The organism is Streptomyces sp. NPDC001750 (genome assembly GCF_042892615.1).
GTDB lineage: Bacteria > Actinomycetota > Actinomycetes > Streptomycetales > Streptomycetaceae > Streptomyces.
In genome coordinates, this window is record NZ_JBIAUE010000005.1 from 173015 (window position 1) to 288357 (window position 115343).

Consider the following 115343-nt stretch of genomic DNA (forward strand, 5'->3'; position numbering starts at 1 on the left):
GTTCTGTGACGATTCCGTGTCCCGTGACGATGACATGTCTCGCGATGCCGCGGATGACCTGTTCCGTGACGACGACGTGTCGTGTGACGCTGCGGATGACATGAGGCGACTCCCTGCTGGCGGACAGGAGAAGTGACCCGCATGTGTGTACCACGCGCATCGGCGCGCGGGAACCACGCGGGTCACCGTGCCTCATGCGTGTCACGCGCCCCGGGGCTGCCGATCACCCGGGCCCCGGCGGCCCGTGCGCGGGATCAGGCCAGGGATGCGGTGAGGGTGATCGTCGTGCCCGTGAGCGCCTGGCTCACCGGGCAGTTCGCCTTGGCGTCCTCGGCGGCCTCGGCGAAGCCCGCCTCGTCGAGGCCCGGCACCTCGCCCTGGACGGTGAGGTGGATGCCGGTGATGCCGGTGCCGGGCTGGAAGGTGACCTCGGCACGGGTGTTCAGCCGGGTCGGCGGGGTGCCGGCCTTCGCCAGCCCGTTGGACAGTGCCATCGAGAAGCAGCTGGAGTGCGCCGCCGCGATGAGTTCCTCCGGGCTGGTCTTCCCGTTCGCCTGCTCCGCGCGGGACGGCCACGAGACGTCGTAGTCGCCGATGCCGGAGGAGTCGAACGTGACGACGCCCTTGCCCTGGAGCAGATCGCCTTCCCAGACCGTGTGCGCCTGGCGCGTGGTAGCCATGGTGGATCCCTTCGAACGGTGTGCGCGGTGGATACGGGATGCCTCCGGTGCGCCCGTGCGGTACGCCCCGGAACCCGTGCGGTACCCCTCGGGAAACGGGGCAGCACGCACCCGAACCTACTGCGCCACGAGACCCTTCGCGTCGCGCGCCAGCGCCGTGAGCCGGGAGATCGCCCGGAAGTACTTCTTCCGGTACCCGCCGTTCAGCATCTCGTCGCTGAACAGCTTGTCGAAGGGCACACCGGAGGCGAGCACCGGCACCTCGCGGTCGTACAGCCGGTCGGCCAGGACGACCAGCCGCAGCGCGGTCGCCTGGTCGGGCACCGCCTGCACCTCGGTGAGACAGACCGCCCGCAGGTCGTCCGTCAGCGCGCCGTAGCGGCTCGGGTGGACCCGGGCGAGATGTGCGAGCAGTGAGGGGAAGTCGTCGAGGCTGGCACCCTCGGTGGCGTACGCGGCCCGGGTGACCTGTTCGTCGGTGAACGGCGCCGGTGCCTCGGGCAGTCCGCGGTGCCGGTAGTCCTCGCCGTCGATCCGCAGCGGGCGGAAGTGCGCGGACAGGCCCTGGATCTCCCGGAGGAAGTCGGCGGCGGCGAACCGGCCCTCACCGAGCTTGCCGGGCAGCGTGTTGGAGGTCGCCGCAAGCGCGACCCCCTCCTCGACCAGCCTGCTGAGCAGCGACGACACCAGCACCGTGTCACCCGGGTCGTCCAGTTCGAACTCGTCGATGCACAGCAGCCGGTGCCCGCTCAGCGTCTTCACGGTCTGCTGGAAGCCCAGCGCGCCGACCAGGTTCGTCAGCTCGACGAAGGTGCCGAACGCCTTCAGCGCGGGCGCGGCGGGCGTGGCGTGCCAGAGGGAGGCCAGCAGATGGGTCTTGCCGACGCCGTAACCGCCGTCGAGATAGACGCCGAGCGGCGCGGCCGGCGCCACCGCCTTTCGCGCGAACCACCTGCGCTTCGCGGAACCGCTGGCGTGCGCCCCGCCGAGCCCGGCCGCGAAGCCGCTCAGCACGTCGACCGCCTGGCGCTGGCTCGGCTGCTTCGGGTCCGGTACGTACGTATCGAAACGTACGGCGTCGAAGCGCGGCGGCGGCACCATCTCGGCGACCAGGCGGTCGGCGGGCACGTGCGGCTCGCGGGCACACAGGGACAGCGGGGCCGTTTCGGCTATGGGGCTCTGCCCCGGCACGGCGGTGGAGGACGACACAACCCCCCACTCTACGGGCCGTGGAAGACTGCCGGACATGCGACGCCTGTTCCCTGTGACCGACCTGACAGCGACCGACGACGAGGGGGAGTGGAGCCTGGACGACCTGGCCGACGCCTACGCCTACCCCGACACGGACGGCCCCTGGCTGCGCGCCAACATGGTCTCGACGCTCGACGGCGCCGCCCAGCACGACGGGCGTTCGCAGCCGATCTCCTGCGAGAGCGACATGCGGATCTTCGGCACCCTGCGCGCCCTGGCCGACGTGGTGGTGGCGGGCGCGGAGACGGTGCGGCAGGAGGGGTACCGGCCCGCCAGGGCCCGGGAGGCGTTCGCCGCCCGCCGGGCCGCGGCGGGTCAGGGGCCCGCACCGGCGATCGCGGTGGTGAGCGGCGGTCTGGACCTGGACTTCTCGTTGCCGCTCTTCGTCTCGCCGCTCGTTCCGACCCTGGTGCTCACCGGCGCCGGGGCCCCTCCCGGCCGGATGGCCGCGGCGCGCGACGCGGGCGCCGAGGTGGTGGTCGCGGGGGAGGGCTCCCGGGTGGACCCCGCGAGGGCCGTGCGGGAGCTGGCGGACCGCGGTCTGCGGCGGCTGCTGACCGAGGGCGGTCCCAGACTGCTGGGCCAGTTCGTGGCGGCGGGGGTGCTGGACGAGCTCTGTCTGACCGTCTCCCCGATGCTGACCGCCGGGGACGCGCAGCGGATCGCGGGCGGTCCTTCGATGGCCGTGCCGGAACGATTCGCCTTGGCATCGGTCCTGGAGGAGGACGGGTTCCTGTTCACCCGGTACCGTCGGGGCCGACATGAGGACCGTCGGGGCTGACACACGGCGGAACTCATCGTTCCGTTTATCTTCCGGTGGGCACAATTACTCTCGCAGTCCCCGTGTGAGCACGGGGAAGGATGGTTTCAGCAGAGACCGGCGACGGTTACTGAAGCAGAAGGGCACCCGTGGTGTTCACCAGCGTTTTGATGATCGAGAAGGCCCTCACTTCCGAGGACGTCGATTTCGTCACCACCTTGCACGGTGACGAGTCGACCTCCTTCGTCGTGCTCATACAGCCGCGCGGTGACCAGGCCGATGTCCTGTTGCGGGCCATCGACGACCTGGCGATGGGCGAGCTGAAGGAAGCCGCCCGGGAGATCGAGGAGCCGGAGGGCAAGGACGCCCGGCAGTCCGCCGAACTGGCACTCGAAGTGTCGCTGGAAGCCCTGCGGCAGGCGGGATCCGAGGCGGTCGGGCAGGTGGTCGAGGACCACCCGCTGGACAAGCTGAAGTCCGTGGTGGAGGAAGCGGAGGCGGACGAGGTCATCGTGCTGACCGCGCCGCACTACGTGGAGGAGTTCTTCCACCGGGACTGGGCCTCGCGCGCCCGTCACAAGGTCGGCGTACCGGTGCTCAAGCTCTTCGCGCACAGCGAATAGGCTTGGCCCGCGGTCCGGAGTGGAGTGGCACCGGTCCGCGACCGAGAACGCACCCAGTACCCGGAGGACTCGCACATGACACCCGGTATCCCCGCCGCCATGGAACGACCGCACTTCATCGGCATCGGCGGCGCCGGGATGTCGGGCATCGCGAAGATCCTCACCCAGCGTGGCGCGAAGGTCGCGGGCAGTGACGCCAAGGAGTCCGGCACGGCCGAGGCGCTCCGGGCGCTGGGGGCGACCGTCCACATCGGGCACGCCGCCGGGAACCTGGCGGACGACGCCTCGTGCGTGGTCGTCTCCAGCGCCATCCGCCCCGACAACCCGGAGCTGGTGCGCGCCGCCGAACTGTCGGTCCCGGTCGTGCACCGCTCCGACGCGCTGGCCTCCCTCATGGGCGGCCTGCGCGCCATCGCGGTGGCCGGCACGCACGGCAAGACGACCACCACGTCCATGCTGGCCGTCGCCCTGTCCGAGCTGAACCTCGCCCCCTCGTACGCCATCGGCGGCGACCTCGCCGGCCCCGGCACCAATGCCGCGCACGGCGAGGGCGAGATCTTCGTCGCCGAGGCGGACGAGAGCGACCGCAGCTTCCAGAAGTACGACCCCGAGGTCGCGATCGTCCTCAACGTCGAACTGGACCACCACGCGAACTACGCCTCGATGGACGAGATCTACGAGTCCTTCGAGGCGTTCACCGGCAAGATCGTCCCCGGCGGCACGCTGGTGATCTCCGCCGACCAGCCCGGCGCCGTCGAGCTGACCGGACGCGTACGCGACCGCTCCGGACCGAACGTCGTCACCTACGGCGAGGCCGAGTCCGCCGACGTACGCGTCCACAGGATCACCCCGCGCGGGCTGACCAGCGAGGTCACGGTCCTCCTGAACGGGAAGTACCTCACCTTCACCGTCTCCGTGCCCGGCCGCCACTACGCGCTCAACGCGGTCGCGGCCCTCGCCGCCGGTGTCGCCCTCGGCATCCCGGCCCACAACCTCGCCTCCGCGCTCGGCAAGTACACCGGGGTCAAGCGTCGCCTCCAGCTCAAGGGCGAGGCCGCGGGCGTGCAGGTGATCGACTCGTACGCACACCACCCCACCGAGATGGCCGCGGACCTCGAAGCGATGCGCGGCGCCGCGTCCGACGCCCGCCTGCTGGTCGTCTTCCAGCCCCACCTGTTCTCCCGCACCCAGGAGCTGGGCACCGAGATGGGCCGGGCCCTCGCCCTGGCCGACGCCTCCGTGGTCCTGGACATCTACCCGGCCCGCGAGGACCCGATCCCCGGCATCACCAGCGACCTGATCATCGACGCGGCCCGGGAGGCGGGCGCCGACGTCACCGCCGTCCACGACAAGGCCGCGGTCCCGGGCGCCGTCGCGGGAATGGCGAAGCCCGGCGACCTCGTTCTCACCATGGGCGCGGGCGACGTCACGGACCTCGGCCCGCGGATCCTGGACCACCTGTCGAGCTGAGGGAGCGACGTGTCGTACGAGATCGAGAAGCCGGACGAGCAGTGGCGGGCGGAACTGACCCCCGCCGAGTACGCGGTCCTGCGCCAGGCCGGCACCGAACCCGCCTTCGTCGGTGAATACACCGACACCAAGACCACGGGCGTCTACTCCTGCCGCGCCTGCGGCGCGGAGCTGTTCCGTTCCGACACCAAGTTCGAGTCGCACTGCGGCTGGCCCTCGTTCTACGACCCCAAGGACACGGAAGCGGTCGAACTGGTCGAGGACCGCAGCCACGGCATGGTCCGCACCGAGGTCCGCTGCGCCCGCTGCGGATCGCACCTCGGCCACGTCTTCGAGGGCGAGGGCTACCCGACCCCGACGGACCAGCGCTACTGCATCAACTCGATCTCGTTGCGTCTGACGCCTGAGGCGTGACGCGCGAAGCCTGACGCGTGACGCCTGACGCGCCGTGTCGGAGGCGTGGCGTGCGGTGCGTGGTGCGTGGCATGTGTGGACGCGCGAAGCCAGGGACATGACGTCCGGAGCCCGGTGCGGGCCCCGGACAGCGGCCTGTACGCCCGGCGCGGGCGTGCGGGCCGGTGTCGTAATGGCGGCCCGTCAGGAAGCGGCGCTCCCCGGCCCGCGAAGTCCCCGCCGTTCCCGAAAGTCGCGTCCAGAATGCCGGACGTTCCGGCCAAGTGCAGGGTTTGCGCCCATGGCAGGACGTCAATGGTGCATGGCTCGTTCGTTCGATAGCGTGGCGTGAAGCAGTCTTTTGATCATGTACCACGGGGGTTTCACACCATGTCGTTCGAGGACGAGTGGCGGGCGGAGAGGCCGCTGTCGCCATGCGGCTGAACCAGGCGGGCAGTAGCGGCGGCGGTGGCGGCGGTGGGTCGACGTCGGGGAAGGGGGGCCCGGTCGCCCCCGGTTCCGTGCCCGCGTCCCAGATTGACAAGTACTTCCGGTAAGGAGCCGCCACCATGCCCACCTTCGAGCAGCTCCTCAACGCCAAGCTCGGCCCGCTCGACACCGCGGTCACCCAGTGGACCGAGATGATCACGAAGCTGACGGAGCTTCAGACCGACGCGAAAGCCATGAAGTCCAAGGCCGACAAGGCCACTTGGAGAGGCGAGAACGCCACCGTCACCAAGCAGTTCGTCACCAAGTCGGCCAAGGAGTTCAGCGACGCCGTCATCGAGGCCACGTCCGTGCGTGACCTCATCAAGGACGCCCACGCCCTCCTCAAGACCGCCCAGAGGGACCTCAAGGACGCCTACGAGAACCCGCCGCCGGGTATCACCATCTACCCCGACGGCGTACTGAGTCACCGCGTCCACCCCGACCGCCGGTCCGCCGACAACACCGATCCCATCGCCACCGAGGCGCAGTTCGACGCGCTGCGCGGCAAGCTCGAAGGCATCCTGAAGCGCGCCAACGAGGCCGACGAGCTCTGCGCCTGGGGCCTGCGGGCGCTGATCAAGTACCACCCCAACGACTTCGGCAGCGCCAGCCTCAGCGGTGTCGCGGACGCGAAGAAGATGCGCGCCGAGGAGAAGCAGCAGACGGAGAACGGCCGCGAGGCCGCCAAGCTCTACGCCCGCTGGGAACATCTCGACGACAAGGAGCGCGAGCGGCTCCTCACACTTGCCGAGGGTGGCAAGGACTCACCGGCGTTCTCCGCCGCTCTCATGCAGAACCTCAGCTACAACGGCCGGGACCAGCAGGAGGCGGTGCTGCTGCTGGCCGGCAGCCTGGAGGGCGGTGGCCGCGACGGCCACGTCTCCGCGACCGACGCCCGCCTCTACAAGGCCCTCTCCGGCAGCCTCGCCACCGTCACCGGCCCGGACTCCCCGATCGGCTCGCCCGGCGGGGTCACCTCCGCCTGGACCGACCGGCTCATCGCCACGGCCCGCGACGGCAACGGCCTGCCCGCCCGGCACCCCGGGGCGCTCAAGGGTGGCTCCGACGGTTGGAACGCCCTCACTCATCTGATGGCCGCCGACGCCGGGGACGACGTGAAGTACGACCCGGAGACCAAGGGGTCCTCGCCCTGGAACAAGGACAAGGGCGACCCGGTCTACAGCGAGGCCTTCCTGACCGAGGTCGGGGACTCCATCCGTGAGTGGGAGACCAACGACAAGGGCGCCTACCGCGAGGACTACATGAAGGCATGGCAGGGCACCCAGGCCGACCCGATGAAGGGTCTGCTGAACGCGATGAGCCGCAACCCGTCCGCCGCCACCCACTACTTCGACCCGAACACCACGGACAACCTGCAGTACTTCATGGAGGACCGGGACTGGCCCGGTGCCGACGTCCAGGACAAGATGCCGGATGAGACCCAGTACACTTCGGCCCGCGCCGAGCTGGGCGGGGCCCTGGAGGCGGCGGCGACCGGCCGGGCACCGGGCACTCCCCTGAACCCTGTCGGCACCCACCACGACGGCGCACAGGCCGCGATCTTCGAGCGGGTGATGGACGAATACGCCGAGGCGACGAAGAAGGACCAGAGCGCCGTCCCCGTCTCCCTGCGCGTGCCGATGGCCGACATGATCGGCGACTACGCCTCCGACGTGCATCAGGTCCTCGGCAAGAGTATGGACGGAAGCACCGACTTCAACAACCTCACCATCGACCGGGGAGACCTGACCCGGATCATCCGGTCCACCGCCGAGGACCCCAACGCCTTCGGCGTCATCCACGCCTCGCAGACGGCGGTCGTCGCGGAGGGGCTGCAGCGCTTCCCGGAGGAATCGTTCCGCAAGGAGGACCCCGAGCTGCGCGCCTGGGTCAAGCAGTCCTCGACGGTGCTCGGCCATCTCGACGGCGTGCGCGGCGACATCATCTACGACCTCGGCCAGGAGAAGAAGGACGCGGCCGCCTGGAACAAGATGATGAACTACCACGTCTACGGAGCGCCGCTGACCCCCATCCCGGTCATCGGTGACGTGGCCCAGCGTGCGGTCGACGTCGGCACGGCCGCGTACATGAACGATCTGAACGCCAAGATCGATGCCGATACCCGCAACAACATGATCAACCACTATGACAACGGCGAGCGGCAAATGTACGCCATGCTGCGGAAGACGGCGATGAAGAGGGGGCTCACGGAGGGCGAACTGGACGCAAGCCCCGGCGAGTATGAGGACGGCATCCAGCCGACGGCCCAGCAGTGGTACCAGAACGGCATCAAGGACGCCGACATGAAGATGGGCGAGCGGTAGTGAACAGAAAGTACCTGGTGCTTCCGGCCGTGCTCCTGGTCGCAGCGGCCGTCGTCGCCGCGATCCAGCTCTGGCCCAGTCCGCTGAAGGACCTCCGCGCGAAGAACCTGTGCCTGGGGATGCTCACGGAGGAGACGGCGGGCCTGCTCTACGACCGCAAGGGCGGCAAGCTGGTCGTGGACGAGTTCCAGCCCGGCAAGGACGACAAGGACGCCAAGGACAAACGGACGGACCCGGTGTTCTCGACCACCTGCTTCGTCGGACGCGAGACGGACAAGGGCAACAACTTTCGCGGCCAGTACTCCCTCGATGTCCAGTCCACCAACACCCTGAACGAGCCCTTGAAGGGCGCCGGCCCGTTCACCGACGGCGGGTCCGGGTGGGTGAGCCCCCGGCAGAGCGAGGTCCGGCTTCCCGCCTCCTGCCCGAAGAAGATGAGGACGACCGACGAGTACGTCACCATCGTCCTCAAGGTCGCGCCCGGCGTCGTCGTGGCGGAGGACTGGGACGACGCCGCCCTGATCGAAGCCTCCCGCCCGATCGTCCAGGAGGCCGTCGCCAACCTCACCAAGCAGTACGAGTGCGGCTGACCGGACCGCAGCCGTGAACGATCGGTCACGGCTGCGGTCCGGTCGCGGCCGGGGCGCCGCCGCGATCGCTGTTACGAGCGGCGCACCCGCGCAGCCAGTCTGCTGCCGAGGCGTCGCCCGAAGCCGCTCGGGCGGTTCCATGCGCGGAACGCCTCGGCGGTGCGGCTGATGCCGAGACGTTCCGCGGCCTGCTCCACCGCCGCCAGGTCACCGGCCGATAGGGCACGGACCACCGGCCTCAGCACCTCCTCCAGCAGCGCCGTCCGGGTCTCGGTCCAGGCGGTGCCCGCGTGCGGGTGGGAGTTCCATACGGTGAAGCAGTCCGCCACATACGCCGGGTCGGCGCGGAGGCGGGCGAGGATCGGCGCCCCACGCGCGGCTCGGCCGTAGGAGGTGATGAGGTCGGCGTCGCCGCTGTGGACGAACGCGTAGAGCTCGGTCTCGGGCCGGTCCGGGGCGAGCAGCCGTTCGGCCAGGGCGTTCAACGCCTGGTCGAGGACGCCGGGTGCGACCGGTTCGGCCCCTGCGCGCAGCTCGCGGGCCCGTTCCGCCCAGCCGGGCTCCGCCGCACCCGACCGCAGGTCCCGTGCGAACTCCAGGAGCAGCAGGGATCCGCGTGCCCGCGCGTCGATGTCCTGCGGGAAGCCGCGCAGCAGGTCATGGGCGAGTTCGGGGGCCTCCTCGTCGTCGGCACAGGCGCTGAGCGCGGCGGCGACGAGGACAGGCCAGGTGCCGGCCGTGCGGTGTGCGTCGGAGGTGGTCGCGGCCAGCAACTGCCGTGCCTCGGACACGGTGGGCATGTTGGCGCCCCACACCAGCCCCACCCCGGTCCGCAGCACCAGCGGTTCGGTGAACGGCGAGAGGCCCCCGGCGCGGAGCACCGCGTGCAGCGCTCGCATCCGGTCGTCACCGGCGCCCGCCCTGGCATCCGGCGCGGCGGCGCACATCCGCAGATGCGGCAGCGCCTGTGCCCCGGTGAACGGCAGGGCGACATCGGCCAGCAGCCGTTCCGCCGCCGCAGGGGCGTGCGGGGCGAGCCCGTCCAACGCGCCCAGCAGCGCGGTGCGGACGTCGAACTGCTCGTCCAGGAGGCCCAGCAGCGCCCGTGCGCAGTCGCCCGCCCCCTCGTCCAGCAGCGAGCGTGCCATGCGGTGCACGACATCGGGGAGCAGATCCGCGCAGTCCACCTCCAGCAGCCGTACGAGCCGCAGCAACTGCACCGTGCGGCCGACACCTCGGTCGGGTGTGCCGTCCATGCAGGGCGTGCCGTCAGCCAGTTCCGCACGCAGATCGCCACCCAGGGCCGTGACGAGCGCGGCGACGACGCGTTCACCGTCCGGTCCGGCGAAGACGGTTCGCGCGGGTGGTTCCGAGGTGACGTCGCCGCCATGTACCGCCTCGGTCACCAGCAGGGCGCCGAGGGACGCCGTGACGGCCGACGGGGAGCGGCCGTCCAGTGCAGTCAACAGCCGTGAGATGCACGAGAGTTCGTGAGTCGTATGGTCGATGCCGGGAGCGGTCAGCGCCTCGGTCAGCAGACGGGTGCGGTTCTCGTCGAGCGCGTACGGCCGGTCGGCGGCCCAGTCGGCCGCCGCCGCACGCCCATCGGCCCCGAGGGGGACGCCCGCGCAGAGCGCCGTCACGGCGAGCGGTCCGGCGGAGAACGATGCGCCCGGCAACTCGGCCGCATCCTGGAACAGTTCGGGGGAGCGGTTCCGCCAGATCCGTGCACAGGTCTCGGCCCAGACGTCGTCCACGGCCTCCTCCGGGCGCGCCCCGGCGCAGATGTGCACCCTTAGCGCGGGGTCGACGGCCGCATCCTGGCCCAATGTGTCCGAAGGCGCGTCCGGGCTCGGTGCGCCCTGACCCGGTGCGTCCTCTGGCAGCACGCCGACGACCTGGTGCGGGGAGTGGGCGGGGCGGCGCGTATAGGTCGTGAACGTGAGACGGTGCGCGTGTTCCGAGGGGAGTACGGCCCCGGCGAGGGCGAGCCACCGTGCGACGTCGGCGCTCTGCCGTTCCACCAGAACCACCCGTGCCGACGACGGCTCCTCGCACACCCGGCGCAGATCGGCGAAGACCGCCGCCAGCCAGGGGCTTCGGGAGACCGCGAAGTCGTTCAGCGCCTCCGCTCCGAAGACCGAGGAGGCCGGAAGGGCGGATATCCGGCCCAGCGCTTTGCCGTCCGGCGGGGTGGCGGCCCAGTTCGGCGACCGCCATGCGGTGATCGGCAAGGCGTCGCCCGGCAGCCGCGTACCGGGCGGGAGATGCACCGCGTGCGCGTGGAAGCCGACGGTCCCCTGCCCGGCGACGGCGACCGTGCGGCTCAGCAGATGACCACCGTCGGACAGCGCGCTGAAGCCGAACGCCTCTGGAAACGAGCGGATTTCCTCGGTCGTCGGGTGGTGCGATGCCCCTGCTGGCGGTTCGTAGCCGAGGAGCTGCTCGGCGTCGGCCAGCACCTGCGTGGGCAGTCCGGCGCTGACCGCCGTGAACCGTGCGCCGCCCCCGGCGCCACCCGCGCAGGCAGCAGAGGCAGAGGTGTAGTGCAACTGCGCGAGGCTCATGCGTCGGCCCTCTTCGTCCATGCCGCGACCTCCCCGTGCCGGACAGCACTCCCGCTGCGTCGGCGCTGCCGAGGGCGAGCCGTACGGGGCGCGGGGGCGACCCCGGCGGGGAGCGGGTCCGCGATCGCGGGAGCGACGCTATCAAGGACGCAACTCCCTTACGTACCCCGCTGAATGGACGCGCTCGCGACCGGAGGCGGCCGCCGTCACGAGTCCTGGCGTTCATGCCCGGGGCATCCGGAGCCGGGTGCGAGGCAAAGGCGCGTTCAGCGCTCCTTCATCACCCGAACGGCCTACGTACCCGGGGCGTCTCCGGTCGTTGAGCGTCATCGGATTGAACCGATCCCCCTGGGGCACCGCGATCCGGCCCGAGGGACGCCCTCCCTATAGGAGTTACTCGAATGAACCTCAAGTCTCTCTCCGTGGTGGCCGCCGTTCTCGCCCTGTCCGGTCCGGCCGGTGCCGCGACGGCGAACGTGGTGCCCGGCACGGTCTCCGGCGACGGCGGCAACCGCATCGGCACCCTGCGGGCCAATGGTGACGCCTACGTGAAGGAGGGCGGCCTCAGCGCGTCATGGGTCCTGGAGCGCGACGACGTCAAGCAGATCACGCTGTCCGGAAACCGCATCGGTGTGCTGACGGGCGCCGGTACCGCCTGGGTGAAGGAGGGCGGTCTGAGCGCCAACTGGGTGCGAGAGGCCGACGACGTCAAGCAGATCGCCCTGTCGGGCAACCGCATCGGCGTCCTGAAGGACAACGGCGAGGCATACGTGAAGGAGGGGGGCCTCAGTGCGAGTTGGGTCAAGGAGGCCGACAAGGTCAAGGAGCTGGAGCTGTCCGGCAACCGCATCGGCATCGTCAAGGGCAACGGCCAGGCGCATGTGAAGGAGGGTGGCCTCAGCGCGAGTTGGGTCAAGGAGGCCGACAACGTCATCGGCATCGACCTGGCGGGCAACCGCATCGGTGTCCTCACCGCCAACGGAGCCGCCTGGGTGAAGGAGGGCGGCCTCAGCGCCAACTGGGTGCGGGAGGCCGACGACGTCATCCAGCTCGAACTGTCCGGCAACCGCGTCGGCGTCCTGAAGGACACCGGCGACGCGTACGTGAAGGAGGGCGGACTGAGCGCCAACTGGGTTCACGAGTACACCCACGCCATCCAGATCGCCCTGTCCGGCAAGCGCATCGGCGTCCTCAAGGGTGACGGCGCGGCCCGGGTCAAGGAAGGCGGCCTCGGTGCGTCGTGGGTCCTGGAGGCGGACAACGTCACCGAACTCGCCCTGTCGTAACGTGCTGGTCCGAGGATTGACCTCGGGACCTCCGACCTCGTGACTCCGGACCTCTGAGTCCTGATTGCTGTCCCGACAACCGCCGTGTCGCATACCGGAGCCGATCCGGTGCGTGGCGCGTGCCGTTCGGGCCCGGCGCTGCCGGTTCAGACGCTTACGAGGCCGTTACGGCGTACGCGATGAAATCGGTCCATGTGGTGGGGGCCCAGGGCGAGCTTGGGCCCGAGTCCCGGCGCGTCCCGGCGCCGCGCCACCCCGGAGCACGGGCGGCACCGGGATGTGTCGGTGGCGCGCCGGGATGCGCCGCTGGTGGCCTCAGGGAAGTTGAGCAGTGATCACGGTCACCGTGCAGAGCAGCGCACCGGAGACGAGCGTGGGAACGGCGAAGGTGAGCACGCGCAACCAGGTGTGCGAGCCACGGGCCACGGGGAGCCGATGCCAGACGCGGACGGAGGCTGCTGCCGCGAGCGCCAGCAGTCCGACGCCGATCGGCCAGACGACGGTGGGGACATGACCCCATTCGCCGATGCGCAGGGAGAGCAGGGACAGGGCGGCTCCGGTGACCAGCAGCGAGATCACCTTGAGCCGGTCCAGAGGCCGGGAGAGGCGGCTGCGGCGTGGCCGGACGACACCCGCGAGGACCAGTGCGGGGGCGCCCGCAGCGAGCAGGAGCGTCAGCGCGATGAACGCCGGATGCGGCGACTGCGGTTCGTCGAACTCTGGTGCGGCTATGCCCAGCAGCGAGAATCCGATCTTCTCGACCGGTGTGCGGGTGGAGTTCGCGAGAACGACGACGGCGCGCCCGTCGTCGGTCTTGGCGACAAAGGTGCGGGAGCCGTTGGTCAGGCCGTTGTGCCAGCTGACGGAGGTGCCCGCAGCTTTCCAGATCTGCCAGCCCAGACCTATCCGGCCGTCGTGCTTCGCGTAGTCGGGGACGTCCGCCAGGGGCGTGTGGGTACGGGTGGGAGGCGTGAGTGCGGACGGGCTCCGGCCAGTGGAGAGGAACTTGACGAGGTCGGCGCTGGTGGTCCAGGTGCCCGTACCGACCGCTGCCCAGGGGAGGTTGGTGAAGGGGACTGTCGGAACGCCCGCGGTGCTGTGCGGCAGCGCCGCGCCGCGCGGGGTGCCGGCGGTGTCGCGGATGGTGGTGTCGCGCATGCCGAGCGGGTCCAGGACGCGAGCGCGCAACGCCGTGCCGTAGTCGCGCCCGTCGACTTCGGCCAGGGTTTCGGCGAGGACGGCGTACCCGAGGTTGGAATACGCGAACGAGGGACGCTCACGGGGACCGACGCCTGTCAGCGTGGCGAGGGTGCGCATGGGGTCGCTGAGCGCCGCGTAGCCGTTGCCCCCGAGGAGATGAATGGCCATGGCGCGGACGAAGGCCGGGTCCTGAGCAGGTATGGACGGCAGTCCGGCCGTGTGCGTAGCCAGCTGCCGGATGGTGATCGCACCGACGGCGGGGTCCGCGAAACGGACATCGGGCCACAGCTCGGCGAGCGTGTCCGTGAGTGTGATCTTCTTCGCCTCCAGCAGTTCGGCGAGCAGCGTGGCGGTCAGCACCTTCTGCACCGATCCCGTCTCGAAGGCGGTGTCGGGCGTGACCGGTGTGGAGCCGTCGGTGGTGCCCAGGGCCGCCCGGGTCGTCCTTCCTCTTTCGACGAGGGCAACGGACAGGCCCACCGAACCGCCCGCGCTCCGACCGTCCGGGAGCAGCTCGGCGACACGGCCGGCGAGAGCGGCGTCACCGGTGGTGCGGGATGTGACCCCGGCGCTTCCGGGCGAGGCCAGGAACGCGACGACAAGGGCGAGCGACGCGGCGGTGAACGCCCACCACATACTCCTTGGGTGTCCTGGGCGTCCTGGGCGTCCTGGGCTCCTCGTGCTTCTCCTGCTTCTCGTGATTCGCGTGCTTCTCGGATTTCGCGTGCTTGTCGGACGGCCGTCGTGGCCGTTGCGGAGCGCTGACATGGGACTTCCTCTCGGGCCGCATCGGACGGCCCCGGCCGGGGAATTCCACGTTCGCCCAGGTCACAGCGGCGCCGCGTCGGCCGTCCGGCCCGTAATCGGCACCCCGGAAATAGCCATTCGGCCACCGTGCCGGGCCCACTTCCCGACGTACAGTGCGGAACATGCACAACCAGTCAGCTGCCCGGTTCCGGCCGGGCGGCACGATCAAACTGCCCACCCCTCGGGTCCTGCTGTTCGGCTCGGCGGCGGTCCTGCTCCTGTTCGCCCTCCTCGTCGATGTCGACAGGCTGCGCGGCCTGGGCCCCGGGGGCGCCGGCCTGGGCCCCGGGGGCATCGACGGCGCGCTGTTCCTGGGGGCGGGCGCGATCGCCGCCGCGCTGGTGGTGTGGGCGCTGCGCCCGGGGACCTCACCCGGGGCGACCGCCGCCGCCGCGACCGGGGCGCTTGTCGCCTCCCTCGCCGCCTCGGCCGGTTGTCGGCTGCTGTCGACGGGGCACCAGCCGATCGGTGTCACGGAGGCGGCGGCCACCGCCCTGATCGTCCCGGTTGTCGCGTACCGCTGCCGTTCATGGCTCGTCGCGGGCGTCTCGGTCCTCACATTCGTCGCGATGCTCGCCTCTTCGCAACGAGCGGGACACCCACTGGACCCGGACAACGCGCTCCTCGTCCTCGCCCTCCTCAGCCCCGGTTTCGCCCTGCGCTGGCGCGACGAGCGGCGTGCCTGGCACATCGAGCGCGCGCTGCGGCAGGAACGCAACGCCCTCGCCCGTGATCTGCACGACGTCGTCGCCCACCAGGTCACCGGCATCGTGGTCCAGGCACAGGCCCTCCAGCACCTCGCCGCCCGCGACCCCGACACCCTCTCCACCGCTCTCGCCGACATCGAGGACGCCGGAGTGAACGCGCTCACCGCCATGCGCCGCCTGGTCTCCGCCCTGCGCGACGGAGAGCACCCGAGCGCCGAGACGGACCCGCCGACCGGGGCCCTGCGCGCCCTGCAGCGCCCTGCCGTCGGGGACCGGCCCGCCGTCTCCGTGGTCCTCGACGCCGGGGTGGACCTCGACCGGGCGCCCGGCGAGATCGCCGCTGCCGTGGTGCGCATGGCCCAGGAATCGGTCACCAACGCGGAGCGCCACGCCTGCGGAGTCGGCCGCATCACGGTACGAGTGAGCGCCGACGAGGGAAGCATCCGACTCGACGTCCGCGACGACGGACATGTGGCCCACCGGGCCCACGCCGGTGAGGGCTACGGCCTGATCGGTAGCACCGGCACCAGAATCGGCACCGGCCCTGGCATCGGCACCGGAACGACCAGAACCAGTACCGGCACCGGCCCCGGCAGTGGGCACGGTCCGGCCGGCACCAGGACCGGCACCGGCGGCGGGTACGGATCGATCGGCACCCGCGGCGGTGGGTATGGGCTGATGGGCAGCGGCGGAGGCGGGTACGGTCTGATCGGTATGGCCGAGCGGGCCAAGCTCCTCGCCGGGACCTTCCACGCGGGACCCGCACCGGACGGTTCCGGCTGGCAGGTCAGCGCAGCCCTTCCGACCGGCGCCGACGCGCGGAGGAAGAGGTGACCATTCGTGTACTCGTCGCCGACGACCAGCGCATGGTCCGTTCGGGCTTCCGCTACATCCTGGACGCCGAGTCCGACATCGAGGTCGTGGCCGAGGCGGGGGACGGTCACGAACCACTCCGCCTCGCCGAGCGGCACCGGCCGGACGTGTGCCTGCTGGACATCCAGATGCCCGGCATCACCGGTCTGGAGGTCACTCGCCGCCTGGCCGCACCGGACGTGGCCGATCCGCTTCGGGTCGTCGTGGTGACCACCTTCGACCTCGACGAGTACGTCTACGAGGCGCTGTACGGAGGTGCCGTCGGCTTCCTCCTGAAGGACGCCGGTCCGACGACGCTCATCGAAGCCGTACGCGCCGCCGCGCGCGGCGACGCGTTGATCTCCCCGCAGATCACGGTCCGCCTCCTGAAGCACTTCACCGCGGCCGGTCGTCCGGCCCGGCAGTCGGGCGAGCCGGACCATCCCCTCACCAGCCGTGAGCTGGAGACCGTACGGGCCGCCGCGCGCGGCCTCACCAACGCCGAAATCGCCCAGACCCTGTACGTGTCGCTCGGCACGGTGAAGAAACACCTGGCCGCCGCCCAGCTCAAGCTCGACGTCCGCAATCGCGTCGAACTCGCCGCCTGGGCCCACCGCCATGGACTCGTCCGTGACACGGACGACCCCTCACCCTTCGCCCGGTGATGGTTCTCCCGGGTGGTCGTGGGGGCGGGACGGGCCGGGGCGGGTAGGCAGGAGAGCGGTGGACCGTCCGTCGCTTCCCGCGCCCGTCCGTACCCGATCCCTTCGAGGAGCCGCCGTGAAATTCGGGGTATCGACCTTCATCACCGACCAGGGCATCAGTCCCACCTCGCTCGGGACCGCCCTTGAGGAGCGCTCGTTCGATTCGTTGTTCATCGCCGAACACAGCCACATCCCGGTGAAACGCGAGACGCCCTATCCCGGCGGGGGAGAGCTGCCGGAGATGTACTACCGGACCCTCGACCCCTTCGTCGCCCTCACCGCCGCCGGGGTGGTGACCGAACGCCTGCTGCTGGGTACCGGCATCGCACTGATCCCGCAGCGCGATCCGATCACCACGGCCAAGGAAGTGGCCTCGCTCGACCTGGTCTCCGGCGGCCGGGTGATTCTCGGCGTCGGCATCGGCTGGAACCGCGAGGAGATGAGGAACCACGGCACCGATCCCACCACCCGCGGTCGGCTCACCGACGAGCGGCTGCATGCCATGCGGGACCTGTGGACCGAGGAACAGGCGGAATTCCACGGTGAGTTCGTGAACTTCGACCCGGTCTTCTGCTGGCCCAAGCCCGTGCAGCGCCCTCATCCGCCGATCTACGTCGGTGGCGGCGAGGGTGCGTTCCGTCGGGTGGCGCGGTTCGGAGACGCCTGGCTGGCCCTCGGTGAGTCGCCCGAGAAGCTCGGTCCGCAGATCGAGCGGCTGCGGGACCTCGCCGACCGGGAGGTGCCGGTGGCGGTCTACGGCGTGCCCGACGACCCCGAGCAGGTCGAGGGATACGGCCGTCTGGGGGTCGAGCGGCTGTTGTTCTATGTGCCGACGATGCCCGAACGGGAGACTCTGGTGCACCTGGACCGGCTGGCCGGGCTCGTCGCGCGGTACAGCTGAGGCACAGGGGCTGCGCCCGCGCGGCCTGTGCGCTGTCCCGCGTTGCGCGCGCCGTCCGCACGTGTCGGGCTGGCTGTCCGCACATGCAGTGCGACCTGTCCGCACATGTCCGGCGCGCTGTCCGCACATGCAGTGCGACCTGTCCGCACATGTAGTGCGTGCTGTGCTCGGGTGCCGTGTGGGCAGGGCCCGCGTGTCGTCCGTGCTGTGCCCAGGCGCCGCGTTTGCCCTGATGACCCGACTGCTGTGCGTGCGTGCTGTGAGCGCCGGAAGGGGTGCGATGCCCGCTCTGACGAGCGTCGAAGCGCGGGAGCTGTTCGCCGCGGCGCGCGTCGCCCGCCTGGCGACGGCCGACGCGTCGGCCCGCCCGCATCTGGTGCCGGTGGTGTTCGCCCTGGACGGCGATGTGCTGGTGCTGGCCGTGGACCACAAGCCGAAGCGGACAACGCGGTTGAAACGCCTGGCGAACATCACGGCCAATCCGCCGGTCTGTCTCCTCGCCGACCACTACGAGGACGACTGGGAACGCCTGTGGTGGGTCCGGGCCGACGGGGAAGCCCGTGTGCTCCCGCCGCCGGACCGGTCCGGCGAGGCGGCCCGGCGCGTCGGAGCGCTCGTGGCGAAGTACTCCCAATACGCCGGTCGGCCACCGGAGGGGCCCGTCATCGAGGTCGCGGTCATGCGCTGGAGCGGTTGGCGCGCGGCGTGACAGGACAGCACCCGACAGTCGCCCCCTCACCGCACCCGCTTATCGCCCCCTGCGCGTCGAGGGCGCGCGCCCTCGCCCGCACACCCCCGACCGAGGGCATGCGGGCGAGGCCGTCAGGACCGGGTCGCGCCATCCCGTATCGACACCGCCACGTGCTGGACGCGCATCGGGTGGCCCGGTTCGGTGCGCGGGCCCACCGTGGCGCCGTCGGCGGACGGGAGCATCCCCGCGCGTTGGATCCAGCCCATCGACTCGTCGGTGTCGAAGCACTGCGGACTCTGCACGATGCCCACACCGGGGTCGGCGAGGTACGGCACCAGATGGCGCAGGATAGTCGGGGCGCGGCGCGAAGTCGGCGTCCAGGATGGCGATGTACTCGGCGTTGCTCAGGGTGAGCGCGTGGTTGAGGTTGCCGGCCTTCTTGAGGTGCCCCCGGTCGGGGCGCACGACGTAGCGGTAGCCGTACGCGGCGGCCAGTTCGCCGACCTCGGCGCGGTCGGCGTCGTCCAGCACCCAGACGGTCAGCGCCCCGGGCCAGTCGACCGAGGCGACGGCCCGGTAGGCGTTCTCCAGCACGGCGAGCGGTTCCCCGCAGGTGGGCAGATAGAGGTCCACCGTGGGGAGTTCGTGGGGGTTCCAGGCGTGGACGAGCACCTCGTGCGAACGCCTGCTCAGTCTGCGCCGGCGCAGACTGTTGACCGAGGAGAGCACGAGCGCGACGACGTTGAGGGCGAGCACCGCGAGGAACGCCCACAGGGCCGGGGCGCGCAGGGAGAAGGTGAGCATGGTCGCCGCGGTGAGCACGAAGGCGAGCGAGGTGGCGATGAGCACCCAGCGGCGTTGTGGCCCGAAGTACCAGTAGAGCTCGTGGTCGGACGGAGGCTGAGGTAAGTGATGGGTCGTCATAAGTCCCCCATGGCTGCGCATGTGGCGGCATCAGGTGACCGTCGAGAGCGCTCACCCTACCGTCAAAGGTGTAGACCATTCATCAAGGGTGTGTTAATTGAGTCGCCTGGTCGGGGCGCCCCCCGATTGGTCCAGACCTATTCGATCGCCCGTGCTCACGTCGTGGGGAATCAGCAGGTCGCGGCGTGGTGAACAGTCGTCCAACTCCTGCTGCGCGAGGGCCGGTGCGCGGTGCCTTCCGCAGGGGTGTCGCCTGCCTCCATTCGGGCAGGTCCTCGCAACTCGCTTGTGAATCAAGTGTCTTGATGTGGAAACAATCCCGGCCTGAGTCCTTCGGGCCGGGCGCGGGGCCGTAGCATCGACGCGGCGCCGGGGAGACGGTGCCGGGCACGATTCCGGGGGACGGAGGTGTCCTCTCGTGTCATGGTCCGGGTCCGGGGCGAAGCCCGGGTACGGAGTCCTGGTGGCGGCCCCGCTGCTGATGCTGCTGGTGGCGTGCTCCGGTGGCGGGGAGGGCGTCGACGGAGCAGTGACGAGCGCCCGTCCGGCCGATGGCGCCGCAACGTCCCCGGCCGGCGATGCGGGAACGGCCGGTGGCGCCGCAACGTCCCCGGCCATCGACGCGGACCCGGCCCGGCTGCCGGCCACGCGTGGGGCGGCGCTCGACCTCGTCCGGCGCGTCATCGCGGGCCCCGAGAGCTTCGGGCCCGGAGTCGTGCCGCGCAGCCCGCACGAGAGCGGGCCCGACACCTGGCCCGTGCTCGGGGCCGACTGCGTCTGGCGCCAGGAGAAGCCGGCGCCCAGCGTCCTCGCCACCCTCACCCGCTCCTTCGAGGTGCCCGCGGCCCGGGGGCGGGGGCCGCTGCGGCTGGCGGCGGTCGTGACCGTGCACCGGACACGGGAGGACGCGCGGTGGGAGATGGCCGAGTCGGTCGAGGAGACGATGCGTTGCCCCACGCAGCAGCTGCGGCAGGGCGAACAGATCGGCTCCATGGTCGCGGGCCCGTTGGCGCGAGGGGAGGGCACTCAGACCACCTCCGAGGACGCGCTGATGGAGATCGGCGAGTACCGGAGCGCCGCGCTCGGCGGCCCCTATTCGTATCTGTGGGCCCAGGCGCAGATTCTGCAGTTCACCGTGGCCGTGACGGGCAAGGGGGCCAAGGGGTGGTCCGCGAACGACATCGAGGACTTCATGTCCCCGGCCCTGGTCGCCATGGAGGTGCGGCTCGAATCCGCCGTGAAGAAGCAGAGTTGAGGAAGGCGGACGGCTGATGGACGCGTTGAGGGCCTCGGATCCGTCACGGATCGGCGGGCACCGGCTGCTGGGGCGACTGGGCGCGGGCGGGATGGGGGTGGTCTACCTCGGCCGCGCGGACTCCGGGGCGCTCGCCGCGATCAAGGTGATCCTGCCCGAGTACGCCGAGGACGGCGACTTCCGGGCCCGCTTCCGCCGCGAGGTGGAGGCCGCCCGCCGGGTGGACAGCCCCTGGGCGGTGGCGGTCACCGATGCCGACACCGGGGGCGAACGCCCCTGGCTGGCCACGGAGTTCGTGGCGGGCCCCGCACTGTCGGAGGCGGTGGCCCGGGGCGGACCGCTGCCCGCGCGGAGCGTCCGGGTGCTCGGACGGCTGCTCTCCCGCGCGCTGGCCTCCGTGCACGCGGCCGGACTCGTCCACCGCGACGTCAAACCGGGCAACGTCCTGCTGACGACCGACGGACCGCGCCTGATCGACTTCGGCATCGCGCGTGCCGTCGACGCCACGGCGCTGACCGCGACGGACCTCGTGGTGGGCACCCCAGGCTTCCTCTCGCCGGAGCAGGCCACCGGGGGCGGCACGGCCGCCGGACCCGCGAGCGACGTGTTCTCGCTGGGGTGCCTCCTGGCGTACGCGGCGACCGGGCGGCCCCCGTTCGGCAGCGGCGCCGCCGAGGCCCTGCTCTACCGCACCGTCCACGACGAACCCGACCTCGACGGGATCGACGACCCGGAACTGCGTTCCCTGCTGGGCGAGTTGCTGGCCAAGGAGCCCGCGGCCCGGCCCGATGCCGCCCGGCTCGACGAACCGATCGTCGAGGACGCGCCCGACGGCTCCATCGACTGGCTGCCCGAGGACGTCGTACGGCTGATCGCCGTCCGGTCCACCGCGATGCTCGCCCTGCCCGACATCGACGCCACGGTGGCCGACGAACCCACGACGGCCGCCGCCGCGCCCGCGCCGGGGCGACGGGGCCTCCTCCTGCTGGCGGGCGCCGGGGTCGTGGTCGCGGCGGGCGGCGGTGCGTTCGCCGTCCGGGGGCGGCTGGGCGGCTCGCACGATCCCGGCGCGGCCGGCGCGGACGGACCGGCCTGGACCATCGGCGTACAGGCGGATCTGTCCGGCCCCAGGAGCGCCGACGGACGGGCGCAGGAGCGAGGCGTGCGCCTTGCCGTGGAACGGTTCAACTCCCGTGGGAACAAACCGTTCACGCTTCGGGTGAAGGCGCTCGACGACCAGGGGGAGGCGAGCCGGGCCGTGCGGGTCGCCGAGCGGTTCGCCCGCGACCGCGACGTGCTCGCCGTCATCGGCCCGACCGGCGACCCCGCCACCGACGCCGTCCTCGGCGCGTACGACGAGGCGATGCTGCCCGTCATCACCGTTTCGTCGCTGCTGCTCGCCTATACCGCCAGGTCCCAGAAGTCCTTCTTCCAGGCCGCCCCGTTCGACGCCGCGCTGTCCGTGCCGATCATCAGGCGGCTGCTGCTCAGGCCCGATGTCGAACGGCTCGGGGTGCTGCTCGACCGGACCGGTGGCCAGGCCGCCTACCAGGTGGGCTACGCCACCCAGATGAACGCCGGTGTGCTCACCACCGGGACGGCGTACCCGAGAGTGGTGCCGGCCGGAACACGGGACTTCGCGCCGGTCGTCGCGGACATGCTCGCGCACGCCAGTGACGCCTTCTTCTACGCGGGTGACGCGGCCGGAGCCGCCCGCATGGCGCGCGCCCTCGCCGCCACGTCCTTCAAGGGCCCGCGGATGGCCATGCACACGGCCATGAACGCCGCGTTCCTGGAGGACGGCGGGGACGCCGCCGAATCCTGGGAGTTCACCGCCCCCTGCATCGCCGCGACGGCACCCGAGGCCAAGAAGTTCGCCGCCATGCACCGGAGACGGTTCGGGTCCGCCCCGGCCCGCTGGGCCGCCGAGGCGTACGACGCGGCCGGGCTCGTCATCGCCGCCCTCACCGCTCTCGTCGCCCCCACCGCCACGGCCACCACTGCCACCGCCGGTCCCACTCCCCGCGCCGGGGAGGCCCGGCGCCCCACGCGGGCCGCGCTCGTGGCGAGGATCGCCGCGTCCACGTACGAAGGGGTGTCGCGGACCTACGCCTTCGACGAGGACCACCGCCTCAAGGGCTCGGACGCCTACCTCTACACGGTGCGGAACGGCGGCTACCACTATCTCGGCCGGGCGCCGAGGACCGAGGCCTGATCCGATATGCGGCCCCTCACCCCGGACGACCCCCGCACCATCGGCGAGCACCGCACCCTGGCACGGCTCGGCGCGGGTGGCATGGGGGTGGTCTATCTGGCCCGTTCGTCCGGCGGGGCACTCGCCGCCGTGAAGGTGATCCGCGCCGAATACGCCGCCGACCCCGGCTTCCGCGCCAGGTTCCGGCGCGAGACCGAGGCCGCCCGGAGGGTCACCGGACCGTGGGTGGTGCCGGTGACCGGAGCGGATCCCGAGGCCCGTGAGCCCTGGCTGGCCACCGTGTTCGTACCGGGCCCCTCACTGGCCGAGGCCGTCGCCGCCGAGGGTCCGCTGCCGGACACGACCGTCCGCCTGCTCGGCGCCAGGCTCGCCGGCACACTCGCGGCGGTGCACGACGCCGGGCTCATCCATCGCGACGTCAAGCCCGGCAATGTGCTCCTCGCGCTCGACGGACCCCGGCTCATCGACTTCGGCATCGCACGCCATGAGGGTGCCACCGCCCTCACCGCGACCGATGCCGTCATCGGCACGCCCGGCTACCTCGCCCCCGAACAGGCCTCGGCGGGTCCGCTCGGCCCGGCCTGCGACATCTTCTCGCTGGGCTGCGTCCTCGTGTACGCGGCGACCGGGCGCCGGCCGTTCGGGCAGGGCAACGCCGCGGCGATACTGTTCCGCACGGTGCACGAGGAACCGGACCTGAACGGTCTGCCGCCCGGACTGCTGCCCCTCGTCGCGAGCTGTCTGGCCAAGAACCCGGCGGACCGGCCGACGGCACGCCAGGTGGAGCAGCAGCTCACCGCCGCCACGGACAACACCGTCCCCACCGGTGCCGCCGCTCCCACCCGGGCCGCCGATGCCGCGCACACGGCCGAGTGGTCCTGGGCGCCGTCCGGGCTGTCCGCCCTGATCGCCGAACGCGCGAGCGCCGCCCTCGCCCTTCCCGCCCCCGAACCGCCCACGGCCGTGGCAGATCCCGGCCCGGACCGCGATCCAGGTGCGCGGGGCCCCGCGCGGCGACGCGTGCTCACCGCCGCAGCCGCCGCTGCCGTCCTCCTGGCGGGCGGCGGAACCGCGGTCCGGGTGATGGGCCGACAACGGGACGAGGGAACCACCACCCGCACACTCCCCACGTACACGGTCGGTCTGCACGCGGACCTGACCGGCCCGGGCAGAGCGGTCGGCCTGGCGCACGAGCGCGGCGTCCGGATCGCCGTCGCCGACCACAACTCCCGCGCCGCCGGTTTCCGGCTTTCCCTGCGCACCGAGGACGACGGCGGGGACGCGACCCGCGCCCTTCGCGTGGCCGACCGGCTGGCAGCCGATCCGAAGGTGCTCGCGGTCATCGGCCCCACCGGGAACATCGCCGAGAACGCCGTCGTCAGCCGCTACGAGAAGGCACGCCTCGCCCAGGTCGTCGTCGCGGCAGGATCCACCACAGCGCAATGGACGGGCACCAAGTCTCTTTGTGTGACACGGCACTTCGACGCCGTACTGCCGAACGCCCTGACCCGCTACGTGGCCGTCCGCCGGGTGGAACGGCTGGTCGTCGTCGAGGACCGCGCCGACCTCCGGACCGCCTGGTCGCTCGCGAACTCCTTCCGGGACACCCGGTTCCGGGAGACCGAGGTGACCGTGCGCCCGGTCGCGGCGGGCTCCGCCTCCTTCGCCCCGGCCGCCCGCGCGGCGGTCGCGGCGGGAGCGGACGCCGTCGTCTACGCCGGGTCGTCACCCGCCCGGGGCGCCCGCTGCGCCACCGCCCTGGCCGACGCCGGATTCACCGGGACCGGCATGTCCGTCGGACCGGTCCTGGCGCCCGCCTTTCTCCGGGACGCGGGGAAGGCGGCCGAGGGGTGGGTGTTCGCGGAGGCGTACACGAACCCGTCCCGGCTCCCCGCCGCGAAGGCGTTCACCGCCGCGTACCGGAGACGGTTCGGGACCGCCCCGGCCCGCTGGGCCGCCGAGGCGTACGACGCGGTGGGGCTGATCGCCCGGGCGGCCCGGTCCACGAGCGCCGTCGACGCCGTGCGCGACGGCCTCGCGCAGCGGCTGTTCCTCACCCGTCACCCGGGCATCACCCGGACACTGTCCTTCCAGCGCACCCGTCAGGTGACGTACGAGACGGGGATGTTCCTCTACCGGATCGACGGCGGGCAGGCGCGCTTTCTGGGGCCGTACGAAGACGTGTGAAGCGCATGAGACGTGTGAATCGCATGAAACATGCGCGGCGGGGGCGGTGGGACCGGCGGGACCGGTGTGGTGCGGGCCCCGGGCGCGGCGGGCTCGTCCCCGGGCCGTACGGCGGGGCATGAAGCGGAGCTGCGGGCGCGCTTAAGAAATCCTCGATGGACCCCGGGCGCGGGGTGCGGCAGATTTTGCCCGGGACGGCGCAGGATGGTGCGCGGCAGCCGGTCGACGCGCTGCCATGCCGTCCCTCATCTTCGTCCCCGGACCCGCGGATTCCCCCACGAATGCGCCGGTCCGGGGCACTCGACGTCGTACAGCGCAGGGAGCCACCGCCGTGAAGGCACTCGTGAAGCAGAAGGCCGAGCCCGGACTCTGGCTGATGGACGTGCCGGAGCCGGAGATCGGTCCCTCGGAGGTACTGATCAAGGTGCTCCGCACCGGCATCTGCGGCACCGACCTGCACATCCGGAACTACGACGGCTGGGCCCAGCAGGCCGTCAGCACGCCGCTCGTCCTCGGGCACGAGTTCGTCGGCGAGGTCGCGGAGACCGGCGCCGACGTCGTCGACATCAAGGTCGGTGACCTGGTCAGCGGCGAGGGCCACCTGGTGTGCGGGAAGTGCCGCAACTGTCTGGCCGGACGGCGTCACCTGTGCCGTTCCACCGTCGGGCTCGGCGTGGGACGGGACGGGGCGTTCGCGGAGTACGTCGCCCTTCCCGCGTCCAACGTCTGGGTGCACCGGGTCCCCGTGGACCTGGACGTGGCTGCGATCTTCGACCCCTTCGGCAACGCCGTGCACACCGCGCTGTCGTTCCCGCTGGTCGGTGAGGACGTGCTGATCACCGGCGCCGGGCCGATCGGCATCATGGCCGCCGCCGTCGCCAGGCACGCGGGCGCCCGCAACGTCGTCATCACCGACGTCAGCGAGGCCCGTCTGGAGCTGGCGCGGAAGGTCGGCGTCAGCCTCGCCCTGAACGTCGCCGAGGAGACCATCGCCGACGGGCAGCGACGGCTCGGGCTGCGCGAGGGCTTCGACATCGGACTGGAGATGTCCGGGCGGCCCGAGGCGATGCGCGACATGATCGCGAACATGACGCACGGCGGCCGGATCGCCGTGCTCGGACTGCCGTCCGAGGAGTTCCCCGTCGACTGGGCCCACGTCGTCACCTCCATGATCACCATCAAGGGGATCTACGGCCGTGAGATGTACGAGACCTGGTACGCCATGTCCGTGCTGCTGGAGGGCGGCCTCGACCTCGCCCCCGTGATCACCGGCCGGTACGGGTACCGGGACTTCGAGGCGGCCTTCGACGACGCGGCGAGCGGCCGTGGCGGCAAGGTCATCCTCGACTGGACCTCCTGACCCGCCACCGCCGTCCTCGAAGCCGGCGACCGCCCGTCGAAGCTCGGGCCCGCCCGTCGAATCCCGGGGACCGACAGCCGAAACCCGGGGGCCGGCCGCTGAGATTCAGGGCCCGCCCGCCCGAAGCCGTGCCCGACCGTCCGACACCCGACGCCCAACACCCCACGCCCGTACACGGCGAACCCTCGCGACCAGCTGGGAGACACCCCTCATGTTCGACTCCGTACGCGACGACCTGCGCACCACCCTCGACGAGATCCAGGCCGCCGGACTGCACAAGCCCGAGCGCGTGATCGGCACCCCGCAGTCCGCGAGCGTCGCCGTCACTTCGGGCGGCCGCCCCGGCGAAGTGCTCAACTTCTGCGCCAACAACTACCTCGGCCTCGCCGACCACCCCGACGTCGTCGCCGCCGCCCACGAGGCCCTGGACCGCTGGGGCTACGGCATGGCCTCGGTCCGCTTCATCTGCGGCACCCAGGAGGTCCACAAGGAGCTGGAGCGACGGCTCTCCGCGTTCCTCGGCCAGGAGGACACGATCCTCTACTCCTCCTGCTTCGACGCCAACGGCGGCGTCTTCGAGACCCTCCTCGGCCCGGAGGACGCGGTCATCTCCGACGCCCTCAACCACGCCTCCATCATCGACGGCATCCGGCTGTCCAAGGCCCGGCGCTTCCGCTACGCCAACCGCGACATGGCCGACCTGGAGACCCAGCTCAAGGAGGCGTCCGGGGCCCGCCGTCGCCTCGTCGTCACCGACGGCGTCTTCTCCATGGACGGGTACGTCGCCCCGCTGCGCGAGATCTGCGACCTGGCCGAGCGCCACGACGCCATGGTCATGGTCGACGACTCGCACGCCGTCGGCTTCGTCGGCCCCGGCGGCCGGGGCACCCCCGAGCTGCACGACGTGATGGACCGCATCGACATCATCACCGGCACCCTCGGCAAGGCCCTCGGCGGCGCGTCCGGCGGCTACGTCGCGGCCCGCACCGAGATCGTCGCCCTGCTGCGCCAGCGCTCGCGCCCGTACCTCTTCTCCAACTCCCTCGCCCCGGTCATCGCGGCGGCCTCGCTCAAGGTCCTCGACCTGCTGGAGGGCGCCGACGACCTGCGTGAACGGCTCACCGCCAACACCAAGCTCTTCCGTACCCGGATGACCGAGGAGGGCTTCGACGTCCTGCCCGGCGACCACGCCATCGCTCCCGTCATGATCGGGGACGCGGCGAAGGCGGGCCGGATGGCGGAACTGCTCCTGGAGCGCGGGGTGTACGTGATCGGGTTCTCGTACCCGGTCGTCCCGCAGGGCGCCGCCCGCATCCGGGTCCAGCTCTCCGCCGCGCACTCCACCGAGGACGTGAACCGGGCCGTGGACGCGTTCGTCGACGCGCGGGCCGCGCTGGGGGAGTAGCCCCCGTTCTCCCGGTGTGTCGGGGGTACCTTCGTGACCTGGGACAATGGGTCACATGATCGATGCACGGCGGCTGCGTATCCTCCGTGCGGTGGCGGATCACCGCACGGTGACCGCAGCCGCCGCCGCGCTGTACCTCACCCCCTCCGCGGTCTCCCAGCAACTCGCCGCACTGGAACAGGAGACCGGGCACCGCCTCGTCGAACGCGGCGCGCGCGGTGCCCGGCTCACGGCCGCCGGGGAGATCCTGCTGACCCACACCAACGCGGTGCTGGCCCAGCTGGAGCGGGCCGAGGCGGAGCTGGCCGCCTACGGCGCCGGGGACGCCGGAACGGTCACGGTCGCCGCGTTCGCCACCGGCATCGGCCTGGTCCTCGCCCCCGCGATCGCCGAACTGGCCCGCACCGCGCCCGGCATCCGGGTCCGCGTCCAGGACGCCGAGGGCGACGCGAGCGTGCCGATGGTGCTGGACCGTCAGGTGGACGTGGCGGTCGCCGTCGAGTACCGGGGCGCGCCGGGCGAGGACGACCGGCGGCTGACCCGGGTCCCGCTCTATTCGGAACCCTTCGACGCGGTGCTTCCGGTGGACCATCGGCTGGCCGGACAGGACGCGGTGGCGATCGCCGACCTGGAGAAGGACCCGTGGATCGGCCCCTACCCCGGCAACCCGTGCCACGATGTGGTGGTCCTTTCCTGCGAGTTCGCCGGGTTCCAGCCGAGGATGGAGCACTCCTCGGACGACTTCCGGGCGGTCGTCTCGCTGGCCGGGGCGGGGGCCGGGGTGGCACTGGTGCCGCGGTCGGCGCTGCGCGGGATGGAGCTGGCCGGGGTGGTCGTGCGCCCTGTGCGGGGCAGCGCGCCGACCCGCCGGGTCTTCGCCGCGGTGCGGCACGGGGCGGAAGGCCACCCGCTGATCGCGCCGGTGCTCGCCGCGCTGGCCGCGGCGGCGCGGCGCGAGGCCGCCCTTTCGCTGTCCGCGTCGCCGTGACGTGAGCGGCCGGCCGGGGCGCGTCACGGAATCCGTCCTGTCCCGCCGGGCCGGGCGGCGCCCCGGGAGGATCAACGGGTCACGTAGAAGAGGGAGAGCCCGAAGAACACCGCCAGCGCGACGGACGCCTGCGCTGCGCGAGAAGGACGGCGGTGTCGAACTCGTCGCCGTGCACAGTGCGTCGTGGCAGGCAGGCTGCCTGGGTTCCGACGCGACCTGCGGCGGCGCCGTGGAGACGCGCCTTGACGACATCGGCGACTGGGTTCAGCAGGTGCGTGGCACTGGACCGGCAGCGTCGTCCGACCGGTTCGGGGCAACGAGTGACCGGCTGCCCGGTCCCGAACGGCGCACGTTCGGGACCGGGCAGCCGTCCGTCGTCCCGGCGGACCGCCGCACGGAGTCAGCCGGACCGGCCCCCGAGGACGCCGCGTCCCCCCGACGTGCCCGGGCGGATCGTGCCGAGTCCGGCCGCCACCAAGACGGCCAGCGCCAGCACCCCGTACCGGGCCGGGGACAGATACGGCAACGAGCCGGTCGTCGACAGCGCGAACGCCGCCAGCGGCACCGCCGCGACCAGGGTGCCGATCAGCAGACCGGCCACCGCCACCAGCGCCGTCTCCAGGACCAGCATCCGCCGCACCTGACGGCGGCCCGCGCCGACCAGGCGCAGCAGGCGGAATTCCGGGGTGCGGCCTACCGAGATCAGGGACAGTGTGCCGACCACCGCCAGCAGGGCGAAGCCACCGATCACCCCGACCCCGATGATCACCAGGGCGTCGTCCTGCTCCGATGCCGACGGGTCGATCCGTGCGTCATCCGGCGTCGCGGCACGGACCTGGGCACCCGGGTACGGGGCGAGCGCACGCCGCACCGCGTCGGCCGAGGCGGGCGAGCCGTCCGTGCGCACCAGGACGCTCCGGTCGAGCGGCGCCGTGGTGTGCGCGGCCAGCGCCTCGCGCGGCAGCATGAACTCGCCGAGTCCCAGGGACCGTTCGTAGACCGCGACCACGCGGGGCGCGACCCGCGTGCCGTCGCCGAGGCGGAGCTCCACCGTGTCGCCGATGCCCGCGTCCAGGTCGGCCGCCCGGTCCTCGCCGACCGCGACGGTGCCCCGGCCGACCAGGTCCGCGAGATCACCGGCCGTGACGCGCGGATCGAGCGCACCGGTCAGCCGATCCGCCGTCACGCCCAGCACGGGCAGCCGCTCCAGGCGCGGTTCGCCCAGCTCGCGGTGGGCCAGTACGACGGCGGAGGGCAGCACTCCCGTCGCCGCCACCACCCCGGGAGCTTCCCGCACCGCACGGGCGGCGTCGGCCGGAAGACCCGCCGGGCCCGTCACCACGAGGTCGGCCCGCAGCGCGGCGGCGGCCTGCCGGCCGGCGGCCCGCTCCAGCGTCGAGGCCGCCGACAACTGCACGCAGACGAACGCGACGAGCAGCACGATCGGGGTGATCGCCGCACCCAGCCGCCGGTGGTGCGCGGCGGCGGACCGGGCGGCAAGGAAGCCGGAGACCCCGCCCACCACCCGCACCGGCGCCCCCAGCACCCGCAGCACCACCCGGGCGATCCACGGCCCGAGCAGCGCCACCGCGATGATCAGCGAGGTCGCCGCGCCCGACGCGGCCACCGCGGCGGCCTGCCCGCCCTGCGCGGTCGCCGCACCGGCCGATCCGATCCCCGCGACGGCCAGCACCACCCCGGCGACCGTGCGCACCCGGCCCGGTTCGCTCGACTCGGGCGCACCCGCGGCGCCCAGGGCCGCCGCGGGCCGCAGTCCGGTGACGGACCGGGCCGCGAGCAGCGACACCGGACGGGCCGGGAGGACGACGAGCACCGCGGCCACGGCGCCCGCCACCGGCGGCAGCCACAGCGGCACGGGCAGCGGCAACGGCTCCGTGGCCAGCAACGACCGCAGGTACAGCCCCAGCGGCACGGTCCCGATCGCGCCGAGCACCGCCGCCGCACCGGCCACCCGGCCCACCTCGCGCCCGACGGCCGACCTGAGCTGGCGCGGTGTCGCCCCGACCGCCCGCAGCAGAGCCAGTTCACCGGACCGCTGGTGGACCGCCTGGGAGATCGTGGTGGCGATCACCAGTAGCGCCACCATCAGGACCGTTCCGGCGACGGAGGCGAGCAGCTCAAGCAGCTCGCCCCGGGTGCCGAGCGCGTCGACGTGTTCGGCCCGCCCGCGCTCCGCACCGGTGAGGACCACGACCGCGCGGTCGCCGTGGGCCCGGTCGGGCAACACGGCCTCCAGCGAGGCCCGCAGCTCGCCGGCCGTCACCCCCCGTTCGGCGACGACGCCGATGGCGTCGACGGTGCCGGGGTGTCCGGCCAGATCCGTCAGCCGGCGTTCGGTGAAGAACACCGCGGGGCCGTCACCCCGGTGCGCGGACGCGGCGACACCGCTGACGGTGTAGGGCCGGGGCGCCCCGTCGGTCCGCACGGTGATCCGGCTGCCGGGGCGGAGGGCGGCCGCGGCGGCGAGGGCATCGTCGACGACCACCTCGTCCGGGGCGCCCGGCGCGTGACCGCCGGTCAGCCGGTACGGGGTGAGGACCGCGGCCTGCCAGGACCGGCCGACGGCCCCGGCCGCGCCCCGCCCGGTACCGTCGCCGGGGGCGCCGCCCACGGCCACCGGGACCGAGTCGTCCGCGACGGCCTTCGCGACCCCCTCGGCACCGGCCGCCCGTGCCACCGCCGAGCGGTCGAGCCTGACGCGTTCCGGCAGATGGGCCTCGGCGGTCTTCGGCTCGCTGCCCCACGGTTTCGCCGTGTAGGTGACCCGTTGGTCCCCGACCACCACCGCGTCCGCCCCGGCGTACCGTGCCACCGGGGGCGCGGCCAGCAGCAGCGAACCGAGGACGAGGGCGAACGAACCGATCAGCGCGACCGCGGCCGCCGTCGCGGCGAACACCGCGGCCCAGGCCCGCCGATGGGCCCTCAGCGAGCGCCGGGCGAGAAAGGCCGAAGCCCGCCGCACCCCAAAACGCACGTCCGGGCCGGGCCCGCGGGGCGTGACGCCCGTACCCGTGTCCGCCTCCGTGCGGGTGTACGTGTTCATCGCAGCCGTCCGCCGTCCATCGTCAGTACGGTGTCCGCCCAGCTCGCCGCCGCCGGATCATGGGTGACCATGACGACCGTGCGGCCGTCGGCCCGGACCGCGTCCCGCAACAGCCCGAGCACCAGGCCCGCCGACTCCGGGTCCAGGGAGGCCGTCGGCTCGTCCGCGAAGATCACCTCGGGTGCGGTCACCAACGCCCGTGCCACCGCGACCCGCTGCTGCTGACCGCCCGAGAGCGTCGCGGGGGCCTGCCCGCCCCGACCCGCCAGGCCGACCCGGGCCAGCAGATCACGGCCGCGGGCCAGCACCAGCTGGTCCGTCGGACCGGCGCCCGCCAGCACCAGCGGCAGCACCACGTTCTCCTCGATGGTCAGCGAGGGCACCAGGTTCAGGGCGTGCGACTGGAACACGAACCCGATCCGGTCCCGGCGCAGCCGGGTCAGCGCGGCCTCGGACAACGAGCCGAGATCGGTCCCCCCGACCCGTACCGTCCCCGAGGTCGGGCGGTCCAGGCCCGCCGCGCACTGCAGGAACGTGCTCTTCCCCGACCCCGAGGGCCCCACCACCGCGGTGAAACTCCCGGCCGGGACCGTGCAGCTCACCGCGTCGAGCGCGAGCGTCCCCCGGCCGCCGCGCGGCCCATGGCGCCGGGTCACCGACTCCAGAGCGAGCGCGGTCGCCCGCACTCCCGTGACCGTTGTGACCGTGTCCATCCTCGAACCCACCGTTCCTCTTCCGTTCCTAAGGGCTGTCCCGTAATCCGTGGCGGATCGGCGCGCGGCGTCAGATGTGGTGCATCGCAAGACGGAGGGGCGCCCGCATACGGGACGTATGCGGGCGTTCCGACAACGCGGCGAGGTGCCGCGGCTGTCGCCGGGCGCCCATCAGGGATTACGGGACAGCCCTTAGGCTGACCTGCGTAAACGCTAGGAGCGCCGGGAGCGGGGAGCGAGGGCGCGCACACCCGGACCGGGGTTCGGTCAGGTACACCGGGAGCCCGGGGGAGACCACCACTCCGGCGACGGGGAACGCCCCGTAACGTGGTGCGGCATGAGCACCACCCCCACCCCCCTGACGATCGCCGTCCGGCGCTCCCGGGACGCCTCGCGCCACCTGTTCATCGGCATGGGGACGGCCATGGTCTGCTACGTGGGCACCTTCCTGGTGGTGGCCGTCCTGTTGTTCGCGGCGGTGCTCATCGGGCTGCCCGCCCTGCCCGAGGCCGTGAAGCCGTTGCGCCTGCTGGTGGAGTTCGAGCGCCGCAGGGCGGCCGAACGGCTCGGCGTCCCCTACGCCCCGGCGCCCTGGCCCGCCCCGGACGGCGGTGAACTCTCCGAACGGGTGCGCCGTGTCCTCACCGATCCGATGGTCTGGCGCGGGGCGCGCTGGATGCCGTTCCACGCACTCGCGGGGAACGGCCTCGGATGTCTCGCGATGGCGCTGTGGCCGGTCGGGCTCTTCGTCGACGGGGTCGCGCTGCCGGTCCAGCACCTGCTGGACCGGCGGAGGGCCGACGAGTACGGCACGCCGCCGCCGGTGCGGCACGGCTGGGCCCTGCGCTGGCACGGTGTCCTCGCCGACCTGTCGGCGAGCTGGACCCGGTCCCTGCTCACCCCCTCACCGTCCGCCGTCCTCGCCGGCCGGATCGATCAGCTGACCGAGAGCCGGGCCGGGGCGGTCGAGGCGCACGGCGCCGAACTGCGCCGCATCGAACGGGACCTGCACGACGGCGCCCAGGCGAGGATCGTCGCCCTGTCGATGCGCATCGGTCTCGCCAAGCAGCTCCTCGACCGCGACCCGGACGCCGCGCGCCGACGCCTCGACGAGGCCCAGGACGGGGCGGAGGAGGCGCTGGCGGAGCTGCGGCACGTGGTGCGCGGCATCCACCCGCCGGTCCTGACGGACCGCGGACTCGCGGGCGCGGTACGGGCTTTGGCCGCCGATGTCGGCGTGCCCGTCAGCACGGACGTGGACGGTGTGGACGACGGGAGACGGCTTCCGGCCGCGATCGAGGCGGCCGCGTACTTCGTGGTCGCCGAGGCTCTCACCAACATCGGCAAGCACAGCGGCGCCACGGCCGCGACCGTGCGGATCGACCGGCCCCCGGGCATCCTGCGCGTGGTCGTCGGCGACGATGGTGGTGGCGGCGCGGACGAAGGCGCCGGCAGCGGGCTGGTCGGCATCAGACGGCGGATCGCCGCCCTCGACGGCACCACCCGCATCAGCAGCCCCACCGGGGGGCCTACGGAGATCGAAGTGGAGCTGCCGTGCGGATCGTGATCGCGGAGGACAACGCGCTGCTGCGGGAGGGCCTGATCCTGCTGCTCACCAGCTCGGGCCACGAGGTGGTGGCGGCTGCGGCGGCCGGGCCCGAGGTGCTGCCCGCCCTGCTGGAGCACCGCCCGGACGCCGCCGTGCTCGACGTGCGGCTCCCGCCCACCTTCCGCGACGAGGGCCTGCGTGCCGCGCTCGCCGCCCGCGACCGGCTGCCCGACCTGCCGATCCTGGTCCTGTCGCAGTACGTCGAGGAGACGTACGCCGCCGAACTGCTCGCCCGGGGCGCCCAGGGCATCGGCTACCTGCTGAAGGACCGGGTGGGCCGCGTCGACCAGTTCCTCCAGGCGCTCGAACGGGTCGCGGGCGGGGGTACGGCGCTCGATCCCGAGGTGGTGACGCAGCTGCTGACCCGCAAGTCGTCGGCCGAGCCCCTGCAGAACCTCACCCCGCGCGAGCGCCAGGTGCTGGAACTCATGGCACAGGGAAAGGCGAACGGCACCATCGCCGACGAACTGGTGGTGACCGAGCGCGCCGTGAGCAAGCACATCGGGTCGATCTTCCTCAAGCTCGGTCTGGAACCGGACGACGGCACGGTGCACCGGCGGGTGCTCGCGGTGCTGGCGTACCTGGAGGGCAAGGGCGCGCGCTGACTTTGGTCCGGGGCCGGACCGCGCCGCACGGGGCTGCGTGGGTGCCCGCTACCGGCCGACCGACGCGGTCCGCCGTTCGCGGGACGCGCGTGCCGTGGGCACCACGACGGGGGCGCCGTCGCCGGGCGCGTCCATGATGTCCGCCTCGACCCCGTACAGCTCCCGGACGAGGGCGGCGTCCACCACGTCACGGGCCGCGCCCCGGGCGACGATCCGGCCCCCGTTCATGGCCACCAGGATGTCCGCGTACCGGGCGGCGCCCGCCAGGTCGTGCAGCACCATCACGACCGTGCGGCCGGCCGCCGCCACCTCCCTGACCAGTTCGAGGACCTCGACCGCGTGCCCCAGGTCGAGCGCGCTGGTCGGCTCGTCGAGCAGCACGATCGGCGTCTGCTGGGCGAGCACCATCGCGAGCCAGCAGCGCTGGCGCTGGCCGCCGGACAGCTGGTCGATGCGGCGGTCGGCCAGTCCGGTGGTGCCGGTGGCGGACAGGGCCTCGCGCACGGCTCGTTCGTCCTCGCGGGACCACTGCCGGAACAGGCCCTGGTGGGGGTGGCGTCCGTACCGGACGAGACCGGCGACGGTCACCGCCTCCGGAGCCTGCGGGGACTGCGGCAGCAGGGCGATGCGGTGTGCGGCGGCGCGCTGGCTCAGCTGCCAGATGTCGGAGTCGCCCGCCCGGACGGTGCCCGACTCCGGGCGGTGGAGGCGGGCGATCGACCGCAGCAGGGTGGACTTGCCGCAGCCGTTGGGGCCGACGATCGCGACGACTTTGCCGGCGGGCACGGAGAGGTCGACCCCGTTCACGACGGTGTGGCCGGGGTATCCGGCGGTGAGCGCCTCGACCGTCAGGTCCATGCCGCCCGCCGCGGGGCCCGTGGCGGGCGGTGTGCGGGGCGGGACCGTCGTCGTGGTGGCGTCTGTCATGCCGGTCATGCCTTTCCTCGGGGCTGTCCGGGCCGGAACCGGCGGCCGGGGCCGCCCTCCCGCACCATCAGAATAGGTAAGCCTAGCCTAATTCCTGTTCGGTCTCCCGGAGACTGCGGTGCACGGCCCGGCCCCGGGCCGCCCGTCAAGCCCGGCGGGCCGCACCGAACTCGGCCGCCACGCGCCCCGCTTGCGCATGCCGAGCGCGACCGCCCCGCACCTTGCCGCAGGGGTGCCGCTCCGCCCGTTCCCACGGGGTGCCGCTCGCGTCGACCCGGTGGGTACGGGCAGGATGCCGTACGCCGTGTCATGTCCCGTCATGACGTCCCGCGCTCGCCAGGAGGCCCGTATGCCCAGCCCGAACCAGCCCGTGCCCTTCACCGCCGACGACTACCGGGCACGGATGGCGCGCGCGGCCGACGCCGCCGCCGAGGCGGGGCTCGCGGGGGTGCTGGTCGCCCCCGGCCCCGACCTCGTCCACCTCACCGGCTATCAGCCCGTGAGCACCGAACGCCTCACGCTCCTCGTCCTCACGCCCGGTCAGGACCCCGTCCTCGTCGTCCCGACCCTGGAGGCCCCCGACGCGGCGGAGGCCGTCGGCGGACCGGCCCTCACCCTGCGGGACTGGACCGACGGCAAGGACCCGTACGCCGTCGCCGCCCCGCTCCTGCGGGACCGCGGACGGTACGGGATCAGCGACAACGCCTGGGCCATGCATCTGCTCGGACTGCGGCGCGCGCTCCCGGACACCTCGTACGTCTCCCTCACCGAGGCCCTGCCGATGCTCCGCGCGGTCAAGGACGCCCCCGAGCTGGAGCGGCTCGCGGCCGCCGGGGCCGCCGCCGACGCCACGTACGAGGAGATCCTCAAGGTGCGGTTCTCGGGGCGCAAGGAGACCGACATCGCCGCCGAACTGTCCGACCTGCTCAAGCGGTTCGGGCACTCCCAGGTCGACTTCACCGTCGTCGGTTCCGGCCCGAACGGCGCCAATCCGCACCACGAGGCGGGCGACCGCACCATCGAGCGGGGTGACATGGTGGTGCTCGACTTCGGTGGTCTGAAGCACGGTTACGGCTCCGACACCTCCCGCACGGTCCATGTCGGCGAACCCACCGCCGAGGAGCAGCGGGTCCACGACATCGTGCGGCAGGCGCAGGAGGCGGGCTGCGCCGCGGTCCGGCCCGGGGTCGCCTGCCAGGAGGTCGACCGGGCGGCCCGCGCCGTCATCACCGAGTTCGGCTACGGCGAGCGCTTCATCCACCGCACCGGCCACGGCATCGGCGTCACCACCCACGAGCCGCCGTACATGATCGAGGGCGAGGAACGGCCGCTGGTGCCCGGGATGTGCTTCTCGGTGGAGCCGGGCATCTATCTGCCGGGCCGGTTCGGCGTACGGATCGAGGACATCGTGACCGTGACCGAGGACGGCGGCCGGCGCCTCAACAACACGGCGCGCGAACTGGCGATCGTCGAGTAGCCGGGCGACCGCGCGGCGCGCGTCGACGGCGGGGAGCCGGGCGGGAGGCGGGGACGCCGGCCCCGGTCTCAGTCGTCGGCCAGCAGCACGCACGACTCCGGCGGCAGGTGCAGCAGCCCGTCGCTCCCCGGCGCTTCGACGGGCTCCCACGCCGCCACCACCCGGCCGAAGCCGCCCCTGCGCCGCCCGTCGCCCAGCGGGATCGTGGCCGGTCTCCCGTCGAGGTTGACGGCCATGCGCAGATCGCCCCGCCGGTAGGCCAGCCAGCGCGCATGCTCGTCGAACGCGGTGCGCACCGACGCCAGATCGGGGTCGGCGAGGTCGGGCAACGTGCGGCGCAGCGCGATCAGCCGCCGGTACCAGGCCAGCAGGCGGGCGTGCGGCTCCCGGTCCGGTTCGCTCCAGTCCAGGCAGGAGCGGTCACGGGTGGCCGGGTCCTGGGGGTCGGGGATGTCGTCGGCGGCCCAGCCGTGCGACGCGAACTCGCGTCGCCTGCCGGTGCGGACCGCCTCGGCCAGCATCGGATCCGTGTGGTCGGTGAAGTACTGCCAGGGGGAGCGGGCGCCCCATTCCTCGCCCATGAACAGCATCGGGGTGAAGGGGCCGGTCAGCACGAGCGCGGCGGCGCAGGCCAGCAGGCCGGGGGAGAGCGTGGCGGCGAGCCGGTCGCCCCGTGCCCGGTTGCCGATCTGGTCGTGGGTCTGGGCGTAGCCGACGAAACGGTGGGCCGGGGTGCGGGCGATGTCGACCGGGCGGCCGTGGGTCCGGCCGCGGAAGGCGGAGTACGTACCGTTGTGGAAGAACCCGCTGGTCACCGTCTTGGCGACGGCGGCCAGCGGGGCGGCGGCGAAGTCCGCGTAGTACCCCTGGGACTCGCCGGTCAGCGCGGTGTGCAGGGCGTGGTGGAAGTCGTCGTTCCACTGGGCGTGCAGTCCGATGCCGCCGGCCTCGCGCGGTGTGGTCGTCCGGGGATCGCAGCGGTCGGACTCGGCGATCAGCGGGAGCGGGCGGCCCAGCTCGGCGGAGAGTGCGTCGGCCGCCGCGGACAGCTCCTCCAGAAAGGTCAGCGCCCGGGAGTCGGCCAGTGCGTGGACCGCGTCCAGCCGCAGCCCGTCGATCCGGTAGTCCCGCAGCCAGGCGAGCGCGCTGCCCAGCAGATAGGCCCGCACCTCGTCCGAGCCGGGTGCGTCGAGGTTGACCGCCGCGCCCCACGGGGTGCGGTGGGCGTCGGTGAAGTACGGGCCGAAGGCCGGGAGGTGGTTGCCCGACGGGCCGAGGTGGTTGTGCACCACGTCCAGGACCACCGCGAGACCCAGACCGTGCGCGGTGTCGACGAAGCGCTTCAGGCCCAGCGGCCCGCCGTACGGCTCGTGCACGGCCCAGGGCGCCACCCCGTCGTACCCCCAGCCGTGGGCGCCGGGGAAGGGGCACACCGGCATCAGCGACACATGGGTGACGCCCAGTGCGGTGAGATGGCCGAGCCGGGCCGCCGCGGCGTCGAAGGTGCCCTCCGGCGTGAACGTACCGATGTGCAGCTCGTACAGGACGGCGCCCGGCAGCCCCCGCCCCGCCCATGCGTTGCGCCAGGCGTACGCCGAGTGGTCGACGACGGCGCTCGGGCCGTCCGGCCCGTCCGGCTGGCGGCGCGAACGGGGGTCGGGCAGTACGCGTACCCGGTCGGCCTCGCCCTCGCCTCGTTCCCCGTCCCCGCCGCCGGTCAGGACGAATCCGTAGCGGTCCCCGTCCGACGCCCCGGCCTCCACCGTCCACCAGCCGGCCCGTTCGGCGTCGGGCGCCATCGCCCGTCGCGCGCCCGCCAGCCACAGATCGACCGCGCCCGCGTCCGGTGCCCATACCTCGAACAGCATGCAACGCTCCTCGTCTTCTCGCGCACCCGTGCTCCGTCGTCGGCAGCAGCCGCGACGGCTGACTCACGACACTGGATCGAGCCCGTTACCGGCGATTAAGGTCTGGTCCTGATCATTGCCCTGCCCGCTTTTCGCTCAATACGCACTCCCTCTTACGGCTGTGGAGGCCGAGATGAACGTGCCGCGGTCGAATGTGCCGATGCCGGACGCGCCAGTGCCCGCCGCGCCGGCGCCGCACGGGTCCGGGACGGACGCGGCCGCGACGACCGCGGCCGCGTCCGCCGTGCCCGTGTTCCCGCCCGGTTTCCTCTGGGGGGCATCCGCCTCCGCGTTCCAGACGGAGGGGGCGGCCGACACCGACGGCAAGGGGCCCTCCGGCTGGGACGCCTTCGCCGCACAGCCCGGACGCATCAAGGACGGCACCGACGTCGGCCGCGGCACCGGATTCCACCAGCACTACCGCGAGGACGTCGCCCTCCTGGCCGGGCTCGGCGCCGACGCCTTCCGGTTCTCCATCAGCTGGCCGCGCGTGGTGCCCGGGGGCAGCGGCGCCGTCAACCCGCAGGGCCTCGACTTCTACGACCGCCTCGTCGACGAGCTGTGCGCCCACGGCATCACCCCCGCCCCCACCCTCTACCACTGGGACACCCCGCTGCCGCTGGACGAGGCGGGCGGCTGGCTCAACCGGGACACCGCCTACCGCTTCGCGGAGTACGCGGGCATCGTCGCCGAACGCCTCGCCGACCGCGTACCGATGTGGATCACCATCAACGAACCGGCCGAGGTGACCCTGCTCGGCTACGCACTCGGCCGGCACGCGCCGGGCCACACCCTCCTCTTCGACGCCCTGCCCGCCGCCCACCACCAGCTCCTCGCCCACGGACTGGCCGTGCGCGCGCTGCGCGGCGCGGGCGCCGACAACATCGGCGTCGCCGTCTCGCACACCCCGGTCTGGCCCGCCGGCGACCGCGAGGAGGACCGTTTCGGGGCGGAGCTGTACGACACGATCAGCAACTGGCTCTTCGCCGACCCCATCCTCACCGGCCGCTACCCCGACGAGAACTTCGCCGCGCTGATGCCCGGACCGGTCGCGGACGACCTCGCGACCATCTCCACCCCGCTCGACTGGTACGGCGTCAACTACTACAACCCCACCCTCGTCGGCGCCCCCGACGCACAAGCCCTCGACTCCTTCTCCGGCTTCGAGATGCCCGCCGAACTCCCCTTCGGCATCCGGGAGATAGAGGGTTACGAGAAGACCGACTTCGGCTGGCCCGTCGTCCCCGACGGACTGCGCGAAACCCTCGTGCAGCTGCACGCCCGCTTCGGCGACCGCCTCCCGCCGCTGTACATCACCGAGAACGGCTGCGCCGTCGACGAACCCGCCCGCGACACCCGCCGGATCGCCTACCTCGAAGGACATCTGAAGGCCCTGCACGCCGCGATCGGCGCGGGCGTCGACGTCCGCGGCTACTTCACCTGGTCGCTGACCGACAACATCGAGTGGATCGAGGGGGCCGGCAAGCGCTTCGGACTGGTGCACATCGACTACGAGACGCTGCGCCGCACCCCCAAGGACTCCTACGCCTGGTACCGCGACCTGATCCACGCCCAGAAGAACGGGCACACGGCGGCCGGGCACGCCTGACGGCGTCCCGCGCCCGGGTCCCTCACGGCCGTCCATCCACGGCCGCCCGGGCCTTACGAACGGCCCCGTGCGTGATCGATACTTCGCGCCATGGTCGCTTCGTGGTGGTCCCGGGCCCGACTGGGGATCTTCGTGCACTGGACGCCCGCCTCCGTGCCGGGCTGGGCCCCGCCGTACGTCCCCCCGGACGAACTCCCGGCGGAGGGCCGACGCGCCCCGCTCGCCTGGACGGCGTACGCCGAGTGGTACGAGAACGCGCTCCGCTTTCCCGGCAGCCCCGTCTCCGCCCACCACCGGGCCACCTACGGCACCCGCCCCTACACCGCCTTCGGCGGTGACTTCAACGACGCGCTGGACTCCTGGGACCCGGCCGCCTGGGCACGCGAGTTCCGGGCCGCTGGCGCCCGCTACCGGGACTAATCGTAGTGCGCCGGGCTTCAGCCCGGTGGTGAAGCGATTCCGAGAAGTGTTCTGACCCGCAGGTCATAGCGGGCGATTCTGCTACTCGATGTACTGGCGGACGATCGACAGCGGAGCCCCGCCGGCCGACCCGGCGAAGTAGGAGCCGGACCATAGCCGTTGCGCCCGCCAGTAATGCCGGACCAGTTCCGGGTACTCCTGGCGGAGCCTGCGGGAGCTGACTCCCTTCAGAGAGTTGACCAGCTTGGACAGGGCCACCTTTGGCGGGAAGTTCACCAGGAGGTGGACGTGTTGTTCTCGCCGTTGAACTCGACCAGCTCGAACTCGAAGTCCTCGCACACGGCGCGCCTGATCTCCTCCATCCGCTTGAGGTGGGCGTCCTTGAACACTTTGTGCCGGTACTTCGTCACGAAAACCAAGTGGGCGTGCAGGACGAACGCGCAGTGTCTGCCAGTACGAATGTTCTGATACTCGGCCATAAACCAACTGGAGTAAGTTGATTGGCATGCAGCTTCGGTACAGCTTCCGCCTGTACCCGGACGCTCCACAGCGCTCCGCGCTGGCCAGGGCGTTCGGGTGTTCGCGGGTGGTCTACAACGACGGGCTTCGCGCTCGTGAGACCGCCCGCGCCGCAGGCGAGCCGTCCCCGAAGACCGGGAACCTTTCCAAGCTGCTGATCACCGAGGCGAAGAAGACCGGGGAGCGGGCCTGGCTCGGTGAGGTGTCCGCCGTTGTTCTCCAGCAGTCCCTTCGGGATCTCGACACCGCGTACCGCAACTTTTTCGACGGGCTGAAAGGCAAGCGCCCCCGCATGGGCGCGCCCCGGTTCAAGTCCCGCAGGGACAACCGGCAGGCCGTCCGGTTCACCGCGAACGCCCGCTGGAAAGTCACGGCCGGCGGAGACCTGTCTCTGCCGAAGATCGGTGATGTGCGGGTGAAGTGGTCCCGCACCCTGCCGTCCGTGCCGTCCACGGTGACCGTGGTCAAGGACGCCGCCAGCCGGTACTTCGCCTCATTCGTTGTCGAGACCGAACCCGGCGAGGTACTGCCCGAGGTGACGCCCGAGGTGGGTATCGACCTGGGGCTGAGGCACTTCGCGATCCTCTCGGACGGCACGAAGACCGAGTCCCCGCGCTTTCTGCGCCGGGCCGAGAAGAAGCTGAAGCGAGAGCAGCGTCGCTTGTCCCGCAAGGCGAAGGGCTCCAGTAACCGAACCAAAGCCCGGACGAAGGTGGCCCGCGCTCACGCGCGGGTGGCTGACGCGCGGCGCGAGTTCCACCACCAGCTCTCCACCCGGCTGATCCGCGAGAACCAAGCGGTCGCCGTGGAAGACCTGTGTGTGAAGGGACTCGCCCGCACCCGCATGGCGAAGTCCGTCCACGACGCCGGATGGTCGGCGTTCGTGAAAATGCTGGAGTACAAAGCCGCCCGGTACGGGCGCACCTTTGTGCGCATCGGCCGGTTCGAGCCGACCTCTCAGGTGTGCTCGCAGTGCGGCGTCAAGGGCGGCCCCAAGCCCCTCCACGTCCGGGAGTGGGAGTGCGGGGCATGCGGGGCCGTCCTCGACCGTGACGTCAACGCGGCGGTTAATGTCGCGAAGGCCGCCGGACTGGCGGTGTCAGCCTGTGGAGCGTGGGTAAGGCCGGGACTTGTTCCGGCGCAGCGCGGTGAAGCAGGAACCCGCCGAGACGGTCAGACGACCGTGGTAGGAATCCCCCTGCTTTAGCTGAGGGAGCGGAAGTCAAAACCGCAACTCCCCGCCCGAGGCGTTCCTCGGCCGGGACGCGCTGGAGGCGCTCGTCCGCGAGACGGCGGCGGAGGGCGGCAACGTGCTGCTCAACGTGGGGCCGCGCGGCGAGGACGCGACGATCCCCGCCGAACAGCGCCTGCGTCTGGAGTGGCTGGCGGAACTCGCCCGCCGGGACGGTCAGTCCCAGACCATGTCGAAGGCCCGCCCGAACTCCGCATAGCCGAGGCGGGCGAAGGACGCGGCCATCGGGACGTTGCCGAGATCGGTCGCGGCCCGGATCCGGTCCACCCCGTCCTGCGCGGCCAGCAGCCGGGTCCCCTCGGCGAGGATGCCGTCCACGTACCCGTGGCCGCGCCGGGCGGGAAGGACACCGATGTACGCGATGACCGGGTTGTAGTCGTTGCGCGCCGGGATCACGAACCCGACCGGCGCGCCGTCCGGCAGTTCGGCGATCCGCCACCACTCGCGCGGCGTGGCGTACAGGGCCAGCTCCTCGTCGTAGTGCTTCTCGGCCGCCTCCCGGGCGCTGAGCCCGGACGCCAGATCGGCCCGGCCGTGGGCGTCCAGGGTGCCCTCCATCACCGCCGTCATCAGCGCGAGCAGATCCTCACGACCCTCCACCGGGCGGAACCGCAGCCGTCCGTCGTCCGGCGGCACCGGCGTACCGGCGCGCCACTCCAGGCGCAGCCGCTCCACCAGCATCCGCGCCCCGGAGCGCTCCATCACCCGGATCCGCGCCTCGACGCTCTCACGAGTGGCCGGGTCCTCCCGCCAGTCCGGCGGTACGAAACGGCCGTACTCGGGGCGCGGCGCGCCGGCCGGTACGACCGCCGCCGTCGCCGTCTCCAGCAGCCGCAGGCCCGCCTCCTCGCCTTCGGGCCGTGGCAGGGTGTCGTCCAGGTCGAAGACGTCGAGGAGCAGAGGGGCGTCCCCGTCCCGGCTCCACCAGGCGATCCGGGCCACCACGCGCTCGCCGCGCAGCGCCACCCACATCCACCCGGGACGTCGGCGCCCGCTCTCCAGGTCCTCGGCGAGCTCGTCGTCGAGGAGGTAGGACAGCCGGAGGAAGAGCCCGAGTTCGTCCGGGCCGGTCAGCGGACGGATGGTCAGTTCCTGCGATGTCGCTTCCGGTGAAGCTGGGGGCACGAGGTCTCCTCGGCGGTTGCGGAAGGCCGCCGGGGGAACCACGGGCGGCGCGAGTCGGGAGACGGTAGCAACCGCTCCCCGGCACCGCTCCCGGATGTCGCGGCGGCGCGCGGCCCGGACGGGAGCGTGCCCGTGCGGGCCGGGGTTCTTCTGGACACTCCGGGGCGGTCGGGCCGACAATTGGGCGCGTGACGTCCCCCTTCGAGTCCCACACGTACCCCGCGCGGCCGTCGGACGCCCAGCGCGACCGTGTGATCGGCGTACTCAGAGACGGCGCCGCACAGGGCAAGCTGTCGCACGACACGTTCATGCGCCGCATGGAACTGGCTCTCGTCGCCCGGAGCCCGGAGGAACTGTCCGTCCTCACCGCCGACCTGGCGGGGAGCGAGGGACGCTGGTCGCGGCGGCTGCTGAAGGTCGTGGGCGGGGTGTCCGGCTTCCCGGGCCGGGTGCGCCGGGTCTGGCGGACCGAACGGCTGCCGAGGCTCCTGCTTCCGGTCCCCGGTCCGTACCCCCTGCTGATCGGCCGTGATCCCGGCAACGGACTGCGGCTCAACCACGAGTCCGTCTCCCGGCTCCACGCCGAACTCACCACGCGGGACGGCCGCTGGATGCTCCGCGACCTCGGCTCGACCAACGGCACCTGCGTCAACGGGCAGCGTGTCGCCGGTGCGGTACGGGTCCGGGAGGGGGACCAGGTGAGCTTCGGGAGAATGAGCTTCCGGCTCACCGCGCCCGCCGTCGAGCCTCCCGCCTGACGGCGACGCCCCACGCGCGCCGGACCCGACCGGCCGTGCCCGGTCCGGCCTGACGTCGGAGCATCCTCCTGCCGGGCATCCGCCTTCCTTGCCACAGTGCGGGCGGTGCTGCGCGAGGCAGGTCACGAGGGCCGCTCGAGCTCCACGCGGAAGGCGCGTGACCCGGGCAGGTGATCCCTCGCCCCAGGGTGTCCGGACCCAGGGACCGGCCGGTCCCCCGTCGCGACCGTAGTTTCGAGGGGCGGTCCCCTCTCCCGGGCTTACGACCTCGTCCACGATTGTCAGCGGCGTCGCGGTGTCTGGGACCTCCGCCTCCGGCGTTGTCGTCAGTCCCCGACGCTCCTTCCCCGAGCTCTCAGCTGCTTTCGAGCAGGGGAGACCCCATCCGACTCCCTCCTCCGCCTTGGATTCGAAGGCTCCGGACGCCGCTCCTTCCTCCACTGCCAATCGTGGACGAGGTCGTTACAGGGGCTCGTGGGCCCGGCCGCAACCGGCGCGCGGGACAAGGGAACCGCCACGGGTTCCGCCGGACGGCCCTCAGCCGGTCCCGGTCCGGGCGAGCAGCGCCACCGGCCGTTCGGCGAACAGCTCGGCGACCGCGACCGAGGGCCCGGTGAACTTCCGGCCCGGCGTCAGCAGATCGGTCCACGGCCCGTCGTCCGGAAGCGCCAGCTCCGTGTCGTGCCAGCCGCCCGACTCCGCCAGCCGCAGCGACAGCCGGGTCACCGCCGTGACCACCTCGCCCGAGCGGCAGAACGCCAGACAGTGCGCGGCCGCCGGACCGCGCGCGCTCAGCGGGACGTACGTACCGGACTCCCCGAACACCCCGGGCCGCTCGCGCCGCAGCCGCAGCACCACCGACGTGAGTTCCGCCTTTTCCTCGCAGGGGCCGTCCTCGGGCGGGAGGCGGAAGGGCCGCCGGTTGTCCGGGTCGACCAGCGCCACGTACTCACGTTCCGTGCCCTGGTACAGATCCGGCACCCCCGGCATCGTCAGATGCACCAGCGCCGCGCCGAGCACATTGGCCCGCGCGTACGGGGCGAGCGTGGCCGTGAACCGGTCCAGCGTCTCGCGCACCTGGCCGCCGTCCGCCGCCGGTCCGGCCGCGACGAAGTCCGTCACCGCCCGCTCGTACCCCGGATCGCGCTCGGTCCACGTGGTGGACAGTCCCGCCTCGCGCACCGCCTTCAGCAGTGCCGGTTCCAGCCGTCCCGCCGCCTCCCCGGCCGGCAGCCGCGCGCAGCCCGCCGCCGTCTGCCACGCCTGCCAGGCGAACTGCTCGTCGGGCGCGGTCGTGGGGGTCGTCCGCGCCAGCTCCACCACCAGCCAGGACCACTGCTCCGGGCATTCCGTCAGCACCGCGACGCGGGCCCGCACATCGGCGCTCCGCTTGGTGTCGTGCGTGGTCAGGACCGTGCCCGTGGCGGGCCGGTCCCGGGCCAGCCGGGCGCAGAACGCGTGGAACTCGTCCGGTGTCACGGCCGGCCGCCCCGGGTCACCGCCCACCTCGTTCGCCGAGACCAGCGGGACGTACCGGTAGAACGCCGTGTCCTCGACCGACTTGGCGCGCAGCGCCGACGCGGTCTGCGCGAACCGGGCGCAGAACGCGGCCCGGTCGGGCCCCCCGCCCAGTCGGCCCAGCGCCAGGTCCCGCACCACGTCCACCGCCGACGCCTCCTCCGGCACGGCGAACGCCGCCTTCGCATCGCGCACGACCACGTCCGGCAGCGTCTCCGGGGGCGTCCCGGGTCCCACGTCCGGGGGAGCCCCCGGGCCCACCGCGGAGGCCGCCCTCGGGCGCGGACCGCCCGCCGTCACGTACGCGCGGTAGACCGGCATGCGCACCAGCAGCTCGCGAACGGCGGCGTGCAGGGCCCACGGCGCGTGGTCGCGCAGCGCGGGTTCCTCGGCGCAGACGCGTGCGGCGAGCCTGGTGAGCAGGCCGGTCTCGGCGGCCAGGTCGTGCGTCACGACCTCGTGCGCGGCGCGTCGGACGGTCGCCTTCCACGACCCGCCGCGGTCCATGGCCGGTCCCGCGTGCTCCCGGTACCGGCCGATCAGCTCCGCGGCCCCCATCGGGTCGACGAAGAGGCCGTCGATCCGGTGCAGCGCGTCGTACCCGGTCGTGCCCGCGACGGGCCAGTCGGCGGGAAGCGGCTCGTCACCGGTGAGGATCTTCTCCACGACCGTCCACCGCCCGTCGGCCGCGGCCGCGAGTCGCTCCAGATACGCCCCGGGGTCGGCGAGCCCGTCCGGGTGGTCGACGCGCAGTCCGTCGATCACCCCGTCCCGGACCAGTTCGAGGATCTTGCCGTGGGTGGCGTCGAAGATCTCCGGGTCCTCGACGCGTACCCCGATGAGACCGGAGATGGTGAAGAACCGGCGGTAGTTCAGTTCGGTACGGGCCAGCCGCCACCAGCAGAGCCGGTAGTGCTGGGCGTCCAGCAGCTCCGGCAGCGGCAGGTGCGCGGTGCCGGCCCGGAGCGGGAACTCCTGCTCGCCGTGGCGGAGCACCTCCCCGTCGACCCGGAACGCGTCCAGCTCGTCGCCGATCCGCCCGCCGAGCACCGGCAGCAGCACCCTGCCGCCGCCCGCCTCCCAGTCGATGTCGAACCAGCGCGCGTACGGTGACGCGGCGCCCTCGCGCAGTACCTCCCACAGCGGGCGGTTGAGGCGTGGCACGGCCGCCATGTGGTTCGGCACGATGTCCACGACCAGGCCGAGGCCGTGCTCCCGGGCCGTACGGGCCAGCCGCCGCAGCCCCGTCTCGCCGCCGAGCTCGGCGCGCACCCGCCCGTGGTCGACCACGTCGTAGCCGTGCCGGGAGCCCGGCACGGCCTCCAGGACCGGGGAGAGATGCAGATGCGAGACCCCGAGTGCGGCGAGGTAGGGCACGGCGTCCTCGGCGGCCGGGAACGGGAAGTCGGGCTGGAGCTGGAGCCGATAGGTGGAGGTGGGCGTCATGCGCCGTTACGTACCCGGCCCGCGCGCCCCTGTGTCATGGAACGCCGCAAAGGGCCCGACCGGCGGTGTCGCGGCCCGCCCCGCGACGCGCCGGGGCGTGCACGCCTGGAACCCGCGCCCGGTGCCCGCGCCGGGCGCGCACGCCGCGTGCGGACACTGTTCACACCCCGCGCCGCGCGCGTACGCCGGACCCGCTCGCGCTCCACGTCCCCGCGTCCCGCCGCGCACGTACGCGCGGGCGTGCGAGACGTCCGCGCCGGGCGGTCGTGCGCGGCGCCTACGCCGGGCGCTGGAGCACCGCCATGCTCCGCCCGACCAGCGTCACCCGTTCGCCCGCCGACACCTTCGGCCCGCAGCCCGGCAGGACCCCGGCCGGACGCGCCGTGTCGACGACCACCATCCACTGCCGCCCGTGATGCACCGGCACGCGGAACTCCAGGGTCTCGGCGCTCGCGTTGAACATCAGCAGGAACGAGTCGTCGGAGATCCGCTCGCCGCGCGGCCCCGGCTCCGAGATCGCGTGGCCGTTGAGGAAGACCGTCAGCGCCTTGGCGTGCGCCGCCTGCCAGTCCCGCTGCGTCATCTCCCGGCCCCCGGGCGTGAACCACGCGATGTCCGACAGCTCGTCGTGCGTGCCCTCGACCGGACGGCCGTGGAAGAACCGGCGGCGGCGGAAGACCGGATGGTCGCGGCGGAGCCAGACCATCGCCCGGGTGAACTCCAGCAGGCTGCTGCCCAGACCGTCCGCCTCGCCCGCACCGTCCTCCCGCTCGCCGTCCTGCGCCCCGGACTCGCCGTCCATGACGCCGCCCTGCGGTCCGCTCCGCGCGGCGTCGGCCGGGTCCGGCCAGTGCACCCACGACAACTCGTTGTCCTGGCAGTACGCGTTGTTGTTGCCGCGCTGGGTGCGCCCGAACTCGTCGCCGTGGCTCAGCATCGGCACGCCCTGGGACACCATCAGCGTGGCGACGAAGTTCCGCATCTGCCGCATCCGGAGCTCCAGGACCTCAGGATCCTCCGTCTCGCCCTCCACCCCGCAGTTCCAGGACCGGTTGTAGCTCTCGCCGTCCCGGTTGCCCTCGCCGTTGGCCTCGTTGTGCTTGTCGTTGTACGCGACCAGGTCGTGCAGCGTGAACCCGTCGTGGCAGGTGGCGAAGTTGATCGAGGCGAGCGGGCGCCGCCCGTCGTCCTGGTACAGGTCGGACGAGCCCGTCAGCCGTCCGGCGAACTCGGCGAGCGTCCGCGGCTCGCCGCGCCACAGGTCCCGCACGGTGTCCCGGTACTTGCCGTTCCACTCGGTCCACAGCGGCGGGAAGTTGCCGACCTGGTAGCCGCCCTCGCCCACGTCCCACGGCTCGGCGATCAGTTTCACCTGGCTGACCACCGGATCCTGCTGCACCAGGTCGAAGAACGACGACAGCCGGTCCACCTCGTGGAACTGCCGGGCCAGCGTGGCCGCCAGATCGAACCGGAAGCCGTCGACGTGCATCTCCGTGACCCAGTACCGCAGCGAGTCCATGATCAGCTGGAGCACGTGCGGCGACCGCATCAACAGGGAGTTCCCCGTCCCCGTGGTGTCCATGTAGTACCGCTGGTCGTCCGCGAGCCGGTAGTACGAGGCGTTGTCCAGGCCCCGGAAGGAGAGCGTCGGCCCCAGATGGTTGCCCTCGGCGGTGTGGTTGTAGACCACGTCGAGGATCACCTCGATGCCCGCCTGGTGCAGGGCCCGCACCGCCTGCTTGAACTCGAGCACCTGCTCGCCGCGGTCGCCCCAGGACGCGTAGTCGTTGTGCGGGGCGAAGAACCCGATCGTGTTGTAGCCCCAGTAGTTGGCCAGCCCCGCGTCCACCAACCGGTGGTCCTGGACGAACTGGTGAACGGGCATCAGTTCGATCGCGGTGACGCCGAGTTCGGTCAGATGGGCGATCACCTCCGGATGGGCCAGTCCCGCGTACGTCCCGCGCAGCTCCTTCGGGAGCCCCGGATGGAGCATCGTCAGGCCCTTCACGTGGGCCTCGTAGATCACCGTGCGGTGGTAGTCGGTGCGCGGCCGCCGGTCGTCGCCCCAGTCGAAGTACGGGTTCACCACGACCGAGGTCATGGTGTGCGGCGCCGAATCGAGGTCGTTGCGCGCGTCGGGCCGACCGAATGGATAGCCGTACACCGCCTCGCCCCACCGGACCTGCCCGGCCACGGCCCTGGCGTACGGATCGAGCAGCAGCTTCGCCGAATTGCAGCGGACCCCGCGCTCGGGCTCGTACGGGCCGTGCACCCTGAAGCCGTACCGCTGTCCGGGCATCACTCCGGGCAGATAGGCGTGGCGGACGAAGGCGTCGGTCTCCCTGAGCTCCACCGCCGTCTCGGAACCGTCGTCGTGCAGCAGGCACAACTCGATTCGGTGGGCGGCCTCCGAGAAGACCGCGAAGTTGGTCCCGGCGCCGTCGTACGTGGCTCCGAGGGGATACGCCTGTCCCGGCCAGACCTGCATAGCTTCGACTCTTCCACTTCTGATCCGGGTGCCTGGTGGTTATGGGTCGTTCGAGCACGATCTCTCATGAATATTCCGTATCTTCCCGATCTCCCCGAATCTTCCCCGAAACGGGTGCGGCTTCCTAGGACGTTGCGCGGGACGGTCAACATCGGTCCGCTCCGTGTCGCCCCCAGGGCCGGAATCCCGGGCCCCGAAGTCGCTGCTGCCCCGGAACGAAGCCTCGGGCAGGGGGCCAATCGCTATGAATCCGCTCACTACGGCGGATCTCGCCCCGGAGAACGCGCTTTCTCCGTTGGGGAGTTGATGAAAGCAGCCTGTGCATCCGGCTGCACCGGATCACGCTCGCGGAGTACCCTTCCTTGATCGTTGGTGGGGGAGTGGAAGGCGGTGCACGGGTGAGCTCGGAAGGCTTCGAGCTGCCCCCGGGTGACACAGGTCACGAGGGGGAATCCGCCGATGCCCCACCAGGGGCGGTCTCGCTTGCCCGGCCCGTGGAGATCGGCGCGGAACTGGACTGGGGGGCGGACGCCTGGAGCGAGGTGCGCACCCGCGCCCAGCGGGCCGGACGCGCCTACATCTGGCTGAACCTCGTGGAGCAACGGCTGCGGGCCGTGGTCGCGGCGGTGCTCCGGCCCATCTACGAGCCGGTCCACGGCGAGGAGTGGGTGGTGGCCGCCGCCGGGCCCGCCGGGCAGGAGTGGGTGCAGCGTGCCGTCGCGGTGCGCGAGGTCTCCCGGCGCAAGGGCTATCTGCTCGATCCGGCCGACGACAACGTGCTCAGCTTTCTCACCCTGCCCCAGCTGCGGGAGCTGCTGGTCCAGCACTGGCCGTGCTTCGAGCCGTACTTCGACGACCGTCGCGAGGTCGAACTGGCGCTCGACGAGCTGGAGGTCGCGCGCAACGTGGTCTCCCGCAACCGCGCGCTGAACGAGGCGGTCCTCGCCCAGGCCGAGCGCGCCTCCGCCCGGCTCCTGGAGATCCTGGGCGGCGGCGCCTCGGTCCCGTCGGCCGACCGGCTCCCGGTCGACGCCGTCGAGGAACTGGTCGGCGACCGGTACGCGGACGTGGTGTCGGTCCATCCCGACCGGGTGCGGCTGCAGCGCCAGCTGCCCGCCGAGGACCTGTTCGGCGGCTCACGGCGCCTCGACGCGATCGGCATCGGACTCAACCTGCTGGTGCAGAACTTCTCCGGCCGCAGGCTGATCCGGCTGGCCGAGTCCGGCTGCCGGGTCCGGCTGCTGTTCATCAACCCGGCGAGCAGTGCGGTCAAGCGGCGCGAGCGGGAACTGGGCCTCAAGAAGGGCGAACTGAGCCGTTCGGTGGAGATGAACATCCTCCACATGCGCCGCGTCCGTTCCAAGCTCCGCGACCCCGGAGCGTTCGAGATCCACGTCTTCGACGAGACACCGCGCTTCACGGCCTATCTCGTGGACGGAGACGGGACGGACGCGGTCGGAGTGGTGCAGCCCTATCTGCGGCGCGCACGCGGCATGGAGTCGCCCGTGCTGGTGCTGCGCGGCGGCGGGCGCTCGGTGGTGCGGGCCGGGCAGGACAGCGAGCACGGGCTGTTCGAGACGTACCGCGAGGAGTTCGAGTCCGTGTGGACGGACTCCCGGCCCGTCTCCTGAGGGGCCGTGAGCCCGTTGTCAGTGGTGCGTGCGAGGGTGGTCACCACATGGGGGAGGAACACGAAGGAGGTACCCGATGAGCTGGCACCGGGAGGCGCTGGTCGGCTTCGACCTGGAGACGACGGGCACGGACCCGCTGGAGGCCCGGATCGTGACCGCCGCGGTCGTGGGCGTGAAGGACAGGGACGGGGGGCCGGTGCGGCAGCGCACCTGGCTGGCGGATCCGGGCATCCGGATCCCCGCGCAGGCGTCCGCCATCCACGGCATCAGCAGTGAGCGGGCGGCGGCCGAGGGGCGGCCGGTGCGCGAAGTGGCCGACGAGATCGCCGACACGCTCACCGGCCACTGGCGCCAGGGCGTGCCCGTCGTCGCCTACAACGCCGCCTTCGACCTGACGCTGCTCACGGCCGAACTCCACCGGCACGGGCTGCCTTCACTGAGCGACCGGCTCGACGGCGCCGGCATCGGACCGGTCGTCGACCCGTACACCATCGACCGGGCCGTCGACCGCTACCGGAAGGGGAAGCGGACCCTCGAAGCGGTCTGCGTCGAGTACGGGGTGGTGCACGGCGGCGCCCATGACGCGGCGGCGGACGCGCTCGCGGCGGTCCGGGTGGCGTACGCGATAGCCGAGCGGCACGGCTCGGTGGCCGGGCTCACCGCCGCCGAACTGCACGAGCGCCAGGTGGAGTGGTACGCGCGATGGGCGGCCGACTTCCAGGAGTTCCTGCGCCGCAAGGGAACCGCGGACGCGGTGGTGGACGGCCACTGGCCGTTGCGGGAGCCCGCCCGGGTGGCCGGCTGAGGGCGTGAGTGTCCCGGCCCGCCGGGACTCACCGGGCGGCCTCCGCTCCGCCGGGATCGTACGGCGGCCGTCGGCCCCGCCGGGAAGCCCGGACAGGGCCTCAGAACGGATACCACCGCACGGTCGTGTCCCCGTCGCGCAGCGACGCCACCCTGCGGCGGAACTCCACCAGCGCCTTCGGGTTGGTCGGCGCGTGCTGAGACACCCACGCGCAGCTCGCCGTCTCCCGGGCGCCGCGCAGTACCGCGCAGCCGTCCCACTCGCGAACGTCCCAGCCGTACGCGGTGGTGAAGGCGTCGTACGCCTCGGCGGGCAGACCGTACCGGTCCCGGGACAGCGCGAGCACCACCAGATCGTGCTCCCGCAGGTCCGCCGAGAAGGTCTCCAGATCGACCAGCACCGGCCCGTCCGGGCCGACATGCACGTTGCGGGGAAGGGCGTCGCCATGGATCGGACCGGGGGTCAGACGCGGGATCAGCGTCGCCGCGGCCGCGGCGAAGCCGTCACGGCGCTCACGCAGATAGTCGGCGTCGGCCGGGTCGATCGCGTCGCCCGCGAGCCGTAGCCAGCGCTCGACGCCGCCCAGCAGCTCCCGGGGCGGAAGTGCGAACCCGTCCGGGGCAGGCAGGGCGTGGACCAGCCTGAGCAGCCCCGCCAGGTCGCGCGCCTCGGCGGGGCGCACGGCCGTCGGCAACCGGTGCCAGAACGTCACCGGATGCCCCCCCACCAGCCGCGCCCCGGGCTCCGCCGCCCGTACGGCGGGGACGCCGGAGGCGGCCAGCCACCGTGCCACCGCCACTTCGCGCTCGGCCCGGTCCCGCAGCTCCGGGCTGCGCACGGCGTCCCGGCCGATCTTGACCACCAGATCGTCCACGGCGAACACCGCGTTCTCGCCCAGCGCGAGCAGCTCCGCGCCGCCGGACAGTCCGGCAGCGACCAATACCTCACGCGCACGCATTTCGTCCATGGATCCGATTTTCGCACTCATGTCGGCCGGGTTGACGAACCGACGGCCCGTCAGCACGATGACGAGGATCACCTGAGCGTTCAGAGCGGTAAGAATCCGATCAAATGACGCAAGGGGTCTCATTCGTGACATCAGCCAGCGCAGTCGTGCGAACCGGGCGAAACCCGCATCGGTGGACCGTGCGGGCGCCGGCCCCGACCGCCCCGGAGCGGACCGCGGCGGAGGTGCGCTCGCCGGACCGATGGGGCCTTTGGTGTCCGGGTCGTACGGAGTTGAGGGGTTCCGCGCCGTCAGGCCCCGGGCGCTGGGCCGGGCGCGGTACGGGGACCGAGTCGGGCTCGCGTGAGCCCGGGTCCGGCCGCGGGCCGGGACGGCGCCGACGGTCGGGGACGTAAACAAGCCGAGTCCTCGTCGGCGCGCACGGCCCGGTGCGATCCGCCTTCCCCCGTGCGAAGCGTACGGGCCGCCCTGGCGGGGACGTCGGAGCCGTGCGAATGGTCCATCTTGCGCAGCCCGCGCCCGACTTGGGCACGCCTGGCCGAATTTCTATTACAAAACTTTGTTGCGTAAGTCACAGCCGTAAGAAGGTCTTGATCTGAGCGCGTCAATCGGCAAGGGTTTCGAGCCAACCCCCGGAGATCTTCCGGCCGAGGGTCAATCCCCCCACAAAGAATGACGAGGAGACCCCTCTTCATGGCTATTCACAAGCGCGCACGCCGGATCAAGCTCACCGCCGCGATAACCGCCGTGGCGGCGGCCGCCGGAGTCACCCTGCTGAGCACTCCCGTCGCCGGAGCCGCGTCCGCTCCCGCGATGGGCGTCGTCTACGGCGCCGATGCGGCGAACGCCGTCCAGGGCAGCTACATCGTGATGCTGGACCACAAGGCCGACAAGTCGAAGCTGGCCAAGAAGTACGGCGGCAAGCTCGACCGGAACTTCAAGTCCGCCGTCAACGGCTTCTCCGCCAGCGGCCTCTCGCTCACCGAGGCCAAGCGACTCGCGGCCGACCCGGCCGTCTCCAAGGTGGTCCAGAACAAGAAGTTCCACATCGACGCCACGCAGGAGAACCCGCCGTCCTGGGGGCTGGACCGGATCGACCAGACCGAGACGGCCGGCGACGACGCGTACACCTACCCGGACAGCGCGGGCGAGGGCGTCACCGCCTACGTCATCGACACCGGTGTCCGCACCACGCACAGCGAGTTCGAGGGCCGGGCCACCTCCGGCTACGACGCGGTGGACGACGACGACAGCGCGGACGACGGCAACGGCCACGGCACGCACGTGGCCGGGACCATCGCCGGTGCCACCTACGGTGTCGCCAAGAAGGCGAAGATCGTGGCCGTCCGGGTCCTCGACGACTCCGGCTCCGGCACCACCGAGCAGGTCGTCGCGGGCATCGACTGGGTCACCGCCAACCACGAGGGGCCCTCCGTCGCCAACATGAGCCTCGGCGGCGGCGCGGACGAGGCGCTCGACGCCGCGGTCCAGAAGGCCATCGCCTCCGGGGTCACGTTCGCCGTGGCCGCGGGGAACGACTCCTCCGACGCGAGCCAGACCTCGCCGGCGCGCGTTCCCGAGGCGATCACCGTCGCCTCGTCCACGGTGGACGACGAGCAGTCGTACTTCTCCAACTACGGCTCGATCGTGGACATCTACGCACCCGGGTCGGACATCACCTCGTCCTGGAACGACAGCGACGACGGTTCCAACACGATCTCCGGCACCTCCATGGCGACCCCGCACGTCGTCGGAGCCGCCGCCGTCTACCTCTCCGGACACCCGGACGCCACCCCGGACGAGGTCGCCACGGCGCTGACCGAGGGCGCCACCCCCGACGCGATCTCCAACGCGACCGAGGGCACGCCCAACAAGCTGCTCAAGATCGTCGAGTAGTCGCCCCCCGGGCGTGACCGGTGTCCGGACGCCGGTCACGCCCGGGGCCCCTCGGCCGCCGCGCCCTCCCCCACGGGGCGCGGCGGCCGCTCCGCGCGGGCGTGTCGTCCTATGGTGTGACCATGACGATGTACGCGGCGCTGTTGCGCGGGATCAATGTGAGCGGCCACAAGAGGGTGCCGATGGCCGAACTTCGCACGCTGCTCACCGAACTGGGCCACGGAGACGTCCGTACCCATCTGCAGAGCGGCAACGCCGTCTTCAGCAGCCCGTCGGACGACGAGAACCTGCTCGCCGCCGAGCTGGAACGGGCCATCGAGAAGCGGTTCGGGTTCCCCGTCCCCTGTCTGGTCCGCGACGGCGCGTACCTCGCGGCGGTCGCCGCGGCCTGTCCCTTCCCGGCCGCCGAGCTGGAGGGCAGGCAGTTGCACGTCACCTACTTCGGGCAGCCCGTGGACGCGGCGCGCTTCGAACGGATCGAGGCGGCGGACCACCTCCCCGAGGAGTTCCGGCTCGGGGACCGCGCGCTGTACCTCTACACGCCCGACGGGCTGGGCCGGTCCAGGCTCGCCGACGCGCTGTCCCGCCCCTCCCTCGCCCCGGGCATCACCGCCACCTCCCGCAACTGGAACACCGTGCTCAAGCTGGTGGAGTTGACGGCGGCCGGGGAGACCACGCACCCCGGAGCCGGGGCATGACCGGGACGCCACCCGGCGTGGCCGCGGCGGTGGAGGGCGAACTTCGCCTCCTCGACCCGGCGGTACGTGCCTGCGCCGACGTCCTCGCCCAGGTGCTGCACCCGGACTACCGCGAGATCGACTCCACCGGCCGGATCTGGGACCGGGACGCGATGATCGCCTCGCTCACCGGTCAGGGCGCCCCGCGCCCCGGCCCCCTCACCGCGTCGCGGATGCGCGGGGTCCAGCTGGACGGCGGACTGGTCCACCTCACCTACGACACCGAACGCAAGGGGCACCTCGCCCACCGCAGTTCGCTGTGGCTGTTCACCGGGACGGGCTGGGCGCTCTACTTCCACCAGGCCACACCGTTCGCCGCGACGGCAGCGGACATCGTTCCCCGCGCCGACGACTGAGCCCGCGCGGCGGCACGTCACGGGCTGCGAGCCACGGCGAACGGACCCCTGCGCGGGCGACCGCCGCACTCGTCGTGGGCGGTCACGGACGTCGGTGGACGGACGCGGACAGGCGTGGACGGTCGCGCGCTCGGGGGCGGACCCGCTCGTTCAGCGGCGTGCGGCCCGGTGGGCCCGCGCCGTCCACCGGCCGTCCGTACGGGAGATCCGCACCGGATGCCCGAAGCAGTCGCTGACCAGGTCGGTGGTCAGCACCTCGTCCGCGTCGCCCGACGCCACGCAGCGTCCGCCGCGCAGCAGCATCGCGTGCGTGGTGGACGCCGGCAACTCCTCCAGATGGTGTGTGACCAGGACGGTGGCCAGCTCCGGATGCTCCTCGCGCAGCGCGTCCAGACTGTCCAGCAACTGCTCGCGGGCGGCGAGGTCCAGGCCTGTGGCCGGCTCGTCGAGCAGCAGCAGGCGCGGCTCGGGCATCAGTGCGCGGGCGATGAGCGTACGGCCCCGCTCGCCCTGCGAGAGCGCGGGCCAGCGCGACTCCGTCTTCCCGCCCATGCCGAGGGTCGCCAGCAGGGTCTCGGCCCGGTTTCGCTGCTCCCGGGTCGGGGACCAGCGAGGCACCGGCTCGATCGAGTTGGTCAGACCGGTCAGCACCACCTCGCGCACCGACAGCGGGGAACGCAGCGGATGCCGCGGATCGACATGCCCGAGCATCGACCTCAGCTCCCGCAGATCGACCCGGCCCAGGGTGCGTCCGAGCACCTCGACGGTGCCCCGGGTGGGGTGGTTGACCGCGCCGAGCAGACCGAGCAGCGTGCTCTTGCCGGCCCCGTTGGCGCCGAGCAGGGCCCAGTGCTCACCACTGCGCACGGTCACGGACACCGAGTCGAGCAGGACGTTGCCGTCCCGTACCAACGAGACGGCCTCGGCCCGGATCACCGGGGCGGCCGTGCTGCGAGCGGGTGCCCCGGCCGGGGCGGGAACGGGGGCGGTGGTCTGCGTGGTCACCTACGAGCACTCCTTCATGCGGGGCGGGTCCTTCGGGGGGACGCGAGCCCTTCCAGAAGGCTCATGTCCTCGGCGGACAGCCGGACCTCCCGAGCCCCCATGTTCTCCGTGAGATGGACGGGCGAACCGGTGCCGGGGGTGGGGCACAGGACGGGGGAGCGGTGCAGCAGCCAGGCGAGGGCGATCTGCCCGCGCGTGGCGCCGTGCCGATCGGCGACACCGGTGAGTGCGGCGCCCGCCTCGCCGGTCAACGCCCCGTCGGCCAGCGGGAACCAGGGCAGAAACGCCAGGCCGTGGGCCTCGCACACCCTCAGTACCGCGTCCGACGAGCGGTCGAGGAGATTGAACCGGTTCTGCACCGAGGCGATCCCGGTCAGGGAGAGGGCCTGCTCCAGCTGGTCGGCGGTGAGGGTGTCCAGACCGATATGGCGGATCTTACCCTCCTGCCTCAGCTCATCCAGTGCGCCCAGCTGGTCGGCCATGGGCACCTGGGGGTCCAGCCGGTGCAGCTGGTAGAGACCGATCCGTTCCGTCCGCAGGCGCCGAAGGCTCGCCTCGCACATCGCCCGCAGCCGCTCGGGGCGGCCGTCGACGTGCCAGGCGCGGTCGCTGGTGCGCACCACACCGCCCTTGGTCGCGACCATCAGTTCGTCCGGGTACGGGCGCAGGGCCTCGGCGACCAGTTCCTCGGCCAGACCGGGGCCGTAGTTGTCGGCGGTGTCGACGAGCGTGACGCCCTGTCCGACGGCCGCCCGCAGCACCGCCACCGCCTCCCGCCGCTCCCCGCGAGGCCCCCAGTAGCCGGGACCGGTCAGCTGGGCGGTGCCGTAGCCGAGGCGGCGCACGGGCGACTCACCGCCCAGCAGGAACACGTCGTCGAGGGGGTGTGACACGGGAGACATGTGCAAAGGCTAACGACGACGGTGCGCCGTGCCGTGAGGCCGGGCCTTGGGCGGCCGCCGTCGGCCGGGGAATGGGCGGCCGGGGTGGGTAACCACTCGGCGAGAGAACGGGAGGCGCTGTGCAGTGTCCCAGATGCGGCAAGCAGATGAGCCGTAACGTCGGTGGCTGGTGGACCTGTTGGAGCTGCGGCAACACCCAGCCCGGATACGGGGCGCCCTCGGCGTCCCGGCCGGTCGTGCCGGTCACGGGCGCAGGCGTGTCGATGTGCCGCGTGCTCATATGAGACCGGCTCCGGCACCGGTTCCGGGACCCGCTGCGGGACCGGCGAGATCCCTGCTGACTACATCGATCTCCCGTTTCCCGCCGTCCGGGGCCGTCCAGGTGCCCTATTGTGGTGCGGTGTCGACAGGAAACGCCGTGGTCGCGCGCAACATGCGCTTCCTCAGAGAGCAGCGCGGGCTGTCGCTGGCCGAACTCGCCCGCCAGGCCGGGCTGGCCAAGCAGACGCTCTCCAAGGTCGAGCTGGGCACCGGAAATCCCACGGTGGAGACGCTGTTCGCGGTCGCGGCCGCCCTCGGCGTGCCGGTGACGCGACTGGTGGCCGAACGCGAGCAGGTGATGACGGTGCGTCGGGGCCGGGACGCGTCCTGGCAGGAGCGGTCCGGCTACGAGGTCCGCAGCCTCGACCATGTCTACGGCTCGGGTGTCATCGAGAACTACGTGCTGCGGATCCGGGGCGAGGGGCACTCGCAGCCCCACCCGGTGGGCACGCTCGAGCATCTCTACGTCATCAGGGGCCGGGTCAGGGTGGGCCCGGAGGACAGTCCGGTGGAGCTGTCCACCGGTGACTTCGTACGATTCCCCGGCGACCGCCCGCATCTGTACGCGTCCCTCGACGGGGAGAGCGTGGTGCACATCGTGGTGAGCGTGCCGCGGGTCCAGCCGGGCACCGGCGGGGTGCACGGCGGTGTGCGCCGCGAGAACGGCGTGGCCACCGAGGGCTGACCTCCGACGGGCGAGCGACGCTGTCGGTGCCCCGGCGTCCCGGTGGCACGTCGTTGCGCGACGGCTGCCGGGGCCCGAGTGGGGCGGCGCGGCTCAGGCGGCCGCGGGCTCCGCCGATGCCGGGCGGCGACGACCGCGCGGGCGGGCGGCGGCGCCCAGCTCCCTGGCCGCCTCGAAGGCGACCCGGCGCAGCTCCGGAGCGACCCGGGCGGGTTCGAAGCGGTGCAGGGCGCCGGAGACCGAGATCGCGGCGACCGGCCGGCCGGCCGCGCCCATGACCGGCACCGCCACGCACGTGACACCCGGCAGGATCTCCTCGCGCTCGTAGGCGATCCCCTCGCGCCGGACCCGGGCCAGTTCGGCCCGGAACTCCGCCGGATCGGTCACCGAGTGCTCCGTCGGCGCGGGCAGCCCCTGGGCGATGGCCAGCTCCGCCGCGTCGTGGTCGAAGGCGAGCAGCGCCTTGCCGACCGCGGTGCAGGACGCGGGCAGCCGCGAACCGATCCGGGTGGGTGTACGGGCCCGGCGGTGGCCGTGCAGCTTGTTGACGTACATGACGTCCGTGCGGTGCAGCACCGCCAGGTGCACGGTCTCGTGGGTGAGGACGTACAGCTCGGTGAGGAAGGGGAGCAGCCGTTCCTGGAGCATCAGCGGCGTCGGCCCGTAGGCCCGGCGCCCGATGTCGAAGAGCTGGGGGCCGAGCCGGTAGCTGCTCCCGACGCGCTCGACGACGGCGTTGCGCTGGAGGATGCCCAGCAGCCGGAACGCGGTCGACTTGGTGAGCCGGGTGCGGCGGGCGAGTTCGCTGACGCCGACCTCGCGGTCCTCCTCGGCCAGCGACATCAGCAGGGTCAACGCCTTGTCCACGGCGGTCTGCTGGTCCTGCGAGGGGCCGGTGCCGGACGCGCTCCCGGCATCGGTGGTCGAGATGGGGTCGAGCATGTCCGCCTCCGCAACACTCTCCGGCGACCACTTCAATGGACGCATGTCCACTTTAGATGACTGTTTCGGCGTCGTGAAGAGCAAAGGCTCCGCAAAATGGAGAAAGCGGTGCCTCGCATGTCATATCCGAGGGGCCGGCTGACCGGAGGGACACGTGCCGTGTCCGGGCGGCGTACGAGGCGTCCCACCCGCAAAACCGGGCCGGACGGGCGTCGCGCCGACCGTCGTCCGGCCCGTGTCCGGGGTGCGGTCCCGGTCAGGGGCGGACGATCACCTTCCCCGTGACCTCACCGTCGATCATGGCGCGGAAGCCGTCGTGGATGGCGGTCAGCGGGATCTCCCGGTCGATCCGGGGCCGGACCCCGGCACTCTCCATGAACCGCAGCAGCGACACGAACTCCTGGCGCGTCCCGCCGGTGGAGCCCAGCACCCTCTGCTGGAGGTAGAAGACCCGGTTCAGGTCGGCCGGCGGGTTGGCCCCGCTGGTCGCGCCGGCCACCACCACCGTGCCGCCGGCCCGCAGCGAGCGCAGCGAGTGGGACCAGGTGGCCTCGCCGACCGTCTCCACGACCACGTCGACCTTCTCCGGAAGCCGCTCCCCGGTGGGCAGCGCCACATGGGCCCCCATCTCCAGGGCCGCGTCCCGCTTGGCCTCCGACCGGCTGGTCGCGTACACCCTGGCTCCGGCCGCCCGCGCCAGAGTGATGGCCGCCGAGGCCACACCGCCCCCCGCGCCCTGCACCAGCACCCGGTCGCCGGGACGTGTCCGGGCCTGGGTGAACAGCATCCGGTACGCCGTCAGCCAGGCCACCGGCAGACAGGCGGCCTCCGCGAAGGACAGCGCGGCCGGCTTGGGGATCAGATTCCGCCGCGGTACGCACAGGAACTCCGCGAACGCCCCGTCGTGCCGCTCCGACAGCAGTGCCCGGCCGGGGTCCAGGGTCTCGTCGCCGCCCCCGGCCTGCGGGTCGCCGATCACCGGATGGACGACGACCTCGTTCCCGTCCTCGTCGTACCCGGCCGCGTCACAGCCCAGCACCATGGGCAGCCGGTCCGCCGGGTGACCGACCCCGCGCAGCGTCCAGATGTCGTGGTGGTTCAGCGCTGCCGCGACCACGCGGACCACCGCCCAGCCGGGCGGGGCCATCGGAGCGGCGACCTCGCGCAGCTCCAGCCCGCCGAGCGGATCGGCGGGGTCCTGGCGTACGGCGACGGCGGCGAGCATCGGTCCTCCTGGGGCGGGGCGTCATCGAGATCGGCGCACGGGCGCCTGCCGGCGCACCGCGCGAACCCCCGACCCTTCCCGGACCGGCCGTCCGGCGGCCAGCGGCCGTGCCGGAAAGCGGCACGAACGTCCGCCGGCCCGCCGGACCCGGCCCGACCCGGCGGACACGGAGGGAGCGGGTGCGGCCGGTGACCGGGCGCCGGGCGGCGTGACCCGGACGCGTTCCACAGGGCGGCACAACGCGTGGCAGCGCCGCCCGGGACATCGTCTGCTGGGTGCTGCCCGTACGGACCGACAGCCCGTCCGGCCCCCGCCCGTACCCCCTGACCAGACCTGAAGGGACGGCCCGTCATGCAACTCAGCGGACTGGGATACTTCGGACTCCGCACCCGGCACGTCGACCGATGGCGCGCCTTCGCCGAGGACGTGCTCGGACTGTCGGCACGGACCACCGAGGACGGGCTGCGGCTGCGCGCGGACGACCGGGCCTGGCGCATCGCCCTGCACGAGGCCGACACCGAGGAATTCGGCTACGTCGGCTGGGAGGTGCCCGGCCCCGCCGAACTGGCCGCCGCCGCGGCGGAGCTGGCCGCCGCCGGTGTCGAAGTGACGCACGCCGACGAGCGGTTGCTGCGTGAGCGCGATGTGCTCGGTCTCTTCCATGTCGAGGACCCCGACGGCGTCCGGGTCGAGATCTTCCACGGCGCCCGTACCGCCGTCACGCCGTTCGTCTCGCCGACCGGTGCCCGCTTCGTCACCGGCGAACAGGGCCTGGGCCACGTGGTGTTCTCGGTGCGCGACTACGCCGCGACGCTCCGGTTCTACACGGAACTGCTCGGCTTCCGGGTCTCGGACTTCTGCGACCTCGGCCGCAAGCGCATCGCGTTCCTGCACACCAATCCGCGCCACCACTCGCTCGCCTTCGCCGGGCTCGTCATCGAGCCCGAGCGCAAGCCGCGCAAGGACGTCGACCCGGGCGAGCTGTTCCACTTCATGCTGGAGGTCGACGACCTCGACACCGTCGGCCACGCCTACGACCGCTGCCTAGAAGGCGCCGCGCCCGTCGCGCTCACACTCGGCCGGCACAGCAACGACAAGATGCTCTCCTTCTACGCGATCACGCCCTCCGGCTTCGAGATCGAGTACGGCCACGGGGCGATCACCGTCGCCGATCCGTGGACCGCGACCCGCGTCGACGGCACCAGCCTGTGGGGCCACCACCGACCGCCCGCCCCTGCCGCGTCCCCGGCTCCGTCCGCGCCCGCCCCGGAAGGAGCCACGGCATGAGCGCCCTGAACCGCGCCCCGGCCCCCTCCGTCGACGTCAGCGGGTACTTCGACATCGACCAGGGCCTCGTCGACCGCGGGATCTTCAGCGACAGCGGGCTCTACCAGCAGGAACTGCGCCGCGTCTTCGCGCCCAGCTGGCTGTTCCTCGCCCACGAGTCCCAGTTCGCCAAGCCCGGTGACTTCTTCAGCACGTACATGGGCGAGGACCCGGTCATCGTGACCATGGGCAAGGACCGGCGCATCCGGGCCTTCCTCAACGCCTGCCGGCACCGCGGCATGCGGATCTGCCGCGCCGACGCCGGAGCCACCAAGGCATTCACCTGCAATTACCACGGGTGGTCCTTCGACACCTCCGGCAAGCTGATCAACGTACCCAACCGCGAGGGCTATCCGGCCGACTTCGACGAGAGCCGCTGGGGCCTGATCGAGGTCGCCCAGCTGGACACGTACAAGGGCCTGATCTTCGCTACCTGGAACCCGGACGCCCCCGCGCTGGTCGAGGCGCTCGGCGGCATGACCTGGTACATGGACGCCATGCTCGACCGCGACCCGGAGGGCACCGAGGTCGTCGGCGGGGTCCACAAGTGGGTGCTGGAGGGCAACTGGAAGCTCGCCGCCGAGCAGTTCTCGTCCGACTGGTACCACGTCAACATCTCGCACGCCTCCGCCCTGATGGTCATGTCACCCACCGGCAAGGGGCCCAAGACCGAGATCGTGCAGACTCCGGGCCGCCAGTACACCGACCCGAACGGGCACGGCGCCGGCTTCCCGACCCACCCCAAGAGCCGTTTCGACGACCAGGTGGTGCACGAGTACTACGACTACGACCGGCTGCGCGAACGCCTCGGCAAGGAGCGCGCCGAGGGTCCGATGACGACCGGACACGCCAACGTCTTCCCCAACTTCTCCTACCTGCCCGTGAACGGCAGCATCCGCGTCTGGCACCCCAAGGGCCCGGACCGGATGGAGGTCTGGGCATGGACGATCGTCGACAAGTCGATGCCTGAAGAGGTGAAGAACGCCCAGCGGCTCTACAACCTCCGCACGTTCGGACCCACCGGCATCTTCGAGCAGGACGACGGCGAGAACTGGAGCGAGGTCCAGGCCACCGCGCACGGCTTCGTGGCCGGCGGCATGGCGCTCAACTACCAGATGGGCATCGGGATGGGAGCCGAGGACGGCGTCCACCCCGGTACCACCGGACACCTGTACTCCGACGGGGCCGCCCGCGGCTTCTACACCCGCTGGCGCGACCTGATGAACACCCCGGCCTGGCACGAGAAGGCGGCTGAAGAACGATGAACACCACCGGCAACGTGGTCCGGGTCGCCGACGTCGGCGACATCGAGGAGGGCGAGGCCCTCCAGGTGCCCGCCGAGCGGACCGGCTACCGCGACGCCATCGCCGTCTTCCACGACGGTGGCGCCTACTACGCGCTCGACGACACCTGCTCGCACGGCCAGGCGTCGCTCGCCGACGGCTGGATCGAGGACGGCGAGGTCGAATGCCCCCTGCACAGCGCCCGCTTCTGCCTCAGGTCGGGCGAGCCGCAGTGCATGCCCGCCACCATCGCCGCCCGGACCCACAAGGTCGAGGTACGCGAGGGCGGGATCTGGCTGCACCCCGGTCAGGAGCCCACGGCATGAAGAGGATCGCCCTGGTGGGCGCGGGCATCTCCGCCGTCTCCACCTGCGACGCGCTGCGCTCCGGCGGATACGACGGCGAGATCGTGCTGCTGAGCGACGAGGAGGGCGTGCCCTACGACCGTCCGCCGCTCAGCAAGGACGTCCTGCTCGGCAGGGCCACCGTCCGCGACGACGTGGCGCTGCGACCGGCCGACTGGTACGAGAAGCAGCGCGTCGACCTGCGGCCCGCGACCGCCGTGACCGCGCTGCGCCCCGACGAGGGCGTACTGGAACTGGCCGACGGCACCGAGTTGACGGCCGACCGGATCGTCCTCGCCACCGGCGGCACCGCCCGCACCCTGCCGGTGCCGGGCGCCGACGACCCCGCCGTGCACACCCTGCGCACGTGGGCCGAGGCCGAACTCCTGCGCTCCCGGCTGACCCCGGGGGCCCGGATCGCCGTCGTGGGAGCCGGGCTGATCGGCGCCGAGACCGCGGCGGTCGCCGCCGGACTGGGCTGCCGGGTCACCCTCGTCGACCCGGTCCCCGTGCCGCTGACCGCCGTCGTCGGGCCCGACATCGCCCGTGCGCTGCACGACCGGCACCGGGCCGCGGGCGTCGACGTCGTCACGGGCGGCGTGGAGCGCATCGACCGGGCGCCCGGCGCCGACGAGGTCACCGTCACCGTCGGCGGCCACGCCACGCCGATCACCGCCGACACGGTCGTCGTCGGCATCGGGATCCGGCCGGACACCGCGCTCGCCGGGGCCGCCGGCCTCACCGTCGACAACGGCATCGTCGTGGACGCCGCCCAGCGCACCTCGCACCCGAGGGTCCATGCGGTCGGGGACGTCGCCCGCCGCGCGGACCACCCGGTGCGCCACGAGCACTGGGACGCCGCGCAGCGCTCCGGTCGGGCCGCGGCCGCCGGACTGCTCGGGACGGACGCGCCCGGCGAACCGGCCTCCTGGTTCTGGTCCGACCGGTACGGCAGCCGCCTGGAGGCGGTCGGCTCGATGGCCGACGCCGAGGAGACCGTACGCCGACCGGAGACCGGGTCCGCAGCGTTCACCGTGTTCGGGCTGCGCGCGGGACGGGTGGTCGCCGCCGCGGCGATCGACCGGCCCAAGGACATCAAGGCCGCACAGCGGCTGATCGCCCGCGCCGTCGCCGTCACCCCGCAACGGCTCGCCGACGAGTCCGTCGAGCTGCGCGCCCTGCTGCGCGGCTGACCGGCCACGCCCGCCCCCTTGTCGTTCCCCGCCGTCCGGCAGCCGGCCGAGGCCCACCGCCCGGCCCGTGCCGCGGACCGGCACACCCGCTCCCCGCGCCCGCCGCCGTGCGATGGGATAGCCGACGCAGCGCGGCCTTCTCAGGGCTGTCCCGTAATCCCTGACGGGCGCCCGACGACAGCCGCGGCACCTCGCCGCGTTGTCGGAACGCCCACATACGTCCCGTATGCGGGCGCCCCTCCGTCTTGCGATGCACCACATCTGACGCCGCGCGCTGATCCGCCACCGGATTACGGGACAGCCCTTAGGAGGATCCATGAGCATCCACACCCAGGACTCCGCCGCCCCCGCTCGAGGTGCGGCGCTGGACGACATGCTGCTCCACTTCGAGGTGCAGCGTTTCTACACACTGGAAGCCCAACTGCTCGACCAGCACCGCTACGCCGACTGGCTGGAGCTGCTCGCCGAGGACCTGCACTACTGGGCGCCGGTACGGACCAACCGGCTGCGGCGCCAGCAGTCGCTCGCCGACGGCGCCCCGGGCGAGGTCGCCGTCTTCGACGAGACCAGGGCGAGCCTCGCCTGGCGCATCCGGCGGTTCGACTCCGGCATGGCCTGGGCCGAGGACCCGCCGTCGCGCACCCGGCACCTGATCACCAACGTCGCCGTGCGCTTCGGTGACGAACCGGGCACGTACGTCGCCGAGTCCGATTTCCTGGTCTACCGCAACCGGCTGGAGCGCGAGGTCGACGTGTACGCGGGCGGCCGCACGGACCTGCTGCGCCGCGGGGAGGACGGGAGGCTGCTGATCGCCCGCCGCCACATCCTCCTCGACCAGAACGTGCTGCTCGCCAAGAACATCAGCACGTTCCTCTGACCGCCCGCCCCTCCTGCCGCACGCCGGGCCCGATCTCCGACCGCCGCCCGCCGTGCGACGCCCGGGACGCGCGTGGCGACCGCCGTTCCCGCACCCGCGGCAACGACCGCCCGCCGTTCCTGCCCCCGTACCGACCGGCAATCCCACCCCGCCGGCCCCGCATCCCCGTGGAGTTCCCGTGACGTCCGTCCGTACACCCGACGCCGTAGAGCCCGAGATCACCGAACACACCGTCCAGACGTCCCTGGGCACGATCTCGGTCAGTGAGGCCGGGCAGGGCCCCGTCCTGGTGATGCTGCACGGCGGCGGCCCGGGCGCCACCGGTCTCGCCAACTACCGGCAGAACCTCCCCGCGCTCGCCCCGCACCACCGGATCCTCCTGCCCGACCAGCCGGGCTTCGGCGGCAGCTACCGGCCGTCCGAGGCGGATCTGGACGCCCGCTCCATTACCGAGATCACCGTGGACGCGCTCCTGCAGGCCCTCGACGCCCTCGGCGTCGAACGGTTCCACCTGCTGGGCAACAGCCTCGGCGGCGCGGCCGCGATCGCCACCGCCCTCGCGGCGCCCGAGCGGGTCGAGAAGCTGGTCCTGATGGCGCCCGGCGGCGGCTGGCTGCCGTTCGGCCCGACCCCCACCGAGGGCCAGAAGGCGATGTTCCGCTACTACAACGGCGAGGGCCCGACCGTGAAGAAGATGCGGGACTTCATCCGTGTCATGACGGCCGAGCCCAAGCGCTGGGAGGACACGGTCCAGGCCCGGTACGAGGCCTCCCTCGACGCGAGCCACATCGAGTTCTACCACCGCTACAACGCGGCCTTCGGCAAGCGGCACGGCATGGACCCGCTCTGGCGCGACGTGCACCGGATCAAGGCTCCGACGCTGCTGCTCTGGGGACGTGACGACCGCACCATCACCCTCGACGGCGCCCAGCTCATGCTCAAGCAGATCCGCGATGTCCAGCTGCACGTGTTCGGAGGCTGCGGCCACTGGGTGCAGCTGGAGCGGCAGGCCGAGTTCGAGCGGCTCGTCAACGACTTCCTCCAGGAGCGCTGAGCCATGACCACCCCGGCACACCCCGCCACCACGGAACCGTCCGCCGGCTGGCTCGACGGCGACGTCGCCCTGATCACCGGTGGCGCCGGCGGCCTCGGGCGCGCCGTCGCGCTGCGGTACCTCGCCGAGGGCGCCGGTGTCGCGGTGCTCGACCGGGACGCCGAGCAGCTGAAGGTACTGGCCGAGGCCGCGGGCGAACACGCCGACCGGGTGCTCGCCCTCACCGGTGACGTACGCTCGACGCAAGACCTGCACGCGGCGGTCGCCGCCACCGTCGAGCGGTTCGGGAAGCTCGACATCCTGGTTCCCAACGCCGGGATCTGGGACTACCACCGCAGTCTCACGCGGCTCACGGGCGAGGAGCTGGCGGAGGCGTTCGACGAGGTCTTCGCCGTCAACGTCAAGGGCTATCTGCTCGCAGTGGAGGCGGCCTGGCGCGAGCTGGTATCGACCCGGGGCAGCATCATCATGACTCTCTCCAACTCCTCCTTCCACACCAACGGCGGCGGCCCCGTCTACACGGCGAGCAAGCACGCCTGCCTCGGTCTGGTCCGGGAGTTCGCGTACGAACTCGCCCCCAGGGTCCGGGTCAATGGTGTCGCCTGCGGCGGCATGCGCACGCAGCTGCGGGGCCCGGAGAGCCTCGGTCTCGACGAGCGCAGGATCGAGGACTCGTTCGCCCGCGCCGAGGCGGCGGGCGAACGCCCGAACGTGCCGCTGTACGAGGCGAGCGTGGAGCCGGAGGACTTCACCGGGACGTACGTCCTTCTGGCTTCCCGCCGCAACAGCGGCAACATCACCGGGGCCGTGGTCCCCGTGGACGGCGGCATCGCCGTACGCGGCTTCCGCACCGCGGCCGGCGGCGCCGGTCTCTGACCGGTCGCCCCCGCCGTCTCCCCGACCGCCTCAGCCCCACCGACACAGCTCTCCCCTCCACCGCCACAGCCGACAGTCACCGAAGGAGCCGCTCGGGTCATGGTCGACATCAGTCCTGCTGCCGCCGTGCAGCGCAGAGCGCGGTACGACTCAGCCGCCCCCGCTCTCGTCTACGAGGGCCGGACCATCACGGCCGGCGCCCTCGCCGCGACCACGGGCAGGCTCGCCGCCGGGCTCGCCGCCCTCGGCGTGCGGCGCGGCGACCGCGTGGCGTTCCTGGGTCTCAACAGCGCGACGCTGCTGGAGACGCTGCTGGCAGCCACCCATATCGGCGCGGTGTTCGTGCCGGTCAACCACCGGCTGGCCGCCGACGAGGTACGGCACATCCTCGCCGACTCGGGAACGCACACGCTGATCGCCGAGGAGAGCCACCGGTCCCTGGCGGAGTCGATCCTCGCCGAGGTCCCGGTCCGCCGGCCGGTCCTCGTCGACACCGACCCTTCCTGCCCCGCGGCCCCCGCCCCGCCCGCCGTGTGGACCCCGCTGTCCGAGGTGCTCTCCACCGACACGACGCCGCAGAGCGCGGTCCCGGTGCGGGACGACGACCTGGCCGCGCTGATGTACACGTCGGGGACCACCGGCCGGCCCAAGGGGGTCATGCTCACCCACGGCAATCTGTGGTGGAACGCGGTGAACGTCGACACCATGGTCGACACCCGGCCCGACGACGTGAACCTGGCCGTGGCCCCGCTCTTCCACATCGGCGGGCTCAACGCCCTCACGCTGCGCACGCTGACCCGCGGCGGTGTCGTCGTCGTACGCCGCCACTTCGATCCCGAGCAGTGCCTGGCCGACCTGGTGGCGCACCGGGTCACCAGCGTTTTCGCGGTCCCGGCCATGTTCGCGGCGCTCACCCGCGCACCGGGGTTCAAGGAGGCCGATCTGTCCGCGCTGCGCGCGGTGATCGTGGCGGGCGCCGCCGTGCCGCCCCAGCTCATCCGGGACTACGCGGAGTCGCACGGTGTGCTGCTGCAGCAGGCATGGGGCCTGACCGAGACGGCGCCGTTCGCCACGTATCTGCCTGCCGCGCGCACCCTGGAGAAGACCGGGTCCGCCGGTCTGCCCATGCCGTACACCGAGGTCTGCCTGATGGTCCCGGGCCGGGGCACCGTCATCGAGGAGCCGCATGTGCGCGGCGAGATCTGCGTGCGCGGCCCGAACGTCGTCGCCGGCTACTGGAACAACCACCGGGCGACCCGGGAGGCGTTCGACGACGCGGGCTGGTTCCACAGCGGCGATGTCGGATACCGCGACGAGGACGGCCACTACTACGTCGTCGACCGGCTCAAGGACATGATCATCAGCGGTGGCGAGAACGTCTATCCCGCCGAGGTCGAGCGGGTGCTGAGCGCCTTCCCCGGAGTCCACGAGGTGGCGGTCGTCGGCATTCCCCACCCGAAGTGGGGCGAGACCGTCGTCGCCGTCCTCACCTGCGAGCCGGGGGTCGAGCCGACCCTCCAGGAGGTGCGCGACTTCGGTTCCGGCCGGCTCGCCCGCTACAAGCTGCCCACCCGCCTGGTCCTCGCCCCCGAACTGCCGCGCAACGCGAGCGGCAAGCTGGTCAAGAGCCGGGTGCGGGACATCGTGACCGACACCGGGCCGACCACCGGCTGACCGGCCCGGCCGCTCTCCGCCGGGCCGGTCGGACCGCCCGTCTCCCCGGCCGACGGCCGTCCCCACCGGCCGGTGCCGAACCCTCCGGCCGGAGGCCGGGCGGCCGTTCCCCGGCCCGGTCCGCCGCACGCTCCGGTCCCCGGACCGATCGCAGTCCCCGTCCCACCGCCTGCCGGGATCCCCCATCACGAAGGGTCGCCGCCATGAAGCTCACCACCGTCGGCCACCACCCGCTGCCCGTGCCGGCCCTCCCCGGCCACGTCTCCGGATGGACCCTGCGTCCTGCCGGGTCCGCTCCCGCCACCGGGGCCACCGTCCCGTTCGGCGCGGCTCCGGCGGGCGCCGTCCGCACCTGCACGGCGAGCAGCGGCCAGGACGGCGGCCCGGTCGTCCGCGTGACGATCCACCGGGTGCTGCACCATCCGCTGCGCGGCTGCTACCCGGTCGGCGCGCACGATCTGCTGCTGGAACTCGACATCACGGAGCCGCGGAACCCGGTGTCCGGCGACGGCCGGGACACCGCGGGGCTGCTCCGCTCCCTGGTCGCGGCCCTCTTCGCGGCCGATCCGTCCTGCCGCCGCATCACGGCGGCTCCGCCCGTCGAGGACACCGCCGCCCGGGAGCGTTACGCCGCCGGAGGCTTCCGCCCGGTGGCCGAGGCCGATGTGCGCGAGGGAAGCGTGGTGCTGATGGTGGTCGAGCCCGCGCAGGTCACCACGATCGACACGGCCCTCTCCGCCATGCCGCACTGACCTGCCGCGCGGGCTGTGAGGCGTGCTCGCCGGGGGCGGCGGTCCGGAGCCGTCCGTCCGACGGCCGGACGGCGTGGGGGCGCGTGCGGATGCCGTCCGTCCGGTCCGGCGGTGCCGCGGTCGCGGGGTGCCCCGGTCGGACCGAGCGCGTCCGGTCGCGAGCCGGTCCGGCGTTGCCCGGCCGCGGAGACCGTCCGGGAACGGTTACGCGCTGAGCGTGCCCGTCCGCGCGAACCCGGCCACGTGCCCGGTCGGCGCCGCCGCTCGCGCGGCCGGGGCGCGGGCCTCGTCGTAGCGGTGCAGCAGCAGGCGGGCCAACTCCCGCGCCGGGCCCAGGACGTCGGCCAGCACATCCGCGTCGGCCGCGCCGGCCGCTATCCGGTCGGGGAGCCGGCCGGGGGCGACGACGTACGGGGCCACCGCCACCCGCCGTACCCCCTCGGCCCGTAGGGCCCGTACCGCGTCCTCGGTGCGGGGGAACCCTGCGGGAGATGCGGCGGAGGCGAACGCAGGCCGCACGGCGCACCAACCGGTGTGCCGCAGCTCCCGCGCGATTTCAGCGATCACTGCGATCGCCTCCGGGTCGGTGGAGCCCGCCGAGGCCAGGACGAGCCCGGTCGAGGCGCGGTCGCCGGGGCGGACCCCGGCCTCGCACAGCCGACGTTCCAGCGCCGCGTTCAGCAGCGGCGACGGGCCGAGCACCTCGGCCTGACGGACGCGCAGCCGGGGCAGCCGGGTCCGGGCTTCGTGCAGCACCGTGGGGATGTCGGACTTGGCGTGGAAGGCCCGGGTCAGCAGCAGCGGCAGCGCGACGACGTCGACGGTGTCACCGGCGTCCTCGGCTTCCTGCGCCGCCAGGCGTTCCAGCACCCTGGGCACGGAGGGCGCGTTGAAGTCCAGGAAGCCGGTCTCCACACGCAGCCCCGGTCGCAGCGACCGCGCCCGAGCGGTGAGCGCGTGCACGGTCGCCGCGTGCCGCGGGTCACGGCTGCCGTGGGCGATGACGAGGAGTACCGGGGCGGGCATGGCCTGGCTCAGTTCTTGACGAGGAGACCGCGGCCGCGCAGCACCCGCCGCTCCAGCGGACTGAAGATCAGCAGGTCGATCGCGATGCCGACGAACAGGATCAGGATGATGGCGAGGAAGATGCCGGGCATGTCCGCGTTGTTGCGGCCGTTCTCCAGCAACTGCCCGAGTCCCAGGCCCAGATCGGGCGAGGAGGCGATGATCTCGGCGGCCATCAGCGAGCGCCAGGAGAACGCCCAGCCCTGCTTGAGACCGGCGAGGTAACCCGGCAGCGCCGCCGGCAGCACGATGTGCCGGGTCCCGCGCAGTCCCGTCGCGCCGAGCGTGCGGCCCGCCCTGAGGAAGAGCGGCGGCACCTGGTCGACGCCCGACACCAGACCGTTGGCGACCGAGGGCACCGCGCCCAGCAGGATCACCGCGTACATCATCCGGTCGTTCAGGCCGAGCCAGATCACGGCGGGCGCCACCCAGGCGACCGACGGCAGGGACTGCAGCCCGGACAGGATCGGGCCGATCGCCGCCCGCACGGGTTTGACCCGGGCCACCAGCAGGCCCAGCGGCGTACCGATCGCCACGGCCAGCAGGAAGCCGAGCAGACCGCGCGAGACGCTGGTCCAGATGACGTCCAGGAGCGTTCCCTGGAGCCACATGTCGGTCGCGCTCTGCCAGACCGCCGCCGGTGACGGCAGCTTGTAGTCGTCGGTGACCCGGGCCCGGACGAGGAGCTGCCAGACGACGAGCACCAGGGCCACGGCCAGCAGCGGCGGCAGGACCTTGCGCAGCAGCACCTCGCGCACGGGCGTGCGGCGCTCCTGCACGGCGTCCAGGGCGTCGAGTCCGGCCTCCAGGCCCGCCAGGTCGTCGGGCTTGGTGTCAGTGCTGGCCATGGCGGCGGATCTCCCCACGCAGTTGATCGGTGATCTCGACGGACAGTTCCGCGACCGCGCTGTCCTCGATGCGGCGCGGCTGCTCGATGCCGACGGTCCACTCGCGGGCGATCCGGCCGGGGCGGGAGGACAGCAGGACGACCCGCTGGGCGAGCCGTACCGCCTCGCGCACGTTGTGGGTGACGAAGAGGACCGAGACGTTCGTCTCCCGCCAGATCCGGGTCAGTTCGTCGTGCAGCACGTCCCTGGTGATGGCGTCGAGTGCGGCGAACGGCTCGTCCATCAGCAGCAGTTGACTGTCCTGGGCGAGGGCGCGGGCCATCGCCACGCGCTGTCGCATGCCGCCCGATAGCTCGTGCACGCGCTTCTCGTACGCCCCGCCGAGCCGGACGAGTCCGAGCAGCCGCTCCGCCTCCGCCCGCCGCTTCGACCTGGGCACGCCGCGCAGGCGCAGTGCGAGTTCGATGTTGCGGCCCGCGGTCAGCCACGGGAACAGGGCGTGCTCCTGGAACATCAGGGCCGGCCGCCCGCCGGGGGTCTCGATGGAACCGGTCGTCGGGCGGTCGAGCCCGGCCACCAGATTGAGCAGCGTCGACTTTCCGCAACCGGAAGCCCCCAGGAGGGTGACGAACTCGCCGGGCGCGACATCGAGCGAGATGTCGTCCAGGACGAGTTGCGGTCCCTCCGGTCCGCCGAAGGACTTGGACACGTGCGAGATGCGGGCGGCGTGCCCGACCGCGGCACGGTCGTCGGCCCTGGTGAGCGTGGTCGCCATGGTCGTCACCTCCTGGGGATCCGACTCCGGGCTCCCGGGGACGGGACCTGGGTTCGGGTTCGGGTGGGGCTACTTGACGCCGAGACCGGCGTCGGAGACCTCGGGCCTGCCCGCGGCCTTCAGGACCTTGTTCAGCGGCTCCAGGTCGTAGATGCCGTTCAGGTCGGGCTTCTCCAGCAGCCCGGCCTTCACCGCGTGCTCCGCCTGTGCGTCGAGCGTGGCGGCCAGCGGGTCGTCGGTGATCTGGATGGACTTCCACGCCGGGTCGAGGATCTCGGCGGGCAGCGGCTTGCCGGTCAGCTTCTCCAGCGCGGCGTTCGCGGACGCCTTCGCCCTGTCCGGGTCGGCGTTGATCCACTCGTTGGTCTTCACCGAGCCGCGCAGCACCGCCTCGACGGCGTCCGGGTGCTCGGCGAGGAACTTCTGCGACACGATGATGTTGGTGATCACGAACTTGTCGTCCGGCCACAGCGACGACTCGTCGAGCAGCTCCTTCGCGCCCTCGGCGACGAGCTTGGACGCGGTGGGCTCGGGGACCCAGGCGCCGTCGATGGAACCGGACTTGAAGGCGTCCGGCGTCACCTTGTTGTCCGTGCGGACCACGGACACGTCGCCCTTGCCGCTCTGGGCGTCGACCTTCCAGCCCTTCTCGGAGATCCAGTTGAGGAAGGCCACGTCCTGGGTGTTGCCGAGCTGCGGGGTGGCGATCTTCTTGCCCTTGAGGTCGTCCAGGGTCCTGATCTTCTTCGGGTCGACGACCAGCTTGACCCCGCCGGAAGCCGAACCACCGATGATCCGCAGGGACTTGCCCCTGGACTTGGTGTATCCGTTGATGGACGGCGAGGGGCCGATGAAGCCGATGTCGATCGATCCGGCGTTCAGCGCCTCGATCTCGGACGGGCCCGCGTTGAACTGCGAGGTCCTGAGCGTGGTGCCGCCCAGTTCCTTCTGGAACAGGCCCTCCTGGTCGCCCACCAGGGCGGTGGCGTGCGTGAGGTTGGGGAAGTAGCCGATCCGTACGGTGTCCACGGAGAGCTTCTTCGCGCCGGCGGCGACGGCCGGATTCTTCGTGTCGTCGTCCTTCGCCGCGGAGCCGTAGCCGCAGCCGGTGAGCGCGAGGGCGAGCAGCGGCAGGGCGGTGACGGCGGCCAGTCGGTGGCGCGCGGTGGTACGGAGGGCAGGCACGGGAGGTGTTCCTCTCGTTGGCCCGGCGCTCATGTCCCCCGGAATCCAGGGGGACGCGGCCGGGAGTCGGCGGGTCTTCGTCTGAGCCGGCTGAACCGGATGAATCGGCCGTACGCGCGGACGAACCGGCCGTGCGTACGGTGCGCGTGCGGGCACGGTCGGTGCGCGCGGGGGCGCGAGTGGCGGGCGTACGTCATCGGGCGCATCGCGCACACCGCTCGCACCGCGCACATCGTGCGACCCCGCCCTGACCACTGCCGAGTGCGCCGCTGCCGACACGGCCGCCCTCCTTCGCGAACGTGGCGTAGACGTCCGCGAACACGGAGCGGACGTCCCCGGGCACGGAGCGGACGTCGATGCCCATCAGAAGTCCCATTCGGCGTCGTCGGCGGTGTCCTCGGCCCCGGCGCCGGACGGGGCGGCGAACGAGGTGCCCGCCATCCCGGCCGTCAGCGTCGTGCCGTCGGCCGGGTCGATCAGCAGGAAGGAGCCGGTGCGCCGGGAGTCCGCGTACGCGTCGAGGGCGAGCGGCTCCGCCGTGCGGATCACGACCCGGCCGATGTCGTTGGCGACGAGGCGACCCGGCGCCGGGTGCTGGGAGAGGTCGTCCAGGGTCAGGCGGGAGGGGATGTCCTTGACGATCGCCTTCACCGTGCGGGTGGTGTGCTTGAGCAGCACCCGCTGTCCGACGGCGAGCGGCCGGTCGGCGACGTGGCAGACGGTCGCCTCGACGTCCTGGGTCACGTCGGGGGCATCGGCCGACGGGGCGATCAGGTCGCCGCGCGAGATGTCGATGTCGTCGGCCAGCCGCAGCGTCACGGACTGCGGCGCCCAGGCGATGTCCACGCTCTCGCCGAGCGCGTCGATGGCGCCGACGGTCGACGTACGGCCCGAGGGCAGCACGGTCACGGCCTCGCCGACACGGAACGCGCCCGCCGCTATCTGGCCCGCGTAGCCCCGGTAGTCGGGGTGCTCGGCGGTCTGCGGCCGGATGACGTACTGCACCGGGAAGCGGGCGTTGCAGGCGGTGAGGTCATGGCTGACCGGCACCGTCTCCAGGTGCTCCAGCACGGTCGGCCCGCCGTACCAGTCCATGTGCGCGGACGGCTCCACCACGTTGTCACCGGCCAGCGCGGAGATCGGGATCGCGGTGATCTCCGGCACCCCCAGCGACGCGGCGTATGCGGTGAACTCCTCGGCGATCGCGGCGAACACCGGCTCCGCGTAGTCGACCAGGTCCATCTTGTTGACGGCCAGCACCACGTGCGGCACCCGCAGCAGCGCGGCGACCGCGGCGTGGCGGCGGGTCTGCTCGACGACCCCGTTGCGGGCGTCGACCAGGACGACGGCCAGTTCGGCCGTCGAGGCGCCCGTCACCATGTTCCGGGTGTACTGCACATGCCCCGGGGTGTCGGCCAGGATGAACCGGCGGCGCGGCGTCGCGAAGTAGCGGTACGCCACGTCGATGGTGATGCCCTGCTCGCGCTCGGCCCGCAGCCCGTCGGTCAGCAGTGCCAGGTCGGGGGCCTGCTGGCCGCGGTTGCGGGAGGCGTGCTCGACGGCCTCCAACTGGTCGGCCAGGACCGACTTGGAGTCGTGCAGCAGACGTCCGACGAGGGTGGACTTGCCGTCGTCGACGGACCCGGCGGTGGCGAACCGCAGCAGGGTGGTGGCCGACGACTGGTCGCTGGTGATGGTCATCTAGAAGTACCCCTCGCGCTTGCGGTCTTCCATCGCGGCCTCGGACAGTTTGTCGTCGGCGCGCGTCGCGCCCCGTTCGGTGAGCCGGGAGGCGGCGATCTCGGCGATCACGGCGTCGAGCGTGACGGCGTCGGAGTCGACCGCGCCGGTGCACGACATGTCGCCGACCGTGCGGTAGCGGACCCGACGGGTCTCGACCCGCTCGCCCTCCTTGGGGCCGCCCCAGTCGCCCGCGGTCAGCCACATCCCGGACCGGCTGAAGACCTCGCGCTCGTGCGCGAAGTAGATCTCCGGCAGCTCGATGCCCTCCCGGGCGATGTACTGCCAGACGTCCAGCTCGGTCCAGTTGGAGAGCGGGAAGACCCGGACGTGCTCGCCGGGGGCGTGCCGGCCGTTGTACAGCTGCCACAGCTCGGGGCGCTGGCGGCGCGGGTCCCACTGGGAGAACTCGTCGCGCAGCGAGAACACCCGCTCCTTCGCGCGCGCCTTCTCCTCGTCGCGGCGCCCGCCGCCGAACACCGAGTCGAAACGGTTCTGCTGAATGGCCTCGGTCAGTGGCACCGTCTGGAGCGGGTTGCGGGTGCCGTCCGGGCGCTCGCGCAGCTTCCCGGCGTCGATGTACTCCTGCACCGAGGCGATGTGCAGCCGCAGCCCGTGCCGGGCCACGGTGCGGTCGCGGTATTCCAGCACCTCGGGAAAGTTGTGCCCCGTGTCGACGTGCAGCAGCGCGAACGGCACCGGCGCGGGCGCGAAGGCCTTGAGCGCCAGGTGCAGCATCACGATGGAGTCCTTGCCGCCGGAGAACAGGACCACCGGCCGCTCGAACTCGCCCGCCACCTCGCGGAAGATGTGCACCGCCTCCGACTCCAGGGAGTCCAGGTGGCTGAGCGCGTACGGGCTGTCGGTGCCCTCCGACACGTTCGCGACGGCTCTCATGCCGCACCCCTCTCGCTCAGCAGCGCGTACAGCCGCGCCGCGGACTCCTGCACGGTCTGCCGGTGCGACTCGATCCGCAGGTCCGGCGACTCGGGCTCCTCGTACGGGTCGTCGACCCCCGTCAGCCCGCTGATCTCGCCCGCCGCCTGCTTGGCGTAGAGGCCCTTCACATCGCGCTGCGAGCAGACCTCGACCGGCGTCGCCACGTGCACCTCCAGGTACGGGGTGCCCTCCGCCTGGTGCCGCTTTCGCACCGCGTCCCGGCTGTCCGCGTACGGGGCGATGACCGGGACCAGTACCTTCACCCCGTTGGCCGCCAGCAGCTCCGCGACGAAGCCGATCCGCTGCACGTTGGTGTGGCGGTCCTCGCGGGAGAAGCCGAGACCGGCGGAGAGGAACTCCCGGATCTCGTCCCCGTCGAGGACCTCCACACGGTGGCCCTCGCCACGCAGCCGCCCGGCGAGCTCGTACGCGATGGTGGTCTTGCCCGCGCTCGGCAGACCGGTGAGCCAGATGGTGGCTCCCGTCTCCGTCACGCTCATCGAAGTCTCCCGATCAGTCGTCATCAGTCGTTCCTCGGCCGGCCGTCCCGCAGCCGCCGTCCGTCGCCCCTCGGCGGGTCCTTCGCCGCCCGTCATCAGCCGTGCAGCCCGCACTCGGTCTTGCCCCGGCCGGCCCAGCGCCCGGCTCGGGCGTCCTCGCCCGCCCGCACCCTGCGCGTGCAGGGTGCGCAGCCGACGGAGGCGTAGCCGTCCATCAGCAACGGGTTGGTGAGGACGCCGTGCTCCGTCACGTACGCGTCGACGTCGTCCTGCGTCCAGCGGGCGATCGGGGAGATCTTGACCTTCCGCCGCTTCTCGTCCCAGCCGACCACCGGGGTGTTCGCCCGGGTGGGGGACTCGTCGCGGCGCAGCCCGGTCGCCCAGGCCGTGTACCCGGTCAGGCCCTCCTGGAGGGGCTGGACCTTGCGCAGCCGGCAGCACAGGTCGGGGTCGCGGTCGTGCAGCCCCGGCCCGTACGCGGCGTCCTGCTCGGCCACCGTTCGGCGCGGGGTGAGCGTGATGACGTTGACGTCCATCACCGCCTCGACCGCGTCGCGGGTGCCGATCGTCTCGGGGAAGTGGTAGCCCGTGTCGAGGAACACCACGTCGACGCCGGGACGGACGCGCGAGGCGAGGTGGGCGACGACCGCGTCCTCCATCGAGGAGGTGACGCAGAACCTCTTGCCGAAGGTGTCGACGGCCCACTTCAGGATCTCCGGCGCGGAGGCGTCCTCCAGCTCCCGGCCCGCCCGCTCCGCCAGGAGTCTGAGGCCCTCGGTCCCGGGGGCACCGTTCCCGGCGTCCCGGGCGTCGGCGAAGTCTCCGTCCTCAACACCCGCATGTGGCTGACTGCTCGTCATGTCGCCTCCCGTTCACCGTCGTTGTGCTGAAGACCCCGGGTCAGCAGGCCCAGGAACCTGAGCTGGAACGCGCGATTGCAGGAAGCGCATTCCCAGGCGCCGTGCCCGGTCTCGTGCGGGCGCAGGTCCTCGTCGCCGCAGTACGGGCAGTGGAACGGCGCGGCACGTCCGCTCATGACAGCGACTCCGCGCTCGCCCGCGCCGCCCAGGCGGCGAACCGCTCGCCTTCCTCGCGCTCCTCCCGGAAACGGACGAGCACGCGCTCGACGTAGTCGGGCAGTTCGTCCGAAGTGACCTTCAGGCCGCGGACCTTGCGGCCGAACCCGGCCTCCAGGCCGAGGGCGCCGCCGAGGTGCACCTGGTAGCCCTCCACCTGGTTGCCGTCGGCGTCGAGCACCAGTTGGCCCTTGAGGCCGATGTCCGAGGTCTGGATGCGGGCGCAGGCGTTGGGGCAGCCGTTGATGTTGATGGTGAGCGGTTCGTCGAAGTCCGGGAGCCTGCGCTCCAGTTCGTCGATCAGCGAGGCGCCGCGCGCCTTCGTCTCGACGATCGCCAGCTTGCAGAACTCGATGCCGGTGCAGGCCATCGTGCCGCGCCGGAACGGTGACGGCTTCACCTGGAAGTCCAGCGCCTCCAGCCCGGCGACCAGCGAGTCCACCCGGTCCTCGGCCACGTCGAGGACGAGCATCTTCTGCTCGACGGTGGTGCGCAGCCGGTCCGAACCGTGGGCGGCGGCCAGGTCCGCGATCTTGGCCAGGGTGGAACCGTCCACGCGGCCGACCCGGGGGGCGAAGCCGACGTAGAAGCGGCCGTCCCGCTGCCGGTGCACCCCGACGTGGTCGCGCCAGCGGCTGCTGGGCTGCTCGGGCGCGGGCCCGTCGATCAGCGGACGCTTCAGGTACTCGTCCTCCAGCACCTGGCGGAACCTCGCGGGGCCCCAGTCGGCCATCAGGAACTTCAGCCGGGCGCGGTTGCGCAGCCGACGGTAGCCGTAGTCGCGGAAGATGCCGACGACCCCGGCCCAAACGTCGGCGACCTCGTCGAGCGGCACCCAGGCGCCCAGCCGTTCGGCGAGCCGGGGGTTGGTGGAGAGCCCGCCGCCTACCCACACGTCGAAGCCCGGACCGTGCTCGGGATGGACCACACCGACGAACGCGATGTCGTTGATCTCGTGCACCACGTCCTGCACCGGCGAACCGGAGATCGCGGTCTTGAACTTGCGCGGCAGGTTGGAGAATTCCTTGTTGCCGATGTAGCGGTCGTGGATCTCGTCGACCGCCGGGGTGCCATCGATGATCTCGTCGTCGGCGATGCCCGCCACGGGGGAACCGATGATCACGCGGGGGCAGTCGCCGCACGCCTCGGTGGTGGAGAGCCCCACGGCCTCCAGCTTCTCCCAGATCGCGGGGACGTCCTCGATGCGGATCCAGTGCAGCTGGACGTTCTGCCGGTCGGTGATGTCCGCGGTGCCGCGGGCGTACTCCTGCGAGATCTCACCGATCACCCGCAGCTGTGCGGTGGTCAGCCGGCCGCCGTCGATCCTGACCCGCAGCATGAAGTACCGGTCGTCCAGCTCCTCCGGCTCCAGGATCGCCGTCTTGCCGCCGTCGATCCCGGGCTTGCGCTGGGTGTACAGACCCCACCAACGCATGCGCCCGCGCAGGTCGTTGGGGTCGATCGAGTCGAATCCGTGCTTGGCGTAGATCGTCTCAATGCGTGTCCGCACATTGAGACCGTCGTCGTCCTTCTTGAACTGCTCGTTGCCGTTGAGCGGCGTGTGGTGCCCCACGGCCCACTGACCCTCGCCACGGTGGCGTCCGGCCTTGCGGCGGGGCATGGTGGTCGCGGGCTGATCCGGGGTGGCGGCCATGACAGTACGTCCTTCGGGACTGCAGGAGGGCGGCTCTGATCCGCACACTCGCATCGAGGCGCGGCGGTGCGCGGGGAATCACAGAGGAGAAGGAAAAGGGGGAGAACGCGGCGGTGCTGGGACTCTCAGCTCGCCGGACAGATGGCGCTGGACATGCGGCCGAGGTCGACGTGGCGTCGACTCACCAAGGCGATTCCAGTTCCGGGCATGATGGCAGCCTGGCACGCCCTTCTCGGACCAGTCCACTACCGTCCATGATGCGGACGTGAAAGTCCTGCCATACGAGACGGTGTCTCCTCCGGCATGGTGCGCACGCCAGGTGTTACGGCCGCGATGGCCCCATCCCCACCCGCGCGGGCACCGTGCCGTCGCGCCACCGCCCCGCTGCCGATTCCGTCGTGGCCCCGGCCGCTCGTTACCGCTGCGCGCCCGGCCACGGACCGGGGGTGTCCACCACGGGCTCCCGCTCCACCTTCGTGTCGAACAGCCGGAATCCCCGCCGCAGATAGTTGTCCATGGCGTGCGGACCGTCCTTGGAACACGTGTGCAGCCACACCCGCTTCGTCGGCGTCCGCTCCGGCCAGCGCTCCGCGAGGTCCCAGGCGCGGGCGACCCCGTACGACAGCAGATGACCGCCGATGCGGCGCCCCCGGAAGGCGGGTATCAGCCCGAAGTACATGATCTCGACCACGCCGTCGTCCTGCGGGTCCAGTTCGATGTATCCGGCGGGGGTGCCGTTCTCGTACGCCACCCAGGTCTCCGCCCCGGGCCGCTCCAGGGCCTCCTGCCACTGCGCGTACGTCATCGGGAGCCGGTCCGTCCACCGGATGTCGCCGCCGACCGCCGTGTACAGGAACCGGCTGAACTCGGGCAGCGGCACCTCGGACCGTACGATCCGCACATCGCCCTCGGGGAGCGCGGCGGGGCGCAGGTCGTCCGGGGAGGTCTGCTCCAGGGACCAGATGGTCACCTCGTCGGTGGCGGGGGAGACACCGGAGTCGGCGGGGCCGTCGGTGGCGGCGGGGCGTGCGGGGTTGTTCATGGCTGCCAGGGAACCATGCCGGACGCCTCGCGCCCAAGCCGGTCCCGCCCCGCCCGCCCCGTACGGCGTGCCCCCGCCCGGGCCGCACGCCCGCCCCCGCTCACGTCGTACGGCTCCACCGGGCCCTCCGCGCCCCCGACCCCGGCCGTGACACCCGCCCCCGCCCGGAACCCGGGCCGTGCGCACGGCCCGGCACCGCTCACGCCGTACGGCTCCTGACCACCACCGGCGCCGTCGAGCGCGGCAGCAGATCGGCCGGCTGTTCCGGATGGACCACCTCCACCTCGACCCCCTCGCCGAAGCGGTACGGGCGGTGCGCCAGGACCTCCGCGAGATGGCGGCGGATCCGGGAGATCTCCGCCCGTACCGTCACCGTCCGGGTCGCGTCGCCGAAGATGTCCTCCGCCAGTTCGGACGCCGTACGGCCCTCGCGGTGCGACGCCAGCGCGTACAGCAGCTCCGCGTGGCGCGGCGACAGCCGCTGCGTCCAGGTGTCCACCGCGCCCACCACGCTGACCGAGAGCCCGTGCGGTCGGCTCAGGTCCAGCACCACCCGTCGGCGCGGCCCGTCCCCCGGTCCTTCCGTCGCCCTCACCAGCCAGCCCCCGGGCAGCGGCTCCGCCTCGCACATGCCGAGCGACGGCAGCCAGACCCGGCCCGGCCGCATCGACTTGGGCAGCGGCAACCGCTCCACCGGAGGCATCCCGGTCACCGCCGCCAGCCACCCGTGGGTGTCCACCGCCACGGCCCGGCCGCCCAGTCGGCACAGCAAGGGCGCCGCCACCGAACGCAGCCGGTCGATCGCCCGCAGGTGCCGGTTCCTGAGCTCGCTCTCCGCCAGCCTGGCCACCGAGCCGACCAGGACCAGCGAGGTCGGATGGAAGGTGGACGCCGGGCCGCTCATGTCGACGATCCCCATCAGCCGGCCGTCCCTCGGATCGCGGACCGGGGCCGCCGCGCACGTCCAGTTGTGCAGACGGCGCACGAAGTGCTCCGAGGAATGGACCTGGACCGGCGCGCGCGAGACGAGCGCCGTACCGATCGCGTTCGTCCCCGTGCTCTCCTCCGCCCAGGCGGCGCCCTCCGCCAGACAGATGCCGTCCGCCCGGCGCAGCACGCCCGGGTTGCCCCGGCGCCACAGCACCCGGCCCTCCACGTCGGTGACCACCACGATCTGCTGGGCGGCGTCCGCGAGCGACACCAGACTCTCGTTCAGCAGCGGCATCACCTCGTTCAGCGCCGACGTCCGGCGCCGGCGCTCGACCTCGTCCGCCTCCAGCAGCACGCTCTCCGTGGACTGGTCCGGATCGAGGCCGCTGCGCAGCACCCGGTCCCACGAGGCGCCGATCTCGGCGCGGAGCGCGGTCGGCGGGCCCTCGCCCCCCGGCTTCCGCTCCCCGGAACGGCGGATCCGGCGCGGGGCCTGGGCCGGCCGCGGGACGGCCGGGCGCCTCACCTCGGCAGCACTTGTCTCCACTCTCATTCCCCCAGTCGCCAGAGCGGCCCGATGGCCCATCCTGCCCCGACAGGGGGCCCGATAGCGCGCACTCCACACAATGGTTGCAACCCTTTGCAACTCTGGCGAGGGGGTGCGGGTCCGTACGAGAGTGGCGGAACACCGTGCGGCGGCGCCTGTGCACCGCCGGTCGGTGTGCACAGCATGGGGGGTGGTGCCGTGTCGGCGCAGCACCACCCCCCGTCGCTGCGCCCGCACGCGCCATCTCCCACGTACGCGTGAACCGGGCACCCGACTCACGCGTTTCACCCCCGTCGCCGGGACACCCGCGTACGGCCCCGCGGCTCCGCCCGGGGCGGCTACCGCTCGACCGGACGGGCCCGTTCCACCACCGTCGCCAGATCGAGACTGTGCGGCAGCGTCCCGAAGGCCGAGCCCCGGTCCCCGCCCAGCCGTGACGCGCAGTACGCGTCGGCGACCTCCGGCGGCGCCCAGCGCACCAGCAGCGAACCCTGGAGCACCGTCGCCATCCGCTCCACCAGCCGACGGGCCCGGGCCTCGATCCCTTCCAGATCGGCGAGCTCCGTCAGCATGCCCTTGATCGCCCCGTCCAGCCGGTGATCCGCGCCGCGCGCCCGGCCGACCTCCTGGAGGAAGGCGTTCAGCGCCGACGGCTCGCGCCGCAGCGCCCGCAGCACATCGAGCGCCTGGACGTTCCCCGAGCCCTCCCAGATCGAGTTGAGCGGCGCCTCCCGCAGCAGCCGGGGCATCCCGGACTCCTCCACGTACCCGTTGCCGCCCAGGCACTCCAGCGCCTCGGCCACCATCGGCGTGCACCGCTTCGTCACCCAGTACTTCGCCGCGGGCACGGCGATCCGCAGGAACGCCCGTTCGTCCTCGGTGTCCGCGTCGTACGCCGCGGCCAGCCGCACGGCCAGCACCGTCGCCGCCTCCGACTCCAGCGCCAGATCGGCCAGCACGTTGCGCATCAGCGGCTTCTCGATCAGTGGCCCGCCGAACACGCCGCGGTACGCGCAGTGGTGGATCGCCTGCGCCGCCGCCTGCCGCATCAGAGCCGCCGAACCGGTCACGCAGTCCAGCCGGGTCGCCGCCACCATCTCCATGATGGTCCGCAGCCCGCGCCCCTCCTCGCCGACCCGGCGCGCCCACGTGCCCTCGAACTCGACCTCGGCCGACGCGTTCGACCGGTTGCCCAGCTTGTCCTTCAGCCGCTGGATCGCGAAGGCGTTGCGGGTGCCGTCCGGCAGCACCCGAGGCAGCAGGAAGCAGGTCAGGCCGCCCGGTGCCTGCGCCAGCACCAGGAAGGCGTCGGACATCGGCGCCGAGCAGAACCACTTGTGCCCGGTGAGCAGGTACTCGCCCGCCGCCGACAGCGGCTGCGCCCGGGTCGTGCTGGAGCGCAGGTCCGTGCCGCCCTGCTTCTCCGTCATGCCCATCCCGAAGAGCACCCCGGCCTTCTCCGCGGGCGGCCGCAGCCCCTCCTCGTACACCGTCGACGTCAGCAGCGGCTCCCACTCCCGGGCCAGCGCCGGATCGGTGCGCAGCGCGGGCACCGCCGCGTGCGTCATCGACAGGGGACAGCCGTGGCCCGCCTCGGCCTGCGTCCACACCAGGAAGCCGGCAGCCCGCCGCACATGACCGCCGGGCCTGCCCCACGCGTCGGTCAGACCGGCACCGACCGCGTGCCCCAGCAGCCGATGCCAGGCCGGGTGGAACTCGACCTCGTCGATGCGGTTCCCGTACCGGTCGTGGGAACGCAGCACCGGCGGATTCCCGTTCGCCTGCGCGCCCCACGCCTGGGCCTGCGCGGAACCGGCGGCCCTGCCCAGCTCACCGAGTTCGGTCAGGGCCGCGGCGGACGGCTCGGCCGGCAGATGACGCCGTACCGCCTCGGAAAGCGCGAGATCCGCCGCGAAGACGTCATAGCCGACCAGCGGCGGTACCTGGTTGGTCACGGTGTGGGTGGTGGGTGCCATGCCGATACGGTAAAGACGTGCAGGCAGCGAATGAAACACCCGAACGGCCGGCGGGGCGGCTCCACCGGGTCCGAGCCCTCTACCGCAACGTGTCCAAGCGGAAGCTGGCCTGGCACCTGCTCAAGGACACCGTCAACTCGTGCATGGAGTACCGCATCCTGGGACTCGCGGCGGAGGCGGCGTTCTTCACCCTGCTGTCCCTGCCCCCGCTGCTCCTCGGGCTGATCGGACTGCTCGGCTACGTCGACGAGTGGACCAGCACCACGACGGTCGCCTCGATCGAGCGCAACATCCTCAACGCCGCGCACACGGTGCTCAGCGAGCGGGGCGTGAACGAGTTCGCCAAGCCGCTGCTGTCGGACGTCACCACCGGTGCCCGGCCCGACGTCATCTCGATCGGCTTCGCGATCGCGCTCTGGTCGGGCTCCCGCGCGGTCAACGTCTTCATCGACACGATCACGGTGATGTACGGCCTCGACGGCCAGCGCGGCATCGTCAAGACCCGGCTGCTCGCCTTCCTGCTCTACGTGATCGCGCTGCTGCTGGGCGCCGTCGTGCTGCCGCTGCTCGTGGTGGGCCCGGACCGGGTCGTGGAGCTGGTGCCGTGGGGCACCGAACTCATAAGCATCCTGTACTGGCCCCTGGTGGTCCTGCTGTCGATCGCCTTCCTGACGACGCTCTACCACGTGTCCGTGCCGGTCCGTTCGCCGTGGAAGGAGGACGTGCCGGGAGCGCTGGTGGCGTTCGTGATGTGGGTGCTCGGCAGCTTCCTGCTGCGGATCTACCTCACCAGCACGGTCGAGGGCCCCACGATCTACGGATCGCTGGCGGCGCCGATCGCGGTCCTGCTGTGGATCGGCGTCTCCGCGTTCGCGGTGCTGGTCGGGGCGGCGGTCAATGCCGCCATCGACCGGGTGTGGCCCTCGCTGGCGACGGCCGCAGCGCGCGCGGCCAACGACCGGGTCCGGGCGGCCCAGGCGGCCGAACTGGTCGCGCGGGCGCGGGCGGAGGGCAGCGGCGAGGGGGACGACGGCGAGGACGACGACTGCGCCTACATGCCGTCCGAGTTCCCGGAACGCTGGTCGCGGTTCCTGCCGCCGGAGGACGTGAAGTCGCGGCTGCAGCCGAGCCGCGAAAAGGACCCGGACAAACCGGCCGGACCGCCCGAGGACTGAGGCGGCCCAGGAGCGGCGCGGAGAAGCCGCGTGGAGGGGACGGTCGTACGAGGAGAGGACGTTGTACGAGGAACGGGCGTCGAGGTTCGACGGCGCGACCCTCTGGACCCTGGGCGTGCCGGAGGGCTCCGCGCATCCGGTGCTGCCCGACGGATGCATGGACCTGCTCTGGATCGGCGGCCGGCTGCTCGTCGCGGGCCCCGACACCCACGCCCACGTGCCGGACGGCGTGACGGGCGGCCGGTACGCCGGAATCCGTTTCGCTCCCGGCACGGCCCCCGCCCTCCTCGGCGTACCGGCGCACGAACTGCGCGACCGCCGGGTCGGCCTCGCGGATCTCTGGCCGAGCGCACTGGTCCGCGACCTCACCGAACGCGTGGCAGAAGCCCCCGATCCGGCCGCCGCGCTGGAGGCGATCGCCCTGCGCCGGGCCGCGGACACCACGTCCCCGGACCCCCTCATGCGATCCGTCGCCGCGCACCTGGGCGAGGGCTGGTCCGTCGCGGACACCGCGCGGTCGGCCGGTCTGAGCGCCCGCCGACTGCACCGCCGTTCGCTCGCGGCCTTCGGCTACGGACCCAAGACGCTCGCACGGATCCTGCGGCTGCGGCGCGCCCTCGCCCTCGTCCGCTCCGGAACCCCGTACGCCGAGGCGGCGGTCATGGCGGGCTGCACCGACCAGGCCCACCTCGCGCGGGAGATGCGCGACCTGACCGGCACCACCCTGACCGCCCATCTGAGGGCCGACCCGTAGCCCCGGCGGGCGACCGACGACAGCCGCGGCACCTCGTGGCGTTCTCGGAAAGCCCGCATACGTCCCGCATACGCCCCGCGTGCGGGCGCCCTTTCGCCCTGCCGTGCACCACATCCGACGCCGCGCGCCGATCCCCACGGACGACGGGACAGCCCCTCGGCCCGGGCGTGACGGGACCGGCGCGCCCGCGCCCGCCCGCGGCCTCAGAGCCTGTCGGGTGACCTCTGACCGGGCGGCCACGCCCTGGCACGCACGCTTCCGGCGTTGCCGGGATGGCCTCGTAGTGCCACTACAAGGCCATCCCGGCGCCTTGGAATCGCACGCACCACGCCGCGTCCACTCTCCGATCGAAGGTCACCCGACAGGCTCTCGGTCGCGGTCGGCGAACAACGACACCGCGCAGCCGTCCGGGTCGAGGACCATCGCGTACCGCTGCCCCCACACCGCGTCCCACGGCTTCAGATGCCCCCGGTACCCGGCACCCGTCAGGTCCTCGTACACCGCGTCCACCTCCGCCGCGCCGTCGCAGCGGAAGGCGAGCCCGAGACGCTCACCGCCGCTCGGTGCCGTCCATCCGGGGTCGAACGACCGGACGACGTCCTCGGTGTCCCACAGCAGGCGCTGCCCGCCCGGGAGCGCCACTTCGACATGGGGTGCGGAATCCGCGTCGGCGGGGATGTCGAGCCCGAGCCTGCGGTAGAAGGCGAGCGAAGCGGCCAGATCCGCGGTGATGATGCCGATCGCGTCCATGTGTGGAGTCATGCCCCGACCGTAGGCCGGGCACCGCGCCGGGTCTTGTACGAAACGGACACGTCCGGGCCGTCGGCACCGGCCCGGACGGTACGGGCGGGGAGCCACCCGGTCGAGCGCCGATGCGCCCCCGCCCGTCGCCGCGCGGCTACGGGACGTCCGTGCCGTTCGCGCGGTCCGCACCGTCCACGCAGTCGTCGGGCGACGTCCCCGGATCCGTCAGCGCGAGACCGAGCAGGGCGCGCTCGGTCACCCAGCGGCTCGGGCGATGGCGCGGGTCGCCCGTCGTGCGGTGCAGCGCCCGGTGCAGCTCCAGCATCCGGGCGGCGCCGATCCGGTCGCCCCAGGCCAGCGGGCCGACCGGGTAGCCGAGCCCGGCCGTGACGGCCAGGTCGATGTCGGCGGGGGAGGCGATGGAGCGTTCCGCGATCGACGAAGCCACCGACACGATCGACGCCAGCAGCCGCTGCGCCACCGAACCCGCCGTGTCCCGCACCACCGAGACCGCGTACGGGTCGCCGTCGCCCGCCCGGGCCAGCACCGCGCGGGCGTCGCGCGCGGCGGCCGGATCCGCCGCCGGGGTCACGGCCAGCACCCGGCGCCGCCCGGCCGCGGGCAACGGGTCGACCCCGAAGGAACGGCTCGCGGGCAGCCCGTGCTCGGCGACGGCCGAGGCCACCGACGCACCCCAGACCGGAATCAGCACGAGCGCCCCGGACGTCGGCCCGGCGCCCGTCTCGACGACGGCGCCCGCGGCCGTCAGGGCCTCGCGCAGTGCCGCCGCGTCGCCGTCCCCGGGACCGGAGCCGTGGACGAACACGGGACGGTCCGCGTCGCCCGTGACCGGCGGCTCCGGGGCCGGGGCGGGGGCGTCGGGGCCGTACGCGAACCAGCCGCGCCCGGTCTTGCGGCCGTGCAGCCCGGCGGCCACCCGGTTCGGGGTGAGGTAGGAGGGGCGGAGCCGGTCCGCGTACCGGAACCCCTGCCAGATGGAGTCGATCACCGCGGCCGTCACGTCCAGACCGGTGAGGTCCATCAGCTCGAAGGGACCCATGCGCAGACCGAGCACGTCACGGGCGATCCGGTCGATGTCGGCCGGCTGCGCGACCGACTCCTCCAGCAGCGCGAGGGCCTCCGTCACCAGGCCGCGACCGGCGTGATTGACGAGGAAGCCGGGGGTGTCGGCGACGGTGACGGCACGGTGCCCGCAGCCCTCGACGAACGCGGTGAGAGCGGGCGGGATCTGAGGGCGGGTGGCCGCGCCCGGCACGATCTCGACGATCCGCATCAGCGGCACCGGGTTGAAGAAGTGCAGCCCGGCCAGCCGGGTCGGGTCCTTCAGCGTGGCGGCGATGCGGGTGACCGACAGGGACGAGGTGTTGGTGGCGAAGACCGCCGTCGCGGGCAGCACCTGTTCGAGCCGGCCGAAGACCTCCGTCTTGGTGCCGAGATCCTCCCGCACGGCCTCGATGACCAGCTCGACGTCGGGGCCCGGCGCCCACGGGTCGTCCAGCGGGACCAGGCGCTCCAGGGCGGCCGCCGACTCCTCGGCGGACGACCGGCCCTTCTCCACGGCCCGTTCGAGCATGGACCGTACGAAGTCCACGGCGGCCGTCACCGCTTCCGTACGCGCGTCGCACAACTCGACGGTGTGTCCGGCGGTCGCCGCCCACTGGGCGATGCCGCGGCCCATGGCCCCGGCGCCGACGATCCTGATACGCATGGCGGTTGAGGTCCTCTCGGGGTGACAGGTGATCCGACCCAGCGACGATAGACGCGAACGCGGCGCGCGGCCCGGCTCCCGGGCGATCCCATGACGCCGACCTGCCACCGGTTTCCGGCGGGCCAGGGGCTATTGATCACCGTTGCCCGCGAAATTACGACCTCGTCCACGATTGGCAGTGGAGGAAGGAGCGGCGTCCGGGGCCTTCGAATCCAAGGCGGAGGAGGGAGTCGGATGGGGTCTCCCCTGCTCGAAAGCAGCTGAGAGCTCGGGGAAGGAGCGTCGGGGACTTGACGACAACGCCGGAGGCGGAGGTCCCAGACGCCGCGACGCCGCTGACAATCGTGGACGAGGTCGTTAGAGTCGCGTCGGGACTACCGTCCGGTGATCCAGGACCGAGGGACCCGCCCGTCGGGAAAGGCGCCCGCCCCACCCGGCCGCACGACCTCACCACCGAAAGGTCACGCCGTGCCCGACCAGCTGCCCGACGTCGTCATCTGCGAACCGCTGCGCACTCCCATCGGCCGCTTCGGGGGAGTGTTCGCCCGGCAGACCCCGGCGGCCCTCGCCGCACGCGTCGTCACGGAGGTCGTCGCCCGCACCGGCATCGACCCCGGGGCGGTCGACGAGGTGATCCTGGGGCACGCCTACCCCTCCGCCGAGGCCCCCGCCATCGGCCGGGTCGTCGCCCTCGACGCCGGACTGCCCGAGACCGTCACCGGCATCCAGATCGACCGCCGTTGCGGCTCCGGGCTCCAGGCAGTCCTCGACGCGGCCATGCAGATCCGGGCCGGCTTCAGCGAGGTCGTCGTCGCGGGCGGCGTCGACGTGATGAGCGCCGCCCCCTACTACACGCACGAGGGCCGCTGGGGCATCAAGGGCCCCGGCCTCCAGCTCCACGACGCACTGGCCCGCGGCAGGGTCACCGCGGGCGGCCTCCACCACCCCGTACCGGGCGGCATGATCGAGACCGCCGAGAACCTGCGCCGCGCCTACGACATCGGCCGCGCCGACCAGGACGCCCTCGCCCTGCGTTCGCAGCAGCGGGCCGCCCGGGCGGCGACGGAGGGACGGTACGACGCCGAGATCGTCCCCGTGACCGTACGGACCCGCAAGGGCGAGACGGTCGTCACCGCCGACGAGCACCCCCGCCCCGACACCACCGCCGAACAACTCGCCGCGCTGCGCCCGGTCATGGCCGCGTCCGACCCCGACGCGACCGTGACCGCGGGCAACGCCAGCGGCCAGAACGACGCGGCCGCCGCCTGCCTGGTGACCAGCGCCGCCACCGCCGAACGGCTCGGTCTCAACCCGCTGGTCCGGCTCGTCTCCTTCGCCCGCGCCGGGGTCCCCGCCGCGACCATGGGCCTGGGCCCCGTCCCCGCGACCCGCGCCGCGCTCGCCCGCGCCGGGCTGACGCTCGACGACCTCGACCTGATCGAGATCAACGAGGCGTTCGCCGCCCAGGTGCTCGCCTGCACCCACGAACTGGGGCTCGGCGAGACCGATCACGAGCAGCGCGTCAACGTCAACGGCTCCGGCATCTCGCTCGGCCATCCGGTCGGTGCGACCGGCGCCCGCCTCCTCGCCACCCTGGCCCGCGAGATGCACCGCCGTGAGGCCCGCTACGGCCTGGAGACGATGTGCATCGGCGGCGGCCAGGGCCTCGCTGCGGTCTTCGAACGCGTCCGGCCCTGACACGCGGGGGCTCAGCGAGTCGTGTGCGCGCCGGGGCCGTCGGCACCGCCCAGGAGTTCGGGGGACAGGCCCGCGCATGCCGAGGCGAGGGCGCGCTCGGCCCCCGACACCAGGTCGGCGACGATGTCGGCGGCCGGCTCGACGGCGGTGACGAGGTCCAGCCCCTCACCCGCCCGGACCGGAACGGCGTCGAGATCGCCGCGCGCGACCGCGTCACGGAACGCCCGACGGACGGCGGTGTCCCGGCTCGCATCATCGTCCATCCGGGGCCGTCCCGTAGCCCCTGGCGACACTGCCGCGCCGAACGGGAGGCGGTGCTCAACGGACCGGGGTCAGCCCGGCGCCACGCAGTCGCCGGGCGACCAGAGCGACCGACTCGGCATTCAGCGGGATCTGCGGGAACGCGGTGTCGGCGTACTCGATGACGCCCAGCAGACGGAGCGCCGCCTTGAACGAGCCGAGCGCCGACGAGCTGCGGCCCATCTCCGCCTCGGGACCGGCATCGACCATGGCGAACAGCTCCACGAGCCGCTCCTGCTCCTTCGCGGCGAGCGCCCAGTTCCCGGCCCGCGCGGCGTCGTACAACCGGACGTACCCGGCCGGATCGACATTGCCGATGCCCGGTACGACGCCGTCCGCACCGGCCAACAGGTCCGCGTCGACGGTGAGTTCGGAACCGGTGAGCACACTGAACCGCGGCGCCGGGCCCTTCTCGCGGCCGTCCCGTCCGCCCAGTTCGACGAGCAGCCGGCGCAGTGCGCCCTCGTCGCCGCTGCTGTCCTTGAGCCCGGCGAGGGTGCCGTCCTCGGCCAGTTCGCGTATCAGGGCGACGGGCAGCTTGCTGTGCACCGCGACCGGGATGTCGTACGCGAACAGTGGCAGATCGACCGCCGCGCGCAGCCGCCGGAAGTGCCCGGCGATCTCCTCGGGATGGGTCCGGGTGTAGAAGGGCGCGGTGGCGACCAGGGCGTCCGCACCGAGTCCGGCGGCGGTCCCGGCGTGGTCGATCACACGTGGCGTGGTCGTGTCGATGACGCCCGCCAGCACCGGGACCCGGCCCGCGACCGCCTCGACCACCGTCCGCAGCGTCGTGGCCCGCTGCTCGTCGGTGAGGTACGCGACCTCACCGGTGGAACCGAGCGCGAACACCCCGTGCACCCCGCCGTCGAGGAGATGCTCGACGAGCCGGGCGAGGGACGCGGTGTCGACCTCCCCCCGGGAGTCGAGCGGAGTGCAGACCGGCGGGACGACGCCCCGCAACGGTGCGGTCAGGGACATGGCGGTGACTCCCACTCGGTCGAGGCGTCGACCCGTGGCCCGGTTCGGCCGCACGGGAACGAGAAGACATGAGACGTAAGATGTCCTATGTCTCGCCCACCATAGGCAGAAGCTCCGGCGACCGGTCAAGTGCCGTTCGAGGAACGGAAGATCGTGTCGCGACCGGCCGCCGTCACGGCCGGCGCATGCGGCCGTACAAATAGCTCGCGGTGCCGTTCAACGCGGCACGGCTCCACGCCTCCACGTCGGCGGGCCCCATCCCCGCCCGGTCGGGAGTGTGCTCCACCAGCTCGCGCCCCAGCCTGCGGCCCAGCTCCACCAGCCGGGCCCCCTCGGCGCCCCGCTCGTCGGCGTACCGGTACAGCGCTTCGGCCGCCCAGGCGGGTCCGCGCAAGGCCCGTTCCAGGCACAGCGCGTCCCGCAGCGCCTTGACCGCACCGCCGGCGGCGTGCGGCCGGGTGACGCTCGCCGCGTCGCCCGCCAGCAGGAACGGCGGTACGGCGGCCCGGGGCACGACGAAGTCGGCGACCGGATGGAGTGCCTGGGCGGCGTGCTCGCCACGGGCGACGATGTCGGCCCACTCCGCAGGGAAGTGCTCCTCCGCGATGCTCCGCACGTACGCGGTGGAGACGGGGGCCGACGGCGCCGCCGACCGCGGGGGAGAGTCGTAGATCGCGTAGGCCGGCAACAGCGTTTCCGGGGCGGCCTCCGGGATCAGGCAGAAGACGCCGTGCCCGCCCGGGAACCCCAGCGTGACCCAGGCGGTCCGCAGCAGTTCCAGTGGCTTCGGACGGTCGCGCAGCGCGGTCAGCGGGATCGTGCCCCGCCACACCAGATATCCGGCGGGCACGGGCCGTACGTCGGGCGCGACCAGCGCGCGGGTGACGGAACGGTGCCCGTCCGCGCCGACCACGACGTCGTACTCCCGCTGCCCGTCGCCGGTGCGGATCAGGGCGCGGCCGGAGGCGGACCGCCCGACGGACACGACGGGCACTCCCCGGTGGTACGCGCCCTCCCCGACCTGCGCGCGCAACGCCCGCCACAACAGTCCCCAGTTGCACGCCTCACCGCGGCCTGCTGGCGGGCCGGCTCGCGCGAGGACCGCCCTCCCGGCGCTCGGGTGATCCACACGCGGTCGGCCACCGGCGTGGTCGGCATGTCCGTGCCCAGATAGCCGCCCGTCACCAGCTCCCGGTGCAGCGACGGCGGGACGACGGTGCCGAACCCGCGGTCCTGCAACGCGCCGCCGCTTCTTTCGTGGACGGTGACGTCCGCCCCGGCCCGGGCCCCGGCGATCGCCATGGCGCAGCCGGCGATGCTGCCTCCGACCACTCCGACACGTACGTTCGCCCCGATGCGTGAATCCGTCACCGCCACCCGCGCCTCCGCTTATTGACGCCCCGACGGGTACCGAGTCGCCCCCATCGTCGCATCCGGAACGCGGCCGTGACCGTGTCCGCGCGGCTGTTGTACCGACGGTTCAGCGCCGGGCCGGGCCGTCCCCGTCCCGGCGGCCCCGGGGCCGGTCGTCCCGCTCCCGGTCGTGCCGGGCGCGCGCCTCGGAGATCCGACGCCTGACCGGCGCGTAGTGCTCGCTCAGTGCCCGCGCGAAGCCGGGTACGTCCTCGGCCCGCGCGGCGTCCACGATGCTCTGGTGCGAGGCGATCGTGGCCGTCTCGTCGGCGTGGGTGAAGCCGTCCAGATGCGGTGCGACGATCGCGTACACGTCCCAGAAGGCCATCGAGAGCTGGCCGACCAGCTCGTTGCCCAGCGGCGCCACGAGCAGGGCGTGGAACGCCCGGTCCGCCTCGACGAAGCCATGTCCCTCCTGCGTGCCGGTCGCTCGCATGGTGGCCACCAGACCGTCCAGCGCGTCGAGTTGGTCGTCGGAGAGCAGCGCGACGATCCGTTCGGCCATTCCGCGCTCGAAGAGTTCCCGCACGTCGACCAGGTCGGCCAGCACCCGGAAGTCGTCGCCGGGGGAGAGCAGCCCGCGGAACGCCAGGCTCTCCACGAGGGCGGACAGGCTCAGCCTGCCCACATAGGTGCCGTGTCCGTGCCGCACCTCCACGATGTCCAGCGCGTCGAGGATCTTGACCGCCTCGCGGACGCTGGAACGGCTGGCGCCGAGCGCCTCGCACAGGGCCGGCTCGGGAGGCAGTGGATCCCCGGGGCGCAGCCGCTCCTCGAGGATGTGACGCTTGATGCCCTCGACGACTTCCTGCCGGAGCGACCGCCGACCGGACCTCGCGCCGGACATGCGTGAAATCCCCACCTCTCGAGCCTCTGCCTCTCGGCCCTCCCGCTTGTCGGGCCAGGGCCCACGCTACCAAGGCATCAGACATCCGACGTTCCGTGGCGACGGGCATGCAAAAGGTCCGTCGGCGCAGCCCCGGCTGCACCGACGGACCCGTCCGTCACCTGCCTGTCGGCAGTCGGTTGTGCGCGTCAGCCCTTCGAGGCGCGGGTGCGGCGCACCAGCAGGGCGCCACCGAGCACCATCGCGGCGCTCGCACCGCCGGCCAGACCCAGGTTGGTGTCAGAACCGGTGTGTGCCAGGTGCGGCTTGTGGTGGTGCTGCCAGTGCGGCTTGTGGTGGCCCGATTCGTGCTGCCAGTGCGGCTTGTGGTGGCCGGACTCGTGCTGCCAGTCGGGCTTGTGGTGGCCCGATTCGTGCTGCCAGTCGGGCTTGTGGTGGCCGGACTCGTGCTGCCAGTCGGGCTTGTGGTGGCCGGACTCGTGCTGCCAGTCGGGCTTGTGGTGGCCGGACTCATGCTGCCAGTCGGGCTTGTGGTGGTGCCCCGGAGGACAGTCGTGGTGGTGGTGATGATGGTCGTCGTGGACGACCGGCGGCTTGTGCGGCGGGTCGACCGGCGGCTTGGGCGGGTCGACGGGCGGCGGTGTCGCGTTCCCCGACTCGTTCCCACACTCGTTGCCGACCGCGGGGTTGAGCGCGCCGACGACATCGACCGTGTTGCCGCACGCGTTGACCGGGACGCTCACCGGAGCCTCGACGAGGTTGCCGGAGAGCACACCGGCGGATTCGGTCGCGACACCCTCGGCGCTCGCGCCCTGGGCGACCGTGCCGCTTTCCTGGCCGCCCTCGTTCTCGCACTCCTGGCCGAATGCCGGGTTCAGCAGACCGATCACATCGACCGTGTTGCCGCAGAGGTTGACGGGAGCGTGTACCGGCACCTGCACAGCGTTGCCCGAACCGATGCCCGGTGAACCGACGGCGGCGCCTTCGACGGAGGCGTCCGCGAACGCGTACCCGCCGGTGGCGGCCAGGATGCCTGACGCCGCCGCCATCACGAGCACGCTTTTACTCAAGGCCTTTCGCATTGATTGCCCTTTCCTAGGACATGTCGCGCGAGCGCGGGGGCTCGCTGCTCGTTCATCAGGCGGTGCGGTATTCGCCGGGGACGACGCCCCGGACGACCTCAATGCATGGACCTGTCGGTGGTGGTCACGGCGGATCGGCGAGAACGCGTCGCGGCGTTCCTCACGGTTCTTCACGCGATGAATCCACCTCCTGCCGGGCGCACACCAGGGCCGCACGCCTGGTGACACACATAACGAGGAGGAAATGTCGAGGAAACTCGTATTTCGTGGAATTTTTGTGACCACTCGAACGGATTACATGAGTGGGTCCCTGTCTGGCACGGTTGCTGTGCAATTGCTCCCGCTCAACCCGGACTACCGAAAGGGAAGTTGAGGATCCGATGGAATGCAGGGGCGGTGAAACGCTTCTGCGGTAGTCCTTGCCTACTTTCGTACTGCTGTCCGCGCGGCTTCGGCGTTCGGGTGAATGGAGAGAACCAAAAGCCCGTTCGTGAGTTGGGCAGGAAGCTCCGGTACGGGGCATCCGTTACGAGAAGGGTTAATCGTGATCAAGAAGGTTCTGGCCACGGGCGCCGTGGCCGCCTCCATCCTCGGTCTGGGTGCGACGCAGGCCATGGCGGTCGGTGACGACGGCGGTACGACCTCGTTCAACGGCAACGGAGCCTCGCAGTTGTTCGGCAACGCTGTGACCCACGGTGACGGAAGCCCGCAGTTCGACCTGGTCCAGGGCAGCCTGAACAAGCTGTGCGTCGGCCTGCCGCTGAAGGCCAACCCCGGCTCGCTCGTCGGCGGGATCCCGGTCACGGCCCAGGATGTCAACGTGCTGTCCTCGCCGCAGAACCAGCAGTGCACCGAGAACTCCACCCAGGCCAAGGGCGACGAGCCGCTGTCGCACATCCTGAGCAGCATCCCGGTGCTCTCCGGGAACGGCGTCGGCAACAGCTGATCCGGCCGACCGCAGTGACAGGCCCGGGCCGTCGGCGTTCCTCCTCCGCACGGTCCGGGCCAGCTGCTGCCCGCCCTGTCGCCGCCCCGCCGGGGCGCTCCGACGGGAGGGCGCACGGAACGGCCCGACCGGCACCCTGCGCTGTCGACGGATCGGCAGCGCATCGGTGCTCAGTCTTTCGGGCGATTCTCGAGATTCTTCCGTTTCGGGAGTTTCGCCCGCGGTCCTGCATCGTTACGAATCGCAGCGGCGGAGCCACGAGTGATCAGGACCGCACTCGTGCGGCACGAGGGACGTGGCCGCACCGGGCTCCGTCGAAGAAAGGGACAGAAGTGAAGTACACCAAGGTCGCCGCCATTGCAGCCGGAACCCTGATGGCGATGGGTGCCGCCGCACCCGCATTCGCCGACGCCGGTACGTCCGGCCGCACCGCCTTCTCCCCGGGCGTGCTCTCGGGCGATGCCATCCAGGCCCCGATCCACATTCCGGTCCACGTCTGCGGCGACACCGTCAATGGGGTCGGTATTCTCAACCCCGCCTTCCACAACATCTGCATCAACGGCTGATCTCTGGTTGGCCGGGGCGAACGCCCCCGACGGAAAGGCCCAGGAACGCATTCGATCGCGTTCCGGGGCCTTTTCCTTTCCATTTCCGGCGGACGTGCGACGTCCCGCCAAGAAATCGCTTCCCCTCCAGTTGCCCGGTCGCGATCGCTTCGTTACCCAGAGGGAAGCGGTGGAAGTCACAGCCAAAGAGGCTGGCACGGTCGCGGGTGCGCGACCGGTGGGACGCCGCTGCAGAAGGGAATTCCGAAAGTGAAGTACGCGAAGTCCGCTGCGTTCGTCGCCGGTTCCGTGGTCGCTCTGGGAACGGCTGCTCCTGCCTTCGCCGTTACCAACGCCACGCCCTCCAACTTCAGCCTCACCGGCGGCGTCAACCAGGTGATGGCCGGCGCGCCGCAGGCCACCGACCCGCTCATCGACACGGTCGGAGGCGCCGCGGAGAAGATGCACAAGCAGGGCACCGTCACCAAGCTGACCGACCAGGCCACCGGTGCGGCCAACGGGGCGGTTCCGCTGCTCGGGGGCCGCCCGGTCGGCGGTTGATCCGGCGCGGCGGCCCGAATTCCCACATTCGCGGATTCCGTTCACCTCCGCGCCATGAGCACGGCGAACAAGCGTGCGGAGAATCATCGTTCGAGTGAATCGCCACAACCATCCTGGTCCCCTTGAGTTGATCAGGGCGCTCCGGACAGGCGAGCAGCAGAATATCCAGAAGGGCTTTTTCATGATCAAGAAGATGATGGCCTCGGCGGCCGTCGCCGTTTCCATCGCCGGCGTCTCCGCCGCGATGGCCCCGCAGGCCATGGCCGTCGGGAACGACGCCGGCACGACGTCGGTCAACGGCAACGATGCCGTCCAGTCGTACGGGAACTCCGCCACCCATGGCGACTGGAGCCCGCAGTTCGCGCTCATCCAGGGCTCGCTCAACAAGCCCTGCATCGCCCTGCCGGGCAAGGCCAACGTCGGTTCGCTCCTCGGTGTCGTCCCGGCCTCCGTCCAGGACGTCAACGTGTTGTCCTCGCCGCAGAACCAGCAGTGCACGGAGAACTCGACGCAGGCCAAGGGCGACGAGGCGCTGTCGCACATCCTGAGCAACATTCCGATCCTGTCCGGCAACGGCGCCGGCAACAACTAGTGCCGCATCAGGCAACGTTCGCCCCGTCGCGACGCCCGGCACGCCCTCTCGCCGCACCGGCCGAAATCCCAAGTACATCCAGTACGAGGGCTTCCGGCCGGCACACCGAGAGCACGTACCGGACGCGCTCCTTGACGGGCAAACGTTGCCTGCCGCGGCACTAGGACATCAGGGCTCCGGCCGTCCGACGCCGATCCCGAACGTCTCGTCTGCGTGCGGCACGGCGTCGTGTGCGGCTTCGAGTCCGCCTGTCCATAGTGTGCGAAACCCGTGGGGCCGACGCATCCAGGCCGCAGCCGGTTCTCCGGCGGGCCGGACGCGTCGGCCCCACGGCGTGCGTCCGGAGCCCCGCCGGCCCTCGAACGGGCGGGCGCACTGGGCCGGTTGCCGTAGCGGCGGCGGACGTCGCCCGGTGCATCGGGTAAGGAGCCGGACATGGACCAGTACGACAGTCAACGCCCCCACGGCGGTCGGCGGCACGCGCAGGACGCCACACCCATCTACGACCGGTTGCTCGCCGAATGGCGGGCGGCCCGCAGCGGAGCGCAGCCGGTGCCGCCCGCGCGGCAGGCGCGGCCCCGCGCGGGATGCCGCGTGCCCGCCGCCCGTACCCCCGAGAAACCGCCGACGGGTGAGCTGTGAGGGGCGAACTCGCTCGGGAGCGAGCCCATTTGGGTGGTTATGCGGAACTGTCGCTCCCATAGTGGGTTGATCAATACGTTCCACAACGGGACGCTCCGAAAGGTGAAGCGCAATGAAGAAGATGATGGCCGGCGCAGTCGTGGCCGTGTCCCTGATGGGCCTGTCCGCCGCCGTTGCCCCCGCGGCCATGGCGGTCGGCAATGACGACGGCACCACGTCGGTCAACGGCAACGGCGCCACGGACGTGTTCGGCAACGCCGCTACCTACGGCGACGGCAGCCCGCAGACGCAGCTCGTCCAGGGCTCGCTGAACAAGCTCTGCCTCGGCGTGCCGGTCAAGGCCGCAGCCGGTTCGCTCCTCGGTGGTGTCCCGGTCACGGCCCAGGACGTCAACGTGCTGTCCTCGCCGCAGAACCAGCAGTGCACCGAGAACTCGACGCAGGCCAAGGGCGACGAGCCGCTGTCGCACATCCTGAGCAACAACCCGGTGTTCTCCGGCAACGGCATCGCCAACGACTGACGCCCACTCGGATGCGGGTGGTCACAGGAAGACGATCCGGGGCCGCCCGCACTCCGTGTCCGGTGTCGCGCGGGCGGAGCCGGGGTCGAGCCCGGGCTCCGTTCGTGACGATGCCCACCGCACCACGGGGGCGGTGGGCATCTCGCGTACGGGGGTGATTCAGCCGAGGCTCCGTACTGGAAGGACGCAGTGGGCCGAGGTCATGATGACGTTCGGGTCCCCCGCGAAGGCCCGCAGCAGGTCCTCGCCGACCGGTCGGCCAGGCGCGCCCTGGGGCCACGGGCGGGTGGCGAACATGACGTTCACCTCGCCGCGTTGCTCGGCGGCGGTCAGCCACTCGGCCGGGGCGGGGTACTGGGCGGTGAAGTGAGGGAGCGTCAGGACCGCCTGGCCGGCCTGGACGAGCAGCTTGACCGGAAGCCCCGGGGCCTCGGCCGCGTACACCGGGCCGGTGCCCACCGGCAGTCCGTTGCGCTCCAAGGACGCGCGCATGGCGGTCTCGCCGGTGGCCGGGCCTTCCGCCCCGTCGCCCAGCGAGTAGACGAGAAGGAAGGCGGCGTCGGGGCCTCCGTCGGGGTGTTCGCCGCTCCACCCGATCAGCGAGATCGTGCCCAACTGGGCTTGCGTGAACGTGTCGTTGGCCGTCTGAGGTGAGGTCATGCCCGGCACCATAACGGCCGATGAGCGGTCCATGTGCATGTGTATCACCTGATCGAGGGATATTGCAGGATATCTCCGATGAATGCCGTCAGGGCCGCATCATGGCTCCGGGTGGACGCGGCGGGGGGCGGGAAAACGTGTTGACGGCGCCTCGTGGTCGCGGGCTATCGTGTGCGGCGTTGCCGGGCGGCGGACTGCCGCCGGTGCCGGTCCCGTGCGTGAACCAGGAGGTGAGGACATTGATGACTGTCGCCGAGATGGGCGTTGCCCACCGCAGAAGCATCGTTCCCGCCCCCGTGGTCGCCGGCTGACCTCTTCGTTCGACAACACCGCGCGCCTGTGAGCGCGTTGCCGGGGCCACCCTTCGAAGGGTTTCCCTTGTCCTCCCAGTTCTCTGGTTCTTCCTCCTTCTCCTCCTACTCTTCCGGTTCCTTCCGGGATGCGTCCGCCGCGCATCCGCTGTCCGCGTACGGCTGGGACGACGGCTGGGCCGCGGCGTTCGCCCCGTACACCGCGCAGGGGCTGCTGCCCGGGCGCGTGGTGCGGGTCGACCGCGGGCAGTGCGACGTCGTCACCCCGCGAGGGACGCTGAGGGCCGACACCGCGTTCGTCGTCCCGCGTGATCCCATGCGCATCGTCTGCACCGGTGACTGGGCCGCCGTCGACCCCGACGGGGATCCGCGGTTCGTACGGGCGCTGCTGCCGCGGCGTACGGCCTTCGTCCGTTCGACGACGTCGCAGCGTTCCGAGGGACAGGTCCTCGCCACCAACGTGGACCACATCGCCATCTGTGTCTCGCTCGCCACGGAACTCGACCTGGGACGGATGGAGCGCTTCCTCGCGCTCGCCATGTCCAGCACTGACGGGGCGGCGCTGCTCCGCGACGGGGCGGACGCCGCGGACGGTGCCGCCGAACCGGTCGTGGTGCTGACCAAGGCCGATCTGGTGCCGGACGCCACGACGCTGTCGCACCTCGTCCAGGACGTCGAAGCCGTCGCGCCCGGTGTGCAGGTGCTTCCCGTCAGCTCCGCCACGGGCGAGGGACTGGACGTGTTCTCCGCACTCGTGTCGGGTGGCACGAGCGTGCTGCTCGGGGTCTCCGGCGCGGGCAAGTCGACCCTGGCCAACACCCTGCTCGGCCGCGACGTGATGGAGGTGCAGGCCGCGCGCGAGGTCGACGGCAAGGGCCGCCACACCACCACGACCCGCAATCTGCTGGTGCTGCCCTTCGGGGGCGTGCTCATCGACACCCCCGGGCTGCGCGGGGTCGGGCTCTGGGACGCGGAGACCGGCGTCGGTCAGGTCTTCTCCGAGATCGAGGAACTGGCCGAGCACTGCCGGTTCCACGACTGCGCCCACCGGTCCGAGCCCGGCTGCGCGGTGCTCGCCGCTGTCGAGGACGGCTCACTGTCCCACCGGCGCCTCGACAGCTTCCGCAAGCTGCTCCGCGAGAACCGGCGCATCGTCGCCAGGACCGATGCCCGGGTGCGGTCGGAGATGCTGCGCGAATGGAAGCGCAGAGGGGCCGAGGGGAGGGCGGCCATGGACGCGAAGCGCGGCAGGACGCGGTAGGCCCTGTCGTCGAAGTGCCGTCGTCCGGCGGAGGCCGCACGGCAGGCTGCAGTTGGCGCCAGGGCCTGGGTCGCGACGCCGGGTCCGATGTCCGAAATCCGCCAGTGCGGTGCCGAAAGGTGCCGCACACTGGACGGTGTGATGGACGAAACGACCAGGTACGAGGCGGTGAGCAGCCGCGACGCCCGGTTCGACGGGGAGTTCTTCTTCGCCGTCGAGACGACCGGTATCTACTGCCGGCCGAGTTGCCCCGCCGTCACCCCCAAGCGGAAGAACGTCCGCTTCTTCCCGACCGCGGCCGCTGCCCAGGGTCACGGCTTCCGGGCGTGCCGACGCTGCCGCCCGGACGCCGTGCCCGGCTCGGCGGAGTGGAACGTACGCGCCGACGTCGTGGGGCGCGCCGTGCGGCTGATCGGGGACGGTGTCGTCGACCGGGAGGGCGTGCCCGGTCTGGCGCACCGGCTCGGCTACAGCGCGCGCCAGGTGCAGCGGCAACTCAACGCGGAACTGGGCGCCGGACCCGTCGCGCTGGCCCGGGCCCAGCGCGCCCACACCGCGCGGGTGCTGCTGCAGACGACCGGGCTGCCCGTGACGGAGATCGCCTTCGCTTCCGGCTTCGCCAGCGTCCGTCAGTTCAACGAAACGATCCGGCGGATCTACGCCCGCACGCCGAGCGCGCTGCGAGCCGAGGCGGGGGCGGGGGCCGGGGCGGCGGGCCGGGCGGCGCACACCACCGGCATCCCCTTGCGGCTCGCGCACCGGGGGCCGTACGCGGCCCGCGAAACCTTCGACCTGCTGGCCGGCGAGGTGGTCGGCGGCGTCGAGGAGGTCGTCGGGAAGCGCGGTGCCCGGACCTATCGGCGCACCCTGCGCCTGCCCTACGGCACGGCCGTCGTAGCCGTCGACGAACGGTCCGCGGGGCCCTGGCTGGACGCCCGGATCCATCTCACGGACCTGCGTGACCTGACGACGGCGGTGCAGCGGCTGCGGCGGCTGTTCGACCTGGACGCCGATCCGTACGCCGTCGACGAACGGCTCGGCGCCGATCCGCGGCTCGCGGCGCACGTCGCCGCCCGTCCGGGGCTGCGTTCCCCGGGAACCGCGGACCCGGAGGAATTCGCCGTCCGGGCGCTGGTGGGCGCGGCGGAGGCGAAGCGGCTGGTGGAGGCGTACGGCAAGGTTCTCGACGTTCCCTCCGGCGGGCTCACCCATGTGTTTCCCGAGCCGGGCACGCTGGCCGGAGCGGTGGAGGACCCGGCACTGCGGGCGCTGACCGGCGCGCTCGCCGACGGGGGCGTACGGCTCGACGCCGGAGCGGACCGGGACGAGGCGGAGCGGGCGCTGCTCCGGCTGCCCGGGATCGGTCCGGGGACCGCGGCGCTCATCCGGATGAGGGCGCTGGGCGACCCCGACGTGGACCCCGGCGGCGGGCCCGGGACGGAGGCGTGGCGTCCGTGGCGTTCGTACGGGGCACGGCATCTGGAGCTCCTGATGCCGTGACCGGGAAGGTTCACCGGCTCGCGAGGCCCGGCACGGCACCTCGCGGGGGTTGTCGCATCACCCGAGTACGTCCAGTACGCGGACGATGCTCCGCCTTGCGATGCACCGCACCGGACGCCGCGAGCCACCCGGCGAACCTTCCCGGTCACAGCATTGGGCGTCACCTGAGCCGACGGGCGGGGCCGGGAGTCCCGGGGCCCCGGGCGCGCTTCGGGGCTGCCGGGCTCACGCCCAGAGCAGCACGCCGAGCCAGGCCCCCGTCACCAGCAGGCACGCGAAGAGTTCGACGAGCACGGACCAGCCCGTGGCCCGCATCACCGAGCGGACCGATGCCCACCCCGCGCCACGACTGCCGAGCCGCAGCCGCTCCACCCCGTAGACGGTCCCCACGTAGCCCACCAGTGCGCCCAGCACCGGGACGACGAAGAAGCCCACGATCGCGCCGACGCCGCCGAGCACCAGGGTCCTGTGCGGGGCGCCGGACTCGTGCGGGCGGCGCGGCGGCAGCAGCGGTTTCAGCGCCTGGTCCACCAGCAGCAGCGCGGTGGCGCCCATGAGCACGGACCAGGCCGCCGTCGTCCTGTCGGTCAGCGCCCACCACAGCACCGCGGCCCAGACGATCGCCTGTCCGGGCACCCCCGGCACCAGCACGCCGATCAGGCCCAGGAACATGACCAGGCCGATGGCGACGAGTTGCCACACACCCATTCGACCAGCCTGACGGAGTCCGGCCGGTCCCGCGCGTCCACGGCGCCGGGCATCCCGGGCACCGACGCGTCAGGCCCGGGGATCCCGGGCCACCCAGCCCCGCTCGTACGCATGCCAGCCCAGCTGGAGCCGGGTCGACACCCCCGTCAGTTCCATCAGGCCCTTCACCCGCCGCTGCACGGTCCGCAGCCCCAGGTCCAGCTGCTTCGCCACGCTCGCGTCCGTCAGCCCGGCCAGCAGCAGCGAGAGGATCTCCAGGTCCGTCGCGTCGGGGCCGGTGGAGACCTCCTCCAGCAGGTCGCCCCCGCCGAGCCGGAGCGGCATCGCCTCCCGCCACACCGCCTCGAACAGTCCCATCAGCGACTCCAGCAGCCCGGAGCCGTGCACGACCAGCGCCGCGGGCTCCGCGCCCCGGCCGGTCAGCGGCACCATCGCCAGGGCCGCGTCGGCGACGACCAGCTTGGTGGGCACCCGGTCGACGACCCGGCACTGCTCGTCGCGGCCCAGCGCCGCCGAGAGCTCCGTGATCCCGGACGGCAACGAGAGGACCTCCCGCTCGACCACCACCCGGAACGACACCCCGCGCGTGGCGGCCCGCTCCTCGGCCTCGTTCTCCGTCCCGCTCACCGCGATCGGCTTCCCGGTGACCAGGGCGCAGACCTCGCTGGTGGCCCCCAGCTGCAACTGATGGAAGCGGTGCGCCACCGCGCTCGCGCCCGTCACCACCTCGACCAGGTCGTGCACGGCCGAATCGGTGGCCTCCGCCCGGTACTCCTCGGCGAGCAGCGCCGCCGCCAGCTCCGCCTGCTCCAGCTCGTGGCGCTGCTGCGTCAGCAGGGCCCCCAGCGCCACCGCCGGAGGCGCCGCCACCCAACGGCCGGTGCGCGACGAGGACTGGGCGGCCAAGCCGTGCTGCTCCAGCCTGCGCAGCGCCCGTTCGGTGTCCGGCTCGGGGAGCGCGAGCCGGTGTGCCAGATCGGGGACCTCGGCGGCCCCCACGGTCACGAGCGCGCGGTACGCCGACTCCTGTATCTCGTCGAGACCTATGGCCCCCAACATCCCTCGTTCCCTCCCGGACGCATTGATTCCGCACGCCGTCACTGATTCCGGGCGCCGGTCGTGGCGGAAAGCGGCCACGGCGTAAACCCGCCGTGCACATCATCCCTTCATCGCCCCGCGCTCTGCCAATGTGGCGCCACCGCAGTACCGACAACTTCCGGAACGCCGCTGTTTGTTCAGGGGTGACCGGGTTTTACTTGGGGAGAGCGATGCGTCCGATATCGCGTACGGCGCTGGGGGCGGCCGCCGCCGCCGTCCTGGCCGTCACCGCGACCGCACCGTCCGCGGCAGCGCCGCAGGACGACGCGACCGCGAAGAGACCACTGACCGGCAGTTCGCCCGCCACCTCCAAGGCGGGCGAACCGGTCACCGTCACCCTGGTCACCGGCGACAAGGTCCTGGTGCGCACGGACAGTTCCGGGGCCGCGTCGGTCACCGCGCTGCCCCGCGAGGACGGCTCCGTGCCCCTCCTGCAGACCAGGCAGTCCGGCAAGGACCTCTACGTGTACCCCGACACCGCCGCCCGGGCGCTGGCCGCCGGCAAGGTCGACCAGGAACTCTTCAACGTCACCGGACTCGTCCGGCAGGGCTATGACGACGCCCACACCTCCGCGCTGCCGCTGATCGCCGTCTACGGCGACGCCGCGGCCCGTACCGTGCCCGCCACCCCGCGCGGCGCGAAGCGCGGACTCGTGCTCGATGCCATCGACGGCGTCGCGCTCAAGGCGGACAAGAAGAAGGCCGCCGACTTCTGGGCGGACGTCACCGACAGCCGTTCCCGCTCGGCAGCCGGTCCGAAGAAGCTCTGGCTCGACCGCAAGATCCGCGCCACCCTCGACCGGTCCACCCAGCAGATCGGCGCCGACCTCGCCTGGGCCGCCGGATACACCGGCAAGGGCACCAGGGTCGCCGTCCTGGACACCGGCGCCGACGCGGAACACCCCGACCTCAAGGGCCGGATCGCCGCCTCGGAGAACTTCACCGACTCCAGCACCGCCGACGACCGGCAGGGTCACGGCACCCACACCATCTCCACCGTCGGCGGCTCCGGCGCCGCGAGCGACGGCCGGAAGAAGGGCGTCGCCCCCGACACCGAACTGCTCAACGGCAAGGTCCTCAACGACGGCGGCTTCGGCGCCGAGTCCTGGATCATCGCCGGCATGCAGTGGGCCGTCGACCAGAAGGCCGACGTCGTCTCCATGAGCCTCGGCAGCCCGGAGCCGACCGACTGCACCGACCCGATGAGTGTCGCGGCCGAGAAGCTCGCCCGGAGCGAGGACACGCTGTTCGTGATCGCGGCGGGCAACTCCGGCCCGAGGCTCAACACCGTCTCCTCGCCCGGCTGCGCACCGAGCGTGCTGACCGTCGGCGCCGTCGACCGCGACGACTCCACGGCCCAGTTCTCCAGCCGCGGGCCCGTGATCGGCGCGCACACCCTCAAGCCGGAGATCGCCGCCCCCGGCGTCGCCATCTCCGCCGCGGCGGCGGGGGGCCGGGGCGTCTACGCCTACCAGTCGATGTCCGGGACGTCGATGGCCACCCCGCATGTGGCGGGCGCCGCCGCGATCGTGAAGCAGCGTCACCCGGACTGGACCGCCCAGCAGATCAAGGCCGCCCTGGTGTCGTCCGCGAAGAGCGACATCCCCGGGGACGTGCGCGAGACCGGCGCCGGCCGGCTCGACGTGAAGGCCGCGATCGACACCACCGTCGTCGGCGCCCCCGCCGTCCAGGCCGGCTCCTTCGACTGGCCGCAGGACAGGAACGACCGCGCCACCGTCGACCTGCCCTACACCAACTCCGGCACCAAGCCGGTGAAGCTGTCGCTCCAGGTCCAGGGCGTCACGGGCAACGACGGCTCCGCGGTCCGCACCCCGGTCGCCGGGCTCGACACGAAGACCGTCACCGTCCCGGCCGGGGCCACCGTGAAGGTCCCGCTGCGCATCGACCCGTCCGCGAAGCTGAAGGCCGCCCAGTACGGCGACGTCACCGGACGCGTCCTGGCCACCGGGCCCGGCGGTGCGAAGGTCTCCACCCCGTTCTCCCTGTACGTGGAGCCGGAGACCGTCACCCTGCGCGTCAAGCTGATCGACCGCGCCGGCAAGCCCGCCACGGGCTCCTCCTCGCTGGACGTCATCGGCACCGACACCTCCAGCGGCGAGCGCCGCTTCAACGACGGCGCCGCCGACCAGGTCTACCGGCTGCGCCCCGGCGCGTACTTCGTCTCCGGGTTCGTCATCACGCCGGACACCGCCGACGTCACGGGCCGCATGGCCGAGTCCGTCGGCTACCTCGCCCGTCCGCAGCTCGACGTCACCAAGGACACCACCCTGGTGCTCGACGCACGCAAGGCCCACCGGCTCCAGGTGAAGACCGCGGACCGCGCCTCCGAGAACCGCTCCACGACCCTCGCGTTCGGCCGCTCGTGGGACGACACCTGGCTGCACTCCGGCTCCATCACCGGTGCCGGCAACGTCGAGAACTACCTGGCGGACGTGCAGGGCAAGGCGCGCGACGGCGACTTCGAGTTCTCCAGCTTCTGGCGCGCGTACGCCCCGCAGATCGAGGAGCTGTCGGTCGTCGGCGGCGCCGCACTGCACCCGAGGGTGGCGAGCACCGGCTCCGTCAACCTCGACGGAACGGGCGAGGCCGCGCTCGTCGACGCCGGAAAGGGCACCCCCGATGAGCTGAGGGCCGCGGGCGTCGCGGGGAAGATCGCGCTGGTCGAGGTCGGCGACGACGGGTACGTGCACACCCAGGCGCGCGACGCGAAGGCCGCGGGCGCGAAGGCCGTCGTCGCCCACCGCCCGGCCGCGGGCCCCTGGCAGCCGTCGGCCGGCTTCGGCCAGGCGCCGGTGCCGTCGCTCGGCATCGAGGCGGGGGAGGCCGCCGCGCTGAAGGCCGCCCTGGCCGAGGGCCCGGTGACGCTGCGCTGGAAGGCCACCGCGGTCAGCCCGTTCGTCTACAACCTCGCCTTCGCCGAGACCGGCCCGGTCACCTCCGACCGCACCTACCAGGTCCGGGACAAGAAGCTCGGCACGGTCGTCTCGAACTACGAGGCGATGGGCGTCGCGGCGGACTACGTCGACACGATGATCATGGGCCGGCCGTACGGCGGGCTGTTCTCCGCCGCCAGCGACACCGTCGCCGTCCCCGGCAAGCGCACCGAGTACTACTCGGCGGGCGACACCGCCTGGACGCGCTACCTCTCCTCCAGCTTCCCCTGGGGCGAGCTCATGGCCGACCGGGCGCGCACCTACACCGCGGGCTCGAAGCGCACGGAGAACTGGTACCGGGGCATCCTGGCCCCGACCGCACCGCGCGACGCCGACGGCGAGCTCCAGCTGGCCGCGGAACGGCAGGACAACCTGATCGGCGTGGCCCCCGCGTTCTGGGGCGACACCGAGCACATGGGCATCCAGGGTTCCTTCGGCGACACCGGAAACATGAGGCTCACCAGCGGCGGCAAGGTGATCGGCGAGTCCTCCTGGCCGTCCGGGGTGTTCACCGTTCCGGCCGGGGACGCCGCGTACGAACTCACCATGGAGACCATGAAGTTCGGGCAGCCCGCCGCCGCGTGGAAGCGGTCCACCCAGACCCGGACGGTCTGGAAGTTCCGTTCCCACCGGGACGAGAACGCCTACTCCCAGGGCATTCCGCTGCTCTTCCCGAGCTACGACCTGAACGCGGACGGGCTGAAGACCCTTCCGGCCAAGGCCGGCCGGACGATCGGGCTGAGCGTCATCGGTCACGCGGGCTACACGCCCGGCAAGCTGGTCGCCGCCAAGGTCTCGTACTCGTACGACGGTGGCGAGACCTGGACCGAGGGCACCACCGCGCAGCGCGACGGCCACTGGACCGCGACCGTGAACCACGCGGGCGCGGCCGGCAAGCCGGTCACGCTGAAGACCGAACTGACGGACGCCAACGGCAACTCCGTCGTCCAGACCGTGAGCGACGCGTACGCCGTGCGTTGATCACGACCTGACCGGTCCGCCGGACGGCTTTCCCGTGGGGGGTGGGTCCGTCCGGCGGACCCTTTGCATGGCCGGGGACCCCCGATAAGCACGACCGGGACCTCGGATCGCATGGTCGGGGGCCCGGTTTGCACAGCCGGGGTGCACGGACGCGCCGTGCGCGCGGCGCGTCGTGTTTTCGTCATGCGTCGTTTCCGTGCGTCCCGTGCCGTGGACAATCAAGAGTATGAGCCAGCAGGGGGAGCGGCCCGCCGACGGGGACGACTGGTGGGACAGGCTGTACGACGAGACCGACAGGGACACCGGGGCGGGCGGTGCGGACGGTGCGAGTGGTCCGGGTGGTGCGGGCGACACCGGTGACACCCTCGACGACCGCTTCGACTCGGTGGCGAGGGTGGTCGGGGCGGGGAACGGGGGGAGCGCGGGGACGCTGCTCCCGGAGCCGGAGCCGGAGCCGGAGCCGGAGCCGGAGCCGGAGCCGGAGCCGGAGCCGGAGCCGGAGCCGGAGCCGGAGCCGGAGCCGGAGCCGGAGCCGTCCCGGACGACGTTACGGACGCGTGCCCCCTGGGAGCCGCCCGAGGAGAACGCACCGGGCCCCGGGTCCGCACCCGCCGGCCCGCCGAACCCGCGCACCTTCGCCGACTTCACCGCCCCGAGGCCCATGGGGTCGCCGACGGGCCCCGTCGCACCGATGCCCACCGGACCACCGAAGAGGCCTGCCCCGTTGCTGCCTGCCGGACCAGTGGCGGTCCCCGGTCGGTCGACACCCGTCGGACCGCCGGTGGTGCCCGCCGCGCCGACACCGGCCGGGCCACCGGTGGCACCTGATTCGTCGACGCCCGCCGGACCAGTGGCGGTCGCCGGTCCGTCGACGCCCGCCGCCCTGCCGTCGCCCGCGGGACCGTCCGCGGCCCCCGCTCCTGCCGTGTCGCGTCCCGCGCGCACCCACGTGGGCGACCGGCCCCCCACGTACGACGCCGAGCCCACCGCGCTGCCCGTCACCGTCCCCCAGGAACTGGACGGTCTCGTCGCCGCCGACACGGTGCTCGACGGAGCCCGGTACGGCACCTACACCTTGCGTGCCGCCTCGGTGCGCGGGGACTCGGCGCGGTATTGGGGCGAGCACCGGCGCGACGCCTTGCTCACCGCGCGCTTCGGCACCGACCGGGAGGCGCTCGTCCTGGTGGCCGTCGCCACCGGAGCCCGTGCCTCCGAGCAGGCGCACCTGGCCGCGGCCGACGCCTGTCGCTGGATCGGCGGTGCGATCGGGCGCAGCCATCTCCGCCTGACCGAGGACATAAGGGCCGGACGGCGCGGCGAGCTGAAATCCGGTCTGCACCGGCTCACCGACCGCGGGTTCGGCAGGCTGCGCGCCCGTGCCGCCGAGCTGGGGCTCGAACCCGGGCAGTACTCGGCGGGGCTGCGTTGCCTCCTGCTGCCTGCTGACCCCGACTGCCGTACCAGGATCTTCTTCGGCATTGGTGCCGGTGGGTTCTTCCGCCTGCGCGGCGGCGTCTGGCAGGACCTCGAACCGGGGATTCCGCACCGGGCCGGTCCTTCCGTCGGGAACGCCCCGGACGGAGGAAACCCCGAGAACACCGGAAACACCGGAAACACCGGAAGCACCGGAAGCACCGGAAGCGCCGGAAGCGCCGGAAGCACCGGAAGCGGAGCGATCGGTGGGGGCGCGGGGAAGGCCGGGGAGTCCGGTTCCGCAAACGGGGAGTCGCCTCGCCCGGGAGGCGCCGTCGCCGGTGGCGACCGCCCTGCCGAGCCGTTCCGCTTTCGGACCTCGGTAGCCCGGTCGGGTGACATGCTGCTGCTGTGCAGCCCCGGGCTCGCCGTACCGCTGCGCGAGGAACCGGCACTGGCCGGGGAACTCGCCGAACGCTGGACCGGCGGTGAGGCACCGGGGCTCGCGGCCTTCCTCACGGACACTCAGCTCAGGGTGAAGGGCTACTCCGACGACCGTACGAGCGCCGCCGTCTGGGAGGCGTAATCGCGCACGCCATGGGTTGATGGATGCGGAGTCCGGAAGCCGAAGCGCGGAAAGGGTACGCACCCATGGCGAAGCAGAACGTGTCGGAGCAGTTCGTCGACATCCTTGTCCGGGCGGGCGTGAGGCGTATGTACGGTGTCGTCGGCGACAGTCTCAACCCGGTCGTCGACGCCATCCGGCGCAACTCGGCCATCGACTGGATCCAGGTCCGGCACGAGGAGACCGCCGCGTTCGCCGCCGGGGCCGAGGCCCAGGTCACCGGTTCGCTGGCGGCCTGCGCCGGGTCGTGCGGCCCCGGCAATCTGCATCTCATCAACGGTCTCTACGACGCCCACCGCTCCATGGCACCCGTCCTCGCCCTCGCCTCGCACATCCCGTCCGGCGAGATCGGGCTCGGCTACTTCCAGGAGACCCACCCGGACCTGCTGTTCCGGGAGTGCAGCCACTACAACGAGATGATCTCCAACCCCCGGCAGATGCCGCGGCTGCTCCAGACGGCCATCCAGCACGCGATCGGCCGGGGCGGGGTCAGCGTCGTCACGATGCCGGGAGACATCGCCTCCCAGCCCGCTCCGGACAGAACGGTGGAACACGCCCTGGTCACCACGCGGCCGACGGTGCGGCCCGGGGACGCGGAGATCGAGAAGCTCTGCCGGATGGTCGACGGGGCGAAACGTGTGACGTTGTTCTGCGGCAGTGGAACGGCGGGTGCCCACGCCGAGGTGATGGAGTTCGCCGAACGGGTGAAGGCCCCGGTCGGGCACGCGCTGCGGGGCAAGGAATGGATCCAGTACGACAACCCGTACGACGTCGGCATGAGCGGGCTGCTCGGCTACGGCGCGGCCTACGAGGCGACCAACGAGTGCGACCTCCTCATCCTGCTCGGCACCGACTTCCCGTACCAGGCGTTCCTCCCCGACGATGTGAAGATCGTCCAGGTCGATGTGCGTCCTGAGCACCTCGGTCGCCGTTCCAAGCTGGACCTGGCGATCTGGGGCGATGTGCGCGAGACGCTGCGCTGTCTGACCCCGAGGGTGAAGCCCAAGACCGACCGCAAGTTCCTCGACCGGATGCTGAAGAAGCACGCGGACGCGCTGGAGGGCGTGGTCAAGGCGTACACCCGCAAGGTCGAGAAGCACATCCCGATCCACCCCGAGTACGTCGCCTCGGTGCTGGACGAACTGGCCGACGAGGACGCCGTGTTCACCGTCGACACCGGCATGTGCAACGTCTGGGCCGCACGCTATCTCTCGCCCAACGGCAAGCGCCGCGTCATCGGTTCCTTCAGTCACGGCTCGATGGCCAACGCGCTCCCGCAGGCCATCGGGGCCCAGTTCGTCGACCGGGACCGGCAGGTGGTGTCGATGTCCGGCGACGGCGGATTCACCATGCTGATGGGCGACTTCCTGACGCTCGTGCAGTACGACCTGCCGGTCAAGGTGGTCCTGTTCAACAACTCGTCACTGAGCATGGTCGAGTTGGAGATGCTGGTGGCCGGCCTTCCCTCGTTCGGCACCTCCAACAAGAACCCCGACTTCGCGGCCGTCGCCCGCGCGGCCGGGGCCTACGGAGTGCGGGTGGAGAAGCCCAAACAGCTGGAGAGCGCACTCAAGGACGCCTTCAAGCACAAGGGCCCGGCCCTCGTCGACGTCGTCACCGACCCCAACGCGCTCTCCATCCCGCCGAAGATCAGCGCCGAGATGGTGACCGGATTCGCGCTCTCCGCCAGCAAGATCGTGCTGGACGGCGGTGTCGGCCGGATGGTCCAGATGGCCCGCTCCAACCTGCGCAACGTGCCCCGTCCCTGAGTGCGTTCTCCCGGTGGATCCGGGGTCCTCCGGGCAGCCGATGTGACATCAACTGCCTTTGTCCGCCCCCTTGGCGACCCCGAAACAATGTGACATATTACTGACGTGTTCACGAGGCAGCCTTTGGATGTCGTCATCGTCGGTGCCAGGTGGTTGGCGCCGCCTGCGCCCACTACGTCTCCCGGGCCGGACCGTCGGTGGCCGTCGTCGACCGGGGTCCGGTCGCCGGAGGCACCACCGGAGCCGGGGAGGGAAACCTCCTGGTGTCCGACACGGTTCCTGGTCCCGGACTCCGGGCCCGTCGGCTGGTGCCGGCGACCGGTGCCTAAGATCGCCAACTCCCCTTCCGTAAAAGGAAACTTACCGGCGTGGTGGGCGCGGCTGGGGCCCAGGCCATGCTGAAGTCCGGTCATGTGCTGCCGCGCCGCCGGATCGTAGGAGCGGAACTCGCCGTTGCAGAGGGGGAGTTGGCTGCACTCTCGGTCGTCCACGAGGTGCGCGGCGGGATACGGCGGGACGTGGCGCGCAGGGCGGTCGCCCTGAGCCGGTCCCGGCGTCGCCTGTGTGCCTTCGCAGCGCTGATGGGGGCTGTGCACCGACCGGGGGCGGACTGCGGCGGGTGGCTCACCGACGACACGGAGGTCTGCCGTTGCGAAGAGGCCGTCGCGGGGCGGATCCGCGACGCCTGCGAGCGGCTCCGCGCCGGGGACTCCCGGACCGTCAAGCTGTTCACCCGGGCCGGGATGGGCTGGTGCCGGGGCCGGACGTGCGGCTTCGCCGTCCGCGAGCCGGCGGCGGTGCACAGCGCCCCTCCGGGTGTCGGCCGTTGTCCGGAGAGGCCCGACCGCCGCCCGTCGGCCTGCCCCGTGAAGCTGTCCGAACTCGTTGCTGAACCGGCCGATCCCGGCTAGTGCACGCGCCGGGCAACGTTCCTTCCGGGCAGACCTTTCCGGTCACGGCACTGTTACCCCTCCCGGGAACGCTTGTTGGGGCGAACGTTGCCAGGAGGGGTACGAGGGCGGTCGTCCGTCCTCGATGCACCGCGCCGGGCGCCGCGAGCTTCCCGGCAGACCCTTTCGGTCATGCCACCAGGAGGCCGCCGAACCCCCGGCCACCGGCGCGCGCGGCGTCCGGCGCACCCCGGCCGGGCTCCGACGTGCCCGGTCCAGGAACCGGCGCGTCGGGGGCGCGCCGCGTACGGCACCCGCTGTGCGCGCTTCGTCATGCCGCGCCTGTCATGTCCTGTCACCACTCTCGAGGAGCCACGATGCAGCAGAACACCCCGCACGCCCGCACCCGCCCCTGGCAGGGAGTCATGGTCGCCACCCCGCTGACCCTGCGCGCCGACGGCACGATCGACTACGACGCCTACGCCACGCACGTGCGGCAGCTCATCGAGGCGGGCTGCGACGGAGTGGTGCCGAACGGATCGCTGGGCGAGTACCAGACCCTGACCGACGAGGAACGCGAGCGGATGGTCCGGGTCGCGGTGGAGGCGGCGGGCGACGGCGACCGGGTCATGCCGGGTGTCTCCGCCTACGGCAGCGCGGAGTCACGGCGCTGGGCGCAGCAGGCGGCCGAGGCGGGCGCCGGTTCCGTGCTGCTCCTGCCGCCCAACGGATACCGCTGCGAGGACGCGGCCGTCCGCGCCCACTACGCCGACGTGGCGGCCGTCGGGATTCCGGTCGTCGCGTACAACAACCCGTACGACACCAAGGTGGACATGACACCCGGCCTGCTTGCCGAGATCCACCAGGAGGGCAGCATCGTCGCGGTCAAGGAGTTCACCGGCGATGTCCGCCGGGCGTACGAGATCCGTGAACGGGCGCCGGAACTCGACCTGCTCGTGGGCGCCGACGACGTACTGCTGGAACTGGCCCTCGCCGGGGCGGCCGGCTGGATCGCCGGGTGTCCGAACATGCTGCCGTCCAGCTGTGTCCAGCTCTACCGCGCCGCCGTGACCGGGGATCTGGCGACGGCGCTGCCGCTGTACCGGGAACTGCACCCGCTCATGCGGTGGGACTCCAAGCCCGAGTTCGTCCAGGCCATCAAGGCGTCCATGGACGTGGCCGGGCGCCACGGCGGTCGCACCCGTCCGCCGCGCTTCCCGCTCCCAGCGGACGACGAGGCGGCCGTGCGTTCGGCGACCGAGAAGGCCCTGGCCGCAGGGCACAGCTGAGCACCGTCGTACCACGCGGGCACGGGCCCGGCCGTCGCCGTACCCCCGGGGTTCCGGTGGCGGCCGTCCCGGCCGGGGCCTCCACGGCATCCGTTCCGCCCGTCCTCTTCCGGGCGGTCCCGTCCCACCGCGGCCCGGGGCGGCCCGGCGCGGTGCTTCGCACG

The 115343-nt window shown here is 72.3% G+C and carries 94 protein-coding genes and 5 pseudogenes; 57 read left to right on the forward strand and 42 right to left on the reverse strand.

Annotation, left to right across the window (positions count from 1 at the left end; all coding sequences use genetic code 11):
* Positions 1–254: 254 nt before the first annotated feature.
* Positions 255–680 carry an OsmC family protein gene (locus ACFYY6_RS11020; protein ID WP_351519214.1) on the reverse strand — a complete coding sequence of 142 codons (426 nt, stop codon included), beginning with the start codon at positions 678–680 and terminating at the stop codon, positions 255–257.
* A gap of 117 nt (positions 681–797) precedes the next feature.
* Positions 798–1889, reverse strand: a complete 1092-nt coding sequence (gene zapE, locus ACFYY6_RS11025; protein ID WP_351632977.1) for a cell division protein ZapE — start codon at positions 1887–1889, stop codon at positions 798–800.
* Positions 1890–1926: 37 nt separating this feature from the next.
* Here zapE and ACFYY6_RS11030 point away from each other — a divergent pair, with 37 nt between their 5' ends.
* The 6 genes from ACFYY6_RS11030 (at position 1927) to ACFYY6_RS11055 (ending at position 8580) form a co-directional block, all read left to right on the forward strand.
* Positions 1927–2712 (forward strand): pyrimidine reductase family protein, encoded by a 786-nt coding sequence (locus ACFYY6_RS11030; protein WP_351632974.1) that lies wholly within the window; start codon positions 1927–1929, stop codon positions 2710–2712.
* Positions 2713–2861: 149 nt separating this feature from the next.
* Positions 2862–3314: an indole-3-glycerol phosphate synthase gene (locus ACFYY6_RS11035; protein WP_073785334.1), complete on the forward strand. Its 453-nt coding sequence runs from the start codon at positions 2862–2864 to the stop codon at positions 3312–3314.
* A gap of 75 nt (positions 3315–3389) precedes the next feature.
* Positions 3390–4784, forward strand: a complete 1395-nt coding sequence (murC, locus tag ACFYY6_RS11040; RefSeq protein WP_351519209.1) for a UDP-N-acetylmuramate--L-alanine ligase — start codon at positions 3390–3392, stop codon at positions 4782–4784.
* Positions 4785–4793: 9 nt separating this feature from the next.
* Complete coding sequence (gene msrB, locus ACFYY6_RS11045; RefSeq protein WP_351519208.1) at positions 4794–5198, forward strand: peptide-methionine (R)-S-oxide reductase MsrB; 405 nt, start codon at positions 4794–4796, stop codon at positions 5196–5198.
* Between the two features lie 548 nt (positions 5199–5746).
* Positions 5747–7990 carry a DUF6571 family protein gene (locus ACFYY6_RS11050; RefSeq protein WP_351632966.1) on the forward strand — a complete coding sequence of 748 codons (2244 nt, stop codon included), beginning with the start codon at positions 5747–5749 and terminating at the stop codon, positions 7988–7990.
* Positions 7990–8580, forward strand: a complete 591-nt coding sequence (locus ACFYY6_RS11055; RefSeq protein ID WP_389192747.1) for a hypothetical protein — start codon at positions 7990–7992, stop codon at positions 8578–8580. Before ACFYY6_RS11050 ends, ACFYY6_RS11055 begins: the two co-directional genes overlap by 1 nt.
* 71 nt (positions 8581–8651) lie before the next feature.
* Here the strand turns inward: ACFYY6_RS11055 and ACFYY6_RS11060 are convergent, their stop codons facing one another.
* Positions 8652–11147, reverse strand: a complete 2496-nt coding sequence (locus ACFYY6_RS11060; RefSeq protein WP_389192882.1) for a GTPase-associated protein 1-related protein — start codon at positions 11145–11147, stop codon at positions 8652–8654.
* A gap of 401 nt (positions 11148–11548) precedes the next feature.
* On the opposite strand from ACFYY6_RS11060, the gene ACFYY6_RS11065 reads away from it, so the two are divergent.
* Positions 11549–12433 carry a peptidase S1 gene (locus ACFYY6_RS11065; protein ID WP_389192750.1) on the forward strand — a complete coding sequence of 295 codons (885 nt, stop codon included), beginning with the start codon at positions 11549–11551 and terminating at the stop codon, positions 12431–12433.
* 315 nt (positions 12434–12748) lie between these two features.
* Here the strand turns inward: ACFYY6_RS11065 and ACFYY6_RS11070 are convergent, their stop codons facing one another.
* Positions 12749–14269, reverse strand: coding sequence for a serine hydrolase domain-containing protein (locus tag ACFYY6_RS11070; protein ID WP_388651013.1), 1521 nt, complete (start codon positions 14267–14269; stop codon positions 12749–12751).
* Positions 14270–14562: 293 nt separating this feature from the next.
* On the opposite strand from ACFYY6_RS11070, the gene ACFYY6_RS11075 reads away from it, so the two are divergent.
* From ACFYY6_RS11075 to ACFYY6_RS11090, 4 genes are all read left to right on the forward strand, one after another.
* Positions 14563–15981 (forward strand): histidine kinase, encoded by a 1419-nt coding sequence (locus ACFYY6_RS11075; protein WP_351632958.1) that lies wholly within the window; start codon positions 14563–14565, stop codon positions 15979–15981.
* Positions 15978–16664, forward strand: a complete 687-nt coding sequence (locus ACFYY6_RS11080) for a response regulator (RefSeq protein ID WP_389192753.1) — start codon at positions 15978–15980, stop codon at positions 16662–16664. Before ACFYY6_RS11075 ends, ACFYY6_RS11080 begins: the two co-directional genes overlap by 4 nt.
* Before the next feature lie 115 nt (positions 16665–16779).
* Positions 16780–17604: an LLM class F420-dependent oxidoreductase gene (locus ACFYY6_RS11085; RefSeq protein ID WP_351519199.1), complete on the forward strand. Its 825-nt coding sequence runs from the start codon at positions 16780–16782 to the stop codon at positions 17602–17604.
* Positions 17605–17884: 280 nt separating this feature from the next.
* Positions 17885–18313: a TIGR03668 family PPOX class F420-dependent oxidoreductase gene (locus ACFYY6_RS11090; RefSeq protein WP_351519197.1), complete on the forward strand. Its 429-nt coding sequence runs from the start codon at positions 17885–17887 to the stop codon at positions 18311–18313.
* Positions 18314–18540: 227 nt separating this feature from the next.
* Here ACFYY6_RS11090 and ACFYY6_RS11095 read toward each other — a convergent pair.
* A pseudogene (locus ACFYY6_RS11095) lies at positions 18541–19219 on the reverse strand (glycosyltransferase); the annotation flags it as partial.
* Between the two features lie 481 nt (positions 19220–19700).
* Between ACFYY6_RS11095 and ACFYY6_RS11100 the strand changes: the two are divergent.
* From ACFYY6_RS11100 to ACFYY6_RS11125, 6 genes are all read left to right on the forward strand, one after another.
* Positions 19701–20474 carry a hypothetical protein gene (locus tag ACFYY6_RS11100; RefSeq protein WP_389192885.1) on the forward strand — a complete coding sequence of 258 codons (774 nt, stop codon included), beginning with the start codon at positions 19701–19703 and terminating at the stop codon, positions 20472–20474.
* Between the two features lie 16 nt (positions 20475–20490).
* Positions 20491–22689: a bifunctional serine/threonine-protein kinase/ABC transporter substrate-binding protein gene (locus ACFYY6_RS11105; protein ID WP_386608236.1), complete on the forward strand. Its 2199-nt coding sequence runs from the start codon at positions 20491–20493 to the stop codon at positions 22687–22689.
* A gap of 6 nt (positions 22690–22695) precedes the next feature.
* Positions 22696–24876 (forward strand): bifunctional serine/threonine-protein kinase/ABC transporter substrate-binding protein, encoded by a 2181-nt coding sequence (locus ACFYY6_RS11110; RefSeq protein WP_389192756.1) that lies wholly within the window; start codon positions 22696–22698, stop codon positions 24874–24876.
* 331 nt (positions 24877–25207) lie between these two features.
* Positions 25208–26236 carry an L-threonine 3-dehydrogenase gene (gene tdh / locus ACFYY6_RS11115; protein WP_351519193.1) on the forward strand — a complete coding sequence of 343 codons (1029 nt, stop codon included), beginning with the start codon at positions 25208–25210 and terminating at the stop codon, positions 26234–26236.
* A gap of 211 nt (positions 26237–26447) precedes the next feature.
* Complete coding sequence (locus ACFYY6_RS11120) at positions 26448–27641, forward strand: glycine C-acetyltransferase (protein WP_389192759.1); 1194 nt, start codon at positions 26448–26450, stop codon at positions 27639–27641.
* A gap of 55 nt (positions 27642–27696) precedes the next feature.
* Positions 27697–28629 (forward strand): LysR family transcriptional regulator, encoded by a 933-nt coding sequence (locus tag ACFYY6_RS11125; RefSeq protein ID WP_389192762.1) that lies wholly within the window; start codon positions 27697–27699, stop codon positions 28627–28629.
* A gap of 400 nt (positions 28630–29029) precedes the next feature.
* Here ACFYY6_RS11125 and ACFYY6_RS11130 read toward each other — a convergent pair whose 3' ends face one another.
* Together ACFYY6_RS11130 and ACFYY6_RS11135 are read right to left on the reverse strand one after the other, a co-directional pair.
* A complete protein-coding gene (locus tag ACFYY6_RS11130; RefSeq protein WP_389192765.1) occupies positions 29030–31693 on the reverse strand; it encodes an FtsX-like permease family protein in 2664 nt (887 codons plus the stop codon).
* Positions 31690–32406 carry an ABC transporter ATP-binding protein gene (locus tag ACFYY6_RS11135; RefSeq protein WP_351519187.1) on the reverse strand — a complete coding sequence of 239 codons (717 nt, stop codon included), beginning with the start codon at positions 32404–32406 and terminating at the stop codon, positions 31690–31692. Before ACFYY6_RS11135 ends, ACFYY6_RS11130 begins: the two co-directional genes overlap by 4 nt.
* Before the next feature lie 337 nt (positions 32407–32743).
* Here ACFYY6_RS11135 and ACFYY6_RS11140 point away from each other — a divergent pair, with 337 nt between their 5' ends.
* Together ACFYY6_RS11140 and ACFYY6_RS11145 are read left to right on the forward strand one after the other, a co-directional pair.
* A complete protein-coding gene (locus ACFYY6_RS11140; RefSeq protein WP_351525529.1) occupies positions 32744–33973 on the forward strand; it encodes a histidine kinase in 1230 nt (409 codons plus the stop codon).
* A complete protein-coding gene (locus tag ACFYY6_RS11145; protein ID WP_073785186.1) occupies positions 33961–34620 on the forward strand; it encodes a response regulator transcription factor in 660 nt (219 codons plus the stop codon). The genes ACFYY6_RS11140 and ACFYY6_RS11145 overlap by 13 nt, the downstream gene beginning before the upstream one ends.
* Positions 34621–34668: 48 nt before the next feature.
* Here ACFYY6_RS11145 and ACFYY6_RS11150 read toward each other — a convergent pair whose 3' ends face one another.
* Positions 34669–35478: an ABC transporter ATP-binding protein gene (locus ACFYY6_RS11150; RefSeq protein ID WP_351525533.1), complete on the reverse strand. Its 810-nt coding sequence runs from the start codon at positions 35476–35478 to the stop codon at positions 34669–34671.
* A 418-nt stretch (positions 35479–35896) separates the two neighbouring features.
* Between ACFYY6_RS11150 and ACFYY6_RS11155 the strand changes: the two genes are divergently transcribed.
* Positions 35897–37024, forward strand: a complete 1128-nt coding sequence (locus tag ACFYY6_RS11155) for an aminopeptidase P family protein (RefSeq protein ID WP_351525530.1) — start codon at positions 35897–35899, stop codon at positions 37022–37024.
* Positions 37025–37092: 68 nt separating this feature from the next.
* Here the strand turns inward: ACFYY6_RS11155 and treZ are convergent, their stop codons facing one another.
* The gene (gene treZ, locus ACFYY6_RS11160) at positions 37093–38892 is read right to left on the reverse strand and encodes a malto-oligosyltrehalose trehalohydrolase (RefSeq protein ID WP_389192768.1); all 1800 of its coding nucleotides are present in this window, start codon (positions 38890–38892) and stop codon (positions 37093–37095) included.
* Between the two features lie 199 nt (positions 38893–39091).
* On the opposite strand from treZ, the gene ACFYY6_RS11165 reads away from it, so the two are divergent.
* Both ACFYY6_RS11165 and ACFYY6_RS11170 read left to right on the forward strand, forming a co-directional pair.
* The gene (locus ACFYY6_RS11165; RefSeq protein WP_351525532.1) at positions 39092–40540 is read left to right on the forward strand and encodes a GH1 family beta-glucosidase; all 1449 of its coding nucleotides are present in this window, start codon (positions 39092–39094) and stop codon (positions 40538–40540) included.
* Positions 40541–40630: 90 nt separating this feature from the next.
* Positions 40631–40951: pseudogene (locus ACFYY6_RS11170) on the forward strand (alpha-L-fucosidase); the annotation flags it as partial.
* Positions 40952–41041: 90 nt separating this feature from the next.
* On the opposite strand, the pseudogene tnpA reads toward ACFYY6_RS11170, so the two are convergent.
* A pseudogene (tnpA, locus tag ACFYY6_RS11175) lies at positions 41042–41439 on the reverse strand (IS200/IS605 family transposase).
* Positions 41440–41465: 26 nt separating this feature from the next.
* On the opposite strand from tnpA, the gene ACFYY6_RS11180 reads away from it, so the two are divergent.
* Together ACFYY6_RS11180 and ACFYY6_RS11185 are read left to right on the forward strand one after the other, a co-directional pair.
* Complete coding sequence (locus tag ACFYY6_RS11180) at positions 41466–42686, forward strand: RNA-guided endonuclease InsQ/TnpB family protein (RefSeq protein WP_389192771.1); 1221 nt, start codon at positions 41466–41468, stop codon at positions 42684–42686.
* Between the two features lie 19 nt (positions 42687–42705).
* Positions 42706–42930, forward strand: a pseudogene (locus ACFYY6_RS11185) (hypothetical protein); the annotation flags it as partial.
* Here ACFYY6_RS11185 and ACFYY6_RS11190 read toward each other — a convergent pair.
* A complete protein-coding gene (locus tag ACFYY6_RS11190; RefSeq protein ID WP_388651001.1) occupies positions 42888–43856 on the reverse strand; it encodes a GNAT family N-acetyltransferase in 969 nt (322 codons plus the stop codon). The pseudogene ACFYY6_RS11185 and the gene ACFYY6_RS11190 overlap by 43 nt on opposite strands.
* Positions 43857–44044: 188 nt before the next feature.
* On the opposite strand from ACFYY6_RS11190, the gene ACFYY6_RS11195 reads away from it, so the two are divergent.
* A complete protein-coding gene (locus ACFYY6_RS11195) occupies positions 44045–44614 on the forward strand; it encodes a DUF1707 and FHA domain-containing protein (RefSeq protein ID WP_351526080.1) in 570 nt (189 codons plus the stop codon).
* 537 nt (positions 44615–45151) lie between these two features.
* Here ACFYY6_RS11195 and treY read toward each other — a convergent pair.
* Together treY and glgX are read right to left on the reverse strand one after the other, a co-directional pair.
* A complete protein-coding gene (gene treY / locus ACFYY6_RS11200; protein WP_388650999.1) occupies positions 45152–47578 on the reverse strand; it encodes a malto-oligosyltrehalose synthase in 2427 nt (808 codons plus the stop codon).
* Positions 47579–47855: 277 nt separating this feature from the next.
* The gene (gene glgX / locus ACFYY6_RS11205; RefSeq protein ID WP_351525390.1) at positions 47856–50066 is read right to left on the reverse strand and encodes a glycogen debranching protein GlgX; all 2211 of its coding nucleotides are present in this window, start codon (positions 50064–50066) and stop codon (positions 47856–47858) included.
* 398 nt (positions 50067–50464) lie between these two features.
* Here glgX and ACFYY6_RS11210 point away from each other — a divergent pair, with 398 nt between their 5' ends.
* Positions 50465–51697 (forward strand): SAV2148 family HEPN domain-containing protein, encoded by a 1233-nt coding sequence (locus tag ACFYY6_RS11210; RefSeq protein WP_351525389.1) that lies wholly within the window; start codon positions 50465–50467, stop codon positions 51695–51697.
* 76 nt (positions 51698–51773) lie between these two features.
* On the forward strand, positions 51774–52502 hold the full coding sequence (locus tag ACFYY6_RS11215; RefSeq protein ID WP_351525388.1) for a 3'-5' exonuclease: 729 nt from the start codon (positions 51774–51776) through the stop codon (positions 52500–52502).
* A gap of 100 nt (positions 52503–52602) precedes the next feature.
* Here the strand turns inward: ACFYY6_RS11215 and ACFYY6_RS11220 are convergent, their stop codons facing one another.
* Positions 52603–53469, reverse strand: coding sequence for an aminoglycoside phosphotransferase family protein (locus tag ACFYY6_RS11220; RefSeq protein WP_351525387.1), 867 nt, complete (start codon positions 53467–53469; stop codon positions 52603–52605).
* A 693-nt stretch (positions 53470–54162) separates the two neighbouring features.
* On the opposite strand from ACFYY6_RS11220, the gene ACFYY6_RS11225 reads away from it, so the two are divergent.
* The 3 genes from ACFYY6_RS11225 (at position 54163) to ACFYY6_RS11235 (ending at position 56458) form a co-directional block, all read left to right on the forward strand.
* Positions 54163–55365 carry a S8 family serine peptidase gene (locus tag ACFYY6_RS11225; protein WP_351525386.1) on the forward strand — a complete coding sequence of 401 codons (1203 nt, stop codon included), beginning with the start codon at positions 54163–54165 and terminating at the stop codon, positions 55363–55365.
* 122 nt (positions 55366–55487) lie between these two features.
* Positions 55488–56063, forward strand: a complete 576-nt coding sequence (locus ACFYY6_RS11230; RefSeq protein WP_351635713.1) for a DUF1697 domain-containing protein — start codon at positions 55488–55490, stop codon at positions 56061–56063.
* Positions 56060–56458, forward strand: coding sequence for a nuclear transport factor 2 family protein (locus tag ACFYY6_RS11235; protein ID WP_351521335.1), 399 nt, complete (start codon positions 56060–56062; stop codon positions 56456–56458). Before ACFYY6_RS11230 ends, ACFYY6_RS11235 begins: the two co-directional genes overlap by 4 nt.
* Before the next feature lie 150 nt (positions 56459–56608).
* Here the strand turns inward: ACFYY6_RS11235 and ACFYY6_RS11240 are convergent, their stop codons facing one another.
* Positions 56609–57463, reverse strand: coding sequence for an ABC transporter ATP-binding protein (locus tag ACFYY6_RS11240; RefSeq protein WP_386608973.1), 855 nt, complete (start codon positions 57461–57463; stop codon positions 56609–56611).
* Positions 57464–57477: 14 nt separating this feature from the next.
* Positions 57478–58365 (reverse strand): aldo/keto reductase, encoded by an 888-nt coding sequence (locus ACFYY6_RS11245; protein WP_389192775.1) that lies wholly within the window; start codon positions 58363–58365, stop codon positions 57478–57480.
* A gap of 400 nt (positions 58366–58765) precedes the next feature.
* On the opposite strand from ACFYY6_RS11245, the gene ACFYY6_RS11250 reads away from it, so the two are divergent.
* The gene (locus ACFYY6_RS11250) at positions 58766–59371 is read left to right on the forward strand and encodes an XRE family transcriptional regulator (protein ID WP_351633908.1); all 606 of its coding nucleotides are present in this window, start codon (positions 58766–58768) and stop codon (positions 59369–59371) included.
* A 93-nt stretch (positions 59372–59464) separates the two neighbouring features.
* Here the strand turns inward: ACFYY6_RS11250 and ACFYY6_RS11255 are convergent, their stop codons facing one another.
* Both ACFYY6_RS11255 and ACFYY6_RS11260 read right to left on the reverse strand, forming a co-directional pair.
* Positions 59465–60313, reverse strand: a complete 849-nt coding sequence (locus ACFYY6_RS11255; RefSeq protein ID WP_351521329.1) for an IclR family transcriptional regulator — start codon at positions 60311–60313, stop codon at positions 59465–59467.
* Positions 60314–60569: 256 nt separating this feature from the next.
* A complete protein-coding gene (locus tag ACFYY6_RS11260; RefSeq protein ID WP_351521328.1) occupies positions 60570–61538 on the reverse strand; it encodes a zinc-binding dehydrogenase in 969 nt (322 codons plus the stop codon).
* 351 nt (positions 61539–61889) lie between these two features.
* On the opposite strand from ACFYY6_RS11260, the gene ACFYY6_RS11265 reads away from it, so the two are divergent.
* The 9 genes from ACFYY6_RS11265 to ACFYY6_RS11305 all read left to right on the forward strand — a co-directional run bounded on the left by ACFYY6_RS11265 (position 61890) and on the right by ACFYY6_RS11305 (position 70917).
* The gene (locus ACFYY6_RS11265) at positions 61890–62825 is read left to right on the forward strand and encodes a VOC family protein (RefSeq protein WP_351521327.1); all 936 of its coding nucleotides are present in this window, start codon (positions 61890–61892) and stop codon (positions 62823–62825) included.
* The gene (locus ACFYY6_RS11270) at positions 62822–64129 is read left to right on the forward strand and encodes an aromatic ring-hydroxylating dioxygenase subunit alpha (protein WP_351521326.1); all 1308 of its coding nucleotides are present in this window, start codon (positions 62822–62824) and stop codon (positions 64127–64129) included. Before ACFYY6_RS11265 ends, ACFYY6_RS11270 begins: the two co-directional genes overlap by 4 nt.
* Entirely contained in the window at positions 64126–64473 is a 348-nt protein-coding gene (locus ACFYY6_RS11275; RefSeq protein ID WP_351521325.1) for a bifunctional 3-phenylpropionate/cinnamic acid dioxygenase ferredoxin subunit, read from the forward strand. The genes ACFYY6_RS11270 and ACFYY6_RS11275 overlap by 4 nt, the downstream gene beginning before the upstream one ends.
* Positions 64470–65684, forward strand: a complete 1215-nt coding sequence (locus ACFYY6_RS11280) for an NAD(P)/FAD-dependent oxidoreductase (RefSeq protein ID WP_389192779.1) — start codon at positions 64470–64472, stop codon at positions 65682–65684. The genes ACFYY6_RS11275 and ACFYY6_RS11280 overlap by 4 nt, the downstream gene beginning before the upstream one ends.
* 316 nt (positions 65685–66000) lie before the next feature.
* The gene (locus ACFYY6_RS11285) at positions 66001–66561 is read left to right on the forward strand and encodes a 3-phenylpropionate/cinnamic acid dioxygenase subunit beta (protein WP_351521322.1); all 561 of its coding nucleotides are present in this window, start codon (positions 66001–66003) and stop codon (positions 66559–66561) included.
* Positions 66562–66739: 178 nt separating this feature from the next.
* Positions 66740–67615 (forward strand): alpha/beta fold hydrolase, encoded by an 876-nt coding sequence (locus tag ACFYY6_RS11290; protein WP_351521320.1) that lies wholly within the window; start codon positions 66740–66742, stop codon positions 67613–67615.
* A gap of 3 nt (positions 67616–67618) precedes the next feature.
* A complete protein-coding gene (gene hcaB, locus ACFYY6_RS11295; RefSeq protein WP_351633919.1) occupies positions 67619–68491 on the forward strand; it encodes a 3-(cis-5,6-dihydroxycyclohexa-1,3-dien-1-yl)propanoate dehydrogenase in 873 nt (290 codons plus the stop codon).
* Between the two features lie 99 nt (positions 68492–68590).
* Positions 68591–70165 carry a long-chain fatty acid--CoA ligase gene (locus ACFYY6_RS11300; protein ID WP_351633922.1) on the forward strand — a complete coding sequence of 525 codons (1575 nt, stop codon included), beginning with the start codon at positions 68591–68593 and terminating at the stop codon, positions 70163–70165.
* A gap of 203 nt (positions 70166–70368) precedes the next feature.
* Positions 70369–70917: a GNAT family N-acetyltransferase gene (locus tag ACFYY6_RS11305; protein WP_351633925.1), complete on the forward strand. Its 549-nt coding sequence runs from the start codon at positions 70369–70371 to the stop codon at positions 70915–70917.
* Positions 70918–71121: 204 nt separating this feature from the next.
* On the opposite strand, the gene ACFYY6_RS11310 is transcribed toward ACFYY6_RS11305, so the two are convergent.
* The 14 genes from ACFYY6_RS11310 to ACFYY6_RS11375 all read right to left on the reverse strand — a co-directional run bounded on the left by ACFYY6_RS11310 (position 71122) and on the right by ACFYY6_RS11375 (position 85194).
* Complete coding sequence (locus tag ACFYY6_RS11310) at positions 71122–71943, reverse strand: sirohydrochlorin chelatase (protein ID WP_386608968.1); 822 nt, start codon at positions 71941–71943, stop codon at positions 71122–71124.
* An 8-nt stretch (positions 71944–71951) separates the two neighbouring features.
* On the reverse strand, positions 71952–72830 hold the full coding sequence (locus ACFYY6_RS11315; protein ID WP_351521312.1) for an ABC transporter permease: 879 nt from the start codon (positions 72828–72830) through the stop codon (positions 71952–71954).
* Positions 72817–73605, reverse strand: coding sequence for an ABC transporter ATP-binding protein (locus ACFYY6_RS11320; RefSeq protein WP_351521311.1), 789 nt, complete (start codon positions 73603–73605; stop codon positions 72817–72819). The genes ACFYY6_RS11315 and ACFYY6_RS11320 overlap by 14 nt, the downstream gene beginning before the upstream one ends.
* A gap of 69 nt (positions 73606–73674) precedes the next feature.
* Positions 73675–74790: an aliphatic sulfonate ABC transporter substrate-binding protein gene (locus ACFYY6_RS11325; RefSeq protein WP_389192783.1), complete on the reverse strand. Its 1116-nt coding sequence runs from the start codon at positions 74788–74790 to the stop codon at positions 73675–73677.
* A 363-nt stretch (positions 74791–75153) separates the two neighbouring features.
* A complete protein-coding gene (locus ACFYY6_RS11330; RefSeq protein WP_351633936.1) occupies positions 75154–76491 on the reverse strand; it encodes a GTP-binding protein in 1338 nt (445 codons plus the stop codon).
* Complete coding sequence (cysD, locus tag ACFYY6_RS11335; RefSeq protein ID WP_351521307.1) at positions 76492–77427, reverse strand: sulfate adenylyltransferase subunit CysD; 936 nt, start codon at positions 77425–77427, stop codon at positions 76492–76494.
* On the reverse strand, positions 77424–77969 hold the full coding sequence (gene cysC / locus ACFYY6_RS11340; RefSeq protein WP_073785254.1) for an adenylyl-sulfate kinase: 546 nt from the start codon (positions 77967–77969) through the stop codon (positions 77424–77426). Before cysC ends, cysD begins: the two co-directional genes overlap by 4 nt.
* Positions 77970–78064: 95 nt before the next feature.
* A complete protein-coding gene (locus ACFYY6_RS11345) occupies positions 78065–78829 on the reverse strand; it encodes a phosphoadenylyl-sulfate reductase (protein ID WP_351521306.1) in 765 nt (254 codons plus the stop codon).
* Positions 78826–79005 carry a hypothetical protein gene (locus ACFYY6_RS11350; protein ID WP_389192786.1) on the reverse strand — a complete coding sequence of 60 codons (180 nt, stop codon included), beginning with the start codon at positions 79003–79005 and terminating at the stop codon, positions 78826–78828. The genes ACFYY6_RS11345 and ACFYY6_RS11350 overlap by 4 nt, the downstream gene beginning before the upstream one ends.
* Positions 79002–80699, reverse strand: a complete 1698-nt coding sequence (locus ACFYY6_RS11355; RefSeq protein WP_389192789.1) for a nitrite/sulfite reductase — start codon at positions 80697–80699, stop codon at positions 79002–79004. Before ACFYY6_RS11355 ends, ACFYY6_RS11350 begins: the two co-directional genes overlap by 4 nt.
* Before the next feature lie 125 nt (positions 80700–80824).
* Entirely contained in the window at positions 80825–80908 is an 84-nt protein-coding gene (locus tag ACFYY6_RS11360) for a putative leader peptide (protein WP_310739661.1), read from the reverse strand.
* 206 nt (positions 80909–81114) lie between these two features.
* A complete protein-coding gene (locus ACFYY6_RS11365) occupies positions 81115–81741 on the reverse strand; it encodes a GNAT family N-acetyltransferase (RefSeq protein ID WP_351633944.1) in 627 nt (208 codons plus the stop codon).
* Between the two features lie 199 nt (positions 81742–81940).
* Positions 81941–83224: a GAF domain-containing protein gene (locus tag ACFYY6_RS11370; protein WP_388650973.1), complete on the reverse strand. Its 1284-nt coding sequence runs from the start codon at positions 83222–83224 to the stop codon at positions 81941–81943.
* 332 nt (positions 83225–83556) lie between these two features.
* Positions 83557–85194, reverse strand: coding sequence for an acyl-CoA dehydrogenase family protein (locus ACFYY6_RS11375; protein WP_351521300.1), 1638 nt, complete (start codon positions 85192–85194; stop codon positions 83557–83559).
* A 17-nt stretch (positions 85195–85211) separates the two neighbouring features.
* Between ACFYY6_RS11375 and ACFYY6_RS11380 the strand changes: the two genes are divergently transcribed.
* Both ACFYY6_RS11380 and ACFYY6_RS11385 read left to right on the forward strand, forming a co-directional pair.
* Positions 85212–86369: a YihY/virulence factor BrkB family protein gene (locus ACFYY6_RS11380; RefSeq protein ID WP_351633948.1), complete on the forward strand. Its 1158-nt coding sequence runs from the start codon at positions 85212–85214 to the stop codon at positions 86367–86369.
* 61 nt (positions 86370–86430) lie between these two features.
* Positions 86431–87123, forward strand: a complete 693-nt coding sequence (locus ACFYY6_RS11385; RefSeq protein ID WP_389192793.1) for a helix-turn-helix domain-containing protein — start codon at positions 86431–86433, stop codon at positions 87121–87123.
* A 354-nt stretch (positions 87124–87477) separates the two neighbouring features.
* Here ACFYY6_RS11385 and ACFYY6_RS11390 read toward each other — a convergent pair whose 3' ends face one another.
* A complete protein-coding gene (locus tag ACFYY6_RS11390) occupies positions 87478–87885 on the reverse strand; it encodes a VOC family protein (RefSeq protein WP_351521294.1) in 408 nt (135 codons plus the stop codon).
* Between the two features lie 136 nt (positions 87886–88021).
* Complete coding sequence (locus ACFYY6_RS11395) at positions 88022–89596, reverse strand: 3-hydroxyacyl-CoA dehydrogenase (RefSeq protein ID WP_351521292.1); 1575 nt, start codon at positions 89594–89596, stop codon at positions 88022–88024.
* 468 nt (positions 89597–90064) lie between these two features.
* Between ACFYY6_RS11395 and ACFYY6_RS11400 the strand changes: the two genes are divergently transcribed.
* A complete protein-coding gene (locus ACFYY6_RS11400) occupies positions 90065–91294 on the forward strand; it encodes an acetyl-CoA C-acetyltransferase (protein ID WP_389192796.1) in 1230 nt (409 codons plus the stop codon).
* Between the two features lie 11 nt (positions 91295–91305).
* Here the strand turns inward: ACFYY6_RS11400 and ACFYY6_RS11405 are convergent, their stop codons facing one another.
* The 5 genes from ACFYY6_RS11405 to ACFYY6_RS11425 form a co-directional block, all read right to left on the reverse strand.
* Positions 91306–91557, reverse strand: coding sequence for a hypothetical protein (locus ACFYY6_RS11405; RefSeq protein ID WP_386608963.1), 252 nt, complete (start codon positions 91555–91557; stop codon positions 91306–91308).
* 55 nt (positions 91558–91612) lie between these two features.
* The gene (locus ACFYY6_RS11410) at positions 91613–92572 is read right to left on the reverse strand and encodes a dihydrodipicolinate synthase family protein (protein ID WP_386608962.1); all 960 of its coding nucleotides are present in this window, start codon (positions 92570–92572) and stop codon (positions 91613–91615) included.
* A 172-nt stretch (positions 92573–92744) separates the two neighbouring features.
* Positions 92745–93557, reverse strand: a complete 813-nt coding sequence (locus ACFYY6_RS11415; protein ID WP_389192800.1) for an FAD-dependent monooxygenase — start codon at positions 93555–93557, stop codon at positions 92745–92747.
* A gap of 495 nt (positions 93558–94052) precedes the next feature.
* Entirely contained in the window at positions 94053–94832 is a 780-nt protein-coding gene (locus ACFYY6_RS11420) for an FCD domain-containing protein (RefSeq protein WP_351521282.1), read from the reverse strand.
* A gap of 188 nt (positions 94833–95020) precedes the next feature.
* Positions 95021–95902: a chaplin gene (locus ACFYY6_RS11425; protein WP_389192804.1), complete on the reverse strand. Its 882-nt coding sequence runs from the start codon at positions 95900–95902 to the stop codon at positions 95021–95023.
* A 556-nt stretch (positions 95903–96458) separates the two neighbouring features.
* On the opposite strand from ACFYY6_RS11425, the gene ACFYY6_RS11430 reads away from it, so the two are divergent.
* The 6 genes from ACFYY6_RS11430 to ACFYY6_RS11455 all read left to right on the forward strand — a co-directional run bounded on the left by ACFYY6_RS11430 (position 96459) and on the right by ACFYY6_RS11455 (position 99720).
* A complete protein-coding gene (locus tag ACFYY6_RS11430) occupies positions 96459–96860 on the forward strand; it encodes a rodlin (RefSeq protein WP_351521278.1) in 402 nt (133 codons plus the stop codon).
* 332 nt (positions 96861–97192) lie between these two features.
* Positions 97193–97426 (forward strand): chaplin, encoded by a 234-nt coding sequence (locus tag ACFYY6_RS11435; protein ID WP_351521276.1) that lies wholly within the window; start codon positions 97193–97195, stop codon positions 97424–97426.
* Between the two features lie 249 nt (positions 97427–97675).
* Positions 97676–97966 (forward strand): hypothetical protein, encoded by a 291-nt coding sequence (locus ACFYY6_RS11440; protein WP_351521274.1) that lies wholly within the window; start codon positions 97676–97678, stop codon positions 97964–97966.
* A gap of 181 nt (positions 97967–98147) precedes the next feature.
* Complete coding sequence (locus ACFYY6_RS11445; RefSeq protein ID WP_351521272.1) at positions 98148–98558, forward strand: rodlin; 411 nt, start codon at positions 98148–98150, stop codon at positions 98556–98558.
* Between the two features lie 435 nt (positions 98559–98993).
* Positions 98994–99200 carry a hypothetical protein gene (locus tag ACFYY6_RS11450; protein ID WP_351525890.1) on the forward strand — a complete coding sequence of 69 codons (207 nt, stop codon included), beginning with the start codon at positions 98994–98996 and terminating at the stop codon, positions 99198–99200.
* Between the two features lie 112 nt (positions 99201–99312).
* Positions 99313–99720, forward strand: a complete 408-nt coding sequence (locus tag ACFYY6_RS11455) for a rodlin (protein WP_351525892.1) — start codon at positions 99313–99315, stop codon at positions 99718–99720.
* A 159-nt stretch (positions 99721–99879) separates the two neighbouring features.
* On the opposite strand, the gene ACFYY6_RS11460 is transcribed toward ACFYY6_RS11455, so the two are convergent.
* Positions 99880–100380 carry a DUF5949 family protein gene (locus tag ACFYY6_RS11460; protein WP_389192806.1) on the reverse strand — a complete coding sequence of 167 codons (501 nt, stop codon included), beginning with the start codon at positions 100378–100380 and terminating at the stop codon, positions 99880–99882.
* Positions 100381–100839: 459 nt separating this feature from the next.
* Between ACFYY6_RS11460 and rsgA the strand changes: the two genes are divergently transcribed.
* Positions 100840–101952: a ribosome small subunit-dependent GTPase A gene (gene rsgA, locus ACFYY6_RS11465; RefSeq protein ID WP_389192889.1), complete on the forward strand. Its 1113-nt coding sequence runs from the start codon at positions 100840–100842 to the stop codon at positions 101950–101952.
* Positions 101953–102093: 141 nt separating this feature from the next.
* The gene (locus ACFYY6_RS11470) at positions 102094–103452 is read left to right on the forward strand and encodes a DNA-3-methyladenine glycosylase 2 family protein (RefSeq protein WP_389192892.1); all 1359 of its coding nucleotides are present in this window, start codon (positions 102094–102096) and stop codon (positions 103450–103452) included.
* Between the two features lie 225 nt (positions 103453–103677).
* Here ACFYY6_RS11470 and ACFYY6_RS11475 read toward each other — a convergent pair whose 3' ends face one another.
* Positions 103678–104160, reverse strand: a complete 483-nt coding sequence (locus ACFYY6_RS11475; protein ID WP_386608958.1) for a DUF456 domain-containing protein — start codon at positions 104158–104160, stop codon at positions 103678–103680.
* Positions 104161–104229: 69 nt separating this feature from the next.
* The gene (locus tag ACFYY6_RS11480; protein WP_351524437.1) at positions 104230–105219 is read right to left on the reverse strand and encodes a helix-turn-helix domain-containing protein; all 990 of its coding nucleotides are present in this window, start codon (positions 105217–105219) and stop codon (positions 104230–104232) included.
* A 209-nt stretch (positions 105220–105428) separates the two neighbouring features.
* Between ACFYY6_RS11480 and ACFYY6_RS11485 the strand changes: the two genes are divergently transcribed.
* The 6 genes and pseudogenes from ACFYY6_RS11485 (at position 105429) to ACFYY6_RS11510 (ending at position 115179) form a co-directional block, all read left to right on the forward strand.
* Entirely contained in the window at positions 105429–109193 is a 3765-nt protein-coding gene (locus tag ACFYY6_RS11485; RefSeq protein ID WP_389192810.1) for a S8 family serine peptidase, read from the forward strand.
* A gap of 226 nt (positions 109194–109419) precedes the next feature.
* Positions 109420–111192 (forward strand): protein phosphatase 2C domain-containing protein, encoded by a 1773-nt coding sequence (locus ACFYY6_RS11490; protein ID WP_389192813.1) that lies wholly within the window; start codon positions 109420–109422, stop codon positions 111190–111192.
* Between the two features lie 65 nt (positions 111193–111257).
* A complete protein-coding gene (locus tag ACFYY6_RS11495; protein ID WP_351524440.1) occupies positions 111258–113000 on the forward strand; it encodes a pyruvate dehydrogenase in 1743 nt (580 codons plus the stop codon).
* Between the two features lie 105 nt (positions 113001–113105).
* A pseudogene (locus ACFYY6_RS11500) lies at positions 113106–113296 on the forward strand (FAD-dependent oxidoreductase); the annotation flags it as partial.
* Positions 113297–113368: 72 nt separating this feature from the next.
* The gene (locus ACFYY6_RS11505; protein ID WP_386608955.1) at positions 113369–113911 is read left to right on the forward strand and encodes a (2Fe-2S)-binding protein; all 543 of its coding nucleotides are present in this window, start codon (positions 113369–113371) and stop codon (positions 113909–113911) included.
* A gap of 356 nt (positions 113912–114267) precedes the next feature.
* Positions 114268–115179, forward strand: coding sequence for a dihydrodipicolinate synthase family protein (locus ACFYY6_RS11510; protein WP_360104619.1), 912 nt, complete (start codon positions 114268–114270; stop codon positions 115177–115179).
* The last annotated feature ends 164 nt before the right edge of the window (positions 115180–115343 follow it).

What these genes read in the sequence shown, in the direction of transcription:
- ACFYY6_RS11120 (WP_389192759.1), top strand. Translation starts at nt 26,448, where the DNA reads ATGTTCGACTCCGTACGCGACGACCTGCGCACCACCCTCGACGAGATC.
- cysC (WP_073785254.1), bottom strand. Translation starts at nt 77,969, where the DNA reads ATGAGCGTGACGGAGACGGGAGCCACCATCTGGCTCACCGGTCTGCCG.
- ACFYY6_RS11475 (WP_386608958.1), bottom strand. Translation starts at nt 104,160, where the DNA reads ATGGGTGTGTGGCAACTCGTCGCCATCGGCCTGGTCATGTTCCTGGGC.
- ACFYY6_RS11255 (WP_351521329.1), bottom strand. Translation starts at nt 60,313, where the DNA reads ATGCTCGACCCCATCTCGACCACCGATGCCGGGAGCGCGTCCGGCACC.
- ACFYY6_RS11135 (WP_351519187.1), bottom strand. Translation starts at nt 32,406, where the DNA reads ATGGACACGGTCACAACGGTCACGGGAGTGCGGGCGACCGCGCTCGCT.
- ACFYY6_RS11420 (WP_351521282.1), bottom strand. Translation starts at nt 94,832, where the DNA reads ATGTCCGGCGCGAGGTCCGGTCGGCGGTCGCTCCGGCAGGAAGTCGTC.
- ACFYY6_RS11225 (WP_351525386.1), top strand. Translation starts at nt 54,163, where the DNA reads ATGGCTATTCACAAGCGCGCACGCCGGATCAAGCTCACCGCCGCGATA.
- ACFYY6_RS11470 (WP_389192892.1), top strand. Translation starts at nt 102,094, where the DNA reads ATGGACGAAACGACCAGGTACGAGGCGGTGAGCAGCCGCGACGCCCGG.
- ACFYY6_RS11110 (WP_389192756.1), top strand. Translation starts at nt 22,696, where the DNA reads ATGCGGCCCCTCACCCCGGACGACCCCCGCACCATCGGCGAGCACCGC.
- ACFYY6_RS11490 (WP_389192813.1), top strand. Translation starts at nt 109,420, where the DNA reads ATGAGCCAGCAGGGGGAGCGGCCCGCCGACGGGGACGACTGGTGGGAC.
- ACFYY6_RS11495 (WP_351524440.1), top strand. Translation starts at nt 111,258, where the DNA reads ATGGCGAAGCAGAACGTGTCGGAGCAGTTCGTCGACATCCTTGTCCGG.
- ACFYY6_RS11215 (WP_351525388.1), top strand. Translation starts at nt 51,774, where the DNA reads ATGAGCTGGCACCGGGAGGCGCTGGTCGGCTTCGACCTGGAGACGACG.
- ACFYY6_RS11405 (WP_386608963.1), bottom strand. Translation starts at nt 91,557, where the DNA reads ATGGACGATGATGCGAGCCGGGACACCGCCGTCCGTCGGGCGTTCCGT.
- ACFYY6_RS11105 (WP_386608236.1), top strand. Translation starts at nt 20,491, where the DNA reads ATGGACGCGTTGAGGGCCTCGGATCCGTCACGGATCGGCGGGCACCGG.
- ACFYY6_RS11485 (WP_389192810.1), top strand. Translation starts at nt 105,429, where the DNA reads ATGCGTCCGATATCGCGTACGGCGCTGGGGGCGGCCGCCGCCGCCGTC.
- ACFYY6_RS11355 (WP_389192789.1), bottom strand. Translation starts at nt 80,699, where the DNA reads ATGGCCGCCACCCCGGATCAGCCCGCGACCACCATGCCCCGCCGCAAG.
- ACFYY6_RS11270 (WP_351521326.1), top strand. Translation starts at nt 62,822, where the DNA reads ATGAGCGCCCTGAACCGCGCCCCGGCCCCCTCCGTCGACGTCAGCGGG.
- treZ (WP_389192768.1), bottom strand. Translation starts at nt 38,892, where the DNA reads ATGCTGTTCGAGGTATGGGCACCGGACGCGGGCGCGGTCGATCTGTGG.
- ACFYY6_RS11165 (WP_351525532.1), top strand. Translation starts at nt 39,092, where the DNA reads ATGCCGGACGCGCCAGTGCCCGCCGCGCCGGCGCCGCACGGGTCCGGG.
- ACFYY6_RS11235 (WP_351521335.1), top strand. Translation starts at nt 56,060, where the DNA reads ATGACCGGGACGCCACCCGGCGTGGCCGCGGCGGTGGAGGGCGAACTT.
- ACFYY6_RS11070 (WP_388651013.1), bottom strand. Translation starts at nt 14,269, where the DNA reads ATGTGGTGGGCGTTCACCGCCGCGTCGCTCGCCCTTGTCGTCGCGTTC.
- ACFYY6_RS11395 (WP_351521292.1), bottom strand. Translation starts at nt 89,596, where the DNA reads ATGCGTATCAGGATCGTCGGCGCCGGGGCCATGGGCCGCGGCATCGCC.
- hcaB (WP_351633919.1), top strand. Translation starts at nt 67,619, where the DNA reads ATGACCACCCCGGCACACCCCGCCACCACGGAACCGTCCGCCGGCTGG.
- ACFYY6_RS11310 (WP_386608968.1), bottom strand. Translation starts at nt 71,943, where the DNA reads ATGCCCGCCCCGGTACTCCTCGTCATCGCCCACGGCAGCCGTGACCCG.
- ACFYY6_RS11390 (WP_351521294.1), bottom strand. Translation starts at nt 87,885, where the DNA reads ATGACTCCACACATGGACGCGATCGGCATCATCACCGCGGATCTGGCC.
- ACFYY6_RS11280 (WP_389192779.1), top strand. Translation starts at nt 64,470, where the DNA reads ATGAAGAGGATCGCCCTGGTGGGCGCGGGCATCTCCGCCGTCTCCACC.
- ACFYY6_RS11320 (WP_351521311.1), bottom strand. Translation starts at nt 73,605, where the DNA reads ATGGCGACCACGCTCACCAGGGCCGACGACCGTGCCGCGGTCGGGCAC.
- ACFYY6_RS11375 (WP_351521300.1), bottom strand. Translation starts at nt 85,194, where the DNA reads ATGGCACCCACCACCCACACCGTGACCAACCAGGTACCGCCGCTGGTC.
- ACFYY6_RS11345 (WP_351521306.1), bottom strand. Translation starts at nt 78,829, where the DNA reads ATGACGAGCAGTCAGCCACATGCGGGTGTTGAGGACGGAGACTTCGCC.
- ACFYY6_RS11315 (WP_351521312.1), bottom strand. Translation starts at nt 72,830, where the DNA reads ATGGCCAGCACTGACACCAAGCCCGACGACCTGGCGGGCCTGGAGGCC.
- ACFYY6_RS11090 (WP_351519197.1), top strand. Translation starts at nt 17,885, where the DNA reads ATGCCCGCTCTGACGAGCGTCGAAGCGCGGGAGCTGTTCGCCGCGGCG.
- glgX (WP_351525390.1), bottom strand. Translation starts at nt 50,066, where the DNA reads ATGCAGGTCTGGCCGGGACAGGCGTATCCCCTCGGAGCCACGTACGAC.
- ACFYY6_RS11100 (WP_389192885.1), top strand. Translation starts at nt 19,701, where the DNA reads ATGCTGCTGGTGGCGTGCTCCGGTGGCGGGGAGGGCGTCGACGGAGCA.
- ACFYY6_RS11130 (WP_389192765.1), bottom strand. Translation starts at nt 31,693, where the DNA reads ATGAACACGTACACCCGCACGGAGGCGGACACGGGTACGGGCGTCACG.
- ACFYY6_RS11050 (WP_351632966.1), top strand. Translation starts at nt 5,747, where the DNA reads ATGCCCACCTTCGAGCAGCTCCTCAACGCCAAGCTCGGCCCGCTCGAC.
- ACFYY6_RS11020 (WP_351519214.1), bottom strand. Translation starts at nt 680, where the DNA reads ATGGCTACCACGCGCCAGGCGCACACGGTCTGGGAAGGCGATCTGCTC.
- ACFYY6_RS11125 (WP_389192762.1), top strand. Translation starts at nt 27,697, where the DNA reads ATGATCGATGCACGGCGGCTGCGTATCCTCCGTGCGGTGGCGGATCAC.
- ACFYY6_RS11365 (WP_351633944.1), bottom strand. Translation starts at nt 81,741, where the DNA reads ATGAACAACCCCGCACGCCCCGCCGCCACCGACGGCCCCGCCGACTCC.
- ACFYY6_RS11450 (WP_351525890.1), top strand. Translation starts at nt 98,994, where the DNA reads ATGGACCAGTACGACAGTCAACGCCCCCACGGCGGTCGGCGGCACGCG.
- ACFYY6_RS11180 (WP_389192771.1), top strand. Translation starts at nt 41,466, where the DNA reads ATGCAGCTTCGGTACAGCTTCCGCCTGTACCCGGACGCTCCACAGCGC.
- ACFYY6_RS11035 (WP_073785334.1), top strand. Translation starts at nt 2,862, where the DNA reads ATGATCGAGAAGGCCCTCACTTCCGAGGACGTCGATTTCGTCACCACC.
- ACFYY6_RS11265 (WP_351521327.1), top strand. Translation starts at nt 61,890, where the DNA reads ATGCAACTCAGCGGACTGGGATACTTCGGACTCCGCACCCGGCACGTC.
- ACFYY6_RS11455 (WP_351525892.1), top strand. Translation starts at nt 99,313, where the DNA reads ATGAAGAAGATGATGGCCGGCGCAGTCGTGGCCGTGTCCCTGATGGGC.
- ACFYY6_RS11155 (WP_351525530.1), top strand. Translation starts at nt 35,897, where the DNA reads ATGCCCAGCCCGAACCAGCCCGTGCCCTTCACCGCCGACGACTACCGG.
- ACFYY6_RS11510 (WP_360104619.1), top strand. Translation starts at nt 114,268, where the DNA reads ATGCAGCAGAACACCCCGCACGCCCGCACCCGCCCCTGGCAGGGAGTC.
- ACFYY6_RS11285 (WP_351521322.1), top strand. Translation starts at nt 66,001, where the DNA reads ATGAGCATCCACACCCAGGACTCCGCCGCCCCCGCTCGAGGTGCGGCG.
- murC (WP_351519209.1), top strand. Translation starts at nt 3,390, where the DNA reads ATGACACCCGGTATCCCCGCCGCCATGGAACGACCGCACTTCATCGGC.
- ACFYY6_RS11075 (WP_351632958.1), top strand. Translation starts at nt 14,563, where the DNA reads ATGCACAACCAGTCAGCTGCCCGGTTCCGGCCGGGCGGCACGATCAAA.
- ACFYY6_RS11300 (WP_351633922.1), top strand. Translation starts at nt 68,591, where the DNA reads ATGGTCGACATCAGTCCTGCTGCCGCCGTGCAGCGCAGAGCGCGGTAC.
- ACFYY6_RS11350 (WP_389192786.1), bottom strand. Translation starts at nt 79,005, where the DNA reads ATGAGCGGACGTGCCGCGCCGTTCCACTGCCCGTACTGCGGCGACGAG.
- ACFYY6_RS11140 (WP_351525529.1), top strand. Translation starts at nt 32,744, where the DNA reads ATGAGCACCACCCCCACCCCCCTGACGATCGCCGTCCGGCGCTCCCGG.
- ACFYY6_RS11410 (WP_386608962.1), bottom strand. Translation starts at nt 92,572, where the DNA reads ATGTCCCTGACCGCACCGTTGCGGGGCGTCGTCCCGCCGGTCTGCACT.
- ACFYY6_RS11260 (WP_351521328.1), bottom strand. Translation starts at nt 61,538, where the DNA reads ATGCTCGCCGCCGTCGCCGTACGCCAGGACCCCGCCGATCCGCTCGGC.
- treY (WP_388650999.1), bottom strand. Translation starts at nt 47,578, where the DNA reads ATGACGCCCACCTCCACCTATCGGCTCCAGCTCCAGCCCGACTTCCCG.
- ACFYY6_RS11330 (WP_351633936.1), bottom strand. Translation starts at nt 76,491, where the DNA reads ATGACCATCACCAGCGACCAGTCGTCGGCCACCACCCTGCTGCGGTTC.
- ACFYY6_RS11460 (WP_389192806.1), bottom strand. Translation starts at nt 100,380, where the DNA reads ATGACCTCACCTCAGACGGCCAACGACACGTTCACGCAAGCCCAGTTG.
- ACFYY6_RS11360 (WP_310739661.1), bottom strand. Translation starts at nt 80,908, where the DNA reads ATGCCCGGAACTGGAATCGCCTTGGTGAGTCGACGCCACGTCGACCTC.
- ACFYY6_RS11065 (WP_389192750.1), top strand. Translation starts at nt 11,549, where the DNA reads ATGAACCTCAAGTCTCTCTCCGTGGTGGCCGCCGTTCTCGCCCTGTCC.
- ACFYY6_RS11480 (WP_351524437.1), bottom strand. Translation starts at nt 105,219, where the DNA reads ATGTTGGGGGCCATAGGTCTCGACGAGATACAGGAGTCGGCGTACCGC.
- ACFYY6_RS11305 (WP_351633925.1), top strand. Translation starts at nt 70,369, where the DNA reads ATGAAGCTCACCACCGTCGGCCACCACCCGCTGCCCGTGCCGGCCCTC.
- ACFYY6_RS11370 (WP_388650973.1), bottom strand. Translation starts at nt 83,224, where the DNA reads ATGAGAGTGGAGACAAGTGCTGCCGAGGTGAGGCGCCCGGCCGTCCCG.
- ACFYY6_RS11220 (WP_351525387.1), bottom strand. Translation starts at nt 53,469, where the DNA reads ATGGACGAAATGCGTGCGCGTGAGGTATTGGTCGCTGCCGGACTGTCC.
- ACFYY6_RS11230 (WP_351635713.1), top strand. Translation starts at nt 55,488, where the DNA reads ATGACGATGTACGCGGCGCTGTTGCGCGGGATCAATGTGAGCGGCCAC.
- ACFYY6_RS11060 (WP_389192882.1), bottom strand. Translation starts at nt 11,147, where the DNA reads ATGAGCCTCGCGCAGTTGCACTACACCTCTGCCTCTGCTGCCTGCGCG.
- ACFYY6_RS11150 (WP_351525533.1), bottom strand. Translation starts at nt 35,478, where the DNA reads ATGGACCTGACGGTCGAGGCGCTCACCGCCGGATACCCCGGCCACACC.
- ACFYY6_RS11275 (WP_351521325.1), top strand. Translation starts at nt 64,126, where the DNA reads ATGAACACCACCGGCAACGTGGTCCGGGTCGCCGACGTCGGCGACATC.
- ACFYY6_RS11445 (WP_351521272.1), top strand. Translation starts at nt 98,148, where the DNA reads ATGATCAAGAAGATGATGGCCTCGGCGGCCGTCGCCGTTTCCATCGCC.
- ACFYY6_RS11245 (WP_389192775.1), bottom strand. Translation starts at nt 58,365, where the DNA reads ATGTCTCCCGTGTCACACCCCCTCGACGACGTGTTCCTGCTGGGCGGT.
- ACFYY6_RS11030 (WP_351632974.1), top strand. Translation starts at nt 1,927, where the DNA reads ATGCGACGCCTGTTCCCTGTGACCGACCTGACAGCGACCGACGACGAG.
- cysD (WP_351521307.1), bottom strand. Translation starts at nt 77,427, where the DNA reads ATGAGAGCCGTCGCGAACGTGTCGGAGGGCACCGACAGCCCGTACGCG.